Annotated in this window: 72 protein-coding genes and 4 tRNA genes; 53 read left to right on the top strand and 23 right to left on the bottom strand. The window is 52.1% G+C overall.

Annotated elements, in window-relative coordinates:
* The coding region (pilB, locus tag ENI00_RS18540) for a type IV-A pilus assembly ATPase PilB (protein WP_304105785.1) at nt 1–1,575 on the bottom strand (1,575 nt) is incomplete at its 3' end.
* 383 nt (nt 1,576–1,958) lie between these two features.
* Here pilB and ENI00_RS18535 point away from each other — a divergent pair.
* Both ENI00_RS18535 and ENI00_RS18530 read left to right on the top strand, forming a co-directional pair.
* Nucleotides 1,959–2,444 (top strand): pilin, encoded by a 486-nt coding sequence (locus ENI00_RS18535; protein WP_304105783.1) that lies wholly within the window; start codon nt 1,959–1,961, stop codon nt 2,442–2,444.
* 237 nt (nt 2,445–2,681) lie between these two features.
* Nucleotides 2,682–4,157: an O-antigen ligase family protein gene (locus tag ENI00_RS18530; RefSeq protein WP_304105781.1), complete on the top strand. Its 1,476-nt coding sequence runs from the start codon at nt 2,682–2,684 to the stop codon at nt 4,155–4,157.
* Between the two features lie 224 nt (nt 4,158–4,381).
* Here ENI00_RS18530 and ENI00_RS18525 read toward each other — a convergent pair whose 3' ends face one another.
* Nucleotides 4,382–5,233 carry a transposase gene (locus tag ENI00_RS18525; protein WP_304105779.1) on the bottom strand — a complete coding sequence of 284 codons (852 nt, stop codon included), beginning with the start codon at nt 5,231–5,233 and terminating at the stop codon, nt 4,382–4,384.
* Here ENI00_RS18525 and ENI00_RS18520 point away from each other — a divergent pair.
* Nucleotides 5,228–5,467, top strand: a complete 240-nt coding sequence (locus ENI00_RS18520; protein WP_304105777.1) for a type II toxin-antitoxin system RelE/ParE family toxin — start codon at nt 5,228–5,230, stop codon at nt 5,465–5,467. The genes ENI00_RS18525 and ENI00_RS18520 overlap by 6 nt on opposite strands.
* On the opposite strand, the gene ENI00_RS18515 is transcribed toward ENI00_RS18520, so the two are convergent.
* The 5 genes from ENI00_RS18515 to ENI00_RS18495 form a co-directional block, all read right to left on the bottom strand.
* On the bottom strand, nt 5,369–5,707 hold the full coding sequence (locus ENI00_RS18515) for a hypothetical protein (RefSeq protein WP_304105775.1): 339 nt from the start codon (nt 5,705–5,707) through the stop codon (nt 5,369–5,371). The two genes, ENI00_RS18520 and ENI00_RS18515, sit on opposite strands and share 99 nt — an antisense overlap.
* Nucleotides 5,708–5,762: 55 nt before the next feature.
* Nucleotides 5,763–6,047: an ADP-ribosyl-(dinitrogen reductase) hydrolase gene (locus ENI00_RS18510; protein ID WP_304105773.1), complete on the bottom strand. Its 285-nt coding sequence runs from the start codon at nt 6,045–6,047 to the stop codon at nt 5,763–5,765.
* Between the two features lie 569 nt (nt 6,048–6,616).
* Complete coding sequence (locus ENI00_RS18505; RefSeq protein WP_304105772.1) at nt 6,617–7,885, bottom strand: type II toxin-antitoxin system HipA family toxin; 1,269 nt, start codon at nt 7,883–7,885, stop codon at nt 6,617–6,619.
* On the bottom strand, nt 7,875–8,231 hold the full coding sequence (locus ENI00_RS18500; RefSeq protein WP_304105770.1) for a helix-turn-helix transcriptional regulator: 357 nt from the start codon (nt 8,229–8,231) through the stop codon (nt 7,875–7,877). The genes ENI00_RS18505 and ENI00_RS18500 overlap by 11 nt, the downstream gene beginning before the upstream one ends.
* A 172-nt stretch (nt 8,232–8,403) precedes the next feature.
* Nucleotides 8,404–10,668 (bottom strand): mechanosensitive ion channel domain-containing protein, encoded by a 2,265-nt coding sequence (locus ENI00_RS18495; protein ID WP_304105768.1) that lies wholly within the window; start codon nt 10,666–10,668, stop codon nt 8,404–8,406.
* A gap of 176 nt (nt 10,669–10,844) precedes the next feature.
* Here ENI00_RS18495 and cysQ point away from each other — a divergent pair, with 176 nt between their 5' ends.
* The 22 genes from cysQ to ENI00_RS18385 all read left to right on the top strand — a co-directional run bounded on the left by cysQ (nt 10,845) and on the right by ENI00_RS18385 (nt 34,734).
* Nucleotides 10,845–11,612, top strand: coding sequence for a 3'(2'),5'-bisphosphate nucleotidase CysQ (cysQ, locus tag ENI00_RS18490; RefSeq protein WP_304105766.1), 768 nt, complete (start codon nt 10,845–10,847; stop codon nt 11,610–11,612).
* Between the two features lie 46 nt (nt 11,613–11,658).
* Nucleotides 11,659–12,138, top strand: coding sequence for a transcription/translation regulatory transformer protein RfaH (gene rfaH / locus ENI00_RS18485; RefSeq protein WP_304105765.1), 480 nt, complete (start codon nt 11,659–11,661; stop codon nt 12,136–12,138).
* A 147-nt stretch (nt 12,139–12,285) separates the two neighbouring features.
* A complete protein-coding gene (locus ENI00_RS18480) occupies nt 12,286–13,050 on the top strand; it encodes a Wzz/FepE/Etk N-terminal domain-containing protein (protein WP_304105763.1) in 765 nt (254 codons plus the stop codon).
* 166 nt (nt 13,051–13,216) lie between these two features.
* Nucleotides 13,217–14,527, top strand: coding sequence for a UDP-N-acetyl-D-glucosamine 6-dehydrogenase (gene wbpA, locus ENI00_RS18475; protein WP_304105761.1), 1,311 nt, complete (start codon nt 13,217–13,219; stop codon nt 14,525–14,527).
* Between the two features lie 18 nt (nt 14,528–14,545).
* A complete protein-coding gene (locus ENI00_RS18470) occupies nt 14,546–15,499 on the top strand; it encodes a Gfo/Idh/MocA family oxidoreductase (RefSeq protein ID WP_304105759.1) in 954 nt (317 codons plus the stop codon).
* The gene (locus ENI00_RS18465) at nt 15,496–16,071 is read left to right on the top strand and encodes an acyltransferase (protein ID WP_304105758.1); all 576 of its coding nucleotides are present in this window, start codon (nt 15,496–15,498) and stop codon (nt 16,069–16,071) included. Before ENI00_RS18470 ends, ENI00_RS18465 begins: the two co-directional genes overlap by 4 nt.
* Nucleotides 16,072–16,129: 58 nt before the next feature.
* A complete protein-coding gene (locus ENI00_RS18460) occupies nt 16,130–17,209 on the top strand; it encodes a DegT/DnrJ/EryC1/StrS family aminotransferase (protein ID WP_304105756.1) in 1,080 nt (359 codons plus the stop codon).
* Nucleotides 17,206–19,095: an acyltransferase family protein gene (locus tag ENI00_RS18455; RefSeq protein WP_304105753.1), complete on the top strand. Its 1,890-nt coding sequence runs from the start codon at nt 17,206–17,208 to the stop codon at nt 19,093–19,095. The genes ENI00_RS18460 and ENI00_RS18455 overlap by 4 nt, the downstream gene beginning before the upstream one ends.
* 116 nt (nt 19,096–19,211) lie before the next feature.
* Nucleotides 19,212–20,441 carry a lipopolysaccharide biosynthesis protein gene (locus ENI00_RS18450; RefSeq protein ID WP_304105750.1) on the top strand — a complete coding sequence of 410 codons (1,230 nt, stop codon included), beginning with the start codon at nt 19,212–19,214 and terminating at the stop codon, nt 20,439–20,441.
* Complete coding sequence (gene hisH, locus ENI00_RS18445) at nt 20,438–21,049, top strand: imidazole glycerol phosphate synthase subunit HisH (protein ID WP_304105748.1); 612 nt, start codon at nt 20,438–20,440, stop codon at nt 21,047–21,049. The genes ENI00_RS18450 and hisH overlap by 4 nt, the downstream gene beginning before the upstream one ends.
* Nucleotides 21,050–21,793, top strand: coding sequence for an AglZ/HisF2 family acetamidino modification protein (locus ENI00_RS18440; RefSeq protein ID WP_304105745.1), 744 nt, complete (start codon nt 21,050–21,052; stop codon nt 21,791–21,793).
* Between the two features lie 79 nt (nt 21,794–21,872).
* Complete coding sequence (locus tag ENI00_RS18435) at nt 21,873–23,090, top strand: hypothetical protein (protein ID WP_304105742.1); 1,218 nt, start codon at nt 21,873–21,875, stop codon at nt 23,088–23,090.
* A gap of 57 nt (nt 23,091–23,147) precedes the next feature.
* The gene (locus tag ENI00_RS18430; RefSeq protein WP_304105740.1) at nt 23,148–24,299 is read left to right on the top strand and encodes an N-acetyl sugar amidotransferase; all 1,152 of its coding nucleotides are present in this window, start codon (nt 23,148–23,150) and stop codon (nt 24,297–24,299) included.
* A 39-nt stretch (nt 24,300–24,338) separates the two neighbouring features.
* Complete coding sequence (locus ENI00_RS18425) at nt 24,339–25,445, top strand: glycosyltransferase family 4 protein (RefSeq protein WP_304105737.1); 1,107 nt, start codon at nt 24,339–24,341, stop codon at nt 25,443–25,445.
* A gap of 9 nt (nt 25,446–25,454) precedes the next feature.
* A complete protein-coding gene (wecB, locus tag ENI00_RS18420) occupies nt 25,455–26,567 on the top strand; it encodes a non-hydrolyzing UDP-N-acetylglucosamine 2-epimerase (RefSeq protein WP_304105735.1) in 1,113 nt (370 codons plus the stop codon).
* Nucleotides 26,568–26,616: 49 nt separating this feature from the next.
* Complete coding sequence (locus ENI00_RS18415) at nt 26,617–28,431, top strand: hypothetical protein (protein WP_304105732.1); 1,815 nt, start codon at nt 26,617–26,619, stop codon at nt 28,429–28,431.
* 15 nt (nt 28,432–28,446) lie between these two features.
* On the top strand, nt 28,447–29,670 hold the full coding sequence (locus tag ENI00_RS18410) for a glycosyltransferase family 4 protein (RefSeq protein WP_304105729.1): 1,224 nt from the start codon (nt 28,447–28,449) through the stop codon (nt 29,668–29,670).
* A gap of 1 nt (nt 29,671) precedes the next feature.
* On the top strand, nt 29,672–30,271 hold the full coding sequence (locus ENI00_RS18405; RefSeq protein ID WP_304105726.1) for a sugar transferase: 600 nt from the start codon (nt 29,672–29,674) through the stop codon (nt 30,269–30,271).
* 43 nt (nt 30,272–30,314) lie between these two features.
* Nucleotides 30,315–30,941, top strand: coding sequence for an acetyltransferase (locus ENI00_RS18400; RefSeq protein WP_304105723.1), 627 nt, complete (start codon nt 30,315–30,317; stop codon nt 30,939–30,941).
* Nucleotides 30,942–30,994: 53 nt separating this feature from the next.
* A complete protein-coding gene (locus ENI00_RS18395; RefSeq protein ID WP_304105720.1) occupies nt 30,995–32,179 on the top strand; it encodes a DegT/DnrJ/EryC1/StrS family aminotransferase in 1,185 nt (394 codons plus the stop codon).
* Nucleotides 32,172–34,112 carry a polysaccharide biosynthesis protein gene (locus ENI00_RS18390; RefSeq protein ID WP_304105718.1) on the top strand — a complete coding sequence of 647 codons (1,941 nt, stop codon included), beginning with the start codon at nt 32,172–32,174 and terminating at the stop codon, nt 34,110–34,112. The genes ENI00_RS18395 and ENI00_RS18390 overlap by 8 nt, the downstream gene beginning before the upstream one ends.
* 253 nt (nt 34,113–34,365) lie before the next feature.
* Nucleotides 34,366–34,734, top strand: coding sequence for a histone-like nucleoid-structuring protein, MvaT/MvaU family (locus tag ENI00_RS18385; RefSeq protein ID WP_304105715.1), 369 nt, complete (start codon nt 34,366–34,368; stop codon nt 34,732–34,734).
* Between the two features lie 90 nt (nt 34,735–34,824).
* On the opposite strand, the gene ENI00_RS18380 is transcribed toward ENI00_RS18385, so the two are convergent.
* Both ENI00_RS18380 and ENI00_RS18375 read right to left on the bottom strand, forming a co-directional pair.
* A complete protein-coding gene (locus tag ENI00_RS18380) occupies nt 34,825–35,781 on the bottom strand; it encodes a GGDEF domain-containing protein (RefSeq protein ID WP_304105712.1) in 957 nt (318 codons plus the stop codon).
* Between the two features lie 3 nt (nt 35,782–35,784).
* Nucleotides 35,785–36,816: a response regulator gene (locus tag ENI00_RS18375; protein WP_304105710.1), complete on the bottom strand. Its 1,032-nt coding sequence runs from the start codon at nt 36,814–36,816 to the stop codon at nt 35,785–35,787.
* A gap of 254 nt (nt 36,817–37,070) precedes the next feature.
* Here ENI00_RS18375 and sbcB point away from each other — a divergent pair, with 254 nt between their 5' ends.
* Nucleotides 37,071–38,513 (top strand): exodeoxyribonuclease I, encoded by a 1,443-nt coding sequence (gene sbcB, locus ENI00_RS18370; RefSeq protein WP_304105708.1) that lies wholly within the window; start codon nt 37,071–37,073, stop codon nt 38,511–38,513.
* 72 nt (nt 38,514–38,585) lie between these two features.
* On the opposite strand, the gene ENI00_RS18365 is transcribed toward sbcB, so the two are convergent.
* Together ENI00_RS18365 and ENI00_RS18360 are read right to left on the bottom strand one after the other, a co-directional pair.
* Nucleotides 38,586–40,586 (bottom strand): hypothetical protein, encoded by a 2,001-nt coding sequence (locus ENI00_RS18365; protein ID WP_304105705.1) that lies wholly within the window; start codon nt 40,584–40,586, stop codon nt 38,586–38,588.
* A gap of 26 nt (nt 40,587–40,612) precedes the next feature.
* A complete protein-coding gene (locus ENI00_RS18360; protein ID WP_304105702.1) occupies nt 40,613–42,079 on the bottom strand; it encodes a flagellin in 1,467 nt (488 codons plus the stop codon).
* 484 nt (nt 42,080–42,563) lie between these two features.
* Here ENI00_RS18360 and ENI00_RS18355 point away from each other — a divergent pair, with 484 nt between their 5' ends.
* The 5 genes from ENI00_RS18355 (at nt 42,564) to ENI00_RS18335 (ending at nt 48,603) form a co-directional block, all read left to right on the top strand.
* On the top strand, nt 42,564–44,045 hold the full coding sequence (locus tag ENI00_RS18355; protein ID WP_304105699.1) for a flagellin: 1,482 nt from the start codon (nt 42,564–42,566) through the stop codon (nt 44,043–44,045).
* 69 nt (nt 44,046–44,114) lie between these two features.
* Nucleotides 44,115–44,552, top strand: coding sequence for a flagellar protein FlaG (locus ENI00_RS18350; RefSeq protein ID WP_304105696.1), 438 nt, complete (start codon nt 44,115–44,117; stop codon nt 44,550–44,552).
* Between the two features lie 235 nt (nt 44,553–44,787).
* Nucleotides 44,788–46,779 (top strand): flagellar filament capping protein FliD, encoded by a 1,992-nt coding sequence (fliD, locus tag ENI00_RS18345; protein WP_304105693.1) that lies wholly within the window; start codon nt 44,788–44,790, stop codon nt 46,777–46,779.
* A 54-nt stretch (nt 46,780–46,833) separates the two neighbouring features.
* Nucleotides 46,834–47,235, top strand: coding sequence for a flagellar export chaperone FliS (gene fliS, locus ENI00_RS18340; RefSeq protein WP_304105690.1), 402 nt, complete (start codon nt 46,834–46,836; stop codon nt 47,233–47,235).
* A gap of 156 nt (nt 47,236–47,391) precedes the next feature.
* The gene (locus tag ENI00_RS18335; protein WP_304105687.1) at nt 47,392–48,603 is read left to right on the top strand and encodes an argininosuccinate synthase; all 1,212 of its coding nucleotides are present in this window, start codon (nt 47,392–47,394) and stop codon (nt 48,601–48,603) included.
* Between the two features lie 322 nt (nt 48,604–48,925).
* Here ENI00_RS18335 and ENI00_RS18330 read toward each other — a convergent pair whose 3' ends face one another.
* Nucleotides 48,926–49,897: a response regulator gene (locus ENI00_RS18330; protein ID WP_304105684.1), complete on the bottom strand. Its 972-nt coding sequence runs from the start codon at nt 49,895–49,897 to the stop codon at nt 48,926–48,928.
* A 115-nt stretch (nt 49,898–50,012) separates the two neighbouring features.
* On the opposite strand from ENI00_RS18330, the gene ENI00_RS18325 reads away from it, so the two are divergent.
* The 3 genes from ENI00_RS18325 to ENI00_RS18315 all read left to right on the top strand — a co-directional run bounded on the left by ENI00_RS18325 (nt 50,013) and on the right by ENI00_RS18315 (nt 52,253).
* Nucleotides 50,013–50,495 (top strand): YajQ family cyclic di-GMP-binding protein, encoded by a 483-nt coding sequence (locus ENI00_RS18325; protein WP_304105682.1) that lies wholly within the window; start codon nt 50,013–50,015, stop codon nt 50,493–50,495.
* Between the two features lie 78 nt (nt 50,496–50,573).
* Entirely contained in the window at nt 50,574–51,893 is a 1,320-nt protein-coding gene (locus tag ENI00_RS18320; protein WP_304105679.1) for an AmpG family muropeptide MFS transporter, read from the top strand.
* 42 nt (nt 51,894–51,935) lie between these two features.
* Nucleotides 51,936–52,253 (top strand): MGMT family protein, encoded by a 318-nt coding sequence (locus ENI00_RS18315; RefSeq protein WP_304105676.1) that lies wholly within the window; start codon nt 51,936–51,938, stop codon nt 52,251–52,253.
* On the opposite strand, the gene ENI00_RS18310 is transcribed toward ENI00_RS18315, so the two are convergent.
* Together ENI00_RS18310 and ENI00_RS18305 are read right to left on the bottom strand one after the other, a co-directional pair.
* Nucleotides 52,228–53,394 carry a type II toxin-antitoxin system HipA family toxin gene (locus ENI00_RS18310; protein WP_304105672.1) on the bottom strand — a complete coding sequence of 389 codons (1,167 nt, stop codon included), beginning with the start codon at nt 53,392–53,394 and terminating at the stop codon, nt 52,228–52,230. The two genes, ENI00_RS18315 and ENI00_RS18310, sit on opposite strands and share 26 nt — an antisense overlap.
* The gene (locus ENI00_RS18305) at nt 53,384–53,557 is read right to left on the bottom strand and encodes a helix-turn-helix domain-containing protein (RefSeq protein WP_304105669.1); all 174 of its coding nucleotides are present in this window, start codon (nt 53,555–53,557) and stop codon (nt 53,384–53,386) included. Before ENI00_RS18305 ends, ENI00_RS18310 begins: the two co-directional genes overlap by 11 nt.
* Before the next feature lie 276 nt (nt 53,558–53,833).
* On the opposite strand from ENI00_RS18305, the gene ENI00_RS18300 reads away from it, so the two are divergent.
* From ENI00_RS18300 to gspD, 6 genes are all read left to right on the top strand, one after another.
* Nucleotides 53,834–54,340, top strand: a complete 507-nt coding sequence (locus tag ENI00_RS18300) for an FxsA family protein (protein ID WP_304105666.1) — start codon at nt 53,834–53,836, stop codon at nt 54,338–54,340.
* A gap of 190 nt (nt 54,341–54,530) precedes the next feature.
* Nucleotides 54,531–54,818, top strand: coding sequence for a co-chaperone GroES (gene groES / locus ENI00_RS18295; RefSeq protein ID WP_304105664.1), 288 nt, complete (start codon nt 54,531–54,533; stop codon nt 54,816–54,818).
* 78 nt (nt 54,819–54,896) lie between these two features.
* Nucleotides 54,897–56,546, top strand: coding sequence for a chaperonin GroEL (gene groL, locus ENI00_RS18290; RefSeq protein WP_304105659.1), 1,650 nt, complete (start codon nt 54,897–54,899; stop codon nt 56,544–56,546).
* 128 nt (nt 56,547–56,674) lie between these two features.
* Complete coding sequence (gene gspN, locus ENI00_RS18285; protein WP_304105656.1) at nt 56,675–57,466, top strand: type II secretion system protein N; 792 nt, start codon at nt 56,675–56,677, stop codon at nt 57,464–57,466.
* A complete protein-coding gene (locus ENI00_RS18280; protein WP_304105653.1) occupies nt 57,466–58,323 on the top strand; it encodes a type II secretion system protein N in 858 nt (285 codons plus the stop codon). The genes gspN and ENI00_RS18280 overlap by 1 nt, the downstream gene beginning before the upstream one ends.
* Before the next feature lie 32 nt (nt 58,324–58,355).
* Nucleotides 58,356–60,311 (top strand): type II secretion system secretin GspD, encoded by a 1,956-nt coding sequence (gene gspD, locus ENI00_RS18275; protein WP_304105650.1) that lies wholly within the window; start codon nt 58,356–58,358, stop codon nt 60,309–60,311.
* A 15-nt stretch (nt 60,312–60,326) separates the two neighbouring features.
* Here gspD and ENI00_RS18270 read toward each other — a convergent pair whose 3' ends face one another.
* The 6 genes from ENI00_RS18270 to purE form a co-directional block, all read right to left on the bottom strand.
* Complete coding sequence (locus ENI00_RS18270; protein ID WP_304105647.1) at nt 60,327–62,249, bottom strand: M48 family metallopeptidase; 1,923 nt, start codon at nt 62,247–62,249, stop codon at nt 60,327–60,329.
* Between the two features lie 11 nt (nt 62,250–62,260).
* A complete protein-coding gene (locus tag ENI00_RS18265; RefSeq protein ID WP_304105645.1) occupies nt 62,261–62,848 on the bottom strand; it encodes a LemA family protein in 588 nt (195 codons plus the stop codon).
* A 36-nt stretch (nt 62,849–62,884) separates the two neighbouring features.
* Nucleotides 62,885–64,945, bottom strand: coding sequence for a putative bifunctional diguanylate cyclase/phosphodiesterase (locus ENI00_RS18260; RefSeq protein WP_304105640.1), 2,061 nt, complete (start codon nt 64,943–64,945; stop codon nt 62,885–62,887).
* A 265-nt stretch (nt 64,946–65,210) separates the two neighbouring features.
* The gene (sodB, locus tag ENI00_RS18255; RefSeq protein ID WP_304105638.1) at nt 65,211–65,789 is read right to left on the bottom strand and encodes a superoxide dismutase [Fe]; all 579 of its coding nucleotides are present in this window, start codon (nt 65,787–65,789) and stop codon (nt 65,211–65,213) included.
* Between the two features lie 90 nt (nt 65,790–65,879).
* Nucleotides 65,880–67,004 carry a 5-(carboxyamino)imidazole ribonucleotide synthase gene (locus ENI00_RS18250; RefSeq protein ID WP_304105634.1) on the bottom strand — a complete coding sequence of 375 codons (1,125 nt, stop codon included), beginning with the start codon at nt 67,002–67,004 and terminating at the stop codon, nt 65,880–65,882.
* Nucleotides 67,005–67,029: 25 nt separating this feature from the next.
* Nucleotides 67,030–67,521 carry a 5-(carboxyamino)imidazole ribonucleotide mutase gene (gene purE, locus ENI00_RS18245; protein WP_304105631.1) on the bottom strand — a complete coding sequence of 164 codons (492 nt, stop codon included), beginning with the start codon at nt 67,519–67,521 and terminating at the stop codon, nt 67,030–67,032.
* A 172-nt stretch (nt 67,522–67,693) separates the two neighbouring features.
* On the opposite strand from purE, the gene ENI00_RS18240 reads away from it, so the two are divergent.
* The 4 genes from ENI00_RS18240 to ENI00_RS18225 all read left to right on the top strand — a co-directional run bounded on the left by ENI00_RS18240 (nt 67,694) and on the right by ENI00_RS18225 (nt 69,107).
* Nucleotides 67,694–68,668: a hypothetical protein gene (locus ENI00_RS18240; protein ID WP_304105628.1), complete on the top strand. Its 975-nt coding sequence runs from the start codon at nt 67,694–67,696 to the stop codon at nt 68,666–68,668.
* Between the two features lie 131 nt (nt 68,669–68,799).
* Nucleotides 68,800–68,875: transfer RNA gene (locus ENI00_RS18235), tRNA-Val, on the top strand.
* Nucleotides 68,876–68,944: 69 nt separating this feature from the next.
* Nucleotides 68,945–69,021: transfer RNA gene (locus ENI00_RS18230), tRNA-Asp, on the top strand.
* A gap of 10 nt (nt 69,022–69,031) precedes the next feature.
* Nucleotides 69,032–69,107: transfer RNA gene (locus ENI00_RS18225), tRNA-Val, on the top strand.
* 41 nt (nt 69,108–69,148) lie between these two features.
* Here ENI00_RS18225 and ENI00_RS18220 read toward each other — a convergent pair.
* Complete coding sequence (locus tag ENI00_RS18220; protein WP_304105625.1) at nt 69,149–70,555, bottom strand: 3-oxoacyl-ACP reductase; 1,407 nt, start codon at nt 70,553–70,555, stop codon at nt 69,149–69,151.
* 109 nt (nt 70,556–70,664) lie between these two features.
* Between ENI00_RS18220 and ENI00_RS18215 the strand changes: the two genes are divergently transcribed.
* The 6 genes from ENI00_RS18215 (at nt 70,665) to ENI00_RS18190 (ending at nt 79,002) form a co-directional block, all read left to right on the top strand.
* Nucleotides 70,665–72,002, top strand: a complete 1,338-nt coding sequence (locus tag ENI00_RS18215) for an acetyl-CoA C-acetyltransferase (protein ID WP_304105622.1) — start codon at nt 70,665–70,667, stop codon at nt 72,000–72,002.
* Nucleotides 72,003–72,093: 91 nt separating this feature from the next.
* A tRNA-Met gene (locus ENI00_RS18210) sits at nt 72,094–72,170 on the top strand.
* Nucleotides 72,171–72,466: 296 nt separating this feature from the next.
* Nucleotides 72,467–73,333 (top strand): carbon-nitrogen hydrolase family protein, encoded by an 867-nt coding sequence (locus tag ENI00_RS18205; RefSeq protein WP_304105619.1) that lies wholly within the window; start codon nt 72,467–72,469, stop codon nt 73,331–73,333.
* Nucleotides 73,334–73,378: 45 nt separating this feature from the next.
* Nucleotides 73,379–75,052 carry a biotin carboxylase gene (locus ENI00_RS18200; protein WP_304105616.1) on the top strand — a complete coding sequence of 558 codons (1,674 nt, stop codon included), beginning with the start codon at nt 73,379–73,381 and terminating at the stop codon, nt 75,050–75,052.
* A 65-nt stretch (nt 75,053–75,117) separates the two neighbouring features.
* Nucleotides 75,118–76,119 carry a C45 family peptidase gene (locus ENI00_RS18195; RefSeq protein WP_304105613.1) on the top strand — a complete coding sequence of 334 codons (1,002 nt, stop codon included), beginning with the start codon at nt 75,118–75,120 and terminating at the stop codon, nt 76,117–76,119.
* A 96-nt stretch (nt 76,120–76,215) separates the two neighbouring features.
* On the top strand, nt 76,216–79,002 hold the full coding sequence (locus ENI00_RS18190; protein WP_304105612.1) for an aminotransferase class I/II-fold pyridoxal phosphate-dependent enzyme: 2,787 nt from the start codon (nt 76,216–76,218) through the stop codon (nt 79,000–79,002).
* Here the strand turns inward: ENI00_RS18190 and ENI00_RS18185 are convergent, their stop codons facing one another.
* The gene (locus ENI00_RS18185) at nt 79,003–80,205 is read right to left on the bottom strand and encodes a M24 family metallopeptidase (RefSeq protein WP_304105609.1); all 1,203 of its coding nucleotides are present in this window, start codon (nt 80,203–80,205) and stop codon (nt 79,003–79,005) included.
* A gap of 527 nt (nt 80,206–80,732) precedes the next feature.
* On the opposite strand from ENI00_RS18185, the gene ENI00_RS18180 reads away from it, so the two are divergent.
* Nucleotides 80,733–82,526: an assimilatory sulfite reductase (NADPH) flavoprotein subunit gene (locus ENI00_RS18180; protein WP_304105606.1), complete on the top strand. Its 1,794-nt coding sequence runs from the start codon at nt 80,733–80,735 to the stop codon at nt 82,524–82,526.
* Nucleotides 82,526–84,223, top strand: coding sequence for an NADPH-dependent assimilatory sulfite reductase hemoprotein subunit (locus ENI00_RS18175; protein ID WP_304105603.1), 1,698 nt, complete (start codon nt 82,526–82,528; stop codon nt 84,221–84,223). The genes ENI00_RS18180 and ENI00_RS18175 overlap by 1 nt, the downstream gene beginning before the upstream one ends.
* A gap of 94 nt (nt 84,224–84,317) precedes the next feature.
* Here the strand turns inward: ENI00_RS18175 and ENI00_RS18170 are convergent, their stop codons facing one another.
* Nucleotides 84,318–85,325: a hypothetical protein gene (locus ENI00_RS18170; RefSeq protein WP_304105601.1), complete on the bottom strand. Its 1,008-nt coding sequence runs from the start codon at nt 85,323–85,325 to the stop codon at nt 84,318–84,320.
* A 231-nt stretch (nt 85,326–85,556) separates the two neighbouring features.
* Between ENI00_RS18170 and ENI00_RS18165 the strand changes: the two genes are divergently transcribed.
* The coding region (locus tag ENI00_RS18165) for an autotransporter assembly complex family protein (protein WP_349740435.1) at nt 85,557–87,033 on the top strand (1,477 nt) is incomplete at its 3' end.

Below are 87,033 nucleotides of genomic sequence, written 5' to 3'. Positions count from 1 at the left end.
CATGCTGGCCAGCTTTCCAGTTACCTTCACCACCTCGTAAATCCCGACGCGGCCTTTGTACCCACCATTGCATTTATCACAGCCCTTGGGGTGGAACAACGTAAAGCCTGTATCAATTTGTTCCTGTGTGAACCCTTCGGACAAAAGCACCTCTTTCGGCACATCGCCTGGCTGTTTGCATGCACTGCACAGTTTTCGGCCCAGCCGCTGGGCAATAATCAGGCTTACCGACGTTGCAATATTGAATGCCGGCACGCCCATGTTCATCATTCGCGTGAGAGTTTCTGCCGCACTGTTGGTGTGTAGGGTAGAGAGAACCAGGTGACCGGTTTGCGCGGCCTTGATGGCAATATTGGCGGTTTCAAGATCCCGAATCTCACCCACCATGATCACGTCTGGATCCTGGCGAAGGAAAGCCCGCAGCGCTTCCGCGAAACCCAAACCAACTCTGTTGTTTACGTTAACCTGGTTGATGCCCTCAAGGTTAATCTCGGCGGGGTCCTCCGCTGTGGAGATATTGATATCCGCCGTGTTGAGAATGTTCAAACCTGTATAGAGCGACACGGTTTTACCGGAGCCCGTTGGCCCGGTAACCAGAATCATGCCCTGTGGCTGGGCCAGCGCATCCATATACAGCTTCTTCTGATCTTCCTCATAGCCCAGCGCATCAATGCCCAGCTTGGCCTGGCTGGGGTCCAGAATCCGCAGAACGATTTTCTCACCCCAAAGCGTTGGCAAGGTGTTAACCCGGAAATCAATCGCTTTGGTTTTGGACAGCTTCATCTTGATACGGCCATCCTGAGGCACCCGGCGCTCGGAAATATCCAGTTGGGCCATAATCTTTATGCGCGCCGAAATCTTGGGTGCCAGCTTGATGGAGGGGCGAGACATCTCCTTCAGAATACCGTCAGTTCTGGAGCGAACCCGGTAAATTTTTTCATAAGGCTCAAAGTGCACATCCGAGGCGCCCCCGCGAATGGCATCCAGCAACATTTTGTTTACATACTTTACGATAGGTGCGTCGTCTACATCGTTCGTAGTAACAACGTCTTCATCGTCGTGCTCGCCGCCCTCGGTTTCCACACCGTCAAGGTCCGCATCATCCAGATCGCCCATGCTGGTGTCGTGGGACTCCAGATACTTATCGATCGCTTCGCGGAGCCTCGCATCGTCAACCAGAATGGGGTCGGTGCTCAGGCCGGTGTTGAACTTGATTTCATCCAAGGCCTGAATGTTCGTGGGGTCAGATACCGCAATAAACAGTCGGTTGCCCCGCTTATAAAGCGGAAGAGCGTTGTGCTTTCGCACCAGCTTCTCGTCGACCAGCTTCTCCGGCATCATTTCCGGTAAGAATGCCGAGAGATCCAGCACCGACACCCCAAACTCCATCGCCGCCGAAAAAGCCAGCTTGGAGCTGTCTGCCAGTTTATTCTGGGTAAGGTAAGTAATCAGCGGAATACGGTTCTGGGATGCCTGTAAAAAAGCATCCTTGGCGACGGCCTCTTCGAGAAGCCCGTCATCCACAAAGCGACGGGCCAGACCGGTAAGCGTGATGTTGTTTTGATTAGTAGCCATAAGTTAGGTAAAGAGCGCTGCCCAGGTTACTGAAATGAGGTTGTGTTGATTGGGGAGAGTTTAGATGGCTGGTCTGGGTTTGGAAAGGTGTGTGTTGGTTTGGGGTAGGGATTGGAGTTGTTCAGGCGGAAGGTTGAGCAGGGTGAGTGACAAAGTTTGTCAGTGGGTGACAGGGAGGGGCTTTACGTATGCAAGTTAGAAGTGTCGTGTCAGGCGTTAGTGTATGGCTTAGTTGACTGATTCTTGGCGGTTTATGGGGTTGGATTCATGGTTGGCACGCTAGATGCTTTATGAACTTCAGGCTCAGTAAAACTGGTCGCGGGATTAACTCCACCGACTCCGGGCCATCTCAGATTTCTTAACGACAAAAGCAGAGGTCGAATATGAAGAACATGAAAATTAATCATGCTCAGAAGGGTTTTACGCTGATTGAATTGATGATCGTTGTTGCGATCATTGGTATTTTGGCGGCTATCGCTATTCCGCAGTATCAGGATTATATTGCTCGGTCGCAGATTACCCGAGCGGTTAGCGAAGTGTCTGCTTTGAAAACAGCAATAGAAGAAGAGCTTCTGAGAGGCAATAATCCAAGCGCAATCGACGACGCCAGTGCAAGTTATACTAGTGCTGCTGACGAGCTCGGTTATACGTCTTCCGATCTTTTTGCGGCCGCACCTACAATCAATATTGATGGCACTGGTGGCAAGACACTTGAAGCTACATTAGATAATAATGTGAGTTCTGGTATCAAAGGTACAAAAGTGATCCTGACGCGCACTGCAGAAGGCGCTTACACGTGCAAAGTAGATGGTGGCAGTGCAGCAGCGTTCAAAAAATCATTTGCCCCCTCGGGTTGTCCTGCATCTTAAGAACAATCACATTTAGGGACTAGCGTATCTGATTACAAACGGCCCGGAGGTTTCGACCCCGGGCCTTTGCCGTTCTGGTGTGTATGCAAAAGCCATGGGAAAGCAAAATCTAGCCCCTCCATTTGCGTCCGCGTCGCCTGTGATGAATCGCATCTGTTGTTTGTGGATGAGAGAAAAGCTTTTGAGCTTTTCTCTCCACTCTATACACAATGCTTAACCCTTTGGCCAGAGGACGTAATGCAGAGAATTTGGAATGCAACTCTTTGGTTACTTGTCGCCGCGGAGTTTGTCAGCGTTTTATTTGCAGATTTTCTATCGCTGCCAGTCGGTGGTTATGCGTCACAGCGGTATTTGTTGGTAGGCTTATTGGGGTTGTTAGTTAGTCTGTCGGCAGGGGGGGGGATTTATCAGCGCGGCTGGGCTCTGCACGCGCGTATGTGGCCTGCCGTCTTCATTGCGGGTGGATTTATCATATTGGCATTGCCTTTTGGTGAAGTTCCTCATAATTGGACAGACCCTGGAATGTATGCAGCATTTTTTCTTGGCTTTGTGTTGGTCGGTAGCTTGCCGAGAAATGGCCAACAGAAGCAATACTGGGTCGTAGTTTTCGTCAGTGTCGCAGCGGTCACAACTGCCTTTTATGGCGGCGCCACTATAACGGTTTATTTTTTTGCACTCTCTGATCGGGTAGCAAACCTTTCGAACTTTATTCCCTGGGGCTTTGTAAGTATTCGCTATTGGAGTCACATCGCCACGTGGCTGCTTCCATTGCTTCCCCTAGCCGTGCTTGTGGGCCCGCTTAGAAACCAAAGGCTATGGCGTTTTTTTGTTGCTTTGGGAGCGGCACTTTGGTGGTGGATTGTGTTCCTTTCGTCTTCTCGGGGAACTATGTTGGGAATCGCGTTTGGAGTTTTTATTGCTGCTATGTTGATTGGTCGCCCGGCGCTACCTTGGTTGAAGGTGTTTTTACGTTATTTGGCGTATGGCGTAATTGCGTGGCTACTCCTTTCCGTGGTTGTCCCCTGGTTGTTGCTAGATGAAATTAGTCTTCGCGCGCTGAAGGCAGACACATCTGGCCGGATGCCTCTGTTTCTTGAAGCGTGGCAAATGAGTTTGAAGAATTTTCCGTTTGGCATGGGGCCTCAATCGTGGCTAACGCATGAAATATTGACGGAGGAGTACCAGCGGTCTCCCAAGTTTGGCCATCCTCACAATATGTATTTGATGTGGGCGGCAGAGTATGGATGGTTGCTAATGGGTGCTCTTTTAGTGCTGGTGGGCCAGGCAGTGCGACTTTTCTGGCAGCGGCGGAATGAAGTGCGTGCTGATGAAAATAATGATCTTGCGCTGCCGCTTGCGGCTTTTACTGCATCGGTTTCAGCTGCTCTATTACATGCCGGTGTTTCTGCCGTATTTATGGCGCCAGGCTCGATGTTAATCGGCTTTCTAGTGCTTTGTGTGTTTTGGGCACTGATTACACCAAACGTTCCGAAAGTCACGCCCAGGCACCCTAAAGCCAGAGCTTTTGCAGCCGCGTTGGTTGGGCTGCTAATAAGCGTGCCATGCTACTATTGGTTGAACGAAGTGGTGGCGTATCACAAAGCTATGGAGAGGGACCTAAACTATTATAATGATAATGTGCCAACTGGAGCTCTGCCCAGGTTTTGGTTTCACGGGAACTTTCCTCGCCGTCCGAGCCAAATGCCAGAGTAGGGCCCTCGGAATTAATCATGGATAGGCACAGCTTAGCCTGGCGTGATTCCCAAAGGCCCGACGGTTTCGACCCTCGGGCCTTTGTCGTTTTTGATGCGTTTATTTCGGACTCATGGCCAATCTACGGCAGCACTTCGGTGGAAAATGCCGGAATCACTGGATTTCAGGCAGGGGGCGTTCTCGGCAGAGGTGCCGATGGGTTGTCGATCAAGGGATGGGGGAGTCTAGGCCGCTTGTCCCCGGCCAGCGGGGGCTCGATAATCCTGATAGCTGTCCTCAAACGCCGTCGCCCGATGGCACCATCGGCCTGGGTCCAGGTTCAGTCTTTCCAGAATGGGCAGCGCTTTTTCATCAATGGCCCCGCGTTTGTCGTTCCGGCTGACTCGTCCGGTGCAGTCTACCAGTTCAAGATAATCTTCAAAGCTGAACAGTATCCTGCGCTGAACGCTGTTGCGGATAACACCTTCGAAAGCCAGCAGAGGTTTCAGCGGCATCGCAAATTCCGTTAAAGCCTGTTGCTCCGTTTGCCCCGCAATCGCTTCAGCCAGATTAAAGGCAGGCTGGATGCGTTCTTTGATGCTGGTGTGATCCGACGTTTCCGGGGTATCTGCCATGGCAGCCCGTATGGGATTCAGGTATACATAGGCCATGCAGGCGAGCAGAGCTTCTTCTGTTTCTAATGCCTGGGATTTGAATCTACTTTCCCAAAAGTGACCTGTGCATTCATTTTCTTTGTTGGCCTGTCGAGCTATAGCTTCATTCAGACATTTCATAAACCAGCTCAAGTCTCCCAATCGCTGGCGGAAGGTTTCTGCGTATTCATCGATTCGACGCAGTTCGGCTGGGCAGAGGTGATCCCCCCGATAATAACGCTGCACCAGTGGTGGCCCCTTATAAAGACTGCACCAGCGCGCCAGAACCTCATCATTGCCCCAGGAGTCCACTTCATCCGGGCTGAGTTTTACCACCAGATGATAGTGGTTAGACATTACCGCATAGGCTGCGATATCCACTGAAAACACGGATGACAGAAGGCGTGTGCGCTCTTCAATCCAGACTTCTGTTGATGTTTGCAAGGAATTTGGTTAACAGTATGGCGAACGCGCCCGCCAGGAAACCGTTTTGAGCATCTTGGTGGAAAGTTGGCTGGGTTGTGCTCTATTCGAGTGAATAAGCAATATCGGCTTATATTGGGGGGATTACCCTCCGAGTTACCCAAACGCCTGCTTGTTTTCACCGCCGTTAGGATCGTCATCCCCAAGAGCACGTATTTCTGCAGATTTTTCACGCAGTATCCGTCGCTTTTCTGAGTCCGCAAACCGTTTCAACACCTGGCGAATCAAAGGCTGGTACCCAATGCCATTGATCTCCGCGATCATCTTGAAATCTTCAATCAGTGATTTTTGCAAACGAATAGAGATTGGCTGTAGGCCGGCAGCTTCATTCAGCGCGGTATCGTCAACGTTTTTGGATACACGGACAAATTCTTCGTTTTGGCCCAAGTCGCCTTCTTCCCAGGCTTCCGAGGTCCCTACTGTTTTCTTGCTCATATTAACTCTCCCGTCGCTTCGGATTTCTTCACTTACTTTCTGCGACTATCACTGATTAGTGGGCGTATTTTGCGTAGATGGCTTCTTCTTTCGCGTTCGGGCCATACGCCGTCTTTAATAAAATATCGCCATTCTTGAGGATAAATATTATCTTTAGGAGGCGACCGTAATCCGTTTCAGCAATAAACCACTGTGTTGCTGGGTCGGTCTTGTGATCCTCTCGTGTGTCTTCAAGTAGACCAGCTTCTCGGTTAGCAAAACACTGCTGAATCTCTTCCAAGCTGACGCCGTGCTTCTCGGCCAGCTTCTGCTTTACTGCAGATGAGCATTTGAGTGTCATTGTATTCCTTAATCCAGTTGTATATACAAAGAATATACGAGTCTGAGTGTAGACGCCAACAATCTAACTCAAAATAGTGATCATGGACAGGCACAGCATAGCCTGACGTGATACCCAAAGGCCCGACGGTTTCGAACTTCGGGCCTTTGTCGTTTCTGATGCGTCTATTTCGGAGTTACGGTCAATTCACGGCGGCATTCCGGTGCAAAACGTCGGAATCACCGAATTTCAGGCAGGGGGCGTTCTCGGCAGAGGTGCCGATGGGTTGCCGATCAAGGAATGGGGGAGACTAAGCGGCCTGGGTCCAGGTTCAGCCTTTGTAGAATGGGCAGCGCTTTTTCATCAATGGCCCCGCGTTTGTCGTTCCGGCGTTTCTGGAGTATCTGCCATGGCAGCCCGTATGGGATTCAGGTCTACATAGGCCATGCAGGCGAGGAGGGCTTCTTCTGTGTCTAATGCCTGGAATTTGAATCTGCTTTCCCAAAAATGACCTGTGCATTCATCCTCAATCCAGGCCCGTCGATGCTCGTAACTGCGCCCGGTAACACGGTCTTGGTAATGCCCCTATTTCACAGAATACGAAAATCGCTTTCCAGTTTGCTCCAGTGTTTTTTGAGCTTTCGCTTGTGGCCTTCATTCATAGGTAGGTTTCCGATGGCCTTTGGCCACAGATCTCTTGCTTTTTCCATTGTGTCATCCAGGTGTGGCTTAATTGCTCTCCACGGAATGTCGGACCGGCCAGCCCAGGATTGGAAATGCGCATATGAAACGCCATACCAGTCTTTGGTTTTTGCCAGGTTGAGCGCGTATTGTGTTTCATTCTCAATGTAAACGCTGGTTGTGACGATATCGTAGGCAGGCGAGAGCCGGGGGGTAACCTGGTCGGAATAAAGCAGGCTCCAGTTCTTTAGGTGCGCATCGCCATTAGCGAGAAGAATATTTACCAGCAATCGCCTGGCGAATTGTTGCGCATCGACTAGCCCGTCGCCGGAAAATTTGTAGAGAATTCGGCCGATTTGTTCATAACTTGCCGAATTATATTTCTCGTGAGGGTACTTCATTAGCACTTGGGCGAAGTCTTCCATGTGGATGCGGGTGCCATTGTCGCGATCAAAGCGCTTGATCGCAAAAGCCTGTTTCTCATCGGGCAGGTTTATCTGGGGGAGGTTGTCCAGGTTGCTTAATTCAACCAGTTCGATGTCAGGAATATTGATTCCGGCGAGTGCCGCCAGCGTCATGGCGGTGAACTCGTTGGCTGGTACATTTCTGTGTAACGTAGACGGTGTTTTAACAATCCAGTCGCCCAGAATATTGCCTTTTGAAAGAGTGTAACGACCATCAATGGCTTTCATTGAAAACTTCATTTGAACACCGGCCAGAGAAAACTTATTGCCGGAAGAGGTTTTCTGAAACGTAACGGCTCTGGCGTTGCCACGAGTGCCAAGAACACTCTTTGGTACATCTTCTGGCTTCATGGGCTCGGCTACTAAAGCGCCTGGCAGGTCTTCCCCCAGATGAGAAAAAATGTGGAATTCATTATCGGTGTGAACTTTGAGCCCTTGCGCAACTAACGCTCTCAACGCCCCTTCGGGAAGCAAATTAGACAGTACGGGATGCAGTTTTTGAGTTCTTGTCCAGGCTTCGGCAATCAATTTCTCTGCGTGTGGGAATACCGGGTGAGTAATCAAGCTGAATGTGGGACGGTTCGTATCTGTTCGGAAGCTCTCAGCAAAGCTTAAAACATTGCGCCCGCCCTGAAAACCGGCCAGGTAGCCAACCAGTTTACCGTGCAGCGTCAAGCGGAGTGCGCTCACTTCTTCCGTGAAATCATCGCTCATCAATGTCTTCCCCCAGTAAACCTTGCCATGGGTTATCAACCAGGCTTTGTTTCCTGTTATCTTTGGCAGATTCTGGCGATTTATCCGGTGTGGGTGAACCCATATCAGAATTTCCAACTTCTTTCTCCAGCACGGCGCGAACCGCGCTGAGCTTATCTTCGGGGATAAGCATGAGTGTGCTGTTAAGGCCTTTCGCTATCAGTTCCAGAGTATCCAGCCTGGGATTTCCCTTGGATTCCAAGCGTTGGTACTGTTGGCGCGAGACCCCAACGCGTAGCATCATATCGCGTTGCTTGAGGCCGAGCGTTAATCGTCGATGTTTGAGTTGTTGCAGTAGTGGGGTCATTTATGTAAACGCATAAGTTGCTTTTTAAGTAATAAGAAACATATTAGATGCTTTGAAAAGTAATAGCAACAAATGTGTTGCTATAAGTGGTCATGGACAGGCACAGCAAAAGAGGGGCTTGATCCTTTGTAAAGTCTCCGGCGACCACAGCCTCTGTCTCCGCAGCGTACCCTCAGGCCTCAGGACTATGCCGCCCCTCTATAACCGACGAACGGCCACCCCCTTCCGCATCCATCTGCACACTAATCCTCGGTGCCGCAACATCAATATAGCGCTCTTCCATGTTGCGCTTAAGCAACAGATTAAACGCCCGGGAAACATCCCACTGGCACTCGGGTTTTGTGCGCATTCGCATCCGCAACACCGGGCAGCCTTCCTCAAATGAGTGAATGCCCTGCATTTCAAGCGGCGACCAGATTAGCCATCGCATATCCGGTTGCGTGCGCAGCTCTTCTGCGGTTTCTGTCATTAACAGTATGGCGTCATCAATGGGCAGTTCTCTCGGAATCCGGATCTTGATCAGCGCAATACCAAACTGCCGCGACATGTTGTGAATGGAGCTGATTTTGCTGAAAGTGATGTGGTGAACAACGCCTTCAAGGTCCCGTAGCCGCACGGTGCGCAAGTTGAAGCCTTCCACGGTTCCCATAAAACCGTTGATCTCCACAAAATCGCCAACTGACATGGAGTCTTCAACCACAATGAACAAGCCGGTGATCAAATCCTGAACCAGAGTCTGGGCGCCAAAACCGACCGCCAGGCCGATGATGCCGGCACCCGCCAGCAGTGGCGTTACGTCGACGCCTAAGGAAGAGAGCCCCACTAATATAGCGACGATTATGATGATGACCAGCAGTGTGTTTCTTGCAATGGGCACAATGGTTTGAGCCCTTGCCGGGTTGATTCGCGTTTTGCGATCTCCGCCGTGCAACGCCCGCTCCAGAAGTTCATCCACAAAAATCCAGACAAGATTGGCAATCAGCCACGTGAGGATCACGCCAACCACGCTGCCCGCCAGGCCAATGCTCACCGGCGGTTTGCCTGCCAAACCCAGTAGCGACAAGTCCCATATCTGCAACACCAGTTCAAAGAAAATCAGCCACGCAGCGGTTTGCACCAAACGGTAGCCGAAGCGCACCAGCCTTCCGCTGAATTTACTCAGTGCGTGGTGTTTGGGCCGAGTTTCCTGAATGCCAATCAGGCCCTGAATCGCGAGTGTTGCTGCAAGCAGCAGCGCGCAGATCATGGCTTTGCCCAGCGCCGCATCGGCCTCTCCGCCGTTTGCAAAAACAGCGACCACCGAGGCGCTGATAGCCACTAGCATGGGTATATGCCAAAGCCGGGCCAGAAGGGCGGTCACTTCCCGCCACACACCCTGGTTCTGGCGTTGCGTGTAAGGGCGGTTGCGAATCAGGTGAGTAACCGGCCGGCGGTTTCGAACGATAAGGAAAAAGCTCAGCAGGGCGGCGATTATGCTGAAGGTCAGCGCAAGCGCGCTGGCCAGTTCCACGCCGAGTTGGTCGGTGAGTTCGCTTGTACCCAAAGCATCCTCAAGGGCGAATAGCACGCCGATGATGAACAGCGGCACCAGCATTCTGCGGCGAAGGATAAGAACGGCGGTCAGGCGATGGCCGCTGGAGAAAACAGAAATGGTCACATCAAAGAATGTGGTCAGGCCTCGGGCGCTCAGAGCGGCGTAGGCCAGAATAAGCACGGTGTTTTGAGCGGCTTCCGACATGCCCGACGTCGGCAGGCCGGCTAAAAGCGCTGTAAAGGTAATCAGCCAGGGCAAAAGCCGCCGCGCCAGATGCGCGATCAGCATCCACGGCCTGGGCTGCCTTGGCATCTGCACCGGCCAGCCCTGCCATGCGTACAGCAAGCGAGCCAGACGGGAAAGTCCCCACAGTGCGATCAACCATACGGTAACGCCGGCTATGGTTTCGGCGAATACGCGAAACGACATCCCGGTTAAGAGTTTTTCAGCCGCGAGATAAGCGTTGCGAAAATTCGACTTCCACTTGCCCAGAGAGGTTTTTTCGGAGCTGTCGGGATTGGCCGCTTCGCCGAAAAAATTGGCAAGCGCACCCAGCAGCCCGTGGTCAACGGCCGATTCATTGGCGGCTTGCAACGATTCCGCCTGCAGCCCTTGCTGTATGGTTTTGAGCTGCTTGACCAGAGATTCCCGGCTCTCATCATCTTGCAGGGCTTGTATTGTGGTATTCAGTGAGGCTTCCAGCTCCTCAGGCGACGCCTTCTCTGGCTCCTGCGTTTGCGCTGAAAACCCGGGTATGCCCGGCAGCGTAAACGGCTGGGCTTGAACTGAACCGGCTGCGATCATTAGCAAAATTGCACCAAGCGCCAGGGCAGCGAGCCCGGGGTTACAGCGCCATGAGCCCAAAAATAAGCCGGCCGTGCCTCCGGTAGAGTGACGTTTCATGTACAACAGCCTTCTATCTGTTAGGGCTAGAGCGTTCGGGGAATCAGATCGACCAGATTGCCTGAAAGCGCCCGCTGGGGAAAGCTTGCGTGGGGCAGGGGCTCACTATTTGATACTCTTGATTGATTCTTTTGATTAATAGCCTAAAACACCAAAAGCGAGACAGGATGCAAACCATGCACCACAGCTCAATTCTTGCAGACGTGCTCAAAATAGCCGACAGGGCCGGCGCGGAGGTGCTGCGCATTTACCAATCGGATTTCAACGTGAGCTATAAAGAAGACCAATCGCCGATCACCGCAGCAGACGTGGCCAGCCATGACATTATTCTGGAAGGCCTGCGACACATCAGCCGGGATATTCCAATCCTCTCAGAGGAGGGCGCTCAGGCCCCGTGGGATGAGCGCAAACATTGGCAGCGGTTCTGGCTGGTGGATCCCATTGATGGCACCAAAGAATTTACCCAGCGCTCCGGGGAGTTCACAGTCAATATTGCTTTGATTGAGAACGGCGAACCGGTGATGGGTGTTGTCACGGCCCCGGCGCTGCAAGAGGCATTCTGGGGCATCAAAGGGGAGGGCGCCAGCAAGCGTGACCAGGCAGGGCAAATTCAACGCATCGGAGTGGCGCAACCGCAAACAACCAGGCGCGTTGTTGCGAGCAAGAACCACCTGAATGATGAAACCCGCGCTTTCATCGAATCGCTGGGCGCCCATGAAACAGTCCAGGCTGGCAGCTCGCTCAAGTTTTGCCGAATAGCCGAAGGGCAGGCCGACATATACCCGCGCATGGGCCCTACCTGCGAGTGGGATACCGCCGCCGCACACGCCGTGTTGCTTGCCGCAGGCGGTAACGTACACACCTTGGAAGGCGCGCCTTTGCAGTACGGCAAAGAGAATGTGCTAAACCCGTATTTTATTGCGGCAGGAAACTGGTATTTTTGATGCGCTTTTAGAATCAACGTTCCCCACTAACTGACATCGGAACCGTATGACTTGGTACGCTCTCCAGCACAAGCCCGCACAAGGCGATCGGGCGCTTGCCCACCTGCAGAATCAGGACGTTGACTGCTTCTACCCGAAAGTTCAGGTAGAAAAAATCAAATCCGGAAAACGTGCCCAAAAGCTTGAACCACTGTTTCGTGGTTATATGTTCGTCAATCTCGAACAGACCGATCCCAACTGGGCAAAAATTCGCTCAACCCGCGGCGTTCTAAGGGTTGTCAGTTTTGCGAACAAGCCGGCAGCCATCTCCGATGAAATTATTCAGCACGTCAAAGACAGCCTGAATGCCATTACGCAGCAGGGCGGGCTCAAGCATGGCGAAGCGGTTCAAATGAGTGAGGGGGCGTTTGAAGGCATCAATGCAGTATTTCAGGCGTATGATGGCGAAGAGCGGGCCATCGTGCTCATTAGCTTTATGCAAAAGCATCAGCGGGTGAAGGTGCCGGTTTCGGCGATAAAACGTTAAATCGGGGAATTTCCTTATCTGATGACGGAAATTAGTAGGCGGAATCTGTAGAATACAGTCCGAATAAAGCTGGCATCTGATTTAGCTGAATCACGTGCCCAGATCACAAGCTATTTTTGGGACTCGACGTTAATGCAAGATCAACAAATGACTTCTCCTAACAATCACCGGACAGACTATTCTGATGAGATCAGCCTGGTCGATCTTGCCGCGATCTTTATTCGCAGGCGCCGGGCCTTCTACGCCGTTTTCGTTGCAATTACGCTTGCGGGTTTGGCCTACGCGCTGTTAACACCGAACGAATACCAATACGTTAGCCTGGTTCAGGTGGCCCAAAAAGACGGCGGCACCTTTGTTCAGCCGCCTACAACGGCAATTGCAACACTGGAAAATCGTTGGTTGCCGGAGGCGCAATCGGCTTATCGAGCCGAGCATGATAAAAAAATGCCTTTTGATGTGTCCTTCAGTAATCCTGAAGATACCGGCCTTATTCAATTCAACAGCAGTACTACGGCTGAAAATAGTAAATCCGTAAAAGCTGTTCATGAAGCGTTGATAGCCAAAGTTGCTGACTCTCAAGGGCGCCTAGTAAAAGTAGAGCAAGCCAGTCTGGAGAGCCAGATACAATCACTGGGAAGGACTGTTGACTTGCTGAAAGGTGAAAAGGATGCCGGTGAAGCAATTGCCAGTGCAATTGAGAATCGTTCGAAGCTTGAGCTTCAGCTCGTGGGTCTTGATGACGTTGAACTACTCGTTACCAGCCGTCAAAGCGCTGAAAAAATAGCCCCGAAGCGCAGTTTGATTATGGCGTTGGCAGTGTTGTTGGGGCTCATGATAGGCGTTTTGGTGACTTTTATGAGTGAGTTTGCGTCTTCAGTGAGAGATCGCCTGGCGAGTGACGGCGCTCAGTGACGACGAATTGAAAGCGTTCATCACTCGGTGACGCTTTTCGTTTCGTCGGTGTGCTTATTATTCCTGTGACCTTAAAACGCTGAGGCTTGGTCGGTGGGGCGGTAGCGTGCCAAAACATGCGACTTAGAAACATACAAAATTCAGAACCAGAGAACCAGAGAACCCTATGTCGACTCTAGAAGTTTTACTTTCGAAGCTAAAAAACAAAGAGGCCGTAATAGGCATTGCAGGCCTTGGCTATGTCGGTTTGCCGCTAATGCTGCGATATGCTGACGTCGGATGTAAAGTAATCGGTATCGACATAGATATCGCAAAAGTTGATCTCTTGAATGCCGGCAAAAGCTACATTGAACATATCTCATCAGACTTGGTGGCGAGTGCTTTCAAGAGTGGTTTCGAGGCTACTACTGACTTTAGCAGGGCCCGCGACTGTGACGCATTGATTCTATGCGTGCCTACACCTCTGAACAAATACCGCGAGCCAGACATAAGCTACGTCACCAATACCATGGACGCTCTCAAGCCGTACCTGCGAAAAGGGCAGGTGATCTCGCTTGAAAGTACAACTTATCCTGGTACCACCGAAGAAGAGTTGCTGCCAAGAGCTGAAGAAGGCGGCCTTACGGTAGGCGAAGATATATTTCTGGTTTATTCACCGGAGCGGGAAGACCCAGGTAATCCGATTTTTAAAACCCACACAATCCCTAAAGTGGTTGGGGGCCATACCGCCGCTTGCCTGGAAGTAGGCATTGCCCTTTATGAGCCCGCCATCGACCAAATTGTGCCGGTTAGTTCCACTAAAACCGCAGAAATGACCAAGTTATTAGAGAACATACACCGCGCAGTAAATATCGGTTTGGTCAACGAAATGAAGATTGTGGCTGATCGCATGGGCATCGATATTTTTGAAGTGGTAGACGCGGCCAAGACTAAACCGTTCGGTTTCACTGCGTATTATCCGGGGCCGGGGCTGGGTGGCCATTGTATTCCCATAGATCCCTTCTATCTCACTTGGAAAGCTCGCGAATACGGGCTGAACACCCGTTTTATCGAACTGTCGGGTGAGGTAAACCGGGGTATGCCCGAATACGTGATTAGCAAATTGATGGACGGCTTGAACGATGCTGGCAAAGCCCTAAAGAACAGCCGGGTGCTTGTGTTGGGCATTGCCTACAAAAAGAACGTGGACGACATGCGGGAGTCTCCTGCAGTAGAAATCATGGAGCTGATCCAAGGCAAAGGCGCAATTGTGGCCTATTCGGATCCCCATGTGCCCGTATTCCCGAAAATGCGTGAGTACAGTTTCAAGCTCTCCAGTGAGCCACTGACTGCTGAAAATCTTGCGACCTTCGATGCGGTATTGTTGGCAACCGATCACGACCGCTTCGACTATGACATGATCAAACAACATGCCAAGCTAATTATCGACAGCCGTGGCAAATACCGCGAGCCAGCTGAACACATTGTTAAGGCGTAATAAAAGGATATGCAGAACATGAAGAACTTTGCCCTGATCGGCGCAGCCGGTTATATCGCTCCACGGCATATGAAAGCGATCAAAGACACCGGCAATGATTTGGTAGCGGCGTTGGATATTAACGATTCCGTCGGCATTATCGACAGCCATTTTCCGGATGCCGACTTCTTCACCGAATTCGAGCGTTTTGATCGTCATGTTGACAAACTTCGGCGAGCCAAAAGCGATAAAAAAGTGGACTATATTGCGATCGCTTCGCCCAATTATCTGCATGATTCCCATATGCGTTTTGCCTTGCGTTCGGGAACCGATGCTATTTGTGAAAAGCCGCTGGTGCTGAACCCCTGGAACATTGATGGTCTACAAGAGATCGAGCGAGACACGGGCCACAAGGTCAACACCATTTTGCAGTTGCGACTGCACCCTTCGATAATCGCTTTGCGCGATAAGGTTCAGAACGGTCCTAAAGACCGCAAATACGAAGTGGACCTCACGTATATCACGTCGCGCGGGCACTGGTACCTGCAGTCCTGGAAAGGCGATGCCAAAAAATCCGGTGGCATAGCCACCAATATTGGTGTGCACTTTTACGATATGTTGCATTTTGTTTTTGGCGATCTGCAGCAGAATGTGGTGCACCACAGCTCTGATACAAAAGCGGCGGGTTATCTTGAATATACCCAGGCGCGAGTGCGCTGGTTCCTGTCGATTGACATCAATGATGTACCTGCCGATGTACGCGCCGCTGGCCAACGTACCTTTCGCTCCATAACCTGTGAAGGCGAAGATATTGAATTCTCTGGCGGTTTCACGGACCTGCATACTCGCAGTTATGAAGAGATTTTAAAGGGAAACGGCTTCGGCCTCGAAGAAAACCGCGTTGCCATCGACACCGTCTCGCATATTCGTGAAGCTCAGTCGCAAGGACTGACTGGGGACTACCATCCCTTCTTGAAAAAGGTGCTGGTATGAGCGTAACGGTTCACCCTAGTGCCATCGTAGATGAAGGAGCCCAAATCGGCGAAGGCTCCCGCGTATGGCACTTCGTGCACGTATGTGGCGGCGCCAGAGTCGGCAAGAATGTCTCTATGGGGCAAAACGTTTTCGTTGGCAACAAAGTCACCATTGCCGACAACTGTAAAATCCAAAACAACGTCTCCGTGTACGACAACGTACACTTAGAAGAAGGCGTGTTCTGTGGCCCCAGTATGGTTTTCACCAACGTATACAACCCACGCTCATTGATTGAACGCAAAAGCGAATATAGGGAAACCCTGGTGAAAAAAGGCGCCACCCTGGGAGCCAACTGCACTGTTGTGTGCGGTGTTACCATCAACGAATATGCTTTCGTGGGCGCCGGAGCGGTTATTAATAAAGACGTACCAGCTTACGCTCTCATGGTAGGCGTACCCGCAAAGCAAATTGGTTGGATGAGCGAGTTTGGCGAACAAATCGATTTGCCAATAGAAGGCGAGGCAGAATCAATTTGTCCTCACACCGGCACTCGTTACGCACTTAAAGGTAGCAAAGTCACGAAAGCATAAATTGGCTTTTGTGTTTGTACTCTTTCGTATTTTTAGTGGCTAAAAGAGCTCTTTTCTAATGCAATTCATTGATTTGGCAGCACAACAAGCCAGGATTAAAGATAAAATTGACGCCAACATCCAGAAAGTCCTCGCCCACGGCAAATACATCCTGGGCCCGGAAGTAACTGAACTGGAAGAAAAGCTTGCTGCTTACACTGGCGCAAAACACTGCATCACCTGCGCCAACGGCACAGATGCCCTACAGATTGCTCAGATGGCGCTAGGTATTGGCCCGGGAGACGAAGTTATTACCCCGGGCTTTACCTACATAGCCACCGCAGAAACTGTCGCGTTGTTGCGTGCCAAGCCTGTTTACGTGGACATCGATCCACGTACTTACAATCTGGACCCAACTAAACTGGAAGCGGCAATCACCCCGCGAACCAAAGCCATCATTCCTGTATCGCTTTATGGTCAGTGCGCGGATTTTGATGCAATTAACGCCATCGCCTATAAGCACGGCATCCCGGTCATTGAGGACGGCGCACAAAGCTTCGGGGCCAGCTACAAAGGTAAAAAATCCTGCAATCTTTCCACCATTGCCACTACCAGCTTTTTTCCCAGTAAACCCCTTGGTTGCTACGGAGACGGCGGGGCCATGTTTACCAATGATGATGAGCTGGCTAAAATTTTGCGACAGATCGCCTGCCACGGCCAAGAGCGTCGTTATCACCATGTACGTGTGGGTGTGAACAGCCGTCTGGATACTTTGCAGGCCGCAATTCTATTGCCAAAACTGGAATTACTGGATGAAGAAGTTCAGTTGCGTAACAAAGTAGCAGAAATCTATACCCGGTTGCTGAACAACGCTGGATTTGATGAGACGCCTCACGTGGAGTCTCATAACAGGTCTGCGTGGGCGCAGTACACCATTCGGGTGCAGGGTAGGGATGGAATCCAGGCAAAACTCAAGGATGTCGGGATTCCGACAGCAGTGCATTATCCGATCCCTTTGAACAAACAACCTGCAGTACTGGACGAGCGCGCGACGTTGCCTGTAGGGGATTCAATGGCACAAGCGGTGATGAGCATTCCAATGCATCCGTACCTGACAGAGGATGAACAGAGGAAGATCTCGGCGGCACTCACACAGTGAGTGGAACCCACTACCGCTCCGATATTCAGGGACTAAGAGCCATCGCGGTGCTTGCTGTGATGGTTTTTCACTACAATCCCACGTGGCTGCCAGGGGGGTTCATCGGTGTGGATGTATTTTTGGTGATTTCAGGTTTTTTGATCACCAGTATTTTGTTGAAGAAAAAAGCTCAGCCTGGCTATACCCTGAGTGCCACATTCAAGTATTTTTATAGTAGTCGCCTTAAGCGCATCGCTCCGGCCTACTTTTTCATGCTGGTGTTAGTAGCGTTTGCAGGTGCTGTATTCTTCATCCCGAAGGATTTCAACATCTTCAAGGACGGGCTGGAGAAAGCCGCCTGGTTCACAAGCAACGATTATTTCGCGGGTTTTGGCGATTATTTTGCCCCAGCTAATCACGAACAACCCCTACTGCACACTTGGTCGCTGGCGGTTGAAATCCAGTTTTACCTGCTGGCTCCGCTACTGATACTGCTGCTACCCATTAAAACCCTTAAATATACGCTGGTTGCATTGTTGGTTGGCTGCACGCTGCTGGCCGAATACAGGCTGCGATTTTTGGGAATTGAGCAAGCCACCTATTATAGCCTGTACGCTCGCCTGCCCGAGTTCTTTGCAGGTTGCCTTGCAGCGCTGTTTGTAACCTCAACAACCTGGAGGGAGAGGGGCAGAATAACCCAGTGGCTCAGCAGCTCAGGTTTATTAGTTATTCTATTGGCGGCCATCGCCCAACCCAAACTCGGCCACTTCCCAGGCTTACCGGCGCTGTTGCCGATAATGGGCACAGTTTTTCTGCTTATCGGTACTTCGAAGGGACTTACTGCGCGTTTGCTATCAAATAGAGCTCTTGTATGGATTGGGGCATTGTCTTATTCGCTTTACCTCTGGCACTGGCCGGTGCTCGCTTTTTTACGCTACTACACCGGATCTGAAGTGTTGGACTTATCGTTTAGTCTGCTATTCATTGCCCTGACATTTCTATTATCAATGGTTTCTTACTACTGGTTAGAGCGGCCATTCCGGACAGAGCACGTTCACAAGAGGCAGGCACTAAATTGGTTTTTACTAACTACAGCAGTCCTCGGCACCTCACAAGTAATGGCTAATGTGAATGAAGCCTTTACGCCCGAACAGTTACCAATTGAGTATCAGCGCTATGCAGACCCGGCCGGTATCTGTCACGGTAAAATTGTAAGTGACTGTCTCCAAGGTGACCTGAGCAGCGATAGAGAGGTGCTGGTACTGGGTGACTCCCACGCAGCAATGCTAAACAACTTTTTCGCTTACCTTGGCAAAGAGCTCGGCTTTAAAGCTCGAATAATCACGGCTAGCAGTTGCGTGACTATTCCAGATTTCGATTATAAGCGCATTGCTGAGTGGGCACACCAGCAATGCCAAGACCAAATTAAGATCGCCAATGAGCATCTGGCGAAGGCTAAAATTGTGTTTCTTGCAGCCTTGTGGAACTGGCAGTTGAAAAGCAAAGACTTTGAGAGCGCCTTGGTTGAGTTTTTCCAAACGATTACGTCAAACGGAACACATGTTTACATCATTGGACAAGAGCCGTTATTAAATAGTAATCCACTGCGCGTTCTTAGATTCAATAATTTGGGATTAGTCGTTGAGTCGCAGCGTAATCCTGACTATGTGCGGACGAATCGACTTTTGAGAAAATTCGCAGAGGAAATACCTAAATTGGATTACCTTGGTTTTGATAATTTACCAATATTTGAGAAAGCACCAATTTATCAAGGAGAGCCAGTTTACTATGATAATAATCACATAAACGAAATCGGTATTATCGAATATGCTAAACAGGCAAAGAGTGTAATAAAAAATTCAATTTTTAATAACAAATATTCTCATCCGAAAGGTCGTCTTCATTGAAATTAATTTTTCCTTTTCGGTTACAGTCGTTGTTGTTGAATGATTATGTTCTGCGGACCTAAGAATTAGAAGCTTCGAAAAATCGATTTACTAAATCAATAAAAAGATAGCTTTAGATGACAAATTATTGGAGAAGTGTAAAGTCCGTGCTTACGGGGTCAGTCATTGCTCAACTAATTCCCGTGCTGGGGTCGCTTGTTATTGCACGGCTCTATGCACCCGCCGAGTTCGGTATGTTCTCTGCTTGGCTTGGACTTGTTATGCTGCTTGCTGTTTTATTGACTTGTCGATACGACATGGCGCTGGTTATTGAAAAAGACGGGGTGGAGCGTCGGTTAGCAGTGTTATCGACTTTGGTAGTGACTGGGTTCGTGAGTGCTTTTTTTACAATCGTCGTCTTCGGTGGGGTTTTTTTCCTGCCAGACCTGCTCGCCCGATACCCAATTGTACTCGTGTTGGTGTGGCTTCCCGCCGCACTATTTTTGGCGACCAACAATATATGGCAGTCGTGGGCGGCTGCGGAGGGTGAGTATCGTAAGCTTTCTTACATGCGGATTGCGCAGGCTGGTCTCATTACACTTTTTCAGATTATAGGCGGCCTTTTTTCTTCAACAGCTTCCGTGTTGGCATTGGCTCATTTGCTCGGCTTGATACTAGCACTTGTTTTATCATTCTGTATGCTGCCGTTGACGGATCTACCAAAAAATGGAATTTGGTTGGGCGTTGTAAGCTTTTGGAAGCGTCAACGTCGATTCCCTATATTTTCACTCCCAGCTGATTTTATAAATACTGGCGCCGCTCAGTTGCCAGTTCTAATTGTTACTGCTCGATTTGGGGCAGATATCTCTGGAATGTTAGCAATGACAATGAAGGTGCTCGGAGCACCCATCGGATTGCTTGGAAAATCTGTCTTGGACGTTTTTAAACGCCACGCTGCTACAAGTTATTTTGACCGTGGCGAATGTCGAGAAGAATACGTTAAAACCTTTAATGTGCTTTCTTTTGGCTCCTTCATATTTTGTTTTATTATGTTCTTTGCCAGCGAGCCTTTGTTTATTCTTGCATTTGGAAGAGAATGGGCTCAAGCAGGTGTAATTGCGGTTTGGATGTTGCCGCTGTTCGCTCTGCGTTTTGTTGCCAGTCCTCTTAGCTATATGGTTTATATAGCTGAGAAGCAACACCTTGATCTTATTTGGCAGATTGGCTTACTTGGAATGACAGCTTTTTCTCTGACAACGTTGTCGGGATATGAAGTTGCTTTGAAAACATTTAGTTGGGGATATGGTGCTTTGTATGCAATCTATCTGTTGATGTCTTACCGTTTCAGTTTAGGGGTAAATCGTTGATTGCCATAATTGATTACGATATTGGGAATATTAACGCAATTGCTAATATGTTGCTGCGTATTGGCGTTCGCAGTAACATTACCGCTCGAGAAGATGATATCGAGAAAGCAGAAAAAATTATATTACCCGGCAATGGTTCTTTCGATGCCTGTATGAAAAATCTTCGCAATAGTGGCTTGATTCCGGTTTTGGAAGAGAAGGCGTTGAAACAGAAAGTGCCGGTTCTTGGTGTTTGTGTAGGCGCACAGATGCTTGGCAATGGCAGTGAGGAGGGCGTTGAGAACGGTTTGGGTTGGTTGAATATCGACGTGCTTAGGTTTCCGGAGATTCCTGGGTTGCGTGTACCCCACATGGGCTGGAATGAGGTGTCCAATAGAGATCTTCAGAATCCTATGTGCGCTTCTATGGAACCGAAAAGTCGGTTTTATTTTGTGCATAGTTACTATATGGCCCCGCGGAACCCCAGCGATATCCTACTCACTGCTCACTATGGAATAGATTTTGCTGCCGGGGTTGCACGGGGCAACATTGCTGGGGTTCAATTCCACCCAGAGAAGAGCCACAGGTTCGGCAAGCAACTACTTTCTGCTTTTGTGAAAGGTGAATAAATGTATCGTGCGCGTGTGATTCCATGCCTGTTGGTAAGTGATAATGGTTTAGTCAAAACTCGAAGATTTAAGGATGCTGTTTATATTGGAGATCCGATTAATGCTGTGCGCATATTTAGCGATAAGGAAGCGGATGAAGTTGTTATACTCGATATCGACGCATCACGAGAGGGGCGCGAACCAAATTACGATTTGATTGAAGAGGTAGCTGGCGAAGCCTTTATGCCAATGGCTTATGGAGGTGGTATCCGAACGCTTCAACAAATAACCCGTCTCATTCGTTGTGGGATTGAAAAGGTTGTAGTGAATACCGCTGCATTTGAATCAATCCAAGTTATTTCAGACGCGTCAAGAGTATTTGGTAGTCAAGCTATAGTTGGAGCAATAGATGTAAAAAAAACAGTTTTGAGGGGATACACAGTCATGAGCCATTCCGGTAGTAAGGATACAAGACTTGACCCTGTTGACCACGCTATAGGGCTTGTAAACGCCGGGGTAGGAGAGATTTTTATAAACAGCATCGATCGTGATGGTATGATGAATGGATATGATTTAAAGCTGATACGTAAAATTGCGGAAGCCGTAAACGTACCCATAGTTGCCTGTGGCGGGGCCGGAACTGTTGAACACTTGAACCAAGGGATAAGCGAAGGTGGAGCATCAGCAGTAGCTGCTGGTAGCATGTTTGTATTTCATGGAAAACACCGTGCAGTGTTAATTAATTATCCAAAATTTCATGTATAAGCCAATTGTTTCGATGAAAAATTTATCCACAAAACTATTTATTTTGACCGGCTTCTTTTTAATTCCATTAGGGATACTGATGGCATATTATCTTCAGTTAGCCGAAGCTAATGCATATTTTGGGTATCTTACATTTTCATTTAAGCTCGAGTATATCGTAAATGCTATGAGCTCTCTATTGATAATTTTTATTGTTTCATCGAAAGTCATTGTAAAACCTTCTGATTTTTTTGTTATTTTCCACTCGCTGTTCGTTCTCCTTCCCTACTCAGTTTTATATCCTATGAGGGGGTTTGATGATACATATATATATTGGATTTCCTTTTTCGTGCTGTTAACTCCCTTGCTGCTCGTTCGATGCGTAGGTGTTATTGCTTTACATTATCCTTTGCGGATTCCAAAATTGCTGGGCAATTGGATGGTCCTTGGCATAGCTTTGATCATTTGTTTGGCCGTCGTCTTTTTTGGACTTTTCAATCCTACAGAGTCGGCAGGATTTGATATGGCGACGTCTTACATTCGCCGTTTGGAAGGCCGCGAGTTATACCCCACAGGATCAGTTTTCGCCTACCTAAATTCTTGGGTTATGAACGGCTTTATTCCTATGCTAGCGTTTTTCGCAGGTTTAAAGTTCCGTATTTTGTGGTTGTTTATTGCTTTCAGTTGTTGGTTGGCTTTCTTCTACCTGATTGGCGTGAAGGCCCCCTTGTTTATTTTGATATTATCAGCTTTAGTTGGTTTTTATTATGGAAAAAATAACTTGAATAAAGCACTAAATCTTTTATTATTTGCCATTTACTGTGCTTTTTTAGTTTTTTTGTTAGAGACTTACTTTTTTAATTACTCTTTTGTTGCCGATTATATTATTAGAAGAGCTTTTACAGTCCCACCTTTTTTGGTGTCAGCTTACTTTGAATTTATATCGAATGGTGCCGAGTCTGGTTGGAGCATTTGGAATGGTTTTGCTTCTGATAGACCAGTCAGTTTTGTTGTCGGAGAAAGCTTTTTGGGTCACGAAGGACTTAATGCTAATACAAATACATTTTTGTATCAGTTGGCTTCTGGCGGTATCTTGGCGTACTTATTCATTACTTTCGTTGTTGTAAGTTTTTTGGGAGTTGTTGATTCGATTTATTCATGCCGAAAAAACCCGTTGTTCATTTTTATCGGCTTTGCATTTGGTATTCTTGTCGTTGAGCAAAATGCTACTACTGTACTTGTTTCATCTGGAATGGGTATTATCTTTATTTTGGCGTCGATCAATGGCTATGGAAATTTCCTGAACGCTAGAAAGTAATGTCTAATTTCGAGAATAGCTAATTAAAGTAATTACCAACGTTCATTAGGATAATTTATGACTTCAAGCGGTGACTATGTTCAGATATGTTCCAGTTGCGTTATGGATACATCAGACCCCGAAATTGAATTCAGTCAAGATGGGGTGTGTAATCATTGTGTTGAGTTCGAAAGTGTTTCGCGAAAAAATTGGTTTCCAAACGAGAAGGGACAAGAATTACTAAAAAAAGCCGTTTTGGATATTAAAGCCGCAGGCAAAGATCAGGAGTATGATTGCATACTTGGTTTGAGTGGTGGTGTTGATAGTTCATATCTTGCGCTGAGGGTAAAGGAATTAGGTTTGCGCCCACTTGTAATGCATGTCGATGCCGGTTGGAACAGCGAGCTTGCGGTCGCAAATATAGAAGCGGTAGTCAAACACTGTGATTTTGATTTACACACCCATGTCGTCGATTGGCAGGATATGCGGGATTTGCATCTCGCCTATTTGCGGGCAGGAGTTGCTAACCAGGATGTGCCCCAAGACCATATTTTTTTTGCTAGCCTTTATCATTTTGCTACTAAGCATCGGATTCGTTACATTTTATCCGGAGGTAATTTGGCAACGGAAGGTATTTTTCCAAAGGCATGGCATGGCAGCGCTATGGATGCGATTAACTTGAACGCAATACATAGTCGTTTTGGCGAGAGGAAGCTCAGACAATATAAAACTATAAGTTTTTTTAAATGTTATATTTGGTACCCGTTTATAAAAAAAATGCGCACAGTACGGCCGTTAAATTACATGCCTTACGACAAAATTGAGGCGCTGGCTGAGCTTGAAAAAACTGTTGGATACAAACCTTATCCTCGTAAACACGGAGAGTCTTTGTTTACCAAATTTTTCCAGAACTATTATCTTCCGACTAAGTTTGGTTATGATAAAAGAAGGCCGCATTATTCGAGCTTGATAGTTTCGGGGCAAATGACGCGTGAAGATGCACTTACAAAAATGAAAGAACCACTCTATAATGATGACGAGCTTGAAATAGATATATCCTACTTCTGTAAAAAATTACGTATCAATCGCGCAGAGTTTAACGAGTTGATGGAAGCTCCGATTCATGAATATAATGAATTTGCAACTTGGGAAAAGAAGTATAAATTCTTGAAGCGACTTCAGTCGTTCGTTACTCGGATGACCGGAAAAAGAATCAAGGTTTACTCGTAAACTGATACTCGTCAGGTGAAAGGAGCAATTCGACGTCAAATGAAAATAGTCCATCTCACCTCTGTTCATCCCCGTTTCGACACTCGAATTTTCCTTAAGGAATGTACCTCTCTCGTTAATTATGGTCATACCGTTTACTTAGTCGTAGCGGACGGTAAGGGCATTGAAACCAAAAACGGCATTGCGATCTGCGATGTCGGTGCTTCAAAAGGCCGTTTAGATCGAATCCGCAATGCACCCGGACGGGTGTTTGCGAAAGCGCTTGAGTTAGATGCGGAGGTTTACCATCTTCACGATCCAGAGTTGCTTCCTATTGGTCTGAAGCTAAAAAAACAGGGCAAAACAGTTATCTTCGACGCTCATGAGGATGTTTCCAAGCAATTATTGGGCAAGCCTTATTTAAACAAGCCCGCGCTGTGGTTGCTGTCGAAAACCTTTGCGGTATACGAACGTTGGGTTTGCCGCAAGCTGGATGCGGTGATTGCCGCAACTCCCTACATTCGTGATAAGTATACCGCCATGGGTGTGCGCTCGGTAGACATTAATAACTACCCATTGTTAGGCGAGCTTTCTAGTGGAGCGGTGGACTGGTCGAAGAAGGAGGAGCAGGTTGCTTATGTTGGGGGTATCGGGCGGCTTCGAGGAATCTTGCAGGTCGTTCAGGCTATGGGGCGCGTTCAATCTGGCGCCCGTTTGCAGTTGGCTGGCAAGTTCAGCAATCTGGCTGACGAGAAAGAAGCTCAGATTGATCAGGGCTGGAAACAAGTGGACGTGCATGGCTTTGTAGGACGAGGAGAAGTGCGTGACCTTCTTTCCTATTGTGTAGGCGGTTTGGTGACTTTTCTGCCTTCGCCGAACCATATCGATGCCCAGCCGAATAAGATGTTCGAGTACATGAGTGCTGGTGTGCCGGTTATTGGCTCGCACTTTCCCCTCTGGAAGCAAATCATCGAAGGCAATAATTGTGGCCTTTGCGTCGATCCACTCGATCCACTGGCCATTGCCGGAGCGATTGACTATCTAGTAACTTACCCCGAGGAAGCAGAGCAGATGGGTCTCAACGGTCAGAAGGCGGTGTTGGAGAAGTTTAACTGGGGTATTGAAGAACAGAAGCTTCTCGATTTCTATAATTCACTGGCTGAGTAAAGACACTATATGCAACGAATCCTTACGATCATTGGAGCCCGTCCTCAATTCATAAAGGCCAGCGTTGTTTCTCGCGCCATTCAACAAACCGATGGCATTGAAGAAATTTTGCTTCATACCGGCCAGCATTTCGACGCAAATATGTCGGACGTATTCTTTAACCAGTTAGGTATCCCCAGGCCTAATATTCAGTTGGATATACACGGGGGCGGTCACGGCGAAATGACTGGCCGAATGCTGATGGAAATTGAGCTCGCCCTGCTGAAAATTAAACCCGACCGCGTGGTGGTTTATGGTGATACCAACTCTACCTTGGCCGGGGCGCTTGCTGCGGCCAAGCTCCACATTCCCGTTGCCCATGTAGAAGCGGGCCTTCGGAGCTTCAATATGGAGATGCCCGAAGAGATCAACCGTATTCTTACTGACCAGATTAGTGATCTGTTGTTTTGCCCATCAGATACTGCCGTCAGAAATCTAGAAAAGGAAGGCTTTACTGACAAACCCGCGAAAGTGCTTCAGGTGGGGGACGTGATGCAGGACGCCGCCTTGTTGTTTGCGGAAAACGCTGCAGCCCCTGCAGTCGGTGATTTTCCGGAAAATTTCATCCTTGCGACTCTCCACCGTGCCGAAAATACGGACAATCCCGAACGCCTAGCAAATATCGTGAAATCGCTAAACCAGATCCACAATGAACAAGCACCCGTTATAATGCCGCTGCACCCCCGCACCCGCAGACTTATTAGCCAGCATGGATTGGAGTTAAAAATACACCTAGTTGATCCTATAGGATATTTTGAAATGATTTGGCTTTTGAGCCACTGCCAGTTGGTATTAACTGATAGCGGAGGAGTACAAAAAGAGGCGTTTTTCTTTGGTAAAGCCTGCGTGACTATGCGCGATCAGACTGAATGGGTCGAACTGGTTGAGGCTGGTGTTAATGAGTTGGTTGGTTCGGATACGCAGAAAATTGTAACTGCAGCACTGCAAAACTATGGGCGGAAGGTTGAAGATACGAAGCAGTTGTATGGCGGAGGAAAGGCTTCGCAACGAATTGTAGAAGCCATAAAAGCCGATCATATACCCGATTTTTTGACGCCGCGCTTTAGCCCGAACCATACATAATAATCGGGCTATCTGTGAAATCTCTGAGTGAAAAGGTTGTAGTTTTACTATGTGTGGAATATTTGGAATTTCTTCTTTAACTAAAGTTGACGCAAAGGATTTAAAATTTCTTGCAGAGCACGCAAGACAAAGGGGCCGTGATTCAAGTGGGCTTATGCTCGCTAAACACTCGGAGTACCAGATTTATCGCGCAGGCAGTGACATCAAAGATTTACTGCAGAAGGTGAAACTTAAGGGCGCCAGAGTTGCCTTGGGGCACAGCCGATTGATAACCAATGGTCTTGGCGATAATCAGCCGGTGATCAGAAATGGCATCTGTGTTATTCACAATGGTATTGTCGTTAACGATGAGGCTGTCTGGGATGAAATAGGAGCAACTAGGCATCAGGAGATTGATACAGAGGTTATCGCCGCTATTGCGGAGTTGCACATCGCTAAAACAGGTAGTTTAATTGGTGTTTCCGAAAAAGTTTTTGCGCTATGTAAAGGTGTGATTTCGGCAGCAATTGTGGTGCCCAAGCTTGGGAAAATGGTGGTATTTTCGAATAATGGCAGTCTGTACATTGGCTATAAGAATAGCGACTTTTATTTTTCATCCGAAGAGTATCCACTTTCCGTTTTGGAGTGTGAGAAAGTTAAAAAAGTCATCAATGACGAAGTACATGTTGATATTCCAATAAATGAAAAAATCGAGCTAAAAGAAAATAAAGACGACCGAGTCAATCTAATACCAAAATTTTCTCAAATCGACTCGGAACAGGCGTTACTGCTTTATCCTAAACCTGAGCTTAAACGTTGCTCAAAATGTATTTTACCGGAAACAATGCCTTACATTACTTTTGATCAAGAGGGTGTATGTAACTACTGCAATAATTACCAACTGCGCAATGTGCCTAAGCCGAAGAAAGAAATTTTTGACCTGCTAAAGCAGTACCGCCGTGATGGTGCTCCCGATTGTATTGTTCCGTTCTCTGGTGGTCGGGACAGTTGCTATGGTCTTCATCTGATAGTTAAAGAGCTTGGTATGACCCCAATCACTTATACTTATGATTGGGGTATGGTTACAGACCTTGGAAGGCGAAATATTAGTCGGATGTGTGCCGAGTTGGGAGTTGAAAATATCATCATCGCAGATGATATTATCAAAAAGCGAGAGAATATTAAAAGGAACCTTAAAGCGTGGCTCAAGGCGCCACACTTGGGGATGATAAGTATTCTGACGGCTGGTGATAAGCATTTCTTTAGGCACGTTGAATCTGTTAAAAAACAGACAGGTATTGATCTTAACCTCTGGGGTGTAAATCCACTTGAAGTTACCCATTTCAAAGCGGGGTTTCTGGGTGTCCCGCCTGACTTTGAGGAGGAGCGAGTCTACAGTCATGGTTGGCAGAAGCAGCTCGAGTATCAAAAACTTCGATTCAAAGCAATGATTAAAAGTCCCGGGTATTTCAACTCTTCACTTTGGGATACTCTTTCTGGTGAGTACCATCGAAGCTTTACCGAAAAGAAAGACTACTATCACATATTCGATTACTGGCGTTGGGATGAAGAGTTAATTGATCGTACATTAATTGATGAGTATGATTGGGAAATAGCGGTGGACACTAATACTACATGGCGTATTGGCGATGGTACCGCCGCATTTTATAACTATATCTACTATCTGGTGGCGGGGTTCACAGAGCACGATACGTTTAGGAGTAATCAAATCCGTGAGGGACAAATAACCCGTGACCGGGCCATCGAATTGGTCGCCGATGAAAATCAGCCTCGATATGAGAATATACGATGGTATCTAGACGTGCTCGATTTGAATTTTACGGATGTAATTAAGATTGTTAACTCCATCCCTCGGCTCTATTAAAGTGGTTTTGATTTTATGACTAAGGTAGTCTGGTATATATCGAAGTATTTTGAATCAAAGTCAGAGTCAACACCGGGTGGTCGAGGATGGTTTCTTATAGCTGGTTTGGCTCAATTTGGATATAAGCCAGTGGTTATCACCTCCGACTCTAATCGCCTGGCGAAGATGCCGGAGTTGGCCCTAAAAACATTACAACAATCGATTGATGGTGTAACTGTAATCTGGATAAGAACTTTAAAATATAGCGTAGCAAAGTCGATCTTTAGAATATTAAGTTGGTTTCACTTTGAGTGGGGATTGTTTTGGCTGGATAAATCCAAAATTCCTAAGCCTGACGTCATAGTTGTTTCAAGCCTCTCACTGTTAACGATTTTGAATGGTCTGGTTCTGAAAAGAAAATATGGATGTCGACTTATCTTTGAAATTCGCGATATTTGGCCTTTAACCATCGTTGAAGAAGGCGGTGTCAGCCCAAACAATCCTTTAGTATACTTCTTGTCATTTGTCGAGAGGCTTGGCTATAAAAAATCTGATGCCATTATCGGAACCATGCCAAATTTACAACAACATGTTCAGGAAGTAACCAAGATAGCGGCCCCGGTGTACTGCGTTCCTATGGGAGTTTTTGAAGAACAGTTGGTTAATGCTAGCTCTCTAGATGACTTATATATCGAAAGCTATCTTTCGAGCGAAAAGTTAAAAATTGTACATACAGGAACTATTGGTATTACTAATGCTCTTGATGTATTTTTTAAAGCAGCGGAGATAATGAAAGATGAAAGCAATATTGAATTCGTTGTTGTGGGAGATGGCCCTTTAAAGCAAGAATATATAGAGAAATACGGAGATTTACCTAATGTTGTCTTCGCCCCCAAGGTCTTTAAAAACCAAGTTCAATCAGTTCTCTCTCTGTGTGACATTGTGTATTTTTCCACCTTCCCCTCAAAGGTGTGGGCGTACGGCCAATCTTTAAACAAGTTAATAGATTACATGTTCTCTGGAAAGCCTGTTGTAGCTTCTTACTCTGGTTACCCGTCAATGGTTTCGGAGGCAGGAAGCGGGTCTTTCGTCCCATCTGGGGATGTTAAGGCTCTTGTGAGTGAGCTCAAGAGATATGCATCTATGTCAAACGATGAGCGTGATCGGATAGGGCTGCTCGGGAGAGAGTGGCTGTTAGGTAATAGGTCTTACGAAAAGCTCTGCAAAGACTTTGAAGACATCCTGTTTGAAGGAACCTGAGATGTTCAAGAGGTTGTTTGATTTAGTATTGTCACTGCCAGTCTTGGTACTTTGTTCACCACTGCTTTTTCTTTTGGTCTTGGCCATTCGCCTCAATCTTGGCGCACCCATTTTCTTCTGCCAAGCTCGTCCAGGGAAAAATGGTATTCCGTTTCAGATGATCAAATTTCGCACCATGAATAAGGCAGTTGATAGATTTGGTAACCAATTACCGGATTCGGAACGAATGACTTCTCTCGGTCGATTTCTGCGATCAACGAGTCTGGATGAACTGCCAGGGCTTTGGAATGTGCTTAAGGGTGACATGAGCCTTGTTGGTCCTCGCCCATTGTTGATGGAATACCTTCCGCTTTATTCAAAAGAACAGTACCGACGTCATGACGTTCGCCCGGGTGTGACGGGATGGGCGCAGGTAAACGGTCGTAATGCTATTTCCTGGGACGAAAAGTTCAAGTTGGACGTATGGTATGTGGATAATGGCAACTTCTGGCTTGATATAAAAATATTGTTTCTGACCGTCAAAAAGGTTTTGGTTAGAGATGGAATTACTGGTGAAGGCGAAGCAACGATGAGTAAGTTTACCGGCAGTTCAGACTCTTGAAGTTCAGGTTTTGGAATCTTAATTTCGCGTTGAGGAAATATAAATGCTTGGGCGTCTAGCCATACTCGGTGCCAGTGGCCACGGAAAGGTTGTAGCCGATGCTGCGGAAGCGGCAGGCTGGCAAGATGTTGTATTTTTTGATGATGCCTGGCCAACTGTTTTAGATAATGGCCCTTGGACTGTTATTGGCACGACTAGTGATCTCTTGAGGAGTCTCTCTGACTTTGAAGGTGTTCTGGTAGGTATTGGCAATAACACTATACGTTGGGAAAAGCTGGATTTACTCATTGAAAAAGGAGGTAGAGTTGTCTCCGTTGTGCATCCTAACGCTACTGTAAGTATACGGGCATCAATTGAACAAGGAACGGTCGTTTTTGCTGGAGTTGTTGTGAACGCTGGAGCCAATGTTGGTGCCGGTGTTATTTTGAATACTAATGCCGTGGTTGAGCACGATTGTATTCTGGGCTGTGCTTGTCATATCAGTCCCGGAGCGATTTTAGCCGGTGGTGTTAGACTGGGTAATAGCGTTTGGGTCGGCGCCAACGCAAGCCTTCGGCAATTAGTGTGTGTTGGTGATAATAGCATCATTGGCATGGGCGCAGTCGTGCTTCAAGATATAGCTGCAGGTTCAACTATGATAGGCAATCCCGCTCATTCTCTTTCGATCTGAATTTTGGCTTGTCTTGTCGGGGCTTCAATATTTCGTTTTTTAAGGATTCAAAGATGTTAAACGCTCCCTTTTCACCTTGGCCATCTTTCACTCAGGAAGAAGCGACTGAGGTTTCCCGCGTGTTGCTTTCTAATAAAGTAAATTACTGGACAGGCCAGGAATGTCGGGAGTTTGAAAAGGAATTCGCTATATTTTCAAATAGCGAATACGCCATAACAACTTCTAACGGTACGGTCGCTTTGGATCTGATTTTACAAGGTTTGAGCATCGGTGCTGGCGACGAGGTAGTGGTCACTTCCCGAACGTTTCTTGCATCAGTATCCAGCATTGTTCTGGCTGGGGCTGTTCCGGTTTTTGCGGACGTCGATGCAGACTCCCAGAATGTAACCGCTGAAAGCATTGCTGCTGTTGTGACCGATAGAACCCGCGCAGTGATTTGCGTGCATCTTGCAGGTTGGCCTTGCGATATGGATCCAATTATGGATCTGGCCGGGAAGCACGATCTGTTTGTCATCGAAGATTGCGCCCAGGCTCATGGGGCGCGATATAAAGGCCGTTCTGTAGGTTCTATCGGTCACGCCGGTGCTTGGTCATTTTGCCAGGACAAGATTATGACCACCGGGGGCGAGGGTGGTGCAGTTACCTGTAATGATCGTAACTTGTGGTCACGCATGTGGTCGTTTAAAGATCATGGTAAGAGCTGGAACGCTGTTTATGAGCGTGAGCATCCGCCAGGTTTTCGGTGGTTGCACGAGAGCTTCGGAACTAACGGGCGTATGACGGAAATGCAGGGTGTAATAGGGCGTATTCAGCTTTCCCGTATGCCGCAGTGGCGGGAAGCGCGCCAGCGGAATGCCAAAGCGATTTGGGATTGTGCGCGAGCGTTGCCCGGCTTGCGGGTACCGACCATATCCGCTGATGTCGAACATGCCGCGTATAAGTGCTACGTTTTTATAGAGCCTGAAAGGTTGGCAGAGGGCTGGAGCCGTGATCGGATACAGAGTGCGATTGTAGACGCAGGAGTACCATGCTTTTCAGGTTCTTGTTCTGAGGTGTATCTTGAGAAAGCATTTGAAGGTACAGCTTGGCGACCGGAAACACCGTTGCCTGTTGCTCACGAACTTGGGGAGATCAGTTTGATGTTTTTAGTTCACCCGACGTTAAGACACGAAGAAATTGATAAGACGTGTAATGTGTTGGCAAGCATCATGACGCAAGCAACGCTCGCCGATGTTTAAATCGTTTCTAAAGCTGTCGCGTTTCCAGAAACGTCTGGTTTCTTTGTCGGTAGATACGATTGCCCTTTCCTTCGCGCTTTGGGCCTCTTTCGCACTACGTTTAGATCAGAGCCTATGGTTGCCTGACCAAGGCCAATTACTGGTGACCGCGCTCACGGTCGTTTTCACTTTGGGTGTTTTCGTTCGCTTGGGCCTTTATCGCGCCGTTGTGCGTTACATGAGCGACCGAGCGTTCCTTACGATCATCATGGGCGTCGGCGCTTCCGCTTTGCTGCTGATTATTCTTGGCTACAGCCTTCAGGTTCAGGTTCCACGTTCCGTTCCCGTAATCTATGCGGCGCTGGCGTTCATCTTTGTGGGCGGCAGCCGCATGAGCGTGCGCATGCTGGTGCATCACACATCTAACCGGGGTAAGGAGTTGGTGGCAATTGTGGGCGCTGGTGAAACGGGCGCTCAACTAGCTAAAGCCTTGCAACACGGTACTGAGTACCAACCGGTGGTGTTCATTGGTTTGTTGCCTGCTAACCACAAGGCCCTTATTGCCGGCGTGCCGGTGTTTGCCTTGAATCATCTCGAGAAAGCTGTGCGTGTTCACGGTGTAAAGCGGTTGCTGTTGGCGTTAGATGCCGATAAGCAGGTTGATCGTCGGCAGCTTCTTAAACGTTTGGAAGAGCTCAAACTGCCGGTTCAGACGGTTCCGTCCATGTCGGAAGTGGTTGCGGGTCAGGCCCGGATTAACGACATTCGGGATTTGGAAATCGAGGATTTGTTGGGTAGAAACCCTGTGCGGCCCGATAACGCTCAGGTTGCGTCCAGTTTGTATAAAAAAGCCGTGATGGTAACCGGCGCTGGCGGCTCTATTGGTTCGGAGCTTTGCCGGCAGATCATTCATCACCGGCCGCGGGTTCTGGTTTTGTTTGAGCAATCCGAGTTTTCCCTGTACGCCATTGAGCGGGAGTTGCAGGCTATTAACCGGATTGAGGGGCTGGATGTCGAGATTCATCCCCTGCTTGGTAGCGTGGTTCATCGTCGTCGGTGTGAAATGGTGATGCGCAGTTTCCAGATCCAGACGGTTTACCATGCGGCTGCTTATAAGCACGTGCCGCTGGTTGAACACAACGTGATTGAAGGGGTTCAGAACAATACGTTTGGCACCTTGCATGCGGCAGAGGCGGCTATCTCGGCCGGCGTTGAGCGGTTTGTTCTGATCTCAACCGATAAGGCAGTTCGCCCGACCAATGTAATGGGCGCGAGCAAGCGGATGGCGGAGTTGGTTCTGCAGGGTTTGGCGCAGCGTCAGAATAAAACGATTTTCTCGATGGTGCGTTTTGGCAATGTATTGGGTTCTTCCGGTTCCGTGGTGCCTTTGTTCCGCGATCAGATTCGCGACGGCGGGCCGATTACGGTAACGCACAAGGATATCATCCGGTATTTCATGACCATCCCTGAGGCCAGCCAGCTGGTGTTGCAAGCCGGCAGTATGGGCCGCGGTGGTGAGGTGTTTGTGTTGGATATGGGCGAGCCGGTGAAGATTGCGGATTTGGCGCGCAAGATGATTCATCTGATGGGGCTTGTGGAAAAAACGCTGGAGCAACCAGAAGGAGACATCGAAGTTGTTTTCACAGGATTGCGGCCAGGGGAAAAACTCTTTGAAGAGCTGCTGATTGGTGACAATCCCCAAGGTACGTCTCATCCTCGTATTATGATGGCGCGTGAAGTATCGATGGCTTGGGAAGATTTGGAAATTGTGTTGAGCAAACTGTCACGGGCCAGTCAGGAATTTGATTGCAGTCAGATTGTTGAAACGTTGAAAAGTGCGCCCACGGGATTTACACCGAATGGCAATGTGGCCGACCTTGTGTGGTGTAACGGTGGACATGATGTCCCCGTCGCTCATGACGCCACGGGGAAGGTACACCGGCTTCCTATTTGATTTCTCATAGGCTTACATGCGCACTGAATACAAGGTTTGTGATGCGTTATCAGTGTGTAGGTATATCCCGTAATCAATGTACGTAATACACTAAGCCTTGCAATTAAGACCGGCCAAATGAATAGTCTTTGCCATATATAACTTAATGAATTACTATTCATTTGATTTTAAAATTCCCTTGAGCCGAATGGCGCTATGTTCTATGGCCCGGTTTAGGTTTTAGAGCTCACTGAAAACATAAGGTTTTAATTCCATGGCAAAGATTAACGACTACTACCAGAAGAAGCAGCTTATGGAAAAGCTTGCAGCTGAGATCAATCAACTGGAACAGGATCAGGCGCTAAAGCATGAACTGGCGTTTGAAAACAGCATTCGTGAGTTGATGAATGAATATGACAAGTCTCCGAAGCATGTGCTTCAGATTCTGGCCGCCATTGATCCCACCATTGTGGGTGCCAAGGCCGAAGGTAGCACCAGCACACGTGCCAAGCGCCCTATGAAAACCTACAAGAACCCCAAAACCGGTGAAGTGGTGGAAACCCGCGGCGGTAACCATAAGGTTCTGAATGAGTGGCGTGAAAAGCACGGCAAAGAAGCGGTACAGAGCTGGCAGCAAAATTGATCTGCTAAGTATTTTAAAAGAGGTCAGATGTTTACAGCATCTGGCCTCTTTTTTTTGGATTAAAACGTTTCGAATGATAACTCAACATAACTATTCAAAAACGACGACGCAATTTCTTCCGCCTTCCTTAGCCGCGTACAAAGCGTCGTCTGCCTGTTGCATCCATTGCATATAGCTTTTAGCCGTATCGTTCAGTTGTGCAATGCCTATGCTCACCGTATAACTGATAGGTGCGATAGCCGTTTGCACCAAGCTATTTTCAATGCTTTCCCGTATTCGTTCACATATTATGCGAGCGCCTTCCGCATCGGTTTCTGGTAACACCACTCCAAATTCCTCGCCACCATAACGGCCAATACTGTCGGATTGTCGTAAATTGCTTTTGGCCGTTGCGGCGGTATGTTTAATGACTTCATCCCCTGCAAGGTGACCGTGGCTATCGTTTACTTTTTTGAAGAAGTCGATATCAAACATAACCAGGCTGGTTGCCTGACTGTAGCGGCGATATCGTTCGAACTCCGCGTCGACCAGGTTCTCCCAGGTGCCCCGGTTCAACAGGCCGGTTAACCGGTCGGTCATGCTGAGTTTGGCAAGTTGTTCGTTGGCCCGCTCAAGCGCTCGTTTGCCGGTGGCAATATCGGTTACGTCGTAAACCATGAGGCACACCTTCTCTACCTGCCCGGTGCTGCCGGAAAGCGGGCTGATGGTGAGGTTCTGGTACATATAATCTTCAGTGCCGGTGATGGGGCGGGTATTGCGAAACTGAAACAGGTAGGGCCGTTGCTCCCAGGAGGTGAATGCCCGAGTGTCCAGTAAGGCGACGGCGTCCACTTTGCGGGTAAGCCAGGCCTGGGGTATGTCGGGGAATAACTCAAACAAGACGCGGTTTCGAATTTTACTGGAGGTGATGCCGCTGTGGTTCTCCATAAAGCTGTTCCACGCCTGCACCCGGAATTCCAGATCCAGCACCACCAGACCCACTTCGACGGATTCCAGCATATCCACCAGCCAGTGGAAGGATTGAGCTTCAGATTCGTTTGTGGTCATGGTTTATTCCACCAGGTATTGGAGGCGTTGTTCAAGATAGGGCACCGAATCTTCTGTGAGCAAAACCAGCATGTCGCATTGTATGTTCCGCTCTTCGAGTGCGTAGCTGATTTCAATGCACAGAAGTTGTTCTTCCCGGGAGTTCTGATGCTCGAGCAGTTCGGTGATTTGTCGGTGCTGACCCAACACGCTGGGATGGCCAAGGCCGAGTTTGAGATCGAGCTGATCACCCATGCCTTTTAGGAAGGCTCCGAACAGGATGCTGGACATATCCATCAGCACTTCCACGTTGACGGACTCGCCATCAATGGCATCGTAGTGGAGGAGTTCGGCCATTTCCTGGAAGCTGGCGTCTGCAAACAGCAGAAGTGCTTCGCCTGCGATGCCCGCGCCGGTGAAACCCTGGCACACGGCAGAATAGGTATCGCTGTTGTGGGCGGCCGAGATAACCATGTGGAGTTCGGAGTTGGCAATAAAATCGACTTTCGGAATGGGCTGCTTCACGAATACCCGCAACAGCCGGGCAAGCAGATCGGATGAACGCCCCATCGCAACGTTGGAAACTTCCTGCAGGTAGTCGTTCAATGAAACCGAGATTTCCCGGGCCTGGGTTTCGTTGCCAACATTGAGCGCGCCATCGCTCAGCGCTGCGTTTTCAAGATCCCCCGGGCGGTAGAAGCCGTAATCGGCGAGCAGGCTGAGCACCAGAGCCAGGTCGGTAGGTTTTTTTATAAAATCGATGGCGCCGAGCTTGCGCACCCGTTCACGGGCTTCTGGCTGTATATCGCCAGACACCACGATGGTCATGATGGGCAGGTCTTCTGCCAGCACCCGTTCCAGAACTTCGTAGCCGTCCATCTCTGGCATGTTGAGGTCCAGAAACATCAGGTCGGCCTCGTGGGCGCGCAGCTTTGTGAGCGCTTCAACCCCGTTATTGGCAAACAGGATTTGATCGGCCATTCCAACGGGCAGGGCCCGGGCCATTTGTTTTCTGGCGAGGGCGGAATCGTCGCAGATAAGTATGCGTGTGGTCATGGCTGTGGCCAAAAAGAATTGAATAACTTTTCATTTATTATAGCAGCACGCAAAAATATGTACACATAAACTACATTTTTTAGGTGCTTTGGTGTGGGTGAGTGTAACGGATTGTTACCTGCCATTGCGAGTGAGGTGTTGGATAGTTTGTGTTCATTAATCTGGCAGTTTGCGGGGGTGGATGTACTTGAATGCCGGCGCTGGGCTAGAATCGGTCGGCTTGACCTTACTCAATGACCTGTTGGAGCCTGGCTTTGATCCGCTCTTTTTATTGGCACGATTACGAAACGTTTGGCGTCGACCCGGTTCATGACCGGCCCTCGCAGTTTGCCGGTGTGCGAACCGATGCGGATCTCAATATTATTGAGGAGCCTCTGGTTATTTACTGCAAGCCGACAGACGATTATTTGCCGTCACCGGAAGCCTGCCTGATAACCGGCATCACCCCCCAGAAAGCCATGGAGGAGGGCTATCCGGAAGCTGAGTTTATCGCGCAGATTAACGAAGCCTTCAGCCAGCCGGGCACCTGTGTGGTGGGTTACAACAGCCTGCGCTTTGATGATGAGGTAACTCGCCATACCCTCTACCGCAACCTGCGTGATCCTTACGCCCGGGAATGGCAGAACGATAACTCCCGCTGGGACATTATTGACATGGTGCGGCTAACCTATGCGCTTCGGCCTGAAGGCATTGTTTGGCCGCGCAAAGACGATGGCAGCCCCAGTTTCAAGCTGGAAGCGTTGACCACCGCCAACGGCATCGCACACGAAGCCGCGCACGATGCGATGTCGGATGTGGAGGCCACCCTGGCCGTTGCGAAACTGATCCGGGAAAAACAGCCGAAGCTGTTCGATTTTGTTCTGAACAACAAAGACAAACACTCCGCCCGGGGCATGCTGGACACCGCCGCCATGAAGCCGGTATTCCACATTTCCGCCAAATACCCGGCCACTCGCGGCTGCTGCGCCATGGTTGCCCCGCTGGCCGAACACCCCACGAACAAAAACCTGGTGATTGTTTACGACCTGCGCGAAGACCCGAGCGAGTTGATTAACGCCACGCCGGAGCAGATACGCGAGCGGGTATTTACCTCTCAGGCGCAGTTGGGAGACACGAAGCGGTTTCCCCTGAAAAGCGTGCAGCTGAATAAATGCCCGGTGCTGGCGCCTGCTAACATGCTCACCACGCTGTCTGCTGAAAGGTTGGAAGAGCTTGAGCTGAACGGTGAAACGCTTCGCGCCAATCTCGCGCTGTTGAGACAATCCCAAGGCCTGCAGGAGAGAATTGCAGAGGCGTTCGATCAGCCCCATGAAAGCGACCTGACCGATCCAGACGAACAGCTCTACGCAGGCGGTTTTATTTCTCCGGCGGATCGCAGTGAGCTGAATCGCGTGTTGAAAACGCCGCCGGAAGCGCTGGTGGATGAGGTTTTTAACTTCAAAGATGAAGGCCTGCAGGAACTCCTGTTTCGCTATCGCGCTCGTAACTACCCGGATTCGCTTACCAGCGAAGAAAGTGAGCGCTGGGAAACGTTTCGCACTCAACGATTGATGGCCCCGAAAAAAGGTTGGCTCTCGCTTGAGGCGTTTGGGCTTGAGCTACAGAGACTGGCCAGCGATCCGGAGTTGACGCCGCACAACCAGCAGATTCTGGAGGATCTGCATTTGTATGGGGAATCCTTGATTCCTTATATCTAGAAGAATGTTGGCCCCTCTCCTGTGAGGGAGAGGGGCCTGAGGCGGTCCGATCATTCGAGGGGGGTGTTCTACTCACCGCCGCCGCTGAAAGTACACACTGAGGTTCTGTCCCATCAAACTCTGCACCTCGCTGCCCAGCGCCTCCGCCTGGATCTGCGTTTGCACGGGTTTAGTGGCAAGGCTGTGGCCATCTTCGTCACGGGCCTTTACCAGCTTCCATTCCACTTCGTTGCTCACCATCGCCATCAGATCCTTAAGCTGCGTCTCATCTTGCGGCTTAAACCAGCGATCGCGACATCCGCCCAGGCTGTAGAAATCGTCTTCATTGGCAAGCGCCTGCCAAGTCACATCTTGTCGGTTTGTTAGCACCATCCGGCGGAGTTGGCGCAGCGTAGAGCGGGTTGGTTGCAGGCCGTGTTCGGTAATCAGTTTGCGCATTTGCTGGTCGCCGGCTGTCTGTTCTGCGATGGCGGTATGCAGGTGAACGACGGCGCCTGAACCGGACGCGCTGTTCACCAGGGCGGCCAGTGAGAGTTCGGTCATGGCTGGGGAGGGCAGGCGGCCGACTTCTATCCAGTGTACCTGATGGCCATCCGCTACAAACTGCTGAGCGATGGACCAGGGCCAGAACACAATATTGCGGGTCTCGGACTCGGCCGCCATGCGGGTGGCTTTGGCGATGTTGGCCAGGGATTCATCCACTGCAATGACTTCCACATCTGCCAGGTACCGCGCCAGTTCCATAGCCCGCTGGCCCGATTGGGCGCCGCACACCATGATGCGCAAGGTGTCCGGGAGCTTGTCTGTGGCTATTCCTAACTCCGCTGCCATCAGCGACTTCAGACTGGTTTCAGCGCGATAGGCCAGTGTTGACCAGGCAGGCCAGGCCTGCGGAACGTCGGTTCTATCCAGGCAAAGCTCGTCCGCTTTTTCATCAAAGCACTGTTTGATGTCTTCTTCTTCGGACCGATGGTAATAGCTGGCGGCCAGAACTGGCTGAAGTGCCAGCGGCCAGTCCACCGGGTTCCATTGTCCGAGCTGCACTGCAAAATCTTGATGAAACAGGGCGCCGTACATGGCGCTGATCATCAGCGAGCCAGTCAAGGCTTCCTGAGATTCGCCCATAACAATTTGTGCTTTGAGGCTGCTATTGACGGTCTCTACCAGCCGCTCTTCGTCATCTTCGGCTGCCAGCGCGTAGCCCGTGCGGTCTGCATACTGTGCGATCGCAAGTGTAAGTGGCTGCAGTTCATCGCGAAGCTCAACGGTTTGTGCGACTTCCGCCAGAATGGCGCGGCGCAGCATGGCCACAAGCTCTTCCACGGCAGGATCTGGCATGAGCGTTTTTTGCAGTGCCAGAATCAGAAGTGCATCGTTACTGGCCGCCTCCAGGACGATCTCTGCCTCAGGATTATCCAGGTTGTATTGCTGACGGATAATGGCACCGACAAACCGTCCGATCTCCTGATGGGGCAGGCCTTCGTGCTTGAGCAGAGCAATCGCGTCCAGAGCCAGATCGCTGTCGGCTTTATTGACCGCGAGGTGTTGAGCGCACGTGAACATGCCGCTGTAAACCGAATCCCACTCCGTACCCGCTTCCAGAAGCCTGCGATAGTGCAGGTAGGCTACATCAAATTGCCCCTGCAGCCGCTTGGCGTGGGCCACGCCGCAAAAAGCGGCGGCGGATTGCCGGTCGCAGTCCAGCGCCTGCACGAAGTGCTGTTCTGCCAAGGCCGGCCGTTCGGTTTTAAGCGCCCAGTATCCGAGGTTGGCATACTGCTGTGCCTGATTCGGTTGAGCTTCCAGGCTAGCGCTGAAAAGCCCATGTGCATTTTCAAGTTGCCCGTCGTCCATTTCGACACGCCCCAGCAACCCCAAGGCAACGGCACTGTTTGGTTCAAGCGCAATCACCTCTTCCAGGTACACACGGCATTCCTGTCGGGCCTGCAGGCGTTGAATATGACTGAGGCCGTTGCTGTTTGACTCACCGTAGGCAAGGTTAGCCTGCAGAAGCAGGCGAGCCGCGTGCCCCGGTTGGGAGTTGGATTCCTGAATGTGATGCTTGGCGTGCATGGGATACCTCATCTTGACGCTTGTCGTTAGCCTTGCAGCAACTGGAGAACCTGCTGTGGCCGCGCGTTAGCCTGGGCTAATACCGATAGACCGGCCTGCTGGAGTACCTGAGTACGAGCCAGTTCGGCAGATTCGGCGGCGAAGTCGGCGTCGCGGATTCGGCTGTTAGAGGCAGAGAGGTTCTCTGCGGTTGTTGCCAGGTTCGCAATGGTGGATTCGAAGCGGTTCTGGACCGCACCGAGTTCGGCGCGAAAGCCGTTGATCTTATCGATCGCATAATCAATAGAGACCATGGTGCGGTCGGCCCCGTCTGGCGTCGATATGTCCGTGTTGTTGAGCGAAACGGTATTGTTCGCAGCGGTATACGATCCCGTCAGATCAATATCGTTAGCAGCATCGCCGTTAAGATCGGACGTGACCTGAACGTCGATGTCGCCCCCGAACTGAGATGAGAAAACGATTTCACTGTTCGTTCTGTCGAGGTTCGCCTCTACGCCTGTTTCGTTTGATTTGGCGTTGATTGCACCGACCAGATCGTTAAGTGAGCTGACGTCTGCAGATGAAAATGAAACGCCGTTTATGGTGAAATCCACAGCCGCTGACTGGTTTGACTTGAAATAGTCAGAAAGGGTGCCACCTTCCGATTTAAGCGCTTGGGTAAACGTGCTAGCCGGAGGCCCGTCGGCATCGGTCAAATCGAGTGACACGGGTACGGTTTCGCCTGAGCTGTTGGTAAATGTCAGGGTGTCGGATCCGGTATCCCCGGAAACGGCAATGTCCGGAAAGTCTGTGGCTATTGCGGTCTGTATATCTGCGGCCAGGGAGGCAATGTCGTCGCCAGCCGTCGTGGTAACGGTATACGGGTTGCCATCAATTTCCAGCGATGCGGTAACGACGGTTGAATAATCAAGACCCGTTGCGTTTGTTTCGTTCTGGAAAGGCACTATTTTCGATGCAAAGCCGGTTGTGGTTCCTATCGTTGCGCCAAGTTGGCTGCCTCTTGAATCCAGCCCGCTGATGCCGATTGTTTCACCCGCGTTGGCTCCCACCTGGAACGTTTGCGTTCCAAACGTTCCATCAAGCACTTTGAGCCCGTTAAACGAGGTTTGGCTTGCGATACGGTTGATCTCATCAACCCGCTGCTGTACTTCCTGGTTCAGGGCCTGGCGATCAGAGATGCTGTTGGTCGCGTTGGCTGACTGTACGGCGAGTTCACGAATTCGCTGCAGGTTATTGGTGATCTCATCCATGGCGCCTTCGGCAGTTTGTGCCAGGGAGATGCCGTCGTTGGCATTTCGCTGCGCCTGGTTCAGGCCCGCAATCTGTGATTGGAAACGTTCCGAAATGGCAAGACCGGCGGCATCGTCTTTCGCCGAGTTAATGCGCAAACCTGAAGACAGGCGCTCCAGAGCCGTATTGGCCTGAGTTTGTGAAGCGTTCAAGTTACGCTGCGCGTTCAGTGAGGCAATGTTGGTGTTAATGACTTGAGGCATATCTAATCTCCCTACTCAGAGGTGCCGGGCCACGCTGCTTCTTATAGTGCTTAGGGCAACATACCGGCAAAGAATCGTTAAAGGACCGTTTTGATGAGGTAAAGCGAAGTGTGTGCCAGTTTTTGGATCTTTAGTTCAACTCGCTGATTGTGTGATGTTTTTGCTTTTTAGGAGGGCGGGTTTTGTACGCGTTTGCCAGATTTTCGGCAGCATTGGCAGGAAGGAGGTTGCCGCTTTTTCGGTGGCTCACTCTGTAATCATCGTATTTTTTTAAAATACATTAAAAATAAAAAAATATTTAAAAACATATAGTTATTTATATTTTTATGGAATTTTACATTCCTTTACAAAATCCTCCGTTCTTTTTCTAAAGCACCTGACTGTGCTGCCGTTAAGTATTTCAACAAGGCGGCGCTTCCAAACCTAAAAAACGGACGCCAGACCTTTTCCATGAAATAACGACTTCTGTCGAAGGGGAAGCATTATGGCTCTCGGAATTAACACTAACGTCGCTTCATTGAACGCTCAGAACCAATTGGGCAAATCTCAAAGCATTAATGATCAGGCGCTTCAGCGGTTGTCTTCTGGCTTGCGGATTAACTCGGCGAAAGACGATGCCGCCGGTCTTGCAATTTCAACTCGTTTTCAATCGCAGATTTCTGGTCTCAACGTTGCTCAGCGCAACGCAAATGACGGTATCTCTCTAGCACAAACTGCCGAAGGCGCCTTGGATGAGATCACCAATAACCTGCAGCGTATTCGTGAGTTGTCTGTTCAGTCTGCTAACGCGACAAACAGCGCCTCGGATCGCTCCGCACTGAACCAGGAAGTAAGCCAGCGCATTGAAGAAATCGACCGCATTGCATCGCAGACTTCGTTTAACGGTTTGAAAGTATTGGATGGTAACTTTGGACTGGCAGACTTCCAAGTAGGCGCGAACGCTGGTGAGACAATTTCTGTAAACCTCAGTCAGGGAACCAGAGCTAACCAAATCGGGCAGATTGCAGAAGGCACCGGTGCAAGGGGCACCTTCGGCACTGGCTTGTCAGGAACCGGCACAATTCAAGTCGGATCTGGCGAAACCTATAATATCGGCAGTTCGGTTGCTGGTACTGAAGCTGGCCAATCAGCGAGCAGCGCCTACGCAAAAGCTGAATCAATAAAAAGCGCGGGAATTTCCGGGTTGACTGTTAGCGCGCAGAATACAGCGTCATATGACCTAACTGCGATTTCAGGTGATGATGCCGACACCTACGCGTTGGATATAAACGGTGAAACTATATTCGCCACTACCGATCTAACGGCGGGTATAACTGCTGAGCAAGTGAAGAATGCTGTCAACGACGCATCGAGCAAAACCGGTGTGACAGCGTCATTGGATGCCGGAACTCTAACGTTGACCTCCGTTGATGGGCGCGACATTACCGTGAATCAGGCGCTCACTGAAGGTGCGGGAACTCCGGCAGTTACGGTTGCTGGCGGGCTTGCTGTTGGTACCAACGACTCTGTGCTGGGAACTACGGCGAGTGCTGTAGCGGGCGCCGGCAATACCAATGTTGGCACGGTTACGTTGAGCGCATCTGAGTCCATCGAAATCGCGGCTGACGCAGCGGCACTGGGCTTCTCGGGATCGGTCATTTCCAAGGACACTTCGACTCTTAGCAATGTAGACATCAGCGATGTTGCAGGCGCCAACGATGCAATCAAACGCATTGACTCGGCGCTGACGTCTGTCAATGGATTGCGCGGTGATTTGGGTGCGATTCAGAACCGTTTTGAATCTACCATTGCCAACTTGGGGACGTCTGTAGAGAACCTGAGCGCAGCTAACAGCCGTATTCTGGACGCCGACTTCGCCGCAGAAACAGCGAAGCTGTCCAAGTCCCAGGTACTGCAGCAGGCTGGTATCTCGGTACTGGCGCAGGCCAACGCCCGCCCGCAGCAGGTTCTATCTCTGCTTCAGTAAGGGATTAGCGGTAACGGCCGGAACCCTCGGGTTCCGGCTTTAAGCCGTTTCAGGACAGTGAGGTGAGCTATGAATGACGTTAACCTGAATAGCCCGGATCTGAAACCGGTTCGCGCCAGTGCGCAAGCGCCGGCTAGGGCAATGTCGTCATCTCAGGCCGAAGGCAGGAATGCCTCCGAGCTTGTTTCTTTATCGGCTGGATCCGAGGCCGTTGCAAAACCAATACCTTCCGTTCAAAGCGTTTCCAAAGCAGAACAGCTCAAGAAGCAAAATGAGGCTGAACGGGAAGAGTTGAATGCAGCGGTTTCGCAACTGAACGATTACGTTCAGAACGTCCAGCGGGATTTGCAGTTTGAGGTGGATAACGACCGCGGGCAAACCATCGTTCGGGTGGTTGACCAACAAACCCGGGAAGTGATTCGCCAGATTCCGGATGAAGTGGCGGTGAGGTTGGCAGAGAAATTGCATCAGGACGAACCGCTGACGTTGTTTAACATCAAAGTGTAAAAAGCGCAGATTGTTACCGCTTTTGTTCTGATGTTAGCAATGGTTGTACAGCACCGCCGCACCTGCAAGGGGCCGGCGGTGTTCTGCTTTTTGGCTTTTACATCATAAGCCTGCGAGCAAGGAGCTTGGGCGTTGTCCCAGGTTACAAAATTATACGGTAAAGTGGGCAAAGTTTTGCCGCTTGCGGCCGTTAAAGACAGTATAAAGCGATTGGCCCCTTAAAGGAGGCATTGGTATGGCAGGTCTTTCATCACTGGGGATTGGGTCTGGCGTGTTGACGTCCGATCTTGTGGATCAGTTGGTTGCGGCAGAACGCGCGCCAACTGACAGCCGGTTGGCCAATAAAACCCAGCAATCAGAAGCAATGCTGTCTGCCTATGGCAAGCTGCGCAGCGCTATTACCGAACTGCGCCTGCCGATGCGCCAACTGAGTGCTGCAGACAACCTGAAGGCGTTTTCCGCGACCTCCTCCAATGAAGACATTGGCGTTTCAGTGGATAGCACAAAAGCCAGTCGCGGCAGCTATAGCCTGGATGTAACCAGCTTGGCCTCCGCCCAGGCATTGGCATCGCGCGATGTGTTCGCGGATCGTGATACAGCGCCGGTTGGCGAGGGTACGCTGACCCTGTCGGTAGGCGATAAAGCCGCCACGATCACCATCGATAGCAGCAATAATTCTCTGCAAGGCTTAGCCAACGCCATTAATGATGCCGGTGCAGGTGTGTCTGCGGGTGTGATTGATACCGGCAGCGGCTTTCAGCTTGTGCTTTCTGCGGATGAAACGGGTACCGCCAACGCCGTGAGCATTACAGCCAACGATAGCGATGACACCGATTTCGACGGCGCCGGCTTGTCGCGTTTTGCCTTTAACGCAGACATGGGCGCAGGCGCGGGCTTTGATGAAACCATTGCCGCTGCCGATGCGGTAATGAAGATCAACGGCATTGAAGTAACCCGTTCTACCAATAATTTTGAGAATGTCATTGATGGCCTGTCGTTCAGCATCAAGGACATCGGCACTTCCACGGTAAAAGTCAGCCAGGATTTAGGGGCGGTCACAGACCGGGTGCAGGGCTTTGTAGACAAGTTTAATGCGCTGCAATCTACCATAGACAGTTTGGCTGGGTTCAACAGCGAGGCCGGTGTGGGCAGTTTGCTCACCGGCGACAGCACTGTGCGAGCGCTTCAAGGGCAACTGCGACAGGTGCTTACCGGCGTGGTGCCGGGCCTTGAAAACGCCAATGTGCGCAGCCTCGCAGACGTTGGAATTTCTACGGATCCCAGCACAGGCGCTTTGGAATTCGACCGTGAAAAATTTGAGACTGAGCTGAAGAACAACCCGGATGATGTGACGGCACTGTTTGCAGAACAGGGCCGGGCGACTGATGGCCAAGTAGAATTTGTGCGCAGCGGCACCAACACCCAGGCGGGAAAGTACGATATAAACGTTACCCAGGTGGCCACACAGGGCAAGTTGGTTGGTGGCTCCGGGGTGGCCGACACGGTCACGATCGATGACAGTAATGATGAGTTCACACTCGAGATTAACCGCGACATTTCGGTAAATCTGAAGCTTGCCCAGGGGGCGAGCGTTTCTCGCGAAGCGTTGGTGGCTGATATTCAGGCGCAACTGGATAGCGGCATTAACGCGGGTTTAAGTGACTCTGGCGAAGCCGTGCAAGTGGGGCTGGATAGCAATAACAAGCTAACGTTTACCTCTGGCAAATACGGTGCCGAATCGAGCGTTAGCGTCACGTCTGTGGAAAGCGGTACGGCTTTTGGTCTCTCTGTGGCGAGCGGGGAAGACGGTCAGGATATTGCTGGCACCATCGGCGGCCAGGTAGCCAAGGGTGATGGCCAGGTGTTGTATCTTGGCGCAGACAACGGCCCGGCCTCTGGGTTGCAGGTGCGTGTTCTGGGCGACCAGACCGGCAATCGTGGTTCCATCAATTTTGTACAGGGCATTGGCAAGAGTACGGTTGATCTGGTCAACAGCTTTGTGGGCGCCGAAGGCAAGCTTGACACACGTACCAGCAGCCTTAACCGTGAATTGGAGAAAATTCAGGAGAGCCAGGTAAAGCTGGACGTGAGAATTGAATCATACCGAGAGCGCTTGGTGAAGCAGTTCAGCTCCGCCGACTCGCTGATTTCCCGGCTTAATAACACCCGAGATTACGTGACCCAGCAGCTCGATGCGCTGGCTCCTCAGAATTTCAACAAGAAATAATTCCGACTAACGCTTAGACAATTCCGGCGTGGCCGGTGATAAACGAGGTTAAGTATGAACGGTTTACAAGCTTACCAACGTGTAAATACCCAAACCAGCATCACCGATGCGGATCCGCACAAGCTGATTCAGTTGCTGTATAACGGCGCACTTGAGCGAATCAATATGGCCAAGGCCCGCATGCAGGCGAAGGACTATGCGGGAAAGGGAAAACTGATCTCCAAAGCCATGGAAATTGTGGGCGGCCTGCGCAGCTTTCTGGATTTCGAAAAGGGTGGTGATCTGGCCGTTCGGCTGGAAGCTCTGTATGACTACATGGAGCGCACCTTGTTTGAAGCGAACGCCAAAAATGATGTGGCCAAGCTGGATGAGGTAGCAGACCTGCTGCGCTCCATCAAAGGCGGCTGGGATGGCATTCGCGAAGAGGCTGTGGAGCAGTCGGCCCAGATTGGTTGATTTGAACTTACCCCCTCCCGAAGCGTCGGACCGCCCCAACCCCTCTCCCGCAACGGGAGAGGGGAGAAGTAGCGTGCAATAGCCAACTCCCCCGCACTCCCGTACAATATCGCCCTTCTTTTCGATACATCCATTCTGTTCAGTCTGGAGCTAGACATGTCTGATATTAAAAAAGTGGTGCTGGCCTACTCAGGTGGCCTGGACACTTCCGTTATTGTTCGGTGGTTGCAGGATACCTACAACTGTGAGGTGGTAACCTTCACCGCGGATATAGGCCAGGGCGAGGAAGTTGAGCCGGCGCGTAAAAAAGCGGAAGCGCTGGGCGTTAAGGAAATCTACATTGAGGATCTGCGCGAGGAATTTGTGCGCGATTACGTATTCCCGATGTTCCGTGCGAACACTGTGTATGAAGGCGAGTACCTGCTGGGTACGTCGATTGCACGCCCCTTGATCGCCAAGCGCTTGATCGATATTGCCAACCAGACCGGAGCAGACGCCATTTCCCACGGCGCAACCGGCAAAGGTAATGACCAGGTGCGCTTCGAGCTGGGTGCTTATGCACTGAAGCCGGGTGTGAAGGTTATTGCGCCCTGGCGTGAGTGGGATCTGAATTCCCGCGAGAAGCTTCTTACTTATTGCAAAGAACGCGACATTCCGGTGGATATGAAGAAGGGCAAGTCGCCTTATTCCATGGATGCCAATTTGCTGCACATTTCCTACGAAGGCATGAATCTGGAAGATCCCTGGGCGGAAGCCGAGGAAGATATGTGGCGCTGGAGTGTGTCTCCGGAAGCGGCACCGGATAAACCGACGTACATCGAGCTTACCTATCTCAAGGGCGACATTGTTGCTGTCGACGGTCAGGAGATGAAGGCACACGAAGTGCTGGAACACCTGAACAAGGTTGGCGGTGACAACGGTATTGGCCGCCTGGATATTGTTGAGAATCGCTACGTGGGCATGAAGTCCCGTGGTTGTTACGAAACACCGGGTGGCACCATCATGCTGCGGGGGCATCGTGCCATCGAATCGATCACGCTGGATCGGGAAGTGGCGCATTTGAAAGACAGCCTGATGCCGCGTTACGCCGAGGTTATTTACAACGGCTATTGGTGGTCCCCGGAGCGTGAAGCTCTGCAGGCACTGATCGATCAGACCCAAGCCTACGTGAACGGAACCGTTCGCCTCAAGCTCTACAAGGGCAATGTTGACGTGGTTGGCCGTAAGTCTGACGATTCACTGTTCGACGAAAAAATCGCGACGTTCGAAGAAGATCACGGCGCCTACGATCAGAAAGATGCGGAAGGCTTTATCAAGCTGAACGCTCTGCGATTGAGGATTGCTGCCGGTAAAGGGCGCAAGCTCTGAGTCGGTTCTGAGATCAGGGTTTTTGAGATCAGGGTTTCTGGGCCAGGTGGCATTGCCATCTGGCCTTTTTGTTTTTAGTGCATGGCGCACAAACAAAAAGGCCAGCTAAGAAGCTGGCCTAAAGAGGAACAAACAAAAAAGACCAACGAAGGTGTCTGAAAAAATTCGTCAATTCCGTGGATGTCCCATTTGGTGGCGGAGGTACAACACGGCTCCTCCGCCATGTGGGATACTGCTTAAATCCACAATCTCAGAATAGGCTCTGCGACTTGCTGTGTCTGTGCGTGATGTGTGTCCTGGTGTTACGAATTGTTCTGCGAGTTCAGGCGCTCGTTCCCATTTTGGGTGCGGTTTCGGTAAACCGGCTAGTTTCATAGGCCTCTGCCAGGCCTTGCACTGCAGCCTGTTCCATATCCTGAACAGAGGGCATTCCGTTCTGAGCGTCGGCTTTGCAAAGCACCAGGCCGGCCTCTACCGAAATATAGCCAATGGTGGTTTTTAGCGCCTTGTGATTAACGCCATCAAACAGCCGGCGAAAGGCGGTTGTTGTGCAGTGATCACTGTTCGGGAAATAGGCGATAATGGCAAACTGGTTGTCGCCAACCCGACACAGAACATCGATAGGGCGAATCAGAGTGCTGAGCCTGCGAGCAATACCCACAGACAGTTCGGTCATTACGGTGGGCGGGTGTTTGCGTTTCAGCTCCTGCCAGTTACGAATGCCACACAGCACATACGCCGATGCGCCACCCCGGGATTCGGCGTGGCGCAGTATTTTGCTCAGTCGGTCCCGGCCGTAGCGGTTGTTGCTAAGACCGGTTTCAACATCGATGATGCTGTTCGATTCCAGCTCGCGGTTGTTCTCGATAAGCAGGGCGTTAGCGCGCAGCAGCGTGTTTTGGCGCTCGGCCATGCGGTCTGCGGCAAAAATCCTCGGGATCAGTTGCTTGCTCATGTCGGATTTGTAAACGAAATCGTCCACGCCCCGGTCAAAGGCTTCCGCCAGGGCTTCCACGTTTTCCCGGGCGGTCAGCAGCATCACGTAGGTATAGTGGTTGTTTTGCTCGTCCTGCTGGCGTACCTGATCGGTTAATGCCAGACCGTCCATTTCGGGCATCAGCCAGTCGGCGATCAACACGCTTACCGGGCGCTGATCCATCAGTTCGAGAGCCGCAGGCGCGTCATTGGCGATGCGTACGTCGCGATACCCGGCATTTCGCAGGGTGCGGCCAACAACCATACTGCTGAATTTCGCGTCGTCTACTACCAGTATTGCAAGATCCAGATTTGGCATGATTGTCTACTTTTGCAGTCCATTGTCAGATGCGGGGATGACCGGGGCTTGGTATGCTTGCCCCTATTTCTAAAGCAGCCAGTATACGCGCTGCCGCTCCAGGAGAATAACGATCATGCCTTCTTTTGACATTGTTTCTGAAATTGATATGCACGAAGTCACCAATGCGGTGGATCAGGCCAAGCGGGATCTCGGCAATCGCTGGGATTTCAAGAATGTGGATGCGGATATCGAGCAGGATGACAAGGGCATTACCATCAGTGCGCCCCAGGAATTTCAGCTTGAGCAACTGATGGATATGCTGCGAATGGCCTTTGCCAAGCGCAATATAGACGGCCGCGCCCTGGAAGAAGACGGCGAAAGCAAGGCCGGCAAGCTTGTGAAGCAGCACCTGCTGTTGAAACAGGGTATTGAGGCAGACATGGCAAAAAAAATTGTAAAGATGATCAAGGATGCCAAGTTGAAAGTGCAGGCCAGTATTCAGGGCGACAAGGTTCGGGTAAACGGGAAGAAGCGGGACGATCTGCAAACCGCCATTGCCTTGCTCAGAGAGACCGAGCTGGAAGTACCTCTGCAGTTCAATAATTTTCGCGACTGAACGGGAGGCTCCACCATTTCAACCGGCACCCGCCTGGCCCTTATCAGGGATACGCTTCACACCTACACGCGCTGGCAGGTGATTGCACTGCTGTTTCTCGGTTTTTCTGCCGGGTTGCCGTTTTTGCTGGTTTTCTCCACGTTGAATGCTCGCCTTGCCGATGTTGGCGTAGAAACCGCGACCATCGGGTTCTTTAGCTGGCTGGGAATAACCTATTCCATCAAGGTGTTCTGGGCGCCGGTGGTTGATCGATTAAAGTTGCCGGTGCTGGACAAACTGTTGGGCAAACGCCGTAGCTGGATATTGCTGGCACAGGTGGGTATTGCCACCGGTCTGTATCTGATGGCCCATGTAGACGCCATTGCGGTGCCTGAAACCATGGCACTTTGCGGGTTGTTGGTGGCGTTTTCATCGGCAACCCAGGACGTGGCCATTGACGCTTATCGCATCGAAATTGCCGAAGAGCGGCTTCAGGCAGCCCTGGCCGCAACCTATATTTTCGGGTATCGATTGGCGCTGTTGGTGGCCGGTGCCGGGGCGCTTTACCTGGCGGAGTTCTGGTCCTGGCAGGTGTCCTATGAAGTGATGGCAGCGCTGGTGGGTGTGGGTGCGTTAACCGTGCTGATCGTGCGGGAGCCAAAGGTGAATCATTATTCTGCAGCTCAGGATATTGCCCTCAAAATAGAACAGGAAGCGGCCAAGCGCAATCATCTGACTCCGCGGCTGGCGCGCTTTGCGGGGTGGTTTTATGCCGCTGTCGCCGGCCCCTTTCTGGATTTTTTCCACCGTTACAAAGAGCTCTCCGTTGCGATCCTGATCATGGTGGCCGTTTATCGCGTTTCTGATATCGCAATGGGCGTGATGGCTAACCCGTTCTATCTGGATTTTATGGGGTTCAGCAAAACCCAGGTGGCGGATGTCACCAAAATTTTTGGCTTTTTCATGACCATCGCGGGCTCGTTGGCCGGTGGTGTGTTGGTGGTGCGTTACGGTACAAGGAAGATCCTGCTGGCGGGCGCAATCATGACGGCGGCAACGAACCTTTTGTTTGTGTTTCTGGCTCAATATCCGCCGGATTTGATGACTCTGGCGGCGGTGGTGAGTGCCGATAATCTCAGCGGTGGCATTGCCAATGTGGCCTTGATTGCCTGGCTTTCCAGCATGACCAGTGCTTCTTTCACCGCCACGCAGTACGCGCTGTTCAGTTCGTTGATGACGCTGCCCGGAAAGTTTCTGGGTGGGTTCTCAGGCATTGTGGTGGCGGGTTATGGGTACGCGGAATTTTTCCTGGTGTCGGGCTTGATGGGCATACCCGCGATTCTTCTGGCGCTGTTCCTGATTCGTCAGGGCGAGAGGTTGGATGCATTGGCTCCCCATCACTCAATATCCGCCCGATAAAGACAGCATAGAAACTTGGCAGACGACAAGCGGGTAGGGTGTATGGAGCAGCAAACAGAACCGGGAAAGGATCAGAAAATCTGGCAGGTTGTGCTCGCCATCCCGCCGGGCAAGGTTGCAAGCTACGGCCAGGTTGCGGATATGGCAGGTCTCGGGCGCCAGGCCCGTTATATAGGCCGTGCGCTTGGCAAGCTTCCGCAGGGCCATTCCGTGCCCTGGTACCGGGTTATCCGCAGCAACGGTCAGATCGCTTTTCCGGAAGGTTCAGAGATTTACTGCGAGCAAGTAAGCTTATTGAAGGCCGAAGGGGTAGATGTCGTTAATGGCCGGGTGTCTATGCGCCGGTTTCGTTGGCAATGAGAATCTGCAGGTGTTCAAGCACCATCCGTTGCGCACTGTTCGGGCTCTGAGCAAGTCGGGTGGTGAGGTAAGGCAATAACAATTTCAGAGCTTGTCGGCACTCTTCGTAAAGCACGTTGGCTTTGGATGCCGTCAGATCGCAGGCCTGTACCCCAAAGCGTTCAAGTTGCGTGCGGGAATGCCATTTTTTGCTGCCTGCGAGTGTTAGAGCTGGAATATCCAGGTTTATATAGGCTGTGGTGCAAACGATATCGTACGCCGGTGCAAGTCTGACGGAGGTGACACTCTCGTAAACCAGACCAAAGTTCTTCAGGTGTGCATCCCCGTTTTGCATTACGTTGCTGATCACCAGCATTTTGAAGAACTGTTCCAGCGATGCCTGCTTGTTTTCAGGGCTGACAAACGTCTTTATTGTTTTTGCGACTTGTTCATAGCTGCCGGTGTACTTGTCTTCCCGCTGCTTTGCCTGAAGAACACACATATCCTCAAAGCCCAGCGTGCTTCCGTCGTCTCTGAGATCAAATCGCTTCATGATGAACAGGGATTCGTCGTCGGACAGATAAAAATCCGGCACCGGGATTCCCGCGTAGTGGCAGGCCAACATGCAGCAGTATTCGTTCAGGGCGAGGGCGGGGTAGTCAGGCCCCCAGGCTTTAACAATGAAATCGTCCAGACGCAGAGTCGCCTTGTTCTCAAGTTGCGCCAGCACTTTGGGTTGCACGCCGCTGAGCGCAGAACGCAATGCAAACCGTGAAACCAGTTCTTCAAACAGCGCTGGGTTATCGGAATGCAGAAGTGTGTCCAGATGAAGCGTTGATGTTTCGGATTGGCCATCGCGGATGTATTCAACGCGCCCGCGAACGTTGGGAGCGAGCAACTGCAGAAGCCCGAAGTCGTTGGTATCTGTGATTTTGGCGAACTGTTTTTTGATAATCGAAAGCAGGTAGCCCTCGGGCAGATGCATCTCGAATATCGGGTGCAGTCGAGGGTGGTTGTAATCTTTTCGGCGCACGGGCATGGTCAATGACACGAACTGATCAGTGGGCGTCGCTTCGCTATAACGGAATACGAAGTCTTGTGTCTCCAAAAACAGCTTGCCGGCCAGGTGACCCTCAACGCACACGGTCAGCTCAGTGCTCATCTCGTAGCTCCTCGAGAGTGGGAAAGGGAGATTTATCCCGAATGGCCAGTTCTTTGCCCAGGTAATCCAGAACCTTCATGATTTTTCGGATACCAATATCGCCCGATCGGCCATTCTCAAGCGCGTTGATTGTGGCGCGAGAGATGCCGAGATGTTCAGCCATTTTTTGCTGAGACACCCCTTGTTGGTGGCGTAGGGTTGATATTGTCTGGCTTAAAGATTGGTAGTCCATGTCGACGGCTATTATGGCTAATTTATTTTACATTTTATTGAATTTTCCATTTTTGTAAAGTATTTTTGCCATTTTTAGTCATTACCCAGTCATTGCCTCACGCAATCTTGAAGTTTTATGTTTTGCCCTAAACTAAAGAGAAGGTATTGCTGGAAAGGCTGTGTGTACCCGGCCTTGAAATGAACACGTCCTGATCGCGAGGGCCTGATGCCCATATTACTGTTTGTGTTTATTATCATTCCGATCGCCGAAATGGCGGTGCTTATTCAGGTAGGCGGCGTGATTGGTGTGTTCAACACCATCGGAATCGTGCTGTTAACGGCGGTTGCGGGTGCCTGGTTGCTTCGCCAACAGGGTTTGGCAACACTGCTGAAAGCCAATCAGCGCCTGAACAGCGGCGAGTTGCCCGCCAAGGAGGTTGCAGAAGGGCTGATTCTCGCGGTTGGCGGTGTGCTGCTGCTGACCCCCGGGTTTATTACCGATGCCTTTGGATTTGTTTGCCTGATTCCTTTTACGCGCCACTGGCTGGCCGCGCTGGCAATGAAGAAAATGGTGGTTTCTGGCGGAAACAGCGGGTTTAACTTTCGTGCAGGGGCGGGTGGCGATCCCTTCGGTCGCCGGAGTCCGTTCGACAGGGATGACAACGGCGATATTATCGAGGGTGAGTATCGGGATGAAACGAAAACCACCCACGATCGCCTAGATAAAAAGTAAAAAATTTATGGTGTCGGGTGTTGAAAACCCCAGTGGCAGCCCCACATACATCTCACAAGTTCGCCGTAGGCTGATACCGGCTGGAAACAGCAGGTTAACGGCCAGGCAATTTTGTCGGACTGCAACAACAGTCCGGCCACAACAGCAAATGTCATTGCCACATTAATCTGACTATTGGAGAAGCCGAGCAATGAAGATTCGTCCGCTACACGATCGTGTCGTTGTACGCCGTAAGGAAGAAGAAGAGAAAACCGCCGGTGGCATCGTGCTGCCAGGTAACGCTAAAGAGAAGCCCTCCCAGGGTGAGGTTATTGCCGTTGGTAACGGTCGCATCCTCGACAATGGAGAGACTCGCGCGTTGGCAGTGAAAGCGGGTGACACCGTGGTGTTTGGCCAGTATGCCGGCAACACAGTGAAAATCGACGGCGAAGAGCTGCTCATCATGAGCGAAAGCGACATTTACGGCGTGCTTGAGTGATCGCGGAAGCCATTCGCACGAACAGTCATTTATCCGATTGATTCAACGAATTCGGTTTAACGAACAGGAATAGAAGACATGTCAGCAAAAGAAGTCAAGTTCGGTGATAGCGCCCGCAAGCGCATGGTAGCAGGTGTTAACATCCTGGCGGACGCCGTCAGGGTAACTCTCGGCCCCAAAGGCCGTAACGTGGTTCTGGAGAAGTCTTTCGGCGCGCCGTCGATCACCAAAGATGGTGTATCGGTTGCCAAAGAAATCGAACTGAAAGACAAGTTCGAGAACATGGGCGCTCAAATGGTGAAGGAAGTTGCTTCCCAAACCAACGACACCGCGGGTGACGGTACCACCACAGCGACGGTTCTGGCGCAGTCCATCGTTAATGAGGGCGTAAAGGCAGTCACTGCCGGCATGAACCCGATGGATCTGAAACGCGGCATCGACAAAGCGACGGCAGAAGCCGTTAAAGCCATTCGCGAAATGGCCAAGCCTTGCGACGACAGCCGCAACATTGCTCAGGTAGGCACCATCTCCGCCAACGGCGACGAGACAATCGGTCAGCTTATCGCTGATGCAATGGGGAAAGTCGGCAAAGAAGGTGTTATTACGGTTGAGGAAGGCCGTGGCCTGGAAGACGAGCTGGACGTGGTTGAAGGCATGCAGTTCGACCGTGGCTTCCTGTCTCCTTACTTCATCAACAACCAGGACAACATGTCTGTTGAACTGGATGACCCGTACATGTTGCTGGTCGACAAGAAGATCTCCAACATTCGCGAACTTTTGCCGGTGCTGGAAGCCGTTGCCAAATCAGGTAAGCCGCTGATGATCATCGCTGAAGATATTGAAGGCGAAGCTCTGGCGACTCTGGTTGTGAACAACATGCGTGGCATTGTGAAAGTAGCTGCTGTTAAGGCGCCTGGTTTTGGTGATCGTCGCAAGGAAATGTTGCAGGACATCGCGATTCTGACCGGCGGCACGGTGATTTCAGAAGAAGTTGGCTTGAGCCTCGAGAACACCACTCTGGATGACCTGGGTACCGCCAAGCGCGTAAACCTGACCAAGGAAAACACCACCATTATTGACGGTGCTGGTGCACAGGCTGATATCGAAGCCCGCGTTGAGCAGGTGCGTAAGCAGATTGAAGACAGCTCCTCGGATTACGATAAAGAGAAGCTTCAAGAGCGTGTAGCTAAACTGGCTGGCGGCGTTGCCGTCATCAAAGTAGGCGCTGGTTCTGAAGTGGAAATGAAAGAGAAGAAGGCCCGCGTTGAAGACGCACTGCACTCTACCCGTGCGGCCGTTGAAGAAGGCATTGTACCGGGTGGCGGTGTAACCCTGATTCGGGTTATCGCGGCGCTGGATAACGTGGATGTGCTCAACGAAGAGCAAAGAGCGGGTGTCAACATCCTGCGCCGGGCAATGGAATCACCTCTGCGCCAGATCGTTGCCAACGCTGGCGGTGAGTCTTCGGTTGTTGTTGCCAAGGTACGTGCCGGCGATGGCGCCTTCGGTTACAACGCTGCTACCGAAGAATACGGTGACATGCTGGAGATGGGCATCCTGGATCCGGCTAAAGTTACCCGTTCTGCGCTGCAAGCGGCGGCGTCTGTAGCCTCTTTGATCATCACCACTGAGGCGATGATTGCGGATGAGCCGGATGACGGCAAAGCCGGCGGTATGCCAGATATGGGTGGCATGGGCGGTATGGGAGGCATGGGCGGCATGATGTAACGCCGGCCATACTCTTAAAAACCCCGCGCTGGTTCACACTGGCGCGGGGTTTTTTTGTTTTTTTGTCATGTACTTGGCTAACGCGTTTGCTAGACTCGGCTACCGGTCAACTGTCTGTGTGCAACCGAATGAGTGACGCTGATTCCAAACCTTTTCTTCGCCCCGCCAAGGTATTGCTGCTTGTGTTGCTCGGGGTGCTTGTCTATCTCGGTGCACTGGTTGTTTTTATTCCCGCTGGCTGGGTTTGGCAGCAGGCTTCGCCGCACATTGCTCTTCCACCCCAGGTTCAGGTGCAGCAGGTCGCGGGCAAGGTATGGGATGGTGCGGCCGGCATTGTGGTGGCCGGTTTTCCCGTTCGTGTTGATTGGCAACTCGGCTGGCCTTCTATTACCACTCTGGAGCAGCCTGCGCAGGTGTCGGTCGAATCGCTGCGGTCGAATGTTTCCGGTGACCTTGTCTTGGGGTGGCCCGCAAACGCTCGCCTGAACGCCCGTGGCAATATCATGGTGGCGGAGTTTGACGATCTGATCCGGCGCAGCGGAGGTGCAATGATTGAAGGTGATGTGAGCATTGATCGCCTAGAGCTGGAGTGGGCAGACGATCGTGTTGTGCGCGCCGATGGCATCGCCCGATGGGCTGGGGGCACTGTGAGCTGGCCCATGGGCAATCAGACAGGGCAAGCACAGTTTCCGCCCATGCGGGCAAATATGGACACCACAGAGGGCGGTGTCGCCCTGGTTGTTGCGGAGCAGGCAGGCAACGGGCCTGCGGCACAGGCCAGTATTCTCTGGAATGGCATGATGGAGCTGCGGGTATACAAACGCATGATTGATCTTGCCGGGCAGCCCTGGCCAGATTCCGCCAGTCCTGATGATGTGGTGTTCCGCGTGAAGCAGCCACTGCTGCCTGGGGCGCGTTGATGATTTCCATGCCGGCTGCCGGTGCCCAGCACCGAATTGCCAGAGCGGTCGCTAACCTGTTGCTTGTCGGATTGGTTATCTATTTGGGTATTTTTCTGGCGAACGCAACCTGGCTTTTTGCCTGGAAGGACAAACCGGTTGCGGTTGCACCGGCTGCGGGTTCATCCGGTTCGCCGGCGTTCGGGAGTTCTGGTGGTTATCCGTTGGCCAACTATGAGTTCTTTGGCCGGCCCGAAACGCAGGGGAAGGTCGCGGAGGCGGTGAAACAATCTGCCCCGGAAACCGGGCTGCGGCTTAAGCTTGAAGGTGTTCTGGTAGGACAGCGTGCGGCAAGCTCAGGTGCTATAGTGGCCGGAAGCAACGGTGAAACCGCGTGGTACCGGGTTGGCGATTTGTTGCCGGGTAACGCCGAGTTGGCAGAGGTGGAACCGGGGCGCATACTGATTCGCCGCAGTGGCCGTTACGAGTCACTGACCTTTGAAGAAGACGATATTTCAACAATGGTTGCAGAGGTGGCTCAGGAGCCGGCAGAATCATCGCCGGATGTGTTTCTTGAGAACGCCAGACAACAATTGGACAGCGCCGGCGCGGCTGCGCTCACGCCCTATGGTCTCAGCCCCGTTGATGCCAGCGGCGGTTCGGGCTACGTATACGACGGCTCCAGCGCCATGCTGAACGCGGTGAATCTGAAAGCCGGAGACGTGATTACGGCCATCAATGGCCAGCGCCTGGGCGATGTGCAACAGGACAGATCGCTGCTGGAAAGTTGGCGCGGCCAGGCCAGTCTGGATATAGAAATTGAACGTGACGGGTCTATCTTTACCATAAGCTATGCCATACCCGAGCAGTGGCGCTGACCGGGTTCATCGATACAGGAAGAAATCGCCAGATGTATAACTACAAGACTAACTTTCTGCGAGCCCTGGCTCTGCTTGTTCTTTTGCCTTTGATGTCGATGGCGCACGCCCAGGAGGAAACCTGGAGGTTGAATCTGAAAGACGCTGATATTCGTGCCTTTGTTACCCAGGTGGCGGACATCACGGGTTATAGCTTTGTAGTGGATCCCAGGGTGAAAGGTAAGGTCACCGTGCTTTCCAGTGCTCCGATGGACAAGAACGAAATTTACGATCTGTTTCTTGCGGTGTTGAATGTTCACGGGTTTACCGCCATTCCCGGCGAAGAAATCATAAAGATAGTTCAGCAGGTAGACGCAAAACAGTCGGCTGAATCCCTTGGCCGCTTCTCCACCATTCCCTCTGAACAGCTCATTACCCGGGTTATCCAGGTTGACAACGCTAACGCGCTGGAGCTGGTGCCTATACTCCGGCCCCTGGTGGCAAAGTATGGTCATTTGGCAGGTGTTGCAGCCGCGAATGCGTTAATCATCAGCGACCACTCATCAAATATTCAGCGCATCGAGCAGATTGTCCGGGATCTGGACAAGCCCCCTAAATACGAAGTAGAAGTGATCAAACTCAAGGAAGCCTGGGTTGGCGATATGGTGGTTCTTTTGCAGGAGTTGGCGCCTGACGAGTTAGGCCGCTCTGGCAACGACAACGCCGCCAGAAAATACAGTGTGACGGCAGATGAGCGCAGCAACCGGCTTATTCTCCGGGGCGACCAATCCTTCCGGGACAAGATGCGCGGGCTGATTGTGCAACTTGATCAGCCCTCCGCCAGCGGCGGCGCAACCAAGATTATCCGCCTCAAACACGCTGATGCCAAAAATCTGACCGAGATCCTCAAAGGTGTGATGGGTGAGCTTGCCAAAGAAATTGGTGGGGGCACGGCCGCTGGTGGCACCAGCAAGAAGCCTCAGGGCCAGTTTGCGGTGTTTGCAGACGAAGGATTGAACGCCTTGGTGATTCGCGGTGAGCCCTCGTTGATGCAGGAGGCCGAACAGATTGTTGCGGCGCTCGATGTGCGTCGTGCCCAGGTGTTGATTGAAGCCGCTATCGTGGAAATAAGCGATGAGATTGGCCAGGATCTCGGCGTTCAGTTGGCCGCGGGCGATGAGTCCGGAGGCTCATCGCCAATAATAGGAACAAACTTTGGTAACGTCGGTCGCAGCTTGGGCGACGTTCTCGGTGCCATTCTGAGTGGGTCTGCCATTGCCCCGGCGGCAGGGGGTATTACGATAGGCGCCGGGCAGCGAAATAAAAACGGCGTGAGTTGGGGTGTTCTATTGCAGGCACTCTCCACCTCAGCTGCAGCTAACCTGCTTTCAACACCGAGCATCATTACCCTGGATAACCAGGAATCGGAAATTATTGTGGGCCAGAACGTGCCGTTCCGAACCGGGCAGTCGAGCGTTGCCGGAGACGGCTTAACCAATCCGTTTACCACGATCGAGCGCCGTGATATTGGCCTTACCTTGAAGGTGACCCCGACCATCAGCGCAGACGGTCTTGTAAGGCTGGTTGTGGAACAGACCACGGAAAGCGTTGCTGACAGCATTGAAGATGCATCTGATATCGTGACCAACAAGCGTGAAATCAAAACCACCGTGCTGGCGGACGATGGCGAAACCATCGTACTGGGCGGTCTTACCCGTGAGGATTACCAGGTAAACACGAGCAAGGTGCCTTTTCTGGGAGACATTCCCTACCTTGGCCGTTTGTTCTCGTCGGAGTCCGAGCGTCGGATAAAGCGTAATCTGCTGGTGTTCCTTCGCCCGAAGATCATTCTGGGTAAGGGTGATGCGATTGCGGCGACGTCTGAGAAGTTCAACAAACTGTGGAACGTCAATCTTGATATTCGCGATAAGCTTGGCTTGCCGGAGATGAACACAAATCCGGATATCGACGTTTTGTTTAACACGGGGCAAAGTAGGCTGTTGGAATAATATCAACGCATTTTTTCAAACGGTCATCGGCGGCATCGGGCAATCGAGCTGGTCCGCCACGAGCCGCATCAGTTCGTATTCCCGCACGTCAATAACGCTATCGTAGGTAATGCAATGCCCGCAGGCATCTATAACAGCGGGCTTCAGCAGGGGTGAAAGCCCATTCAGCGCCGTCAGCGTTTCTTGTAACTCTCGCATCGTAACCTTGGCCAGTATCGGGAAATCGTGGTTCCCGCGGTTGGCGAAGCCCGCTATGGCCTCAAGGTACAACGCGCCTGCATCGCGGTTGTCACGCGCGCCCGCTCTTGCCATCAGGCTCAAGAGCCTCTGCAGTGCCGGCATCACTGCGTTATAACGACGGTAGCGCACGGGCGTTACCCGGCCCGCCTCGGCGCCCAGGTGGCGGGAGAGGAAGCTGGTCAGAGCCAGTTCAAACAACGTAACCCGGTTGTCGGCATCCACCAGCAGCCGTACATTTTCAGCCAGTTCCGCGCGCTCGTCCGGGTCCAGTTTGCGCAGCGCTGGCATGGCGAGTTCCAGGGCAGGAAAGCGCACAGCCTCCCCAAGGCCCTGAAGTGTCGGAAGGAGTTTGGCGAGGAGGTCCGGTTGCGCGCCGAACAACGAATGATTGCGCAGTAACCCGAGGCGTTCAGCTTGTGTGTGTTCGGCCAGTTCGCTGATGAGCATGGCGTAGCACAGTTGAATGGCGCCGGCTCGTGTGTAGAGCAAATTGCGAAACGTTGACGGCAAGCGCTGCAGCAGATGAATGGCAAAATCTTCGCCCTTTGAGCTTATCGTGCCCACGCTCTCGGAAAGCGTTTGTATGGATGAGCTCCCAGCAAAGCCTGAGGTGCCTGCCGGCCGCGGCCCGGCGGTTGCCGAACGCAGGTCATCGCCGGGTTCAGTATCCCGGAGGCGGCTTTTCAGGCGAGCCAAAAGCCCCGGTTGAATCGCGTTGATACGTTGTTCAATGGGGGGGTGGGAGGCGAGCAACGCGGTAAACTTCATACGTGCGCTTTCCCCGAAGCACATATGGTTCATGTCATTGGCATGGCCGGTGGTATCAAGATAGCTGCTTCGCAGTCCGATTTTGAACAGGGCGCCGCCAATCCCGTCCGGGTTGCGGGTAAACTGAACTGACGATGCATCGGCAAGGGTTTCCCGCTGGCGCGACACGGCGGCTTGAATCAGGCGCCCGAAAAACACGCCTACGTAGCCAATAACAAACAATGCGATACCCAGAAACCCCATCAAGGCCTGAGCTCGCCCGTCGCGGTTGCGCGCGGTTGTTCGCCCACCGCTGTAAAACGATGCGTGAAGCAGAAAACTGCCGATTTGGCCAATCATCAAAATACCGGAAAGCAGGGCAATCAGGCGCACGTTCAGGCGCATGTCTCCGTTGAAGATATGGCTGAATTCGTGGCCGACAACCCCTTGGAGTTCGTCGCGGGTTAGTTGGGTGATTGCGCCATGGGTGACAACCATAACGGCAGAGCCCGGGGTGTAACCGGCAACAAATGCGTTGATGCCGGTCTCGTTATCCATGATGTACAGTTCGGGCACGGGTACGCCGCTGGCAATGGCCATTTCTTCAACAATATTGCGTAGCTTGCGCTCATCGCCGTCGCGGGTGTCCGGGTCAATGGGTCGTGCGCCCACCATTTTTGCCACGCGGCTCCCACCGCCCGCAAGATCTACCCAGCGTATGAGCGAGCCCATACCTATAAGGACAACCACCGTTGCGGCGGTGATCAGCCCGTGGCTGGACACCAGCCAGTACTGGAAAGGTTGACCGGAGGTTTCGCTGCGGGTTGTGAAATAACCCACCAGGCACACCGCGAGCGTGATAAGCACTACGGCAGTGAGAAAGAGAAACACCAGCAGGCTGGTGTTTCGTCGGGCGCTCGCCTGGCGCTGGAAAAAACCCGGATGAGCCATGCGTCAGCGCCTCAGAAGGCCACCTTGGGCACTTGACGGGCCTCGGGAGACTCAAGCTCTAGCTGAGCAGTTTCCTTGAACGCAAACATGCCGGCAATCACGTTGTTGGGGAACTGTTCGCGGAAGATGTTGTAAGTCATCACAGCGTCGTTATAGGCCTGACGGGCAAAGGACACCCGGTTCTCGGTGCTTGACAGCTCTTCCATCAATTGCTGGATGGTTTCATTGGCTTTCAGGTCCGGGTAGTTCTCTGCCACCGCGTAAAAGTTGGCCAGGGCTTTGGTGAGCAGATTCTCGGCTCCGCCAAGGCGCTGGATTTTGGTACCGTCTCCGGGATCTTTGGCCGCATCTTTCTGGGCGCTGACGGCGTTGTTTCTGGCTTCCATAACCTGAGTCAAGGTTGATTTCTCATGCACCAGGTAGGCCTTCGCCGCTTCGACCAGGTTGGGAATAAGATCGTGCCTGCGCTGGAGCTGGACATCAATCTGTGCAAAACCGTTTTTGAACTGGTTACGCAGAGACACCAGGCGGTTGTAGATGAAAACCAGATAGATTGCCACGATGGCAATAACGATCAGGCCGATAATGGTAGTGCCCATGGCAACTCCTCACAGGTAATGAATCCGGACAGTGGATCAGGCGTTATTTTCTACGATTTTCTGGTGGAATCCCTGAACAAATGTCTCAAAATCCGAAGGGCGCACAGGTTTGCTGAAGAAATACCCCTGTGCCAGCTTGCACCCCCGCTGGCTGAGGTAGTACTCCTGCTCTGCTGTTTCCACGCCCTCTGCAACCACCGTAAGGTTGAGACTTTTGCCAAGGTCGATAATGGTGTTGGCAATTTGGGTATCCTCTTCGTTAATCAGAAGATCCCGTATAAATTGCTTGTCAATTTTCAGGTGCTGTACCGGCATTTTTTTGAGGTATGTAAGAGATGAATAGCCGGTGCCAAAATCGTCCACGGCAATGCTGATGCCGGCACGGTTCAATGCGTGCAGTTTGGCGACCGCATCCGAAAGGTTCGTCATAAAACTGGTCTCCGTGACTTCCAGTTCCAGGCGGCCAGCGGGAATGTCATGGCGCTTCAGCGTGTTGAGAATGTCATCGACAATGCGCTCCTGGCGTAGCTGTACGGCAGACAGGTTTACCGCAATGCGCAGGTACAGGCCTTTATCGGCCCAGAGTTTTGCCTGCAGGCAAGCCTGATCCATTACCCACTGACCGATTTCTACAATGGAGCCGTTGTTTTCCGCGACCGGAATAAAGTAGTCCGGCGGCACCAGGCCGCGCACGGGATGGTCCCAGCGTAGAAGCGCCTCGGCTCCGATAACCCGTTTTGTTTCCAGGTTTATCTGAGGCTGGTACACCAGATAGAACTGGTTAAGAGTCAGAGCCTGGGAAAGATCTTTCTCCAACTGTTTGCGGTCGCGTATTTCCTGATCGATGCTTGCGACATAAAACTGGAAGTGATCCCGGCCTTTCTGCTTGGCCAGCATCATGGTTTGCTCGGCGCTCTGGAGCAGCCTGTCCGGTTGGATAGCGTCGGATGGGTAGAGTGCAATGCCCAACGTTGCGGTGGTGGAAATGTTCAGGCCTTCCATTCCCATGTTCTCGCTGATTCCCGCCAGAATAGCTTCTGCTGTGTCTGCCGCCTGGAAACCATCTTTGAGTGCTTTCTCAACAACAACAAATTGGTCGCTCCCAAGCCGGGCAATGGTAAAGCGCGAACCGCTCAGATAGTTTATGAGTCGGTCTGCCACAATTTGCAGGGTGAGATCTCCAGTGTGGAAACCGCATTGATCGTTGATGGATTTGAAGTCATCGATGCCGCAAACGGTTACCGACAACAACGAATTATTGCGTTTCGACTCTTCAATGTCGGCCTTCAACAGTTCCATAAAACTGTCCCGGCTAAGTAGCCCGGTCAACTGATCGTAGCGGGCGAGCCGGTTAACCTTGTCTTCGGCGTCACGGTGGCGCGTCTGGCTTTCACCAATGGCGATAAGCAGAGTATTGGTGGCGCCCACCCAAAGCCCCAGTTCGTCTTTTTCGTGGCCTGCGGGCGTGTCAACCAGCCGGTCGTCCGGGTGTGCTGGGTCGACCTGTTTTACAGAGTGCACGATGCGCAATAACGGGCGAGTCAGCAGCATGTAAAAAACAAAGAACAAAACCATGCCGAGAATAACCGCTGAGGCAATGCCCGAAATGAAAGTAACAATGGCACGGCCAAGCCACATGTGGGCTGCCGGCGCGGTGTCGTAGCGAACAACCAAAAAACCGTACACGGTACCGGAACCGTTGCTGCGGACTAACTCTGTGCGGAACTTGCGCTCAGGGTCGAAAATCCAGTTGATCAACGGCCGGAGTGCACTGTCGCTCAAGGGGCGCTCGCGGCTGCTCAGGGGATCGCCGTTGGTGTGAAGAATCTGGACCAGATGAACGGCTTCCCGGGCAAACAGTCCGTCCACCACCTGTTTTGCCAGGTCTGCGTCTATGCTGAACACGGCCTGGGTGGCCGCATCCTTAACGATGGCAATGGTCTGGTTGGCCTGATTGTTCAGGTCATTGGATACGCGATAAGCATCGAGTACCACCTGTATGGCACTGACAATTACACCGCTGACCAGTGCAACCGCAATTATCCATCGAAGGATTCGGTAGCCAAGGCGGTTTTCAACCTCAAAGGTTTTTTGCATTCAGACCCGTTTTCAAGCTGTTCATCAGACGTCCATATTCTGCTAGCAGACACGTGTCAGCGAATCAACATAACACATCGTTCAGAGCGCGGATTATGGTTCGGGTTAAATAAGCTGCATGATGTAATCATGATAGTCTCAAATACTGGAGAATACTGACGTTTCAATTTGTAAGTTTTATGAGTAGCCACAAAAAACGCCCGCGTTTAGCGGGCGTTTTTCACTTAGCCGTGATCGGCTGAGTCTGCAAAGCACATCAGACTGTTCAGGCCAGGTTTTCGTTCACGAAATCCCAGTTGACCAAGTTCCAGAAGGCTTCCAGATAGTTCGGGCGAGAGTTGCGGTAATCGATGTAATACGCGTGCTCCCACACATCAACGGTCAACACTGGCTTGTCAGCACCCGTCAGCGGTGTTTCCGCATTGCTGGTGTTGGCAATGGCAACGCTGCCATCGGATTTCTTCACGAGCCAAGTCCAGCCCGAGCCGAAGTTGTTGGCGGCCTTATCGTTAAACTCTTTCTTGAAGTCTTCGAAGGAGCCAAACGCTTTCTCAATGGCTTCTTTTGCGGCGCCTTTGGGCTCACCGCCGCCATTCGGGCTCAGGCAATGCCAGTAGAAAGTGTGGTTCCATACTTGGGCTGCGTTGTTAAACAACGGCCCACTTGCGCTTTTGATGATGTCTTCGAGCGACTTGTTGGCGTTGTCCGTACCTTCAACCGCGCTGTTGAGCTTGGTTACGTAGGTGTTGTGGTGCTTGCCATAATGATATTCGAGGGTTTCAGCCGAAATGTGTGGTTCCAGTGCGTTCTTTTCGTACGGTAATGCCGGAAGTTCAAAAGCCATGAGGTCGTTCTCCCTGATTCTCTCTGTTTTATTGAATGTCACTGCCTAAATATAGGGCCGGTTTGAGCAATATCAACCCCGTATGGCAATTCAGCGCTCGCGGTTCACGTTTAGCGAGCTGTTGAATTCGGGGCAGCCGGGCAGGAACTGCACGCAGTTTTTGACTCGCCACACCAGTTCGGCGTAGCTGTCCGCCAACACGTTCACGTGACCAAGCTTTCGGCCTGGTCGTTCCTTCTTGTTATAAAGATGCACATGAGCGTATGGCAGTTCCAGCAGGCGCTCGATATCGCCGTGTTCTGCAACGATATTGATCATACAGCTCAGTCCCCGGGCTGCGACATTGCCCAGCGAATGGCCGCTGACAGCCCGGATGTGGTTTTCAAACTGGCTGGTCATTGCGCCTTCGATCGTCCAGTGCCCGGAGTTATGAACCCTGGGTGCCATTTCGTTTGCCACCAACCCGTCTGCGGTTTCAAACAATTCAAGTGCAAGTACGCCCACATAATCGAGTTCGTTAAGCAGGGCTTTAATGTAGAGCTCTGCGTCTTCCTGAACGTGTTTTTCCAGTCTCGGCGCCGGCGCGATTGCGTAGCGCAATATGCCGTCATGGTGCACGTTTTCAGAGATGGGGTAGAAGGCTAGCTGGCCGTCTTCGCCGCGTACGGCGATAATTGAAACTTCGCGGCTGAATTCAACAAACTTCTCAACCATCAATTTGGGGTGCCCGATAGAATCCCAGGCCGCATCCGCATCTTCCGGGCTTTTCAGCACGGCCTGGCCTTTGCCGTCGTAGCCTTCGGTGTTGGATTTGGCAACGACCGGGCAACCCAGGCTTTGGGCTGCGGCTTTCAGGGATTCGGCGCTGTCTGCCACTTTCCACCGTGGCGTGGGAATTCCAAGCTCTCCAAACAGTGTTTTCTCGGCTTCGCGGTTCTGGCAAACCTGCAGTGCCCGGGGGCATGGGTGAACCGGCTTTTCTTTTGCCAGCTTCTGAGCAATCTCTACAGGAAGGTGTTCAAATTCGTAGGTGACGCGATCAACACGAGATAAAAAATCGTCCAGATACCTGCCTTCGCGATCAATAATCACTTCGCCCAATCCGGCGCTGGGGCTGCCTGACATATCGTAGAAAACAAAGGTTTTGGCCAAGGGATATCCGGCAAGGGCAAGCATTCTCCCCAACTGGCCGGCGCCTAGTACACCAATTCTCATGTGCGGTCTCCTGCTGGGAAGTAGCTTACTGATCTTTCGGATCAGGGTTGTCCATAATCGCCTGGGTTTGCGTTGCCCTGAAGTCATCGACCGCTTTGCGGGCACGCTCATCAAAGGTGCCAATAATCTGGGCCGCAAGTAAACCCGCGTTGGTGGCGCCGGCGTTGCCAATCGCCAGGGTGCCTACGGCGATGCCGCCGGGCATTTGTACGATAGAGAGCAGCGAGTCGAGGCCGTTGAGCGTTTTGGACTGAACGGGCACGCCCAGCACTGGTAACGATGTCTGGGATGCAATCATGCCGGGTAGGTGGGCTGCGCCGCCGGCGCCTGCAATGATGACTTTGAGGCCGCGGTCGGAGGCGGTTTTTGCGTAGTCGAAAAGCAGATCCGGTGTGCGGTGGGCCGAGACGACCTTGGTTTCATAGGCAACGCCGAGTTTTTCGAGCATGTTGGCGGCGTGTTCCATGGTGGGCCAGTCAGATCTGGAGCCCATGATAAGTCCTACAAGCGGCTGCATACGCAACAGTCCTGTGATAATTGGAAAGCCAGACATTGTATGTTTTGGCTAACGACCATGCAAGGTGGGTATTTTGGTGCTTTACACGGTGGCGCGTCGAGATTTCAACCTGTGAACAACTGCATGTATTATCAATGCCAATTAATTGAACCGTCCCTATTCAGGAGCTGTAATGGAACCCATCCGTCCAGATGACGATGAACTGAGAGCCGATCGGCCTTTTGGGGCATCGGAGAAAAAGGCGCCAGTTCAGAGGAAACCGGCACCGGTAGCCGAGCGCGCAGGTGGAAAGCCCAGGCCACCGAAACCGGCCAAGGGCGGCACAAGCGATAACCGTGGAGGTGGTGGCGGATCGAGTCTGGGCATGTTGTGGTTGCTGGTCATCGTGGTGGGGGTTGCCGCTGTTGTGGGGTGGTACTCCCAGAATCAGCGGATTCAGATGCTTGAGGGGCAGTTGGAGGAGGCGGATTACTGGGCGCGTCAGAGCAAATTGGCCTTGGCGAGGTTTGAGGGCGATCTGTCGGAAACGGGTGAGAATCTTCAGGAGCGGGGAGCGTCGCTGTCTGATCAGATGGTCTCCCATAAAAAGCAGCTTGATGACGCGGATAGCGAAATCCGTAAGCTGTGGGTTGTCGCCAATGAGCGTAACAAGAAGCGACTGGATGATCATCAGGAGCGGATTGCAGCATCAGAGGCCGGTCTTGCAGACAGCAAGAAAGCGCTGGCGGATGTAAGCACGACGGTTGAGAAGGTCAGGACGTCTTTGGCGGCCGATGTGGCCTCGCTAACAAAACAGACCCGGACATCGGTGTCGGCTCTGGAAGGCGCAAACCGGCAGGCAACGGACCAATTGACGTCCCTGGGTAAGCAGGTGGCAAACGTGGATCAGGTGGTTGAGCGCCAGGTGCGGCGTTTTGAGCAGGAACAAAAACTCGGTATCAGCGGAATAGAGGGGCGCTTGTCGGCGCTTGAAAAGAAACTCGGGGACCTCTCCGGAGGCGGGCGTGATAATGCCGTCACAAATGAGCTGGCTGCGCTGAAGAGGAATGTGGATGCAATTGACTCGTCCAGGGCTCAGCTTACATCGCGACTCGTGCGTTTGTCAGAGGAGGTTAATCAGCTTCGTAGTCAGGTTTCGGGCCGGTAACGGATTTCCTGAAAAAGATTTGACACCGCCGGGCAAATGCTTAAAATGCGCCTCTCACTTAGTCGAGCAATGATGTCTGTACGCAGGCGGCATTCGCAGATTCAAGTGGTGCTTTTGAAAGATCCCGGAGCGGGTGGTTAGCTCAGCTGGGAGAGCATCGCCCTTACAAGGCGAGGGTCACTGGTTCGATCCCAGTACCACCCACCATTTTCTTTCAAGGCAGGCATCGGGCAGTTGAGTTCGGTGCGCGGTTCAGGCTTAATGCCGAATCGATGCGGAGCGGTAGTTCAGTTGGTTAGAATACCGGCCTGTCACGCCGGGGGTCGCGGGTTCGAGTCCCGTCCGCTCCGCCATTTTTTCCCTGGGTGGTTAGCTCAGCTGGGAGAGCATCGCCCTTACAAGGCGAGGGTCACTGGTTCGATCCCAGTACCACCCACCAGATTCGAAAAAGGGCAGGTCCATTGGACTTGCCCTTTTTTATTACCTGCCGATCAGTGACTGCCCACACACGCGCACAACGTTCCCGTTAACGCCGCTGGAAGCGGGGCTGCAATACCAGGCAATGGTTTCTGCAACGTCCACAGGCTGCCCACCTTGCGAGAGGCTGTTCATGCGTCGCCCGGCCTCGCGCAGCGTCAGGGGCATGGCGGCCGTCATTCGGGTTTCAATAAAGCCCGGGGCGACGGCGTTAATGGTAATGCCGTTCTTCACCTGCTTTGCCATGGCTTCCACATAGCCGATGACACCGGATTTGGCCGCAGAATAGTTGGTCTGCCCGAAGTTGCCAGCGATGCCGCTGATGGACGAGATGCAAACAATGCGACCGTCTTGATGAAGCAACTCCCGGCTCATGAGCTCATCGTTAATGGTTTCTTCCGCCGTCAGATTCACCGCGATGGTCATATCCCAGAAATGTTCGGGCATGTTGCCCAGGGTTTTGTCACGGGTGATGCCTGCGTTGTGAATGACCAGGTCCACCCCGCTAAAGTGCTTTCCTATATAGTCTGCGATTTTTGCCGGCGCGTCCTGGCTGGTTATGTCGCAGGCAAATGCTTTGCCTTTAATAGCGCGCATCACGTTCTCGAGATCGTCCATGGCCGGTTCAATGTCCAGCCCTATGACCGTTGCGCCATCCCGCGCCAGAGTTTCCGCGATTGACGCACCAATGCCCCGTGAAGCACCGGTTACCAGCGCTACCTTTCCGGCAAGCGGCGCAACCGGATTTGTGGTCGGCGCGCTGGTGGTTTTACCGATGCGTACAAACTGGCCTGAAACATACGCTGACCGGGCAGAAAGGAAGAAACGAAGGCTGGATTCGAGCTGTTTTTCTGCATTGGGCGCTATCCAGAGCAGGTTCGCCGTTGCACCTTTTTTGCCAATCTCCTTGCCGACACTTCTCATGAAGCCTTCCAGCGCCTGTTGTGCGGCTGCCTGGGGCGCTTTGCGACAGGTTGCCGGGTTTTGGCCGATGATCACAACGCGCGCGTTAGCGCCGAGGTTTTTAATCGTGGGGTGGAAAAAATCGTACAGAGCGCGAAGATCGCCCGGGGTTTTCAAACCTGTCGCATCAAATACCAGAGCTGAGAATTTGGTGTCTGTACCTGAGGCTAGATCCAGCGTTTGAGCTTTGTTTCCGGCTTTTGATGAATCTTCCAGAGTTGCTTTACCACTGGCATGATAAAGCGTCGCAGCACTGGCGCTGAGAACGCTGCCAATGGTCGCGATCGCTTTGCCGCCGTTGCCTGCGCCCACGAGTACGTTACCCTCAATGAACGGCTGGTCCGCGCGCTTGCGTCTCTTAAGCGGCACGGGCGAGGGCAGTCCCAGCGTTTGTGCGGTGGCTTTACCCATCGGTGTATTGACAAGTTTCAAATAGATGTCAGACATGGTTTCGCCCTTGCGTTGCTAAGATGTGTGGAGCATGTTGGATAGCGCTGGACCGCCATCCATCAAGCCCTCGCTTACCTGAAACGTATAATAGAGAAAGGATATCATCATGGCACAGGCTCAGAAGTCCAACCAGAAGAAACCCGCCGCCCCGAAAGTGTCTGGAAAACGCACCCAGGGTATTCGCCCCGTGGCCATTATTGGTGGCAATCGGATTCCGTTTGCCCGCTCCAATACGGCCTACCGCAAGATCGGCAATCAGGAGTTGTTGATTGCTGCGCTGCGAGGGCTGGTAGATCGCTTCGGCCTTCAGGGGCAACGCTTGGGTGAAGTGGTTGCCGGTGCCGTGATCAAGCATTCCAGCGACTTCAACCTGACCCGCGAAGCCGCTATGAGTTGCGGTCTGGCGCCTGAAACTCCAGCCTACGATATTCAGCAGGCTTGCGGCACCGGGTTGGAGGCGGCCATTCTGGTGGCTAACAAAATTGCTCTGGGCCAGATTGAATGCGGCATTGCGGGCGGTGCGGATACAACATCGGATGCTCCGATTGGCGTGAGTGAAGGATTGCGGGAGATCCTTCTTGACCTGAACCGGGCCAAGACCACCGTGGACAGGTTGAAAATTCTCAGCCGTTTTCGCCTCAGCGATCTCAAGCCACAACTGCCACAGAACGGCGAACCCCGCACGGGACTCTCGATGGGAGAGCACGCGCAGATCACCGCTGATGAATGGTCTATCCCCCGGGACGAGCAGGATCTGTTGGCTTGGGAAAGCCATAAGAAGCTTGCACAAGCCTACGAGGATGGTTTCTTTAACGACCTGATGACGCCGCTGGCGGGGCTTGAAAAGGACAATGTCCTGCGTCCCGACACCACGCTGGAAAAACTGGCAACGCTGAAGCCGGTTTTTGATCGTGAGCACGGTACTCTCACGGCTGCCAACAGCACGGCCTTGACCGATGGTGCCTCCTGCGTGCTTTTGGCCAGCGAAGCGTGGGCAACAGCCAACAACGTCGAAGTTAAAGCCTGGCTGACGTTCTCTGAGGTGGCGGCGGTTGATTTTGTTGATAAAAAAGAAGGGCTGTTGATGGCTCCGGCTTACGCTGTGCCGCGACTTCTGGAGAAGGCAGGGCTTACGCTACAGGATTTCGATTTTTATGAAATTCACGAAGCGTTTGCGGCGCAGGTTCTGTGCACGCTCAAAGCCTGGGAAGACCCGGCTTTCTGTAAAGACAAGCTGGGCCTGAACAAACCCCTGGGCAGCATTGATCGCGAGAAACTGAACGTGAAAGGCAGTAGCCTTGCCACCGGCCACCCATTCGCCGCAACCGGCGGCCGCATTGTTGCCACTCTGGCCAAACTGCTTGAGGAAAAAGGGCGTGGCCGAGGCTTGATTTCAATCTGCGCGGCAGGCGGCCAGGGCGTAACGGCTATTGTTGAGCGATAAGTTGCCCGAAAATTGGAATAGTCTTTGACAGGCCCGGTTGGTCACCGTACTATGCGCGCCTCGGTGATCAAGAGGTCGCCAACCAGTTTGATGCGGGGTGGAGCAGTCTGGTAGCTCGTCGGGCTCATAACCCGAAGGTCGTAGGTTCGAATCCTGCCCCCGCTACCATATAAAAGAAAGGCAGATCAGTAATTTACTGGTCTGCCTTTTTTGCGTCTGGGACAACCGTCCAAATTGCTTTTCGACAGACTCCGGTATTTGACATAAGCTTGTATTAGTCACATTCTCAAGCATATCCAAGGCAGATTTGCCGAGAGTTGCGGTAAGAAAACGTTATCCAATCCATTGACTTAATCCAGCTACACGGGGCTTCGAGCCAAATTTCTGGGTTCGTCCGGGCTCGGCCCGATTCGAAGCGCCGCCAAAAGTGTCGCTAAAGTCGTATCGCTAAATGAAGGAACGCGATGTCTTATTTCACAATAGCCGGTGTGCAGATGCACGCCCCGCATCACGGCGACAATACCGAAGCCATGCGCCAGCGCATCAACATTATGATGGCGCGGTTTCCTCAGGTGCAGATGGTGATGTTCAGTGAATTGGTGGCCAATGGCGCCTCCACTCAACATGCGCAGCCGTTCCCCAGCGCAATGGAAACCATGTTCTGCGAGCTTGCGGTACAGCACGGCATCTGGCTGATTCCGGGTTCAATGTTCGAACGTGACGGCGACAAGATCTACAACACACTGTCGGTTATAAACCCCCAAGGGGTCGTGGTGTGTCGCTATCGCAAGATGTTCCCATTCCTGCCCCACGAGCAGGGCGTTGAAGGCGGCAACGAGTTTGCGGTTTTTGACGTGCCGGACGTGGGTCGATTCGGGGTGTCCATCTGCTACGACATGTGGTTTCCCGAAACCACCAGAACGCTCGCATCGATGGGCGCTGAAGTTATCTTGCACCCAACAATGACCGATACCGTTGATCGTGATCTCGAACTGTCCATTGCGCGCACCAACGCGGCTATCAATCAGTGTTATTTCTTTGACTTTAACGGCGCTGGCGCAATGGGTAACGGTCGTTCGATTGTGGTGGGCCCCTCAGGTGATGTGATTCACCAATGCGGTGTGGGCGAGGAGATCGTGCCAGTGGAGGTGGATTTCAATCGCGTTCGCCGCGAGCGTGAGCGCGGCCTTCACGGCGGGTTGGGCCAGCCGTTGAAAAGTTTCCGGGATCGCAGCGTAGACTTTTCCCTCTACAGCAATGAAAACCGATCCAGCCCATTCCTCGACACGCTGGGGCCGCTGGCCAAGCCCGTTAGGAATGAGGTCTACTAATCAATAAAAAGCCGTAAGCCCGGCGCCACAGTAGCGGAGAAGCCAATGTCCCGACATCTGTTTGACCGATTACGAAAAATGATCGCACACTGGTTACTGCCGAGTGAGCACAACGATCAGGCGCCGGCCACGCCCGAGCCCGGGGAGAGCTCTGTCGCAGGTGATCCCAAAGCCGCGAAAGACGTTCCTTTTCGGAACGCTAAGGTGGTGCCCGAAGACGTTGTGCAAGAACGTTCTACTAAAGGAGTGAAAGGAATGGAAAAAATAACAAGCATTTCTGATATCCGTCGTTATTTTCACAATAATAAAGAGCCGGTGTACTTTATCTCGGCAACCAACTTCAACCTGCTGGGCATCGGTGACTGGGTCGGCAACTTCCGGCACATTACCTACATAGACTGCTTTGACGGCCGACAAAAGAATATCTTTGTGCCCAAGGAGAAGTTCCCCCGGGATTTCGAAAGCATCGAAGATATCAATAATTATCTTCTGGAGCACAAGGAAGTTATCGACTACTTGCAGTCCCGGGGAGGAAAGGGCACGGCGGCCTTCCTTATGTTCAACGAACATACCGAAGAAATCTGCGACCAGGTGGGTCTGCGCATTGCCTTCCCGCCGGCCGAATTACGCTCACGGATGGACAACAAGATCGCGACCGTGCGGATCGGCAACAAAGCCGGCGTTCCGAGCGTGCCGAACGTTCTGGCCAAGGTGGACAGTTACGCCCATTTGCAGGAAGTCAGCGCGGAACTTGGTACCGATCTGGTTATCCAGTCGGCCTTCGGTGACTCGGGCCACACCACTTTTTTTGTCTCTAATGAAGATGAGTATTACAAGTACGCAGAGGAAATTGAAGCCGAATCCGAAGTGAAGATCATGAAGCGGATCAATTGCCGGGGCTCTGCAATCGAGGCTTGTAGCACCCGTTGCGGCACCGTCGTGGGGCCGCTGATGACCGAACTGGTCGGATTCAAGGCGCTGACGCCCTATAAAGGCGGCTGGTGCGGTAACGAGATGTTCGCGGGCGCCTTTACTCAGGAAGTCCAGGACAAAGCCCGGGAGTATACGCACAAATTTGGCGAGGCTCTGCGCGAAGAGGGTTACCGCGGCTATTTTGAACTCGATTTCCTGATCGATACGGATACGGACCAAGTCTACCTGGGTGAATTGAATCCGCGGGTTACCGGCGCCAGTTCACTGACCAACGTCGCGGCGTTCGCCCATTCAGATGTTCCTTTGTTCCTGTTCCATCTGTTGGAGTTTTCCGACCAGGACTTCGACATCAACGTCGAAGAAATCAATGATCGCTGGTCGCAGCCGGACAGCATCGACAGCTGGAGCCAGCTTGTTATCAAGCACACCGATGAGTCGGTCGACCTGCTGACCCAGGCGCCCCAGTCCGGGGTATGGCGCATGTCGGAAGACGGCAGCATTGGTTACGACCACTACAGCTACCATCCGCACGCGGCTGAGAGCGAGCAGGAAGCCTTCTTCATGCGCATCAGCGGCGTGGGTGACTTCCGCTACGAAGGCGCCGACCTTGGCATACTGATCACTCGCGGGCGCCTGATGGACGACGACTTCCAACTGACCCCCCGGGCGAAAGCCTGGATCGACGGTATCCGCGGGCAGTTTGCCGGCCAGGTATTGCAAGATCCAGCGGTGGAAGCAGCGGCGGTTAATCACGCCATCGGTGGCAGCAACTTCAAAATACTGTGAAGGCCAACGCGACAGGAGGGGCGGAAGCCCCTATCCGATCGGCCGTGCCGGGCGGTTCCGATACCATGCAAAAACAGCTGATTTTTGAGACAGTGCATGAGCCGGAGCCAGGGCCAAAGTGGCAGCGCCTGTTTGATCTCCACTGGCCGGCCTATGAACGCTGGTATCTGTCGGAGACAGAGCGCGAGCGGCCCAGTTATCTGGCCTGCTATAACGCGCTGAACCGGCATATGCCCGAATTGATACCCACGTATCGGCAACTGTGCGACCTGTCTGGTGGCAGCGATCTGTCGTCGAGATTGCTCAGCCTCTATCGGCCGCCGGCCTACATAACCGGCTGCTCTCAGGCAGCATTTGCCGACGCGCAGGCAAACGTACTGGTGCGTAACTACGATTATCCGCCGGAACTCTGCGAAGGCACGATCCTTTCAACCTGCTGGAATGGCCGTCGGGTTATTGCGATGTCGGATTGTCTTGTGGGTGTGCTGGATGGTATCAACGAAAGCGGGTTGTCGGTTTCATTAGCCTTTGGTGGGCGCAAAGCGGTGGGCGACGGATTTGGCGCGCCCATTATCCTGCGCTACATCCTCGAGTTCTGTGACACCACGCCGGAAGCGGCAGAGGTCCTGGCCCGGGTGCCCACGCACATGGCCTACAACATTACGGTGACGGATGCGCGCAAGCGGTATGTGACCGCTATGATCGCGCCCGACCGTCCGGCGTCGATCAAGCGAATACCGGTGGCAACCAACCATCAAAAGCGGATCGAATGGTATGCCCATGCGCTGGCGTCAGAAACGCTGATCCGCGAGCGACAGCTGTCGATACTGGTCGGTGATCCCGCCACAACGAAGGAGCGGTTGATTGCAGCCTTTGCAGCGCCGCCCCTGTTTCGAACGGATTATCGTCGCGGTCTGGGCACCATATACACTGCGGCTTATTATCCCAACGAAGGAATCGCCCAGTACCATTGGCCCGGCGGTAAATCATTGGACCTGTCTTTCGACCATTTTGAAGAGACGTCCGTGGACATCCGTTATGACATTCGTGCCAGAGTCTCGGGGTAGCGACCGGGGAGGCACATGAGTATTTGCGCTTTGCTGCCGATCATTGGCGGTTGGCCATAAATCCCGTCTGAGAACCCAGGGACAAAAGGTGAAATCATGAGCGAAATAATAAAAGAGACAGAAACCGCGTACACAGCCTTGGCCTTTTATCACAAGATCACTCAACTGCGAGCCGATACCTGGAACGCGCTGAAACGGGATCTTGGCCGTATTATCAAGATTGGCGACGCGGGAGAAATGAAACCCCTGGCCAAGTCAATTGATATCAAGCTCACCCGCCTTGAAATCATCGAGGATTACCACGCATTCCCGTCCAAGGAGGATTTCCGGCATCTCTGGGCCCTCTACAACCGGCATGATTTCGTTCAATTGGAGAAAGTGGTCAAGCGTCTTGTTCGGGCGCTGATCAGTGAGTCCTACCGCCGCCGCAACGTCGATCTCAGTGAAAATGATTCGGACGCCGAAAATCTCGAGGCGATTGATGCTCTGGCGCAGTTGCGGCGCGGCCACCCGGCTTCCAACAGCTCGGCCCAACCTTATTTCGAAGTGCTGATGGTCGATGCGATGTCGTCGCAAGAGGAAGAAGTGGTCCGTGAAGCGTTCCACAATTTGCGCCGCCCGGAAGACAAGTTTATCTATGACATCGTTACGGTCAGAAGCTTCGAAGACGCGCTGATTGCAATTCTGGTCAATCCCAACATCCAGGCCTGCATGATCCGCTATGAATTCCCCTACAAGTCGAAGTATAACCTCAGTGCCCTACGAAATTATCTCGAAGGTCTCTCTGAGAAAGAACTGGAAAACAAGACCGAAGCCGAGCGCAGCCTTTTGCTGGGTTCTATGATTGGTGAGATCCGCCCGGAGATTGACCAATTCCTGGTGACCAGCGGCGATGTCGAAGTGACCGCGAGTAGCGATATTCGCCACTTCAAGCGCATTTTTCATCGTGAAACGGATTACATCGAACTACACCACACGTTCATGCGGGCGATTGAAGACCGCTACCGCACGCCGTTCTTCGATGCCCTGCGCGAATACAGCCGCAAACCTACCGGCGTATTCCATGCCATGCCGATCTCCCGGGGCAAGTCAGTCACCCGATCCCATTGGGCCGGGCAGATGATCGACTTTTACGGTATCAACATTTTCCTGGCGGAAACGTCGGCCACGTCCGGGGGGCTGGATTCACTGTTACAGCCCTATGGCCCTATCAAGAAAGCTCAGGAGTATGCCGCCCGGGCATTCGGTTCACGTCAGAGCTTCTTTGTGACAAACGGCACCTCTACCGCCAACAAAATTGTGGTTCAGGCGCTGGTCAAGCCGCGGGATATCGTATTGGTTGATCGTGACTGCCATAAATCCCATCACTACGGCATGGTTCTGTCGGGCGCCCACGTTGCGTACCTGGACTCCTACCCGCTTAACGACTACTCCATGTATGGCGCCGTGCCATTACGTGAAATGAAGAAGGCGCTGCTCAATCTCAAACGGAACGGACAGCTTCATAAGGTCAAGATGTTGTTGTTGACGAATTGCACCTTTGATGGCGTGGTCTACAACGTGCGCCAAGTGATGGAGGAGTGCCTGGCCATCAAGCCTGACCTGGTGTTCCTCTGGGATGAGGCCTGGTTTGCCTTTGCCACCTTTAACCCGACCTATCGGCCACGCACCGCCATGCATGCGGCCCGCACACTGCGGGACCGCTACCGCAGCGACGAATATCAGGTGGAATACGACGCCTGGAAAACCGAATTCGACAAGCTGGATCCGGACGATGACGCCACCTGGTTGCACAATCGCTTGATGCCGGACCCTGACGCTGTGCGGGTTCGGGCTTATGCAACTCATTCGACCCACAAGACACTGACATCTCTGCGCCAAGGGTCGATGATCCATGTTTATGATCAGGATTACCGTCAGAAAGTGGAATCCTCTTTCCACGAAGCCTACATGACTCACACGTCCACTTCGCCTAACTACCAGATTGTGGCATCCCTGGACGTGGGGCGAATGCAGGCCGAAATGGAAGGCTTCGAGCTGGTTCACGCCCAGGTTGAGGCGGCACTGACCCTGCGCGAACAACTCTATACGAACCCGTTGTTGAAAAAATATTTCCAGGTGTTGGTCAACAAGGACATGATTCCGCTGGAGTATCGTCAATCCGGTGTCGATACGTTCTATGACCCCAGTAGCGGCTGGAACAAAATGGAAGAGGCTTGGGCACATGACGAGTTCGTGGTCGATCCCAGCAGAATCACCATGGCCATCGGCAAATCCGGCATCGATGGTGACACCTTCAAGAACGAATACCTGATGAACCAGTTCGGGATCCAGATCAACAAGACGTCCCGCAACACCGTGCTGTTCATGACGAATATCGGAACCACTCGTGGTTCGATCGCCTATCTGTTGGATGTGCTGATCAAGCTGGCCAAGGGCTTTGACCGGCGTTGGGAGGAAAGCAGCCGGCCGGAACGCAAGATTATTGAAAACAAGGTTAAATCCCTGACCGAGGACTTGCCGCCCCTGCCGGACTTCAGCCGCTTCCACGATGCGTTCAAACCCAACCTGGACAGTCCCGAAGGCGACATTCGCCGGGCCTACTTCCTCAGTTATGACGAAGAAAATACCGAGTATCTGCGCTTTGATAATGGTGAGCTGCAGAAACAGATGGCTAAGGGGCGTGATGTGGTGTCAGCCAGTTTTGTGATCCCGTACCCCCCGGGTTTCCCCGTTTTGGTGCCGGGTCAGGTGATCAGTGAGGAAATCCTGCATTTCCTGCAGGCGCTGGACGTCAAGGAAATTCACGGGTATCGGCCGGAGCTGGGCCTCATCGTTTATAACGTTGAGGCCTTGGAAAAGACCATTGCCGGCGAAGACTGACTAGGCTGTTTTTTCGTCGAGGGATAGCGTATTCGTCGTGATTCTCTCGGCCCCTGTGGGCGTAATGCGTACCGTTTCACTAAAGCCGACGCCAAACTCGCCCGGTTTGCGCAGGCAAATGGGAAGATGAAACACCATGTTCTCCTCCAGAACGGCCTCGTTATCTGTGGCTATGAACATTGAGCCGGCGACCCAGGATGGCGGAAACGTTGCGCCCACCGGATAGCCGAATACGCCTGAGAAAAAGGCGCGGTCAACGATAGGTGCCAGTGCGGCCTCGCCTGCGCGGGCAGCCGAGGCGAAGGTTGAGCCGGCTCGCGCGGCAGACATCACCGCGTTCAGAACGTCAAGGCAGATCCTGTGAAATTCACGGATTTCAGCCGAAGCCTCACCGACCACGGCGGTGCGCATCATGGGCGCGGTGTAGCGCCGGCGAACGGCGCCTAGCTCAGTGAACACCACATCGCCACGTGCAACCTTGTGACCGGAATGATTGGTATGAATGATGCCGCTGCGCGCGCCCGTCGTCACAATCGGTTGCATACTCATAAATTCGCTGCCAGCGCCCAGCATGGCACTGGCGCCTGCCCGGGCGATTTCATGATCCACCACGCCCGCTCGTATCACCGTCGCCGCCGCGTCCAGGCCGGCGCTGGTGATGGCGGCGCTCTCGGCAAGGTAGATCAGTTCGGCGGGTGATTTAACCAGGCGAACACGGTCAATTAATGTGCCGAAATCAATAAACGTAGCTGAATTCAACGTGATTCTGAGTGCCGAAAGCAGCCCTGGCCGCAAGGAACCCGCCCAGGGATTGAAGCCGATCCGCGGCGTCGAGGTGCCCGCTGTACGTTGTATCTGGGCAGCCAATTCGCTTGCGACCGTTTCGGGAGCCTGCCACGGATAGCCGATAACGTCGTCAACCCGGCTCAGGTACACGGCAGGGCCCATTTCGATAGCGGGCACGAACAGCACGGTTCGGTCAGTGGCGACCAACAGCACGCATTGAACCGAGACCTCGAAGGTCGTATATCCGGTCAGATAGCACAGCTCCCCGGCGTCGGTCAGCAACAGCAGGTCAAGACCGGCTTTAGCCATCTGCTGACGAACGGAGGCCAGCCGCGCTTCGTATTCACTGGGCTCAAACGCTAATACGGGCTCGGGGAACTGGTGTTGCAGCTTTTCGCGGTAGGTATGGTAATCCATAGGTTGATTGCTCGCTCTTCCGGGAACCAGCTTTCATTAGGCGCTTTTTGGTTCCCGGAATGCAAGACGAGGATTGCCGCTCAGCTTTGGGGTTTGTGCGCGGGCAACCGATTCAAAATACGGAACGCTGAACAAGGCGCCCCGGTGTAACGACCAGAACGTCGTAACCAATCTCCCGACCGTCTGTCAGTGTGATCCGATAACAACCACCTGATGGGTATTAGAGGAGGCACTCTGGGACATTTAAAAGATTCCTTTATAGCGCTGTCGAGGATAAGAATGAGGACTCCCAGCTTAGAATGATTCTGTTATTCCATGAAATGATTAATATCATTTCTCATAGAATAATTAAGAATATCGTTAATATAATTTAAAATCAGTGAGTTAGTCTATATATCGATTTCCTCGATTTATTTGTCCTAAGTATTCCATTTTATCGTTCATTATGGGGTTCATACAGTGTCGGCAGGTTTCACTCATGTTTGGTGCGAAACCAACTTTTTTACAGCCCACACGGATCATCCAAAATGACGACAGATCTGAACTCGTCTCCGCTTTCCGGGGATCAGCAAGCACGTTTGGGAGAGCTTCTTTCCGGTATGAATGAAGGGCAGCTTTTCTGGCTTGCGGGTTTTCTCGCCGGCAAATGCGCAGGGGGTTCCGCTAATGCGGATGCCCACACCGCGACGGCTCCCACTTCTGCTGCCGCTGAACTGACGATTCTGTTTGGTTCGCAAACTGGTAACGCCGAAGAGCTGGCACAGCAACTGGCGGCTCGTGCTGCAGACAAAGGCGTGTCTGCCAAGGTAGTCGACATGGCGGACTACAAGCCTAAGCAACTTAAGAAAGAGCAGTACCTGGCGGTGCTGACGTCAACGCAGGGTGAGGGCGATCCGCCCGACAACGCGCTGGATTTCCATGAATTTATCAACGGCAAAAAGGCCCCCAAATTAGAAGGCCTTCGTTACAGCGTTCTTTCGCTGGGCGATTCCAGCTACGAGCATTTTTGCAAAACCGGCCAGGATTTTGACAGTAAGCTTGCGACTCTGGGAGCCACGGCTCTGGCCGAACGGGTCGATTGCGATGTCGATTACGAAGACCTTGCCGAAGACTGGATTAACCGTGTGCTGGAAACCATTGCCGTGGAAGCCGGTGCCAATCAGCCCGCGGCCGCCAATACGGCAGCCGCAGAGCAGGCACCAACCTCGGCCTTCAACCGCAAAAATCCTTACGCAGCCGTTATTCTGACCAACCAACTGCTCAGCGGCCGGGGTTCCGATAAAGAAGTGCGACACATTGAGCTGTCGTTGGAAGACTCCGGACTCGCCTACAAGCCAGGCGACGCCTTGGGCATTTACCCGCAGAACAGCCCGGTTCTGGTCAGCGAACTGTTGGAAACGCTCGGGTTTGATGGTGATCAGGTTGTGTCTGCCGACGAACGCGACATCTCGTTGCGGGACGCGTTGGCGTTTTACCGTGAGATCACACTGCTGACCCCTCCTCTGATGAAACACTGGGCAGACCTTGCAGAGGACAATGTCCTGAAAGCGATGGTAGCTGACAGCCGCGAGCTGAAGGCCTGGACGGAAGGGCGCGACGTTCTTGATCTCATCCAGGCCTGGCCGGTTGCAACCCTGGCACCACAGGAGTTAGTGAACGTGCTGCGTAAGCTTCCTCCCAGGCTGTATTCGATCAGTTCCAGCCAGGCGGCGGTGGACGACGAGGTGCACATAACCGTGGCAGCGGTGCGCTACTCAAGCCATGGCCGGGATCGCCAAGGTGTTGCGTCTGGCTGGTTGTCTGACCGGATGAGTGAAGGGGACAAGGTTCGGGTTTATATTGATCCGAACAAGAAATTTGCCCTGCCTGAAGATACGGCACCGGTGATCATGATTGGCCCGGGCACCGGCGTTGCGCCGTTTCGTGCATTTTTGCAGGAGCGGGAAGAGCGACAAGCCGAGGGCGATAACTGGCTGTTTTTCGGGGATCGTCGGTTTCGCAGTGACTTTCTCTATCAGTCGGAATGGCTTAAGTGGCGCCGTGATGGTTTGCTGACACGGCTGGACGTGGCTTTCTCACGGGATCAGACTGAAAAGCGATATGTTCAGCATTGCCTGGAAGAGAACAGTGCGGAGGTTTGGGCCTGGTTGCAACGTGGCGCCAGCCTGTACGTGTGCGGCGATGCTGACAAAATGGCACCGGATGTGCACCAGGCGTTGCTGGGCATTGCCAGTAAGCAGGGTGGACTGAATCAGGAGCAGGCCGAGGATTACCTGCGCCAGCTAAACCGGGACAAACGTTACCAGCGGGATGTGTACTGATGAGTGAGAAACTGCCTGAAGCCGAAGTGATCAAGCGCGAAAGCAATTACCTCCGTGGAACCATTCTGGAAGGATTGGCTGACCGCACCACCGGCGCTTTGTCGGAGGACGATACCAAACTCACCAAGTTCCACGGCTCCTACCAGCAGGATGACCGGGAAGTGCGGGATGAGCGCCGGCGTCAGAAACTTGAGCCGCTTTACCAGTTTATGGTGCGCCTACGTTTGCCGGGCGGCGTGCTGACGGCAGACCAGTGGTTGGGGCTGGACCGGATTGCCGATGAGTGTGCCAATTCCACGCTGCGCCTGACCACGCGCCAAACGTTCCAGTTCCATGGTGTGTTCAAGGAACAAATGCAGCCGTTCATGCAAAAGATACACGCCCTGGGCCTGGACAGTCGCGGAGCCTGCGGAGATGTGAACCGTAACGTGATCAGCAACGTGAACCCTCATCAGTCGCAGTTGCACGGCGAAATTCACGAGTTATCTCTGACGATCAGTGAGCGTTTGCGCTGGCGTTCTGCCGCGTATGCGGAGATCTGGCTTGGGGAAGAGTGCGTTGAAAAGCTGGGTGAAGAAGAGGAACCCTTCTACGGGCAAAAGTATCTGCCTCGCAAGTTCAAAATTGCGCTGGCGGTACCTCCGGAGAACGACTGCGACGTATTCGCCAACGACATTGGCCTGATTGCCATTGTGGAAGACAGCCAGATTCGCGGCTTCAACGTGGTGGTTGGCGGCGGCATGGGGCTGACCTACGGCGACCCGGCCACTTATCCACGCCTGGCTACTATGGCGGGCTATGTGCCAAAAGAGCAGATTGTGGATGCCTGCGAGTCCATCTGTGCCATTCAGCGAGACTTTGGCGATCGCACCAATCGCGCTCATGCCCGCTTCAAGTACACCATTGACGACCATGGCATGGACTGGTTCCGGGAACGCTTTGAGGAATACCACGGGCAGGCCTTTGAGAAGCCGCGTTCATTCAGCCTGAGCCGCAACGGCGACCGGTTTGGTTGGGTTGAAGGTGAGGATGGCAATCAGCATCTGACGCTTCTTATTCCTACCGGCCGGGTGGCGGATACCGAAAACGGTTTGTTACGAACGGCCCTGCGCAAAATTGCTGAAGTTCACGGCGGCAGTTTTCGCATTACCTGTAATCAGAACCTGATTATCGCCAACGTACCGCCCAAGCAAAAGGCGGCGGTTGATGCCATCGTAGAAGAATACAAACTGGATGCGGGAAATCGCAGCTCGCCGCTACGCCAGAACTCTATGGCCTGTGTTGCTTTTCCCACCTGCGGTCTGGCGATGGCGGAAGCCGAGCGCTTCTTGCCCGAGTTTGTCACCCGTGTGGAACACACCATGGCGGAAGAAGGGTTGGAGCCAGACGCGATCAATCTGCGCATTACCGGTTGCCCAAATGGCTGTGCCCGGCCGTATCTGGGTGAGATAGCGCTGACAGGCAAGGCGCCTGGCAAATACAACCTGTATCTGGGTGCGGATTTTTCAGGCCAGCGCATGAACCGGCTGTATAGGGAAAATATTGATACGGAAACCGTTCTGAAGGAACTGAGGCCGTTGTTCCACGCTTACCAGCAGGAACGCAATGCTCAGGAGCGTTTTGGTGATTTTCTTGTCAGGGTTGGTATTGTAGAGCATGAACGCACGCCGGCGATGTTGCATCAACCATTGAGATGAACCGGATAGCGCACAAGGAGTCTTATGAATGACGCAGAAACCAGAGAGTGGGAACGGCTTGCTTTTGTGGCGGGGAGAGATGGCGTAACCGCGGCTAAGGTAGCTGCTCTCGCCAGCGTTTTACTTTGACCTGGCCTTTCATGGCTTCAATGATTTCGTTGATCAGCGCGATCAACGCGTCGTTTTTGGCTTTGGCTGATCCCGAGTCGCCCGGGCTGCTAATAAAGGTGTTCACTATATCTTCAATAAAGCCGTGGTTTGAGGCGGAGGCCAGGTCTTCCAGAATTTGCTGGATAACGTTCGCCACAATATCGCCAACAGCCTCTTCAAGAGTTTCTTTAATAGTCGACCCCACGACGGGCAGATATTTAAGCCGCGACAGTTCGACGTTCTGTTCCAGTGCATGATCAACCCGTTCTTCAAGGTAAATTCTCAGCACCCCCCTATTAGGTATGTAGCTCTCTTGGGCCGCCTTTGCGACGCGTTGTGAAATCCAACCGGCCAGCATCTGGCGCCGCGGATACAGTATCTCGTTCTGGATTTTCTCGAACAATGGAGAGCCCAATTTTATCTCGTACTGAATGCCGCTCAGAACTTTCGCGACAATGCGATCAGAAAGCTCTTCCATGAAGGCTTCGTAGTAAAAATTGATAAAGCGGTAAATTCCGGTGCTGGTAACGTCGATTATCTTGTATTGGTGCAGGCGATACACAATGGAGATAACCCGCAGAACCCGTAAGAATCGCAGGCTGCCCACAGGGATACAACCAACCGCGTCGTACCAGTGTATGAAGGGATAGAAGTACCAGCGATCGTATACTTTGGCCTTGACTGAATAGCCCCAGCGGATGAAAAACTCGGTCAGGAAAACCGCAACGAACAACAAATCGTAGAAGATGAAGTTCTCGTGTATCGGGTTGTATGCAGCCTGCAGCGTCGGTAGATGCTCTTTCAGGAGGTTTTCGACAGCAACGAAGTTATAAATGGAGTCGCCGATAATGAACGCGAGATTGATCATCAAAAGGCCCAGCATCAAGAAGTCGATAATAAGCCAGATGAGCTGGTGGCTCGACTTCAGGTTCTTGCGGTTAATCTTCAGCATTCGCGGGTGCCCGTTCTCTGTGGTGTAATAGCCATGTCAGTAATATCGACAGGTTAGCGTATTTGGGCCTGGCCGACGACTCGCCGAGAGCGCAGATTAACTTGACCGGTTGATACGAAACTCTCACGCTTGAGCGATGATGACTGTTATCACTATTGCCACTCTCGTCACTCTCATCATTTTCATCACGACCAACACTGAAACAGCCGGATGCTATTACTGGATAATATTTTGAAATCGGGCCGAATCCGGCTACTAAGCCTGCTGCTTTTTTTGTGGTCTTTCCCGGCGTTTGCCAGTCAGGTTGAGGTTCGTGTCAAAGGTGACTATCCCGGGCTTCAGGAAAACGCCGAAGCGTTCATTGGCAAGGTGGAGGGCCGCAGTGCCAGTAACCTGCGGCGGTACGCATCAACAGCGTCCAGCCAGGCCAGCAAGGCATTGCGGGCCCTGGGCTATTACAGCCCGGTTGTGGATTGGCAGGTAGAAGAGGGTGAATCCGAAAAACCCGCACGGTTGATTTTAAACATCACTCCAGGCGATCCGGTGCGGATCAACTCCCGAACCGTTGATATCCGGGGCGCTGCAGCCTCTGATTCGCGCTTTACCGACGACCTGCCCATTCATCCTGCAAAAGGCGATGTTCTGAACCACGGTGACTACACCAACCTCAAAAACACCCTGCGGACCCGGGCCCAACGGCGCGGCTACTTTGATGGCCAGCTTGCTACCCACACGCTCGAGGTTGATCCCAAAGCCCTGGAAGCCGATATTGATCTGGCGTTCGATAGCGGTGATAGATATCGGTTGGGCGAGGTGACGTTTGAAGAGGGGCACTGGTTCGAGACTCGTCTTCTGCACGAATTTGTCACCTTTGAGCCGGGAGAGCCGTACCATGCAGACGAAATCGCCAAGCTGAACAGCGATCTTCTGGGCAGCGGTTATTTCTCGGGCGTGGATATCGACGCAGTGCCGGGAAACGCGGAAAATGGCGAGATTCCCGTGCGCGTTGCGGTCACTCGCAGAGATCCCCGTTCCATCGCGACGGGCCTGGGTTTTTCCACAGATGTCGGGCCGCGCTTTCGGGGTACCTGGCGTGAACACTGGGTCAATCCGATGGGGCATAAACGCGGTGCCGAAACGGAACTTTCCGGGCTGCGTCAGAGTCTGAGTACTTGGTACGAGTTGCCGCTGGATCCGCCCATGACAGACTCGTTTCGTCTCACGGCAGGTTATCAGCGCGAAGATATAGAGAACGTAAAGTCGGAGCTGTTGACGTTGGGGCAGCAGTGGCAGCACCAGTTGGATGATGGCTGGTTGCAGGTTTTATCCGTGCGTTGGGAAGGCGAACGTTTCAATATCGGCGACGACGAAAAAGGCACAAGTACGCTGCTGTTGCCGGGAGTGGCCTATTCCAAGCTGCACGCAGACTCACCTCTGGATCCGTCTCGGGGCTATCGACTGCAGATTGATGTAAGCGGCGCCCACAGGGCGGCTCTCTCCAGTGTGGATATCCTGCATGTGAACGCGCTCGCCAAAGGCTTGTTTACACTTGCCGGAAAGCATCGTTTTCTGACCCGTTTCCAGTTCGGGGGCGTAGCGACTAACCAGTTTGAGGACGTGCCGCCTTCGTTGCGTTTCTTTGGCGGTGGCGATCAGAGCGTGCGCGGTTACGGATACCAAACCCTTTCGCCGGAGAATGATAACGGTG

The sequence above is a fragment of the Marinobacter antarcticus genome (assembly GCF_011049865.1).
GTDB lineage: Bacteria > Pseudomonadota > Gammaproteobacteria > Pseudomonadales > Oleiphilaceae > Marinobacter > Marinobacter antarcticus_A.
The sequence above is the reverse complement of the archived record's forward strand: the minus strand, read 5'-3'. Positions and strand labels throughout refer to the sequence as shown.

Excerpts from the sequence above, each read along its gene's own strand:
- ENI00_RS18535 (WP_304105783.1), top strand. The coding sequence starts at position 1,959 with ATGAAGAACATGAAAATTAATCATGCTCAGAAGGGTTTTACGCTGATT.
- ENI00_RS18530 (WP_304105781.1), top strand. The coding sequence starts at position 2,682 with ATGCAGAGAATTTGGAATGCAACTCTTTGGTTACTTGTCGCCGCGGAG.
- ENI00_RS18515 (WP_304105775.1), bottom strand. The coding sequence starts at position 5,707 with ATGAGCAAGAAAACAGTAGGGACCTCGGAAGCCTGGGAAGAAGGCGAC.
- ENI00_RS18510 (WP_304105773.1), bottom strand. The coding sequence starts at position 6,047 with ATGACACTCAAATGCTCATCTGCAGTAAAGCAGAAGCTGGCCGAGAAG.
- ENI00_RS18505 (WP_304105772.1), bottom strand. The coding sequence starts at position 7,885 with ATGAGCGATGATTTCACGGAAGAAGTGAGCGCACTCCGCTTGACGCTG.
- ENI00_RS18500 (WP_304105770.1), bottom strand. The coding sequence starts at position 8,231 with ATGACCCCACTACTGCAACAACTCAAACATCGACGATTAACGCTCGGC.
- ENI00_RS18495 (WP_304105768.1), bottom strand. The coding sequence starts at position 10,668 with ATGAAACGTCACTCTACCGGAGGCACGGCCGGCTTATTTTTGGGCTCA.
- cysQ (WP_304105766.1), top strand. The coding sequence starts at position 10,845 with ATGCACCACAGCTCAATTCTTGCAGACGTGCTCAAAATAGCCGACAGG.
- rfaH (WP_304105765.1), top strand. The coding sequence starts at position 11,659 with ATGACTTGGTACGCTCTCCAGCACAAGCCCGCACAAGGCGATCGGGCG.
- ENI00_RS18480 (WP_304105763.1), top strand. The coding sequence starts at position 12,286 with ATGACTTCTCCTAACAATCACCGGACAGACTATTCTGATGAGATCAGC.
- wbpA (WP_304105761.1), top strand. The coding sequence starts at position 13,217 with ATGTCGACTCTAGAAGTTTTACTTTCGAAGCTAAAAAACAAAGAGGCC.
- ENI00_RS18470 (WP_304105759.1), top strand. The coding sequence starts at position 14,546 with ATGAAGAACTTTGCCCTGATCGGCGCAGCCGGTTATATCGCTCCACGG.
- ENI00_RS18465 (WP_304105758.1), top strand. The coding sequence starts at position 15,496 with ATGAGCGTAACGGTTCACCCTAGTGCCATCGTAGATGAAGGAGCCCAA.
- ENI00_RS18460 (WP_304105756.1), top strand. The coding sequence starts at position 16,130 with ATGCAATTCATTGATTTGGCAGCACAACAAGCCAGGATTAAAGATAAA.
- ENI00_RS18450 (WP_304105750.1), top strand. The coding sequence starts at position 19,212 with ATGACAAATTATTGGAGAAGTGTAAAGTCCGTGCTTACGGGGTCAGTC.
- ENI00_RS18440 (WP_304105745.1), top strand. The coding sequence starts at position 21,050 with ATGTATCGTGCGCGTGTGATTCCATGCCTGTTGGTAAGTGATAATGGT.
- ENI00_RS18435 (WP_304105742.1), top strand. The coding sequence starts at position 21,873 with ATGGCATATTATCTTCAGTTAGCCGAAGCTAATGCATATTTTGGGTAT.
- ENI00_RS18430 (WP_304105740.1), top strand. The coding sequence starts at position 23,148 with ATGACTTCAAGCGGTGACTATGTTCAGATATGTTCCAGTTGCGTTATG.
- ENI00_RS18425 (WP_304105737.1), top strand. The coding sequence starts at position 24,339 with ATGAAAATAGTCCATCTCACCTCTGTTCATCCCCGTTTCGACACTCGA.
- wecB (WP_304105735.1), top strand. The coding sequence starts at position 25,455 with ATGCAACGAATCCTTACGATCATTGGAGCCCGTCCTCAATTCATAAAG.
- ENI00_RS18415 (WP_304105732.1), top strand. The coding sequence starts at position 26,617 with ATGTGTGGAATATTTGGAATTTCTTCTTTAACTAAAGTTGACGCAAAG.
- ENI00_RS18410 (WP_304105729.1), top strand. The coding sequence starts at position 28,447 with ATGACTAAGGTAGTCTGGTATATATCGAAGTATTTTGAATCAAAGTCA.
- ENI00_RS18405 (WP_304105726.1), top strand. The coding sequence starts at position 29,672 with ATGTTCAAGAGGTTGTTTGATTTAGTATTGTCACTGCCAGTCTTGGTA.
- ENI00_RS18400 (WP_304105723.1), top strand. The coding sequence starts at position 30,315 with ATGCTTGGGCGTCTAGCCATACTCGGTGCCAGTGGCCACGGAAAGGTT.
- ENI00_RS18395 (WP_304105720.1), top strand. The coding sequence starts at position 30,995 with ATGTTAAACGCTCCCTTTTCACCTTGGCCATCTTTCACTCAGGAAGAA.
- ENI00_RS18390 (WP_304105718.1), top strand. The coding sequence starts at position 32,172 with ATGTTTAAATCGTTTCTAAAGCTGTCGCGTTTCCAGAAACGTCTGGTT.
- ENI00_RS18385 (WP_304105715.1), top strand. The coding sequence starts at position 34,366 with ATGGCAAAGATTAACGACTACTACCAGAAGAAGCAGCTTATGGAAAAG.
- ENI00_RS18380 (WP_304105712.1), bottom strand. The coding sequence starts at position 35,781 with ATGACCACAAACGAATCTGAAGCTCAATCCTTCCACTGGCTGGTGGAT.
- ENI00_RS18375 (WP_304105710.1), bottom strand. The coding sequence starts at position 36,816 with ATGACCACACGCATACTTATCTGCGACGATTCCGCCCTCGCCAGAAAA.
- ENI00_RS18365 (WP_304105705.1), bottom strand. The coding sequence starts at position 40,586 with ATGCACGCCAAGCATCACATTCAGGAATCCAACTCCCAACCGGGGCAC.
- ENI00_RS18360 (WP_304105702.1), bottom strand. The coding sequence starts at position 42,079 with ATGCCTCAAGTCATTAACACCAACATTGCCTCACTGAACGCGCAGCGT.
- ENI00_RS18355 (WP_304105699.1), top strand. The coding sequence starts at position 42,564 with ATGGCTCTCGGAATTAACACTAACGTCGCTTCATTGAACGCTCAGAAC.
- ENI00_RS18350 (WP_304105696.1), top strand. The coding sequence starts at position 44,115 with ATGAATGACGTTAACCTGAATAGCCCGGATCTGAAACCGGTTCGCGCC.
- fliD (WP_304105693.1), top strand. The coding sequence starts at position 44,788 with ATGGCAGGTCTTTCATCACTGGGGATTGGGTCTGGCGTGTTGACGTCC.
- fliS (WP_304105690.1), top strand. The coding sequence starts at position 46,834 with ATGAACGGTTTACAAGCTTACCAACGTGTAAATACCCAAACCAGCATC.
- ENI00_RS18335 (WP_304105687.1), top strand. The coding sequence starts at position 47,392 with ATGTCTGATATTAAAAAAGTGGTGCTGGCCTACTCAGGTGGCCTGGAC.
- ENI00_RS18330 (WP_304105684.1), bottom strand. The coding sequence starts at position 49,897 with ATGCCAAATCTGGATCTTGCAATACTGGTAGTAGACGACGCGAAATTC.
- ENI00_RS18325 (WP_304105682.1), top strand. The coding sequence starts at position 50,013 with ATGCCTTCTTTTGACATTGTTTCTGAAATTGATATGCACGAAGTCACC.
- ENI00_RS18315 (WP_304105676.1), top strand. The coding sequence starts at position 51,936 with ATGGAGCAGCAAACAGAACCGGGAAAGGATCAGAAAATCTGGCAGGTT.
- ENI00_RS18310 (WP_304105672.1), bottom strand. The coding sequence starts at position 53,394 with ATGAGCACTGAGCTGACCGTGTGCGTTGAGGGTCACCTGGCCGGCAAG.
- ENI00_RS18305 (WP_304105669.1), bottom strand. The coding sequence starts at position 53,557 with ATGGCTGAACATCTCGGCATCTCTCGCGCCACAATCAACGCGCTTGAG.
- ENI00_RS18300 (WP_304105666.1), top strand. The coding sequence starts at position 53,834 with ATGCCCATATTACTGTTTGTGTTTATTATCATTCCGATCGCCGAAATG.
- groES (WP_304105664.1), top strand. The coding sequence starts at position 54,531 with ATGAAGATTCGTCCGCTACACGATCGTGTCGTTGTACGCCGTAAGGAA.
- groL (WP_304105659.1), top strand. The coding sequence starts at position 54,897 with ATGTCAGCAAAAGAAGTCAAGTTCGGTGATAGCGCCCGCAAGCGCATG.
- gspN (WP_304105656.1), top strand. The coding sequence starts at position 56,675 with ATGAGTGACGCTGATTCCAAACCTTTTCTTCGCCCCGCCAAGGTATTG.
- ENI00_RS18280 (WP_304105653.1), top strand. The coding sequence starts at position 57,466 with ATGATTTCCATGCCGGCTGCCGGTGCCCAGCACCGAATTGCCAGAGCG.
- gspD (WP_304105650.1), top strand. The coding sequence starts at position 58,356 with ATGTATAACTACAAGACTAACTTTCTGCGAGCCCTGGCTCTGCTTGTT.
- ENI00_RS18270 (WP_304105647.1), bottom strand. The coding sequence starts at position 62,249 with ATGGCTCATCCGGGTTTTTTCCAGCGCCAGGCGAGCGCCCGACGAAAC.
- ENI00_RS18265 (WP_304105645.1), bottom strand. The coding sequence starts at position 62,848 with ATGGGCACTACCATTATCGGCCTGATCGTTATTGCCATCGTGGCAATC.
- ENI00_RS18260 (WP_304105640.1), bottom strand. The coding sequence starts at position 64,945 with ATGCAAAAAACCTTTGAGGTTGAAAACCGCCTTGGCTACCGAATCCTT.
- sodB (WP_304105638.1), bottom strand. The coding sequence starts at position 65,789 with ATGGCTTTTGAACTTCCGGCATTACCGTACGAAAAGAACGCACTGGAA.
- ENI00_RS18250 (WP_304105634.1), bottom strand. The coding sequence starts at position 67,004 with ATGAGAATTGGTGTACTAGGCGCCGGCCAGTTGGGGAGAATGCTTGCC.
- purE (WP_304105631.1), bottom strand. The coding sequence starts at position 67,521 with ATGCAGCCGCTTGTAGGACTTATCATGGGCTCCAGATCTGACTGGCCC.
- ENI00_RS18240 (WP_304105628.1), top strand. The coding sequence starts at position 67,694 with ATGGAACCCATCCGTCCAGATGACGATGAACTGAGAGCCGATCGGCCT.
- ENI00_RS18220 (WP_304105625.1), bottom strand. The coding sequence starts at position 70,555 with ATGTCTGACATCTATTTGAAACTTGTCAATACACCGATGGGTAAAGCC.
- ENI00_RS18215 (WP_304105622.1), top strand. The coding sequence starts at position 70,665 with ATGGCACAGGCTCAGAAGTCCAACCAGAAGAAACCCGCCGCCCCGAAA.
- ENI00_RS18205 (WP_304105619.1), top strand. The coding sequence starts at position 72,467 with ATGTCTTATTTCACAATAGCCGGTGTGCAGATGCACGCCCCGCATCAC.
- ENI00_RS18200 (WP_304105616.1), top strand. The coding sequence starts at position 73,379 with ATGTCCCGACATCTGTTTGACCGATTACGAAAAATGATCGCACACTGG.
- ENI00_RS18195 (WP_304105613.1), top strand. The coding sequence starts at position 75,118 with ATGCAAAAACAGCTGATTTTTGAGACAGTGCATGAGCCGGAGCCAGGG.
- ENI00_RS18190 (WP_304105612.1), top strand. The coding sequence starts at position 76,216 with ATGAGCGAAATAATAAAAGAGACAGAAACCGCGTACACAGCCTTGGCC.
- ENI00_RS18185 (WP_304105609.1), bottom strand. The coding sequence starts at position 80,205 with ATGGATTACCATACCTACCGCGAAAAGCTGCAACACCAGTTCCCCGAG.
- ENI00_RS18180 (WP_304105606.1), top strand. The coding sequence starts at position 80,733 with ATGACGACAGATCTGAACTCGTCTCCGCTTTCCGGGGATCAGCAAGCA.
- ENI00_RS18175 (WP_304105603.1), top strand. The coding sequence starts at position 82,526 with ATGAGTGAGAAACTGCCTGAAGCCGAAGTGATCAAGCGCGAAAGCAAT.
- ENI00_RS18170 (WP_304105601.1), bottom strand. The coding sequence starts at position 85,325 with ATGCTGAAGATTAACCGCAAGAACCTGAAGTCGAGCCACCAGCTCATC.